Origin of the sequence: Pedobacter planticolens, assembly GCF_014172375.1 — a bacterium.
Taxonomy (GTDB): Bacteria; Bacteroidota; Bacteroidia; order Sphingobacteriales; family Sphingobacteriaceae; genus Pedobacter; species Pedobacter planticolens.
This window is the reverse complement of record NZ_WNXD01000002.1, coordinates 1,844,440-1,945,126: the sequence shown is the minus strand read 5'-3', so window position 1 is coordinate 1,945,126 and position 100,687 is coordinate 1,844,440. Positions and strand designations below refer to the sequence as shown.

At 34.3% G+C, this 100,687-nt stretch carries 80 protein-coding genes (1 of these 80 cut by a window edge); 31 read left to right on the top strand and 49 right to left on the bottom strand.

The genetic code is table 11. The features are described 5' to 3' along the window. The first annotated feature begins 557 nt into the window (after positions 1-557). The 7 genes from GM921_RS17400 to recN all read left to right on the top strand — a co-directional run bounded on the left by GM921_RS17400 (position 558) and on the right by recN (position 8,328). Positions 558-1,490 carry an outer membrane protein assembly factor BamD gene (locus tag GM921_RS17400; RefSeq protein WP_182923894.1) on the top strand — a complete coding sequence of 311 codons (933 nt, stop codon included), beginning with the start codon at positions 558-560 and terminating at the stop codon, positions 1,488-1,490. Between the two features lie 4 nt (positions 1,491-1,494). Then, positions 1,495-1,824 (top strand): DNA-directed RNA polymerase subunit omega, encoded by a 330-nt coding sequence (locus GM921_RS17395; RefSeq protein WP_182923893.1) that lies wholly within the window; start codon positions 1,495-1,497, stop codon positions 1,822-1,824. Between the two features lie 144 nt (positions 1,825-1,968). After that, a complete protein-coding gene (gene coaBC / locus GM921_RS17390) occupies positions 1,969-3,168 on the top strand; it encodes a bifunctional phosphopantothenoylcysteine decarboxylase/phosphopantothenate--cysteine ligase CoaBC (RefSeq protein ID WP_182923892.1) in 1,200 nt (399 codons plus the stop codon). Further along, a complete protein-coding gene (gene porD / locus GM921_RS17385; protein WP_182923891.1) occupies positions 3,165-4,064 on the top strand; it encodes a type IX secretion system protein PorD in 900 nt (299 codons plus the stop codon). The genes coaBC and porD overlap by 4 nt, the downstream gene beginning before the upstream one ends. A 110-nt stretch (positions 4,065-4,174) precedes the next feature. Further along, positions 4,175-4,552: a BlaI/MecI/CopY family transcriptional regulator gene (locus GM921_RS17380; RefSeq protein WP_182923890.1), complete on the top strand. Its 378-nt coding sequence runs from the start codon at positions 4,175-4,177 to the stop codon at positions 4,550-4,552. 2 nt (positions 4,553-4,554) lie between these two features. Beyond that, positions 4,555-6,552 (top strand): M56 family metallopeptidase, encoded by a 1,998-nt coding sequence (locus tag GM921_RS17375; protein ID WP_182923889.1) that lies wholly within the window; start codon positions 4,555-4,557, stop codon positions 6,550-6,552. 123 nt (positions 6,553-6,675) lie between these two features. Next, positions 6,676-8,328, top strand: coding sequence for a DNA repair protein RecN (recN, locus tag GM921_RS17370; RefSeq protein ID WP_182923888.1), 1,653 nt, complete (start codon positions 6,676-6,678; stop codon positions 8,326-8,328). On the opposite strand, the gene GM921_RS17365 is transcribed toward recN, so the two are convergent. The 4 genes from GM921_RS17365 to GM921_RS17350 all read right to left on the bottom strand — a co-directional run bounded on the left by GM921_RS17365 (position 8,329) and on the right by GM921_RS17350 (position 21,483). Next, positions 8,329-10,338: a fibronectin type III domain-containing protein gene (locus GM921_RS17365; RefSeq protein ID WP_182923887.1), complete on the bottom strand. Its 2,010-nt coding sequence runs from the start codon at positions 10,336-10,338 to the stop codon at positions 8,329-8,331. A gap of 28 nt (positions 10,339-10,366) precedes the next feature. Beyond that, the gene (locus tag GM921_RS17360) at positions 10,367-17,971 is read right to left on the bottom strand and encodes a hypothetical protein (RefSeq protein ID WP_182923886.1); all 7,605 of its coding nucleotides are present in this window, start codon (positions 17,969-17,971) and stop codon (positions 10,367-10,369) included. Positions 17,972-17,990: 19 nt separating this feature from the next. Continuing rightward, positions 17,991-19,667 (bottom strand): hypothetical protein, encoded by a 1,677-nt coding sequence (locus GM921_RS17355; RefSeq protein ID WP_182923885.1) that lies wholly within the window; start codon positions 19,665-19,667, stop codon positions 17,991-17,993. A gap of 67 nt (positions 19,668-19,734) precedes the next feature. Continuing rightward, on the bottom strand, positions 19,735-21,483 hold the full coding sequence (locus tag GM921_RS17350; protein ID WP_182923884.1) for a hypothetical protein: 1,749 nt from the start codon (positions 21,481-21,483) through the stop codon (positions 19,735-19,737). Positions 21,484-21,740: 257 nt separating this feature from the next. On the opposite strand from GM921_RS17350, the gene GM921_RS17345 reads away from it, so the two are divergent. Further along, positions 21,741-22,595 carry a helix-turn-helix domain-containing protein gene (locus GM921_RS17345; protein ID WP_182923883.1) on the top strand — a complete coding sequence of 285 codons (855 nt, stop codon included), beginning with the start codon at positions 21,741-21,743 and terminating at the stop codon, positions 22,593-22,595. Here the strand turns inward: GM921_RS17345 and GM921_RS17340 are convergent. Together GM921_RS17340 and GM921_RS17335 are read right to left on the bottom strand one after the other, a co-directional pair. Continuing rightward, entirely contained in the window at positions 22,575-24,695 is a 2,121-nt protein-coding gene (locus tag GM921_RS17340) for a tetratricopeptide repeat-containing sensor histidine kinase (RefSeq protein ID WP_182923882.1), read from the bottom strand. The genes GM921_RS17345 and GM921_RS17340 overlap by 21 nt on opposite strands. Before the next feature lies 1 nt (position 24,696). Next, positions 24,697-25,413: a LytR/AlgR family response regulator transcription factor gene (locus GM921_RS17335; RefSeq protein WP_182923881.1), complete on the bottom strand. Its 717-nt coding sequence runs from the start codon at positions 25,411-25,413 to the stop codon at positions 24,697-24,699. Positions 25,414-25,582: 169 nt separating this feature from the next. Here GM921_RS17335 and GM921_RS17330 point away from each other — a divergent pair, with 169 nt between their 5' ends. The 5 genes from GM921_RS17330 to GM921_RS17310 all read left to right on the top strand — a co-directional run bounded on the left by GM921_RS17330 (position 25,583) and on the right by GM921_RS17310 (position 32,630). Next, positions 25,583-26,767 (top strand): carboxypeptidase-like regulatory domain-containing protein, encoded by a 1,185-nt coding sequence (locus GM921_RS17330; protein ID WP_235969856.1) that lies wholly within the window; start codon positions 25,583-25,585, stop codon positions 26,765-26,767. Between the two features lie 70 nt (positions 26,768-26,837). Beyond that, positions 26,838-28,085 carry a carboxypeptidase-like regulatory domain-containing protein gene (locus GM921_RS17325; protein ID WP_182923879.1) on the top strand — a complete coding sequence of 416 codons (1,248 nt, stop codon included), beginning with the start codon at positions 26,838-26,840 and terminating at the stop codon, positions 28,083-28,085. Between the two features lie 134 nt (positions 28,086-28,219). After that, the gene (locus GM921_RS17320; protein ID WP_182923878.1) at positions 28,220-30,583 is read left to right on the top strand and encodes a TonB-dependent receptor domain-containing protein; all 2,364 of its coding nucleotides are present in this window, start codon (positions 28,220-28,222) and stop codon (positions 30,581-30,583) included. Positions 30,584-30,642: 59 nt separating this feature from the next. Further along, positions 30,643-31,716 carry a PA0069 family radical SAM protein gene (locus GM921_RS17315; protein ID WP_182923877.1) on the top strand — a complete coding sequence of 358 codons (1,074 nt, stop codon included), beginning with the start codon at positions 30,643-30,645 and terminating at the stop codon, positions 31,714-31,716. Between the two features lie 38 nt (positions 31,717-31,754). Further along, positions 31,755-32,630 (top strand): ATP-grasp domain-containing protein, encoded by an 876-nt coding sequence (locus GM921_RS17310; protein WP_182923876.1) that lies wholly within the window; start codon positions 31,755-31,757, stop codon positions 32,628-32,630. A gap of 6 nt (positions 32,631-32,636) precedes the next feature. Here GM921_RS17310 and GM921_RS17305 read toward each other — a convergent pair whose 3' ends face one another. From GM921_RS17305 to GM921_RS17295, 3 genes are all read right to left on the bottom strand, one after another. Then, on the bottom strand, positions 32,637-32,987 hold the full coding sequence (locus GM921_RS17305; protein WP_182923875.1) for a hypothetical protein: 351 nt from the start codon (positions 32,985-32,987) through the stop codon (positions 32,637-32,639). Between the two features lie 181 nt (positions 32,988-33,168). Next, positions 33,169-33,456 (bottom strand): hypothetical protein, encoded by a 288-nt coding sequence (locus GM921_RS17300; protein ID WP_182923874.1) that lies wholly within the window; start codon positions 33,454-33,456, stop codon positions 33,169-33,171. A 210-nt stretch (positions 33,457-33,666) separates the two neighbouring features. Then, positions 33,667-36,204 (bottom strand): ATP-dependent Clp protease ATP-binding subunit, encoded by a 2,538-nt coding sequence (locus GM921_RS17295; protein ID WP_182923873.1) that lies wholly within the window; start codon positions 36,202-36,204, stop codon positions 33,667-33,669. A gap of 576 nt (positions 36,205-36,780) precedes the next feature. Here GM921_RS17295 and GM921_RS17290 point away from each other — a divergent pair. After that, the gene (locus GM921_RS17290) at positions 36,781-37,305 is read left to right on the top strand and encodes a hypothetical protein (protein ID WP_182923872.1); all 525 of its coding nucleotides are present in this window, start codon (positions 36,781-36,783) and stop codon (positions 37,303-37,305) included. Between the two features lie 254 nt (positions 37,306-37,559). Here GM921_RS17290 and GM921_RS17285 read toward each other — a convergent pair whose 3' ends face one another. Then, positions 37,560-38,717 (bottom strand): DUF3095 family protein, encoded by a 1,158-nt coding sequence (locus GM921_RS17285; RefSeq protein ID WP_182923871.1) that lies wholly within the window; start codon positions 38,715-38,717, stop codon positions 37,560-37,562. A 271-nt stretch (positions 38,718-38,988) separates the two neighbouring features. Between GM921_RS17285 and ettA the strand changes: the two genes are divergently transcribed. Continuing rightward, the gene (ettA, locus tag GM921_RS17280) at positions 38,989-40,668 is read left to right on the top strand and encodes an energy-dependent translational throttle protein EttA (RefSeq protein ID WP_182923870.1); all 1,680 of its coding nucleotides are present in this window, start codon (positions 38,989-38,991) and stop codon (positions 40,666-40,668) included. Between the two features lie 79 nt (positions 40,669-40,747). On the opposite strand, the gene GM921_RS17275 is transcribed toward ettA, so the two are convergent. Continuing rightward, complete coding sequence (locus GM921_RS17275) at positions 40,748-42,544, bottom strand: M61 family metallopeptidase (RefSeq protein ID WP_182923869.1); 1,797 nt, start codon at positions 42,542-42,544, stop codon at positions 40,748-40,750. Positions 42,545-42,658: 114 nt separating this feature from the next. Between GM921_RS17275 and GM921_RS17270 the strand changes: the two genes are divergently transcribed. Next, entirely contained in the window at positions 42,659-43,042 is a 384-nt protein-coding gene (locus tag GM921_RS17270) for a response regulator (RefSeq protein WP_182923868.1), read from the top strand. Positions 43,043-43,090: 48 nt separating this feature from the next. Here the strand turns inward: GM921_RS17270 and GM921_RS17265 are convergent, their stop codons facing one another. Together GM921_RS17265 and GM921_RS17260 are read right to left on the bottom strand one after the other, a co-directional pair. Next, the gene (locus GM921_RS17265; RefSeq protein ID WP_225872580.1) at positions 43,091-43,303 is read right to left on the bottom strand and encodes a DUF1456 family protein; all 213 of its coding nucleotides are present in this window, start codon (positions 43,301-43,303) and stop codon (positions 43,091-43,093) included. Between the two features lie 97 nt (positions 43,304-43,400). Next, complete coding sequence (locus GM921_RS17260; RefSeq protein WP_182923867.1) at positions 43,401-44,708, bottom strand: DEAD/DEAH box helicase; 1,308 nt, start codon at positions 44,706-44,708, stop codon at positions 43,401-43,403. A gap of 340 nt (positions 44,709-45,048) precedes the next feature. Between GM921_RS17260 and GM921_RS17255 the strand changes: the two genes are divergently transcribed. Further along, positions 45,049-45,522, top strand: a complete 474-nt coding sequence (locus GM921_RS17255) for a ribonuclease H-like YkuK family protein (RefSeq protein ID WP_182923866.1) — start codon at positions 45,049-45,051, stop codon at positions 45,520-45,522. Between the two features lie 49 nt (positions 45,523-45,571). Further along, positions 45,572-46,099 (top strand): TlpA family protein disulfide reductase, encoded by a 528-nt coding sequence (locus GM921_RS17250; protein WP_182923865.1) that lies wholly within the window; start codon positions 45,572-45,574, stop codon positions 46,097-46,099. Between the two features lie 197 nt (positions 46,100-46,296). Here GM921_RS17250 and GM921_RS17245 read toward each other — a convergent pair whose 3' ends face one another. From GM921_RS17245 to GM921_RS17235, 3 genes are all read right to left on the bottom strand, one after another. Further along, positions 46,297-46,881: a DUF4468 domain-containing protein gene (locus GM921_RS17245; RefSeq protein ID WP_182923864.1), complete on the bottom strand. Its 585-nt coding sequence runs from the start codon at positions 46,879-46,881 to the stop codon at positions 46,297-46,299. Positions 46,882-46,938: 57 nt separating this feature from the next. Then, a complete protein-coding gene (locus GM921_RS17240) occupies positions 46,939-47,982 on the bottom strand; it encodes a porin (RefSeq protein WP_182923863.1) in 1,044 nt (347 codons plus the stop codon). Positions 47,983-48,102: 120 nt separating this feature from the next. Beyond that, positions 48,103-49,461, bottom strand: coding sequence for an ammonium transporter (locus GM921_RS17235; protein ID WP_182923862.1), 1,359 nt, complete (start codon positions 49,459-49,461; stop codon positions 48,103-48,105). Positions 49,462-49,777: 316 nt separating this feature from the next. Between GM921_RS17235 and GM921_RS17230 the strand changes: the two genes are divergently transcribed. Beyond that, the gene (locus tag GM921_RS17230; protein WP_182923861.1) at positions 49,778-50,236 is read left to right on the top strand and encodes an SRPBCC family protein; all 459 of its coding nucleotides are present in this window, start codon (positions 49,778-49,780) and stop codon (positions 50,234-50,236) included. Between the two features lie 265 nt (positions 50,237-50,501). Here the strand turns inward: GM921_RS17230 and GM921_RS17225 are convergent, their stop codons facing one another. From GM921_RS17225 to GM921_RS17195, 7 genes are all read right to left on the bottom strand, one after another. After that, entirely contained in the window at positions 50,502-52,802 is a 2,301-nt protein-coding gene (locus tag GM921_RS17225; RefSeq protein WP_182923860.1) for a family 20 glycosylhydrolase, read from the bottom strand. Between the two features lie 196 nt (positions 52,803-52,998). Continuing rightward, a complete protein-coding gene (locus GM921_RS17220; protein ID WP_182923859.1) occupies positions 52,999-53,949 on the bottom strand; it encodes a TIGR01212 family radical SAM protein in 951 nt (316 codons plus the stop codon). A gap of 690 nt (positions 53,950-54,639) precedes the next feature. Next, on the bottom strand, positions 54,640-55,728 hold the full coding sequence (locus GM921_RS17215; RefSeq protein WP_182923858.1) for a nuclease-related domain-containing protein: 1,089 nt from the start codon (positions 55,726-55,728) through the stop codon (positions 54,640-54,642). A gap of 278 nt (positions 55,729-56,006) precedes the next feature. Then, positions 56,007-56,486, bottom strand: a complete 480-nt coding sequence (locus GM921_RS17210; protein ID WP_182923857.1) for a hypothetical protein — start codon at positions 56,484-56,486, stop codon at positions 56,007-56,009. 14 nt (positions 56,487-56,500) lie between these two features. Next, positions 56,501-56,623, bottom strand: a complete 123-nt coding sequence (locus tag GM921_RS17205; protein ID WP_317170993.1) for a hypothetical protein — start codon at positions 56,621-56,623, stop codon at positions 56,501-56,503. A 44-nt stretch (positions 56,624-56,667) separates the two neighbouring features. Then, positions 56,668-57,204 carry a hypothetical protein gene (locus GM921_RS17200; protein WP_182923856.1) on the bottom strand — a complete coding sequence of 179 codons (537 nt, stop codon included), beginning with the start codon at positions 57,202-57,204 and terminating at the stop codon, positions 56,668-56,670. A 54-nt stretch (positions 57,205-57,258) separates the two neighbouring features. Further along, positions 57,259-57,810, bottom strand: coding sequence for a dihydrofolate reductase family protein (locus GM921_RS17195; protein WP_182923855.1), 552 nt, complete (start codon positions 57,808-57,810; stop codon positions 57,259-57,261). Between the two features lie 280 nt (positions 57,811-58,090). Here GM921_RS17195 and GM921_RS17190 point away from each other — a divergent pair, with 280 nt between their 5' ends. The 3 genes from GM921_RS17190 (at position 58,091) to GM921_RS17180 (ending at position 60,924) form a co-directional block, all read left to right on the top strand. Continuing rightward, the gene (locus tag GM921_RS17190) at positions 58,091-58,300 is read left to right on the top strand and encodes a hypothetical protein (protein WP_182923854.1); all 210 of its coding nucleotides are present in this window, start codon (positions 58,091-58,093) and stop codon (positions 58,298-58,300) included. A 565-nt stretch (positions 58,301-58,865) separates the two neighbouring features. Then, entirely contained in the window at positions 58,866-59,486 is a 621-nt protein-coding gene (locus GM921_RS17185; RefSeq protein ID WP_182923853.1) for a hypothetical protein, read from the top strand. A 1,138-nt stretch (positions 59,487-60,624) separates the two neighbouring features. Further along, positions 60,625-60,924 carry a hypothetical protein gene (locus GM921_RS17180; protein WP_182923852.1) on the top strand — a complete coding sequence of 100 codons (300 nt, stop codon included), beginning with the start codon at positions 60,625-60,627 and terminating at the stop codon, positions 60,922-60,924. Between the two features lie 239 nt (positions 60,925-61,163). On the opposite strand, the gene GM921_RS17175 is transcribed toward GM921_RS17180, so the two are convergent. From GM921_RS17175 to GM921_RS17155, 5 genes are all read right to left on the bottom strand, one after another. Continuing rightward, complete coding sequence (locus GM921_RS17175) at positions 61,164-61,745, bottom strand: hypothetical protein (protein ID WP_182923851.1); 582 nt, start codon at positions 61,743-61,745, stop codon at positions 61,164-61,166. 165 nt (positions 61,746-61,910) lie between these two features. After that, positions 61,911-63,119 (bottom strand): hypothetical protein, encoded by a 1,209-nt coding sequence (locus GM921_RS17170; protein WP_182923850.1) that lies wholly within the window; start codon positions 63,117-63,119, stop codon positions 61,911-61,913. Between the two features lie 235 nt (positions 63,120-63,354). After that, positions 63,355-65,067 (bottom strand): hypothetical protein, encoded by a 1,713-nt coding sequence (locus GM921_RS17165; protein ID WP_182923849.1) that lies wholly within the window; start codon positions 65,065-65,067, stop codon positions 63,355-63,357. A gap of 154 nt (positions 65,068-65,221) precedes the next feature. Then, positions 65,222-65,719, bottom strand: a complete 498-nt coding sequence (locus tag GM921_RS17160; RefSeq protein ID WP_182923848.1) for a hypothetical protein — start codon at positions 65,717-65,719, stop codon at positions 65,222-65,224. 222 nt (positions 65,720-65,941) lie between these two features. Beyond that, the gene (locus GM921_RS17155) at positions 65,942-67,381 is read right to left on the bottom strand and encodes an APC family permease (RefSeq protein WP_182923847.1); all 1,440 of its coding nucleotides are present in this window, start codon (positions 67,379-67,381) and stop codon (positions 65,942-65,944) included. A gap of 267 nt (positions 67,382-67,648) precedes the next feature. Between GM921_RS17155 and GM921_RS17150 the strand changes: the two genes are divergently transcribed. From GM921_RS17150 to GM921_RS17130, 5 genes are all read left to right on the top strand, one after another. Continuing rightward, positions 67,649-69,946 carry a sodium-translocating pyrophosphatase gene (locus GM921_RS17150; RefSeq protein WP_182923846.1) on the top strand — a complete coding sequence of 766 codons (2,298 nt, stop codon included), beginning with the start codon at positions 67,649-67,651 and terminating at the stop codon, positions 69,944-69,946. Between the two features lie 136 nt (positions 69,947-70,082). Beyond that, positions 70,083-71,807, top strand: a complete 1,725-nt coding sequence (locus tag GM921_RS17145; protein ID WP_182923845.1) for an amino acid permease — start codon at positions 70,083-70,085, stop codon at positions 71,805-71,807. A 648-nt stretch (positions 71,808-72,455) separates the two neighbouring features. After that, positions 72,456-73,031 carry a MarC family protein gene (locus GM921_RS17140; protein ID WP_182923844.1) on the top strand — a complete coding sequence of 192 codons (576 nt, stop codon included), beginning with the start codon at positions 72,456-72,458 and terminating at the stop codon, positions 73,029-73,031. 188 nt (positions 73,032-73,219) lie between these two features. Continuing rightward, positions 73,220-74,155, top strand: a complete 936-nt coding sequence (locus GM921_RS17135) for a hypothetical protein (protein ID WP_182923843.1) — start codon at positions 73,220-73,222, stop codon at positions 74,153-74,155. 52 nt (positions 74,156-74,207) lie between these two features. Next, the gene (locus GM921_RS17130) at positions 74,208-74,735 is read left to right on the top strand and encodes a GNAT family N-acetyltransferase (protein ID WP_182923842.1); all 528 of its coding nucleotides are present in this window, start codon (positions 74,208-74,210) and stop codon (positions 74,733-74,735) included. A gap of 388 nt (positions 74,736-75,123) precedes the next feature. Here GM921_RS17130 and GM921_RS17125 read toward each other — a convergent pair whose 3' ends face one another. The 6 genes from GM921_RS17125 to GM921_RS17100 form a co-directional block, all read right to left on the bottom strand. Next, the gene (locus tag GM921_RS17125) at positions 75,124-76,299 is read right to left on the bottom strand and encodes an RsmB/NOP family class I SAM-dependent RNA methyltransferase (protein ID WP_182923841.1); all 1,176 of its coding nucleotides are present in this window, start codon (positions 76,297-76,299) and stop codon (positions 75,124-75,126) included. A 6-nt stretch (positions 76,300-76,305) separates the two neighbouring features. Next, positions 76,306-77,544, bottom strand: coding sequence for an ABC transporter substrate-binding protein (locus GM921_RS17120; RefSeq protein WP_182923840.1), 1,239 nt, complete (start codon positions 77,542-77,544; stop codon positions 76,306-76,308). After that, complete coding sequence (gene guaA / locus GM921_RS17115; RefSeq protein WP_182923839.1) at positions 77,501-79,027, bottom strand: glutamine-hydrolyzing GMP synthase; 1,527 nt, start codon at positions 79,025-79,027, stop codon at positions 77,501-77,503. Before guaA ends, GM921_RS17120 begins: the two co-directional genes overlap by 44 nt. 100 nt (positions 79,028-79,127) lie before the next feature. Beyond that, positions 79,128-79,559, bottom strand: a complete 432-nt coding sequence (locus tag GM921_RS17110) for a deoxycytidylate deaminase (protein WP_182923838.1) — start codon at positions 79,557-79,559, stop codon at positions 79,128-79,130. A 32-nt stretch (positions 79,560-79,591) separates the two neighbouring features. Continuing rightward, the gene (locus GM921_RS17105) at positions 79,592-80,935 is read right to left on the bottom strand and encodes a sugar MFS transporter (protein WP_182923837.1); all 1,344 of its coding nucleotides are present in this window, start codon (positions 80,933-80,935) and stop codon (positions 79,592-79,594) included. Positions 80,936-81,113: 178 nt separating this feature from the next. Then, positions 81,114-82,550: an MFS transporter gene (locus GM921_RS17100; RefSeq protein ID WP_182923836.1), complete on the bottom strand. Its 1,437-nt coding sequence runs from the start codon at positions 82,548-82,550 to the stop codon at positions 81,114-81,116. A 233-nt stretch (positions 82,551-82,783) separates the two neighbouring features. On the opposite strand from GM921_RS17100, the gene GM921_RS17095 reads away from it, so the two are divergent. Further along, positions 82,784-83,404 carry a LysE family translocator gene (locus tag GM921_RS17095; protein WP_182923835.1) on the top strand — a complete coding sequence of 207 codons (621 nt, stop codon included), beginning with the start codon at positions 82,784-82,786 and terminating at the stop codon, positions 83,402-83,404. Positions 83,405-83,408: 4 nt separating this feature from the next. Here the strand turns inward: GM921_RS17095 and GM921_RS17090 are convergent, their stop codons facing one another. From GM921_RS17090 to ubiE, 15 genes are all read right to left on the bottom strand, one after another. Next, a complete protein-coding gene (locus tag GM921_RS17090) occupies positions 83,409-83,960 on the bottom strand; it encodes a hypothetical protein (RefSeq protein WP_182923834.1) in 552 nt (183 codons plus the stop codon). Positions 83,961-84,004: 44 nt separating this feature from the next. Further along, on the bottom strand, positions 84,005-85,906 hold the full coding sequence (locus GM921_RS17085) for an amidophosphoribosyltransferase (protein ID WP_182923833.1): 1,902 nt from the start codon (positions 85,904-85,906) through the stop codon (positions 84,005-84,007). Between the two features lie 102 nt (positions 85,907-86,008). Next, a complete protein-coding gene (gene murI / locus GM921_RS17080; RefSeq protein WP_182923832.1) occupies positions 86,009-86,848 on the bottom strand; it encodes a glutamate racemase in 840 nt (279 codons plus the stop codon). A 63-nt stretch (positions 86,849-86,911) separates the two neighbouring features. After that, the gene (locus GM921_RS17075) at positions 86,912-87,505 is read right to left on the bottom strand and encodes an OmpH family outer membrane protein (RefSeq protein WP_182923831.1); all 594 of its coding nucleotides are present in this window, start codon (positions 87,503-87,505) and stop codon (positions 86,912-86,914) included. 47 nt (positions 87,506-87,552) lie between these two features. Then, positions 87,553-88,083, bottom strand: a complete 531-nt coding sequence (locus GM921_RS17070; protein WP_182923830.1) for an OmpH family outer membrane protein — start codon at positions 88,081-88,083, stop codon at positions 87,553-87,555. A 17-nt stretch (positions 88,084-88,100) separates the two neighbouring features. Next, on the bottom strand, positions 88,101-90,647 hold the full coding sequence (locus tag GM921_RS17065; protein WP_182923829.1) for a BamA/OMP85 family outer membrane protein: 2,547 nt from the start codon (positions 90,645-90,647) through the stop codon (positions 88,101-88,103). A 63-nt stretch (positions 90,648-90,710) separates the two neighbouring features. Further along, positions 90,711-91,451 carry an isoprenyl transferase gene (locus GM921_RS17060; protein WP_182923828.1) on the bottom strand — a complete coding sequence of 247 codons (741 nt, stop codon included), beginning with the start codon at positions 91,449-91,451 and terminating at the stop codon, positions 90,711-90,713. A 19-nt stretch (positions 91,452-91,470) separates the two neighbouring features. Beyond that, the gene (gene porG / locus GM921_RS17055; RefSeq protein WP_182923827.1) at positions 91,471-92,280 is read right to left on the bottom strand and encodes a type IX secretion system protein PorG; all 810 of its coding nucleotides are present in this window, start codon (positions 92,278-92,280) and stop codon (positions 91,471-91,473) included. Between the two features lies 1 nt (position 92,281). Further along, positions 92,282-93,163, bottom strand: coding sequence for an NAD kinase (locus GM921_RS17050; RefSeq protein WP_182923826.1), 882 nt, complete (start codon positions 93,161-93,163; stop codon positions 92,282-92,284). A 7-nt stretch (positions 93,164-93,170) separates the two neighbouring features. Further along, positions 93,171-93,833: a CBS domain-containing protein gene (locus GM921_RS17045; protein WP_182923825.1), complete on the bottom strand. Its 663-nt coding sequence runs from the start codon at positions 93,831-93,833 to the stop codon at positions 93,171-93,173. Then, the gene (locus GM921_RS17040) at positions 93,833-94,597 is read right to left on the bottom strand and encodes an alpha/beta fold hydrolase (RefSeq protein WP_182923824.1); all 765 of its coding nucleotides are present in this window, start codon (positions 94,595-94,597) and stop codon (positions 93,833-93,835) included. Before GM921_RS17040 ends, GM921_RS17045 begins: the two co-directional genes overlap by 1 nt. 113 nt (positions 94,598-94,710) lie before the next feature. Beyond that, on the bottom strand, positions 94,711-95,157 hold the full coding sequence (locus GM921_RS17035) for a GatB/YqeY domain-containing protein (RefSeq protein WP_182923823.1): 447 nt from the start codon (positions 95,155-95,157) through the stop codon (positions 94,711-94,713). A gap of 128 nt (positions 95,158-95,285) precedes the next feature. Further along, entirely contained in the window at positions 95,286-96,044 is a 759-nt protein-coding gene (locus GM921_RS17030) for an SDR family NAD(P)-dependent oxidoreductase (protein WP_182923822.1), read from the bottom strand. Positions 96,045-96,094: 50 nt separating this feature from the next. Next, positions 96,095-96,844 (bottom strand): type IX secretion/gliding motility protein PorT/SprT, encoded by a 750-nt coding sequence (gene porT, locus GM921_RS17025; RefSeq protein ID WP_182923821.1) that lies wholly within the window; start codon positions 96,842-96,844, stop codon positions 96,095-96,097. Continuing rightward, complete coding sequence (gene ubiE / locus GM921_RS17020; protein WP_182923820.1) at positions 96,841-97,569, bottom strand: bifunctional demethylmenaquinone methyltransferase/2-methoxy-6-polyprenyl-1,4-benzoquinol methylase UbiE; 729 nt, start codon at positions 97,567-97,569, stop codon at positions 96,841-96,843. The genes porT and ubiE overlap by 4 nt, the downstream gene beginning before the upstream one ends. Positions 97,570-97,666: 97 nt before the next feature. Here ubiE and yihA point away from each other — a divergent pair, with 97 nt between their 5' ends. The 3 genes from yihA to GM921_RS17005 all read left to right on the top strand — a co-directional run. After that, positions 97,667-98,311, top strand: a complete 645-nt coding sequence (yihA, locus tag GM921_RS17015; RefSeq protein WP_182923819.1) for a ribosome biogenesis GTP-binding protein YihA/YsxC — start codon at positions 97,667-97,669, stop codon at positions 98,309-98,311. A gap of 113 nt (positions 98,312-98,424) precedes the next feature. Further along, positions 98,425-99,294, top strand: a complete 870-nt coding sequence (locus tag GM921_RS17010) for a UbiA-like polyprenyltransferase (RefSeq protein WP_182923818.1) — start codon at positions 98,425-98,427, stop codon at positions 99,292-99,294. Between the two features lie 65 nt (positions 99,295-99,359). After that, a protein-coding gene (locus GM921_RS17005; RefSeq protein WP_182923817.1) for a M3 family oligoendopeptidase crosses the window boundary here: on the top strand, positions 99,360-100,687 show its 5' portion. 388 nt of this gene lie beyond the right edge of the window; only the first 1,328 of its 1,716 coding nucleotides appear in the window; its start codon is at positions 99,360-99,362; its stop codon lies off the right edge, out of view.

The window sequence follows — 100,687 nt, the reverse complement described above, 5'->3', positions numbered from 1 at the left end:
AACTCGCACTCCAGTCGGAGTTAGTTCGGAGTTGGTTCGGATACAACCGTCGTAACCCCGAACTAACTCCGAACTAAGTCCGAACCAACCCCGAACTAACCCCCTCTAAAGGCCGTTTTAATACACCTGCTTTTAGGATGCTTTTAATGGGTTTAGCTAAACTTATTTTAGGAATGAACAAAGCCAAGACCTAGCGGTTTGCCCAGTGACATCCTTTCGCTAAACATCATTATAAATGGAAATGCTTTTTGTAATCGGTATAGCTCTTTAAACCTATACCTGTAGAGATTAAATTGAAATGTTAACGGGAATAGCTATAGTATATAATATTATAGATCGCTTTCCTAATATTGCCCTGTACTTAATAATATATATACGTATGAATTTTAATCTTCTTTTTTTGCCCTATAAGAACACCTTATAATTGTGTATTTGATGCTTATTTATTGGTTTATGTTAAAAATTGTTAAGTGTTTGATAGGTTGAAAGCCTTTAATTAGCTTAGCGGACTATTATTTTTAATTGACGTTATCGTATTATTACCTTATCTTTGCACAATGTTTAAAATTAAACACTTACTTATTTTAAGTTTTACTATCATTTTATTAGGTACTGCGGGCTGTAAAAGCCGTTTTGAAAAATTACGCCTAAGTAATGATGTTGCCAAAAAATACCAAGAAGGTATTAGACTATATAACAAGAAAGACTATTCTAAGGCTTTAATTTTATTTGAAGGCTTAGCACAAAAATATAGAGGAACTGCGGAAGCAGAAGATTTGAATTACTATTACGCTTTTACACTTTATCGTTTAAAAGACTATACAACAGCTCGTTACAAATTTAAAGAGTTTGCAGATACTTATCCTGCTAGTAAAAATGCAGAAGAGTGTCGTTATATGGGTGCTTATTGCTATTATTTAGATTCTCCTAAATCATCTTTAGATCAAGAGAATACATATAAGGCTATTGATGCATTGCAGTTGTTTATTAACTTATATCCAAAAAGTGATCGTGCAACTCAAGCAGCTCAATATATTGCTAATTTACGTGGTAAGTTAGAAAGCAAAGCTTTTGATAACGCTAAATTATATTATGATTTAGGTGGTTATGATATTACTAATTACAAATCGGCTGTAGTAGCTTTAAAAAATGCTCAAATTGAATTTCCAGATATTAAATATGCTGAGGAAATGAATTTGCTAATTGTTAAAGCGCAATATATGTATGCGAAAAACAGTTACGCAATTAGACAAGAAGATCGTTTTAACGAAGCTATTGGCTATTATAATGAGTTTGTTGAGGCTTATCCAACTAGTAAATATGCAAAAGAAGCTAAGCAATTAAAGGATGATAGTGAAGCAGGAATTGCTAATGCAAAAAGGCTGATTGCCGAAGAAGCGGCTTTAGTAGCTAAATATAATGCCTTACAAAAGAAAGGCGAAAAACAAAAAGATAGTTTAACTAACAAAGTAGAGATTAAAAACCCATAGAATAATGAATACACCAAAACCCGCTATACCAAATACTACGGTAACGAGAAATGTACATGATTTAGATCAAACTACTGATAACATTTATGAGTCTTTAGTGATAATTTCAAAAAGGGCTAATCAGATTTCTAATAACATGAAAGAAGAGTTGCACGGTAAATTGGCAGAGTTTGCTTCATCTAACGACAACTTGGAAGAGATTTTTGAAAACAGAGAGCAAATTGAAATTAGCAAGCATTATGAGCGTATGCCTAAGCCTAGCTTAATTGCAATTGATGAGTTTTTGAATGATAAAATTTATTACAGAAATCCAGCTAAAGAGCAACAAAAATAATTAGCCCCAAGGGGATGCCTTTGGCACTGATTATCTAATTTTATAATAGCCGCAGATGTGCAGATTAGATTTAATTTGCACATCTGCGGCTTAAAGCGTTAATACGTTTTGGTAAGCCAACTTAATTTCTAATCTTTGGTTATCATGCTTAGCAAAAAAAATATTATTCTTGGTGTTTGCGGCAGTATAGCCGCTTATAAGTCTGCTCTCTTGGTAAGAACTCTTATAAAAGGAGGCGCAAACGTCAAGGTTATTCTTACCGCCGATGCGAGTAATTTCATTACTCCGCTTACATTGGCTACTCTTTCTAAAAATCCTGTTTACACTCAATATTTCGAAGCTGAAACTGGCGTTTGGAGTAATCATGTAGAGTTAGGTCTATGGGCCGATTATATGCTAATTGCTCCAGCATCTGCCAATACCATTGGTAAAATGGCAAATGGTTTGTGTGACAATCTACTTACTGCAGTTTATCTTTCTGCTAAATGCCCTGTGTTTCTAGCTCCCGCGATGGATTTAGATATGTGGAAGCATGAAAGCACTCAAGAAAATATTGAAAAACTGAAAAGCTTTGGCAATACTATTATCGCACCAAACAAAGGTGAATTGGCTAGTGGTTTATATGGTGAAGGTAGAATGGCTGAACCAGATGAGATTATTGCTTTTTTAATAAAAGAAATAAAGCAGGGTTTGCCATTGCTTGGTAAGAAAGTTCTGATTACGGCTGGTCCAACTTATGAGGCTATAGATCCTGTTCGTTTTATCGGTAATCATTCTTCGGGTAAAATGGGTTTTGCTTTGGCTAATGAAATGGTTGCTTTAGGTGCTGATGTAACTTTAATTACTGGCCCTACTGCCGAAAAAACAACAGCAGAATTACAACGAATTGATGTGATAAGTGCAGCAGATATGTTGACCGCTTGTATGGATAAATTTCCACAAAGTGATATTACTATTATGAGTGCTGCAGTTGCCGATTACACGCCTACTGAGGTTGCAACGCAGAAAATTAAAAAGAAAGACAGCGAATTCAGCATCCATCTTAAAAAGACTACAGATATTTTAGCGAGTTTAGGCAATATTAAAAGGGATAATCAGTTTTTAGTTGGATTTGCGTTGGAGACGGAACAGGAAGAAATGTATGCAAAAGAAAAATTGCAGAAAAAGAATTTAGATCTTATTGTATTAAACTCATTAAACGATAAGGGGGCTGGTTTTAAAACAGATACCAATAAAATTACTCTATTTAATAGCGCATTTGATAAAACTAGTTTCGAAATAAAATCTAAAACTGAAGTAGCGAAAGATATTTGTGCTGAAATACTTAAATTAATACTTAAATGAAGAAAATTATAGGTTTTATCTTTTTGCTACTCGTTTGTGGTTTTGTACATGCACAAGAATTAAATACTCGAGTACAAATTTTAGCGCCAAACATTTCTAATATCAATAAGAAAAACCTAGAGGTACTGCAAAATACGATTAGAGATTTTTTGAATAACAATAAATGGACTACTGAAACTTATTTGCCCCAGGAAAGAATTGAGTGCAATTTTGTGATTACTATAACTTCATGGGATGGCAGTTCTGCCTACACTGCTGAGGCTCAAATACAATCTAGCAGACCAGTTTACGGCAGTTCTTATTATAGTACTTTATTAAATATTAATGATAAAGATTTCGATTTTAATTATAATGATGGTCAATCTTTGGATTTTTCTGAGCAGAATTTCATCACCAATTTAAGTTCACTTTTGGGTTATTATGCCTACACCATTATTGGTTTAGATAAGGATAGTTTTAGCAAATTGGGAGGTACACCTTATTACAACAAAGCTCAAAACGTTTTAAATGTTGCACAAATTTCTGGCAACAAAGGTTGGAAAGCTTTTGATGGTTTACGTAATCGATATTGGCTTAATGAAAATTTCTTGAATACTACATTTAAAGAACTTCGCGTATTTATTTACAATTATCATTCTAACGGGCTGGATAAACTGCAAGATAATGTAACTAACGGAGCCAAAAATATATTAGCCTTATTGCCGGCTTTACAACAAATGGATAAACAAAAATTGGGTTCTATTTTCCCGAATGTTTATTTTGCTACCAAAGCTGATGAAATTACAAATGTGTTATCTACTATTGATTTACAAGAAAAAATTAAAGCTTATAATCTTTTAAGCGATATTGATCCGGCAAATATTAGCAAATACGAAGCCTTAAAAAAAGCCCGCTAGCCCACTCTTTTACCCATTCTAAAAAATAATTGTTAAATTTTCGTTAAAATATTTTGTTTATACGAATACATTCGTACATTTGAATACGAAAAAATTCGTAGTGTAACAAAATGAGCAATTCAAACATCAAACCAACAGAAGGCGAAATGGAAATTTTACAGGTACTTTGGCAAAAAGGAAACTGTACCGTTCGAGAAGTTCATGAAGCTTTAAATAAGAAAGATGCTGGCTATACCACAACTTTGAAATTAATGCAAATTATGCATGAAAAAGGTTTAGTGGATAGAGATACTAGTGCTAAAACTCACATCTATCGTGCATTAATTAATCAAGAGAAAACTCAACAACAATTGGTTAATAAAATGATAGATAACGTTTTTAATGGTTCTGCTGCTCGTTTAGTGATGCAGGCCTTAGGAAATAAAACAGCGAGCCAGGAGGAGATCGATTTGATTAAAGAATATTTGGAAAAACTTGAAAACAAATAATCATGGAAGCAATGATAAATAATCTCATTAAAGCTATTGGATGGAGCATTCTTCATTCGCTATGGCAGGGCGCACTCATTTATGCTATTTTATTCATCGTTTTGATGGCTTGGCCTAAAATGAATGCTAGGTTAAAACATAATCTTGCTTTTGGTTCTTTGTTTTTAATTTTTGCAAGCTTTTGTTTTACTTTTTTCTCGATTTTCGAATTACCTACAACAAACCAGTCTATAGAAAGTATAGCATTTAATGAAGCTGCTTATCAGAATTTATCAGAGCTAAGTAGAAATTTTAATTTTAAAACCGAAGCTTATTTCCCATTGGTGGTTACTATGTATTTGGTTGGAATTGCTTTTCAATTGCTCATCCTTTTATCAAGTTATGTAAAACTTAAAAAATTAAAGCAGGTAAATACTTTATCAGTTCCTGCAGAGTGGAGTACAATTTTCGAATTAACACTTACTCAATTAAAAATTAATAAAACAGTTAAATTTTTCTTATCGTCTAAAGTTAACGTGCCTTTGGTGATTGGATTTTTTAAACCTGTTGTATTATTTCCAATCGCATTAGCTACGCAATTGGATCTGAAACAAGTTGAAGCGATATTAATACACGAATTATCACACATTCGTCGTAACGATTATTTAATCAACCTTGTTAAAACCTGCATAGAAACGTTATTGTTTTTCAATCCATTTGTATGGCTCACCACCAAGTTTATACATATAGAAAGAGAACATGCCTGCGATGACTTGGTGGTTAATTTCACAGGAACACCGTTAACCTATGCACATGCACTATTGAAGTTAGAACTATTAAAAGACAAACAAACACCGTCGCTGTCACTTGCTGCAACGGGAAAAAATCAACACTTGTATCAACGCATTAAAAGAATCACAGATATGAAAACGAATTATATGAATGCTAAACAGCAATTCTTCATCCTCACCTTAACCATTGCCACAGTTGTTTCATTGGCATGGATGAATCCGACTAAAAAGTCAGCAGAAAAAGTTAAAAAAGCTACTATTTTAAGTCAGATTGAAACACCAATTAACGAAACAAGGGGGTTAAAAAATCATTTGATAGTAAAAGCTGATACCGACACGACCAAAAAGAAAAAACAATTTAAAATGGTTGTTAAAGGTAATGATGGCAAAGAAGTAACTTATAGAACAGTTGATGATATGCCAGACAGTTTGAAGAAAAAAATGGCTGAGCTTGAGAAAAAGTTCAATTCTCCGGAGTGGAAAACTAAAATGGATAAGGTTAAGCTAAATGCTGAAGCCATGGAGAAAAAATTCAATTCTCCAGAATGGAAAGAGAAAATGGCCAAAATGCAAGAAAATGCAGAAGCTATTGCCAAAAAATTTGAATCAAAAGAATGGAAAGAGCACATGGCTAAAGTGCAGCAAAATGCTGAAGTAATGTCCAAAAAATTCGAATCAAAAGAGTGGAAAGACCACATGGCTAAAGTACAAGAACAAAGTTTAGCTATTGCCAAAAAATTTGAATCGAAAGAGTGGAAAGATCAAATGGCGAAAGTTAAATTTAATGCTGAGGCAATGGAGAAAAAATTCAATTCTCCAGAATGGAAAAGCAAAATGGCTGATATCCAAAAAAATGCTGAGGAAATGAATAAGAAATTCAACTCTAAAGAATGGAAAGATAAAATGGAAGAAATGAAAAAGCTTCAAGATTCGCCAGAATATAAAGAGTTGAGAAAAAAATATGAAAAGGATTTAGAGGAATTAAAAAAAGCCAAAGGAATTAAAACTGACAAAGCATTGTTATTATTTGATAGCAACTTAGATGTACAAAAAGCATTTTTACCTTTAACTGCTAGACTTGCTACTGCTATCAATTTGAAATTAAGTTCTCCAGATATTATTTTAGAAACTTCGAACTTAAAACTTAACCCTATAAATTTTGATCTTGCTCCATTAAAGCTCGAATTAGATAATGTTATTAAGTTAAAAGTTAATCCTAAAGAAAATTAACAGCACCAAACAAATGAAATGAATACCGAGGGTAAGAAATAATTTTCTTACCCTTTTTTTTTTCATTTAGTGAATATCTATTCTTGAAAGCTAAAGGCTTTTATGCTAATTTAGCATCACGATATGCTACAAAAACTTTCTATACATAACTATGCTTTAATTGATAGTTTGGACATTGAATTTGATCAAGGTTTAAACATTATTACAGGTGAAACAGGTGCTGGTAAATCTATCATTTTAGGTGCTCTTTCTTTGATTTTAGGTCAAAGGGCAGAAAGCAAATACTTTTTTAATCAACATAAAAAATGTGTGATAGAAGGTACATTTTTATTAGCTAACGAACAGTTACAACCTATTTTTGAAGCGAATGATTTAGACTTTTTTAAAGAAAGTATCTTGCGTAGAGAGATTTCTATGGACGGGAAATCGAGGGCATTTATTAATGATACGCCTGTTAATCTTACGATCTTAAAACAAATTGGCGAGCAATTGATTGATATCCATTCGCAACATGCTACGCAAGAACTAAACGATGCAGATTTTCAGTTATTGATTGTAGATTCTCTAGCTAATCATTCATCGCTTTTAGCAAAATATAGAACTGGGTTTAAGCAGTTGAAGCAAGACAATTTGCAGTTAAAAACCTTAATTAGCAAGGCTGATGAAGCCCGCAGCAAACAAGATTACGAACAGTTTTTGTTTAATGAATTAGAGCAAGCGGGATTAAAAGAAGGCGAGCAAGAGGAATTGGAACAAGAATTAGAGAAGCTAACTCATGGGGAAAGTATCAAAAAGAGTTTATTGGCTGCTACTTCCCTACTTACCGAAAATGAAGTGTCGGCAACTAGCATTTTAAAAGAAGCTTCATTACAATTGCAAAGTATTGAAAAATTTGACCCTGAAATTAATGTTCTATACGAGCGTTTACGTTCGAGTATAATTGAACTTAAGGATATTGCTGATGAAACATCGAGTATTGAAGAGAAAACGTTGCATAGTGCTGAACGATTATTATTTATTCAGCAACGCTTGGATATTTTGTATACTTTACAACAAAAACATCGCGTTGCAAATAACACCGAATTATTAGCTATACAGCAACAGCTGGAAGAGAATTTAAGTCAATTACTTTCTTCGGATGAGCAGATTGAACAGTTGAAAAAAGATATCGCTCTGCTTACTGATGAATTGACTAAGCAAGCAAATGAGTTAAGTTTAAATCGTAAAAAGGCTATTAAACTAGTTGAAGAGCAAACTGCTTTAACGTTGAAACAGGTTGGTATGCCAAATGCTAAATTGGTTTTTACTCAAAGTGCACTAGTTGGTTTGAATACGAATGGTTTGGATGAAATTACTTTACTTTTTACCGCAAATGCGGGCCAAGCGCCTGCTCCTGTACATAAGGTTGCATCTGGTGGTGAGCTATCGCGGTTAATGTTGGCTATAAAAGCTTTATTAGCAAAACACACTTCACTCCCTACTTTAATATTTGATGAAATTGATACTGGTATTTCTGGTGAAACGGCGCTAAAAGTTGGAGAAGTTATTGCTGGTTTGGGCGAAAACATGCAGGTTTTATCTATCACTCATTTACCGCAAATTGCCGCTAAGGGCAATTCGCATTACTTTGTTTATAAAAATGAGGGCGATAACAAGACTACAACTGGCATTAAAAAATTGAGTAAAGATGAAAGGGTAAATACCATTGCAGAAATGCTGAGTGGTAAAAACCCAGGTGCATCTGCTTTGCAAAATGCGAAAGAGTTGCTGGGGTAGTTAATACATCTTTACTCCTACTGCTTCCGTTAATTTACTTTTTTTGCCCACCTTGTTTTCCACTTGTAATTGATAATAGTAGGTGTTTCCTATGGTTACTTTAGTATCTGAAAAAGCTTGTTGAGTAGCAGTTAAACTGGCTATTTCTTCAGTTCCTTCTTTCCCATCAGTGGTACGAATAATTTTAATGGTTTTAATTTCATCGCCTATAGGGTTATCCCATTTTATGGCAACCGTTTTACCCGAAGGGAATACACGCACATTCGCAATTTCGTTTACTTTATTGGGTTGAATGGTTATACCTGCTTCTAAACTTGGGCCGCTCATCGTTTTTTGGTCATCAGCCACGGTTTTTACGCTGTAATAGTACACCATTCCTTCTGTTGTGGTATTATCTGTATAATTATTTACCGTTGCACCTATTAAATTTTGAGATAACTGTTTACTAGTCTCCACAATTTTTCCATCTATCGATTTCGCTCTGCGGTACACCACATAACCTTGTATATACGGAGATTCGGCTAACATATTTGGCCAAATGATTTGAACCTGTTTATTATCAATTCTTGCTATCACATTGTGAGGAATTGGCAGTGTATTTACTCCCTGACTATATGCAAAAACAGGCTCAGATAATGGACTAATGGCATACGAAGTATTTTGATCTGCAACGGCATACGCATACATACTAGATGAAGCATTAGCTGATAAAGTATCTATGTAAGAAACGGTAGAACTATCTGTAATGATTAATTTACTAATTTGTTCCATTTTCCCGTTTCTGCCATTGGCACGGTACACGTAATACGCTCTGGTATCGTTTTCTGTTTTATTCCAAGTTAATGTAACTGTATTTTTATCTTGAACTAAACTTAAATTTTGCGGAGGAAAATTATTGGCATTACTCGCTTTTAATATACCTGGAATACGAGGAGAAGTTGGAGATTGCTCATAATTACCACTCAAACGAATGGTATAATAATAGGTTTCAATTGGTCTGGTAAAGCGATCTATAAAAACGGTATCGGTAGCGGGTAAGCTTGCCACTTTTCTATATTCGCCGTTATATGTTGCGCTTTTAAATACATTTATAGCTGTTATATCTTTAGTGTTTTTTAGTTTCCAACTTAGTTTTATTGCTTTTTCTGCTTCCACAGATGTGGTTGTAAAATTATACACCGATGGAATGATGGTATTATCGGCAACGTTAAATGCCTTTAAATCTGGTGATGGCAATCCGTAATTACCAGCCGCATCAACTGGTAAAATAGAATAGGTGTACGGCACTTTTGCCACCGCAGTTTTATCAGTTATTTGAATAATTTTTTTGTTATCCCTTACACTGAAAAAAACATCGCCCTGTATTTCTTCATATCCACTTCTTAAATAATAGCTCCTAAAAACCTTACACGTTTGCATTACACCAGCATCAATTAATTCAAATTCTCCAACCATTATTCCATTAATAGATTTTAAGATTAGGGGTTTAATATTGGTTTCAAAAGGTTTTGCAGGATAGGAAACTTCTTTACTTGTGTTTTCTGCTATTATTTCATCTTTTTTTCCAATCATTTGAACTTTGTAAACGTAATTGGTTACACTGTCTGCAGTTACATCAAACCATGCATTACCACTTGCTTTACGCAACGAATAATCTGTTTTTAGTTCGTTTGGAATTTGAATAGTTACTGCATCGGTTAGTCTTTGCCAAACAGAAGTTAGCTTACTATCTGATAGTGGAACGTTATCTAAATTAGCTTGTAATTGGGAATTTTGCATTTCTGCTTGTACTTCTTCCTTACTTTTTGGGAAAGATAAATCGGCTAATTTTATCCAGCTTTCTGTACCTTTTTGGCGCAAAATTCTGTACGTAAAATCTTTAGGCAATTGATCGCCGCACAAAACCCATATCCCTTTACGACCTGCGTGAGTGCTTACTTTATTGGTTTGTGCGCTTGTTGTTAAAGTGCCAAACGTTAATAGTAACGCAATAACTAATCTAATTTTCATATTTATGGATGTAAATGTCATTTAATTTTTAATTTTCTGGGCAGTCTGGCAATGGGTTATCTTTTTCAATTTGGAACTTTAATGAAGTTGCACCTGGTTGATAATGGAATAAAACCCTTGCATCTATAGAGCCATTATACGTAACTGTTTTAGCAATTAAATACTGGCTTAGTGAATACTTAACCCCAATTCCAGCTCTGCCGTCAATGTTTATAGTAGAGTTGCTGTATTCTGCCGATGCGGTTAAATGTGCGGCAAGTGAACCGTTAATTGAAGTTCCTGTTACGGCGCTCATACCTGCCGATACCATGCCGTGTGCGCCAATTAAGGCTTTATAACTTGGTTTATTAAAACTAGCTCCAATAGATGCCTCTACTCCTAAAACCGCATTCAAATAAACTGATGCTACACCCAAATCAATACCCTTTTTCTCATTCAAAACATCGTATCCACCAGTTAAAAAGAAACCTTGAAAGTCTGTTTTGTATTTATCTAACCAGCATTTATTTTCTACAGATTTACTGTACTGCGTAACCTTGGCAATTGATGTAGGTGATAAGGTTGTGTTTGCAAACAACATCCCAATATTAAATGTGCCGAAACCTTCTACAAATAATGTACCTGTGTTTAATTGTCCTGCACCCAACATTAAAAAGCCTTTTGAGCCGTAGCTTACTTCAATATCTCCCGTAAAGAAATAACTACCAAAGGCGATATTTTCCATCCGTAAACTACCTGTCATTTGGCGGTTTGGAAAATCGTAAATCATTTGTATGCTGCCAAATGGCGTGGCTTTTTCCATCGAAATTCCATTAGCGTTTGCTGTTACATCGCCTAATACTTCAAATTTGTAGAAAGGTTTTTTGGTCACCAACTTGTCCGAATTTGGGTCATTCAGTTCTCCAGAAAATTTAAGCGTAGTCCAATCTTTATTTTCCTCTTTCATTCCATCATCACCAGTACCAGCAATTTTTAAGGTCAAGTTTTTTGTTATATCTGGTGCTCCAACCCCATCCATATTTAAAATGTTATTTTCTTTGGCTAATGCTATAATTCCGGGTTGGGTAGTGCTAAACGTTAAATCGCAAGGTATAGGGTTAATTTTATTAGGTTCTTCTACAATACCATAAATTTTGGTTATTCCGCCATTGTTTTCTACTTTTTTGCTTTGGTCATTTTTAAACTGAACGTAGCCTTTTCCTTCAAAATTTAGGTTGAAATTGCCCAGCTCCATATTGGTTTTATCGAACATTAAATCTACCGTAACAGGCGTAACTCGTGGTAAATCTATTTTCATACTTCCGCCTATGGCGTATTTACCTACATAACTACCAATATTTGCGGGTGTAAATGTTATTTTATCGTTTCCATATAATTTAACACTACCCTGTGTGCTCGAAAGGCTAATTAAGTTTTCGTTAGCAAAGCTGATGAATTGGAAATAATTTACGTTTAAGTTTAAGCCTTTAAATTTACCTGCAACTGCCGGAACTGCAATGGTTGCCACTGGATCTTTTGTTAAAGATGCGCCAGAAAAACGCCAGTGTCCACTATGATCGCTACCTACGGCTTCATCATAAACTAATTTGACATTTTCTTTTTTAATGCCTGCTAGTTTTACCAAATCGCCACCTAAATATAAATTGGTAACATCAAAACCGTCTAAAATTACGTTATCGCTACGGAGGTTAAATAGTTTGGTCGGCACATCTATAATTCCTGTTTTGATGATAGAATTTTCAGAGTAAATCCCTCCTTTTTTAACATCTATTACCCAGTCTTTTACTTCTAAATCCCAAGTTTGTAGTTTTAATAGTAACGATGAGTTTCCTTTTTGAGGTTCTACCGTATTGCCATCTAACACCAAATCTTTAATGTTTACATCAATTTGTTTAGGAGTACTGTTTGGCATTTCTCCTTTAAAATTAATATCTAAGTGAAATTTGCCATCGGGGCCGATGTATGAACTTTTTGCATTGGCCGTAGTGTTAAAATTGATGAATGAAAAGGCTAAATCGCCACCGGCATTATTTGATAAATTATACTTTTCACTCCTTTTTCTTCCCGAATAAATTGCAGGCACATTTACCATATTTAAAGCATCTTGTGTTGCAATTGAAAGATAGAAATCGCCTGCATTATCGAAATTTAAATACGATGACGGATATTTAAACGAATTATCTATAATAGAAACTGTTCCTTTAATTGCACCTCCATCTACAGTTTTTTCTATATTTAATGACTTTACATTAAGCCCGTATTTTTTTACCAACACATTGTATTTATCTAAATAACGCATTTTTATATTTGCAATGGCATCAATTGGAACTGCCCCAGTTGGCTGGTAATTGTCTTTAGCGTTTACAATTACATTGCTTACCCTAATTTTACTATCGGGATTTGCCCATGTAAATGAAGAGCTGTTTGTACTTAGATCTACAATACCTGTTATGCTGTATTGCGTTTCGGTTATTTTTTCTATTTTTTCTACAGCCAAAGGGAAACCATAAATATTATTTACCAATGGGCCTTTAAAAGTAGTTAGCGCAAAATCTGCATGGGCACCTCCGCCTATAATTTGTACGTCTTTTTCTGCACCATTTATAGCCACATCTGCCGACATTGTTACCTGCACTTTAACTGTTTCGTTATCTTTAATAGGCAAACCAACAATTTCGTAATTACCCAATTCATCGGTAAAATCTTCTAAAGAGGCTACATTGTTGGTTTTATCAGCTGTTATTGATGTATTTACTGGTTTTGAGCCGCCTAAAACTGAGCCTGAAAAACTAGATACTTTTGAGGCAACAGCAATATTGCTTGTTACTGCATCTGAAGTAGTATAATGTAAATAAACCCTAGCATTTTTGGCCGGCAAACCATCTAAAGTAACTTTCCCTCTAATAGCAGAGCCTTTTTCTAAGGTAATTGTATATTCCTGTGCAGTTGCCGATTCGTCATTTTTAAAGTTGACCAGTTTAGGCACATAACTGTTTTTATTGTTATTGGTTACTTTAACCTCGTAATTATTTACTGATACATTTTCAAACTCGAAACTTACTTGAGAATCTAAACTCGATTTGCTTAAAGCAGCATCGTTGTTAATGGTTACTTTTACATCGCCATTGGCTATTTTTTGCCCATCTGCAGTTTGGAGTTTAATTATCATTTTATGCATACGACGTTGCAAGATAAAATTCTGTGTAAAGGTTCCTTTAGGAACAGGAACATTGTACGTAGAATCAATAAAACCAGGGTCTAATGGAATAATTTTAAATTTTTGCGTTTTTGAAGTGGCGTTAAAACTATAAAGACCTACAACTTTTTTACCATCTTTATCAACCTTTAACGTTGGAATAATGGTTCCATCTTCAGTTTGTATATAAGCATCGATTGCTGTTGGTAGTTTATTTCCTATTTGCCCAGCTACCACTCCCGAAATAAGTGTACCAGGTTTTTTTAAGATGGAGAAATTATAATTATTTCCATCTTTAAATAATTGAACTGGTTTGACTTTAGTTGTATCTTTATTTGACGGACTGATTAAAGCGTTTATCTCAGTCGCGTTTAATGTTGTTGGCTTATCATCATTTGCATAACCATCAATTATAGCGTATGCTCTAAAATAATAATTGTCTTTCCAACTTACGCCGTTGGCACCGTTTATAATTTCAAAGTAACCGTTTTGGTCTGTAGTAAAAGTGTTTGAAATTGGGGTTTTCATTTGAACATCATACACTTCGGTTCTTACTACCGAATTTGGTATAGGTTTTCCTGTTTGCCCATCAAACACTCGCCCAGATACACGACTGGTAGCTAGCTGTACTTGTACACTCTGACCTGATTTAAATAGTTGCGCTATGTAAGGTTTAAATCTTCCACTTTTACCATCTGCTGGCGGAGTAATTGATATATAATAAATATGATTATTATCATTACTTAACCTTAAATTACCTAGATTAAAACTATTATCTGGTTGTATATCTAAGGGTTGATCTAAAACCCATTCTACATTTACGCCGCCAGCTCTAAGTTTATAATATTCGGATGAAGTACCATAGGTCATGTCGTTTTCTTTATCACCTATATAAGTAGAACTGATTAGAGGTTTCATGGGGTGAGTGATAGAACCTTCTCCCACTATTTTATACAAATCAGGTAGTTTTTCCATTCTAAACACCACCATTTTTGCACCATTTAATGCCTGATTGTTGGATTGGCCAGCAACTGATACATTAACTTTTAAGTTTCCAATTTCAGCAACATTGATAATTGAAACACCTAGATTAACGGTACCAAATGGTGGTACAATAAATCCCTCTAAGGTATTGCCTGCATCGTTATTTACGGTACTTACCACTTTAGGTATGCCTACCATTGCAAAATAGCGTTGTAATTGTTGTGCATAAAACTGTGGTTGGTAGGCAATTGGTTCTTCATCTGTATTAGATGGTCCAGTAATAATTGTGGGTATTCCATCATCTAAAAATTTCTGCAAGCCTTGTGTGCCCAGTTTACCTGCTTTTGCAGCACCAGATACAGCTCCATTTGCCAAATTTGCATTTGCACTCACACCTAATTTTGGGTCTATTTTTCCGCCTCCACCAAATGGATTTCCATCACCACCTTTTCCCCCATGTTCTTCGAGTAATTTACTTCCAGTAGTAATAAGCTTTCCATCAATATCAAAGGTAAATTTTTCACCTCCTGCAGAGCCATTTTCTGTACCCAAATCACCTCCAGCCGCTTGCTCAGCTTGTTCTCTAATTAGCTTTTCTATTTCTTGTTGGCTTTTAGGAATATTTACAACCACTAATGGCGTTGTTTCCTCTTTAAGCTTTTTCTTCTCAGCATCAGCGGCGGCAGCTGCAATTTCATCGCAGTTTGGACCATATGGATCGTTACTTTCTTGTCTAATTTCTAAATCAAAATTTCCAGTTTCTCTAAAAGCTAAAACCTCAATTTCATATTTTCCATTTGCATCGGTTTTACCAGCTGCTACTGTATATTCTGGAGCACCTACATTTTTTAGTTGCACCCAAGTATCATTACCATTTGCATCTTTTATTTTTTGATACACCGCAGCAGGCAAATATTGGCAGTTATCAGTTCTAATGTCAACATTTGGAGGAGTTGGATCTTTAGTATACATTTTAACACTAAAATTTTTATTGGCATAAGGGTGCAACACTCCTGGCTGACTAGGCCATTGCTCCATAATTTGCCCTTTTATTTTGGCTGTTGGCGGTTTGGTAGAGATAATTTGATAGTTTACAGTAGTTGCATAACTAGATGTCATCGGGTTAAAAGTTTGTGGTCTAAAAGCAAGGCGTTGTTCTGGTGCAACTAAATCTGCATCACTATCACCCTGTGTTTTATCGTTTGGATTAGCTTTGGGCAAAATGGCTTTAATGTAATATTCATCGTCGTTGGCCACGCTTAACAGCAATTTGCTAAACACTACAACCGTTTTTCCATCCTTAATAAAAGTTCTAGCTTCTGCAACGCGGATATCACTAGCTTTTAATGGAAATATTGGGTTTGGATTTAAATTATCTCCCTCGTAAGTTGGAACAGTTTCTTTCTTTGCTTTTCTATAAATTCCTACTAACATACCAGCATCTACTTTAGCTTTTGGGTTAATAGACATCGTATCTACATTGGTAATATTATAAGCAGCATAATATTGACTGGCTGCATCATTTTGTTTGTTTTCACTATATAATTGATTGAAATCGTTTTTATTAACGCTAGTATTAAATCCCTTAGATAAGTTAATGGTAAGCGTAAAATTATAGGCGTCGGTTTTTACATCGCCAATGGCTAAGGGTTCTTGACTATACGCCGACAAGCCATTTGGTGTAGTGTTAAGTTTTGGAATTTGAACTGGAACATTATTTTGCGGAATGTTATCGCCAATCATGGTATAATAAGCGCCAGATGTAACTACAGCAATGTATTTTTTGCCTGTATCGGTTGATAATTGTTCTATTTGGGCGGTGAAATTTCCTTGTGCATCTGTAGTGGCATACGCAACGGGTTGCAGTCTTGCCCCGGTTTTTGGAAAAACCAATAGGTTTTTATTAAATTTTGCATCCTTTTTATTTACAATTTGTAAACTAAATGTTGTTTTATTTACGCCAAAATAGTTTTTCTTATCAAGAGTATAGGTAAGCCTGCCTTTTACGGTTAATTTTGGAATGGGATTTTCTATTTCTTGCTGTAACAACCAATTGCAACTTTCTACCGTTGTTATGATTGTATTTTTGTCGCTTACCGCAGCTATTGTTAATTTATAGGTTAAACCAGTTTGTAAACCTATTCTATCTGCCTGTTCTTTAGTGAAACTAACCGATTGCAATGGCGCATTTACCTTTAGAACAATATTTTTTGCAGCATTAGATTTACCGCCTTGACTAGTAAAGTTTAACGCATAATATTTTATGGTTTCGAAAACTTGCGGCGTTTTTAAATCTGAATTAGCCTTTGATTTACTTGACGCATTTACGGCAACAGGCGTTACATTAACTTTGGTATAATGTTTCAGTAAATTACTATCTAAATTACCAAAAAGCTGAGCACTTTCTATTTGATCTTTCCATAACCAGTTTAATGTTAAATTGGTATTTGGACCAACAAAAACTGTTTCATTACTGTTTTTACAAAGCGGATTGGTAATATTTAAAAGATTTGCTGGTTTTACCAAATCTGGATTTGTAATGGCTAATTGTTGGTCATCGCCATAAATAAAAACATTGGCTTGGCTTTTACCATCGTTCATAAAACCAGTTTTATTGGTTGGATCTGTTGCTATAACTCGCCAAGCATACCGTAAACCAACCCTAAGCGGTACATTACCAGGCCCATAAGTGTAAGTAGTACCAATTATTCTTTGATTTAACTGCGGAAAAGTTGTTGAGTTTAAAATCTGATTTGGGTCTCCGCCTGTACCCGGCATGGCTACCAACTGGATAATGTATTGGGTATTGATAGGAACGTTACCTGGGTTTATCCAGTTAAAAATTACGCTTTGCGGCATTGTGGCACTTATCTTACTAAAAGCCGTAGGCGATATTAAAACAGGCGCATTAGGGTAGCTAATGTTAAATTTTGTACAACCAACTGGCGCCACATCAGAAACAGTTTGGTTACTATTCATATCTACAGCTTGTATGCAGAAATCATAATTTCCCTCTGGGATACGCGAAGTTTGAACCAATTTTACTTTATCAATACCGTAAACATTTAAAGAATTTAGGTCAAAAATATCTTTTAACGCTGTTCCGTTTAGTTGTTTGGTTTCGTTTGGGTTTAAAATTATGGGCTGTAACGGTACATAAGTGGATTTGGTAGAAATTTTTACTCCATTATCTCCTGTCAGTTGGCCAGTTAGTTTAATTTTCTTTTGGGTTGAAGTTAAATTTCTTACAATTAACAATACTTTACCGGCATTATAACCAGCATAATCGGAATAATATGGCGAATATGGTGGCAATATATTTACAGTAACACTAACTTGAGCTGGTACCGATTGTGCTACTACATTGAAGCTAAAAAGTGCTAAAATGAAGGTTAAGAATAACGATTGAATTACTCTTTTAAAATCTTTAATCAAGGATAAAATGTTTTGCATAGCGGAGATTAGTTAAGAATTAAAAAGAATGTGATAAGGTAAGATTGCTATAAATTTCATTGAAAGATGGAAGGCTAATATCCTTTGAATTACTTTTTAAATAATTGAGAGATAGATTTGCCGCATCCTTTTTAGTAAACCTAAATGAGCCGTTTAAACTGCCATTTAAAATATTACCGGCATTTATTTTATTGTTTTTTTGTTGTTGATAACTCATTGCGGCATTTAACCCCAATTTGCCTTCCATAAAATCTTTGCTTACGCCAAGCGATGGCCCGAAGAAAACCGTATGGCCTAAATAAATATCGGCTACGGTATAATTTAAACTAGCATTGAGATTAAAGCCTGTTTTTGGGAAACCCAATTGATATGAAAAATTTGCTGTTTTACTATTTGATAAGCTTTGAGCTGAAGTAAACCGATTTAAATCTTGAAGAGATTGTAAGTTTCCAACCAGTATAAAACTGTGCGAAATCAGTGAATCAGCTATGCTATACCTTAGCATTGCATTTAAATTATGATTGGTTTTTGCTACTCTTAGGGTATCCACTATAGGGTTTAAGCCCCTATCTTGTGTAATGCCATAGTTCGAGTAGCGAACATCGATGCCATAATTTGTTTTATTAAAAGCAGCATTTATAGAGCCTATTTTTCGGTTAGATTGGTAGGCTTTATCGTTTAACAAATTATCGTTTTGTAAACCAAATGAGCCATTTAATTGCATTTGTCCTTTTAGCAGTTTTACTCCTCCTTCCAGCGTATAATTTTGCACATCGTTCTCAGAATAATAAGCACCCATCGACTTAAAATCTGGGTCTATTCTCTTATATTTTACCAAAACATTATAATTCTGGCCTTGATAACCTAAACTAGTTTGGCCTGCGGTAAGTAATTGTGTAGATGCGTTTAAGGTGATTAAATCCTTAATAAAATCTACTTTATCAAGTTTTAGGTTTTTAACCGTATCTGCCAATAAATTTCTGGTGTATAAACTTCCTGATGCATCAATATCGAATATGAAATGTTTAAAAAACGTGACCTTACTAGATATGCCTAACACCAAATTCTCTGACGGTGTTAAATTAAATGAACTAGGCTTATTTTGAAGTGAATTAACTTCATCTTTAGCTTTGAGTAGGATGAAATCGAAATGATTTCGTTCTGTACCCAAGCCTATTTTTGTGCTAAAACCAGTTCTTTTATAAGCTGGGGTTTGAGAAAAGGCAGTTATTAGTGCAGGGTCTTCTTCAATCGCCTTGTTAAACCGGCCATAAATAAATCCAAACCTTAATTTTCCAGGATTTAGCTCTACTCCGCCTCCTAAAAAATTATATCCTGCTAAGGTATATGGCGACCATTGAATGCTTTGCCAACCAGCATGAACCGTAATCCATTTATACGTTGGACTAATTCCGTATTGGTTAAAAGGCTGCGTAAAACCTCGTTGTTGGTCGCTCACAACTACACTAAACGGAAATGAAACACCGTAAATTGATACCGTTGGAGCGCCATTAAATAAGTAAGAAAATGCTCTTTGGCGAGCAGGAATCCCACTGGAATTATAGGTTCCAAAACCTAAACCTAAAGTGCCGTTAATGGCAAATGGTTTAGCTTTAATTAGTTGTTCAACATCTTGTGCTTCGGCAATGCCCAACGATAATGAAAAGCAGAACAATAAGATTAAAAGCCTTTTCATAAGCATATTAATTGTGTTTAAAATGATTTTGATGGTGATGCAAAAGAGTACATCACCTAAAGACTACTTAATTTAATTTTTTAAAATCCCTGTCCTTGAGATTGAGTTCTTGCATTGTTTGCAACATTGGGGTATTCTGATTGATATTGCTTAATACACCAGTAGAACTTGGTGGGATAATAACTATCCTAACTTTATCAACATCCATTAACGACGGCGAGGTGGTATTATACTTAGAAAGTATCCTAACCTTAGCGGTAGTAGCATCAAGTCTAAGATTATAATTATAAAAATAGCTAACACCAATACCATAATCTGTAAAGTTCAACTGTTTCCAACTAGAAACACCTACGCCGCTATTTGTGCGTAAATACACTATTACCGTTCCTGTTTTTGCAGCAGCAACATTGGCCGCTGGAATATTATAAACTGAAGTAGAATCATTATAATTTCCATCTCTGTGCATCATTAAATTTCTGACATCTGAACTCTCATAATTCCAAGTAAAAGTTGAAGCATCAGTAGTTTCTAAGGCAATTACATTTGAGTTACCGTCTGCTCCCTTTAAACTTGTACCAGGAAAAGGCCAAGCACCTCCTACTTTAGGACCATACATTACATAACTCGATAGGTCTATGTAAAAATCACCGTCGTTACCTTGTGTATTTTGTGGAAAACTGCCTCCAGTTAAAATTCTATTTCCATTCGTTCCGTTTGTACCATTGGTTCCATTTGTTCCGTTTGTACCTTTAAGAGAAATCCCATTTCCCCAGCTACTTACTGTATTACCTGGACCTTTTGGACCCCAAAGCATTACGGTATTACTTCCTATAAAATAATCGCCAACTTTACCTAATACAGGATCTGGGTAATCAAGACCACCATAAATTACACTTCCGTCTGCACCTGCAGGACCAGTTGGCCCTTGTGCACCATTTGCGCCACGAAGTAAAATTCCAGCTCCCCATCCGTCTACAGTTTTTGGGCCGTATAATAAAGTACCTAATCTGTCTAAGTAATAATCTCCAATTGTACCTGTAGATAAATCTGGCGAACCCAAACCTGTAAGTATTATACTACCATTAGTTCCATTGGCGCCATTCGTTCCGTTGGTTCCATTTGTGCCGTTTGTTCCTCTTAATATTAATGGCGCTCCCCATGCTCCAGCAGCTTTTGGCCCATATAAATCACCTGTGGTTTTATTTAAATAATAATCTCCATTAACACCTATTGTGGCAACTGGAGTGCCAGAACCACTATAAATGAGGCTACCATTTGCACCTGCCGCACCTGTTGGACCTTGCGCACCATCCGCTCCGCGTAATAAAATAGGAATACCCCAGCCAGATACTGTTTTTGGCCCGTATAGTAAATAATTGGTTTTATCTAAAAAGTAATCTCCGTTAATACCAGTGCTAGCTGATGGAGTTCCATTGCCACTTAATGTTGCACTTCCATTGGTGCCGTTTGTACCATTGGTTCCATTTGTACCATTGGTTCCATTCGTTCCGTTTGTACCACTTGCACCCATTAAGGTAGTCGGTGATCCCCAACCTCCCGCTACTTTTGGCCCGTATAAATTTCCAGTATTTTTATCTAGATAGTAATCTCCTAACATACCTACATTTGATGCCGGCGCTCCGTTACCACTATAAATAATGCTGCCATCTTTACCCGCAGCACCAACAGCGCCTGCATTTCCTGTTGCTCCTTGTGGACCTGTTTGACCTTCTGGACCTTCCAATCCCGCTTCTGAACATGAACTTAATAATATACCGATATAGCAGATAGTTAAAAAAAGATAATTGTTTTTCATGATTTAGATATTTATTAAATGAAGATAGTTGGCTATTAATGCCGCTTTAGAATGTTATCGATGAACGGATAGAAATAATCGGTAAAGGGTTTTGATATTTTTAATTCCTCAAATTTAGCTATGAATTGAACCTACGCATAGTACAAACACGACAACATTGAGTAAGCAGGTTTTATTTTAAATACAAGTTTTGGCTTTATCTTAAAATACCTTAACTTAATGGTTATAAACATCTTAAGCTTTATGCATTTTATAGTATGGGATTTACCTATTTCTTACCTGAGCCTAGTCTGCAACACTATATAGAAAACATTATTATTGTGAATCTTAATTTGAATGAAGATTTCGTAAAAGAAATAACTATTGTTCCAGATTATAGATCTTGTTTATGCTTTATACTAGATGATAAGATTAGTGTTATTGAAAAAGGGCAGCGAATAGAAAGGGATAATGCAATTTTTGCGAGCTTCCATTTATTTTCAACCATAATGAATTTAGGGCAGAAACATAGGGCAGTTTGCGTACAGTTTAAACCAATTGGCTGGAACAGTTTAATGGGGAATGTGCCTCAAAATGAGCTGCTTAATAATTGTTATGATGCTAAACTATTTTTAGGCAGTTATACAAACACACTAACTGAACGTTTAGCAGAAACATCTACTGCTGCTATGCAAAATCATATTATTCAATCTTTTCTTAAAGAGCGATTGAGTAAATTGAAAATGCCTTCACCTTTTGATAAAGCAATCAATACTTTTATTCAATCGAGCGGTAAGCTATCTATTGAAGAAACTGCTTCGCTTTCTTGTTTAAGTTTACGTCAGTTTGAAAGACAATGTAATTATAAAATTGGCGTATCGCCTAGAATGTTTGGTCGATTAATTCGGTTTTCTAATGCTTATAAAGCAAAAGAACAGCATCCAAATATGTCGTGGAATAAAATAGCTTTTCACTGCGGCTATTTTGATCATATGCATTTAATTCGCGATTTTAAACAGTTTTCTGGTACTACTCCTAGCATTACCGAAGATGAGGATCATTTCAGATCATTTCCTTATGATAGAGCTAACAATGATTTTCGATTAATCAATTCAACTCTTGTTAAAAATTAATGCAATTTCAGTGCCTTTTTCAAGAGTGCTACTAATATTTAATTCAGCATTAATTTTTAACGCTAATTCTTTAACAATTAGTAAACCATAGCCTGATGTTTTACTTTTCACATTTTGATTATTTAAAAGCTCCTCAATTTTTTCTGGTGAGATTACTTCTCCTTGGTTTACAATAGAGATATAAGATTTCTTTTCAGCATTAAGACCAGCATTTAATAGAATTTGAGTATTTGAATGCGCATGGTTAATGGCATTTTGCATTAAATTTCGCAGTACGATAACAAGCAGGTTTTCATCGCTTTGCAAAGTTTTCAACTCCAAATTCTCTGTAGTAATTTCAACGTTTTTAGCATCTGCCTGATTTTGCATTAACAACTTAGTCTCATCAAATAATTGTTGAATATCTATCGTCTCGATATCCAATTCAAAATGCTCCATTTGGCTCTTAGACCAGAGCAATAAATCTTCCATAGTTGATAAAAGACTGGTAGCCGATTGCATTAGTTTCTTTTGATGCTTATTTTTTTCTTCCTCAGAAATGTAATCTGGGTTTTGTTGTTGTAGTTTTAAAAAAGTAAATAGTTGGCTTACTGGGCTTCGCAAATCGTGAGAAATAATGCTGAACAATTTTGCTTTGGTTTGATTTGCACCATTTAATTGTTCATTTAAAACATCAAGTTCTTGATTTTTCTTATCGAGCAATAAGTTTGCTTTTTGCTTATTTCTAAAGTTTAAATAAATTGACAATAGCGCTATACATAATAAAAAAGCTCCGCCAATTAAAAACCATCTCGTTCTTTTTTCTTCTATCAGCTGTTCATTTTTATCCTCATTCTCTTTATTAAGCACTCCAATTTTCTGTTGCTTAAATGTATTCTGAAATTTGGCTTCCATTTCTGCCAAGTTCAATGATATTTTACGTTGATTAAGCGAATCAGAAACTATTAGATATTTATTAAAATAAGTACTGGCTTCAGGATTACCTGATAAAATTTCAACGTCTGTAAGTGATTTTAAGAGATCTGAATATTGTTCCTTACTATAAATTGAAGATCCATGTTCGGCAAGTTTATAATATTTGCTAGCCTGTGCATAATCTTTTAAAGCTTTATAATAATCTCCATAAGCCAAATTAACTGATGAAGTTAAAATTTCTGCGTTGTCTAATTTTGATTGCTTATCTGCCTTATCAATATAGGATTTGGCTATTTTAAAATCCTTTTCTTTTAGGAATAAAGTAGCTAACTCTAAATTGGAAGAAACTAATTCCGACCATTTATCTTGGGTTTTCCCAGCAACTTCATGCAATAAGTTATAATATTTTAAAGCTTCTTGCTTATTATTCAACAAAACATAACTTCTTATAAATTTTCCATAAGCTACTACATCCACCACTTTCGATAAATTCAAATACGGCTTACCTTCATTTAAGTATTCTAGTGCTTTATTAGGTTGTTCCAGTTGGAGATAGATTTCAGAAACCATCATTAAAGTGTTCCCGTAATCTAACTTTGTTTTCAGAATTTTTGTGGTATCAGCAATTGGTTTCTGAAGTCCTGCACTTTTTAAAAAGTTATCGAGAGCAATACTGTAATAAAATTTTTGTTGCTGATTGTACAGTCCTAAATTATAATAGACAATGCCTTTGTTTTTTAAAGTATCAGTAGATTCGGCAATTTTCTTTAGCTTATTCGCTGCAGAATCAGCTTTGCTTTGCAAGCCTAAGTAATGATATATAGAAATTAAGTTGCCAAGTGGTTTTAGACTTTTTTCTGTTAAATTCGCTTTTTTAGCTTCATCGTAAGCATTTTCAAAGTACAATTTGGCAGATTTAAAATCTTGTTTATAGTAATAACCAGTAGCCACTGCACTATTAAAAATGAATTTAAACTCATTATCTTTTTCTTTAGAGATTTTAAGTCCTTCATTCCCCTGTTTAATCAATTCATCAAAGGTTTCTGCTTTACCAGTAAACGAGGCTAAAATGGCTGCACAAGCATTTTTCTTTTCTACAAGTTGTTTATAATGTGCATCATTTTGTGCAAAACAAGTAATTGAAACAAAAGTTAAAAGTAAAAATGAAAGCGCTTTTAGATGCATCTTAATTAAGTTTAAGTAGTTGTTTAGCTTCTTTTAAATATGTTTTCCCAATGGGGATTGCACTAATTCCCATATCAATATTTTTTGCACCTAAGCTTTTCACTTTATTAACAGCAACTACATAACTGCGATGAATGCGCATAAATTTTTCGGCAGGTAATGATTCTAAAAAATTGGAAAGTGTGGCTAAAGTGAGATGCGATTTCTTTTCGGTGACTATTTTGGTGTAATCGCCATACGCTTCTAAATAAATTACCTCATTTGCATTTAGATTTACTACCGTATGGCCTTCTTTAAAAATGATCTTTTCATTATCAAAAAGCACGTCGTAAGCTTCAGCTTTGCTTTTAAGCTTAACAAAGTCAAAAATTCTATGGATACAGCTCTCAAAGCGATCAGTTTCTAAAGGTTTTAAAATAAAATCGAATACTTTTAATTGAAAACCCTGTAAAGCAAATTCTGGATGAGAAGTTATAAATACATTAATAGTATCTAAATTACTAATAGATTTAACGAAATCTATTCCGTTTATTTCTGGCATATCAATATCCAAAAATAGCACATCAGGTTTGAGTGCATTAATGCTATTTATTGCCTCAATCGGGTTGGTATAACTGCCTAAAATTTTTATTCTTTCGAATGCAGTTAGCTCAGATTCAACGGCAATCCTATCTAAATCATCATCATCAACAATAATGCAAGTTAAGGTATCCTTCATATAAACTAGGCAAATAGGTATATAAACATACATAAAAAATATAATTAAAAAACTACCCTTTAAACGGTATGTCACATTTATTTTATTTTCGAACACCTAATTATTTAGTTAAATTTACTGCATGGTTAAAAAGCTGCTGTTAAATTTTATATTAATCGCTTGTTTTAGCATGTATACTTTTGCTCAAAACACATATTCCATTAGTGGAATTGTTAAGGATAAAAAAGAAACATTACCGGGTGCTGCAGTTTATGTGAGTGGTTATAAAATTGCTACGGTAACCAATAATGAAGGTAAATTTATATTACCAAAACTTGCTCCTGGTAATTACGATATCTTAGTGCAAATGATAGGCTATCTTCCCTATTCAAAAAATATTATCGTATCTGATAAATCTATAAATTTTGAAGTTTTACTCATTGAGAATGCAACTTTACTTAAAGAAGTAGTGATTAAACCAGATCCAAATAGAGCATACTACATCGCTCTGTTTAAAGATTTTTTTATAGGAAAAACTTCAAATGCTAATGAATGTGAAATATTAAACACCAATGTTTTAAATTTCGATGATGATATTCCAAATAGCCTATTAACCATACGAGCCAGTGATTTTCTACTAATTGAAAACAAAGCGCTGGGTTATCGCATCAAATATTTATTAAAAAACTTTGAATTTAATTATAGAACTAAAATCTTTTATTATGCAGGTCTTTCATCTTTTGAAGAGCTTAAAGGTGGAAGTGTTAAACAAAAAAAGTGGTTAAAAAATAGAGAAATCGCCTATAATGGTTCTATTCAACATTTTTTCAAATCATTATATGCTAATAAAGTTACCGAAGAAGGTTTTGTAATTAATAAAATAAGTGCAATTCCTAATCCAGCCAGAAAACCAGATAGCTTAATTAACGCAAGTATTAAAAGATTAACTAGTGGGCCAAATGGTTTAACTCAAGTTCTTACCTTCAATGGAGCGGATTCATTATCTTATTGGTTGAAACAACGAAAAGAACCTAAAGAAGTAAATATTCTAAACCGAAATGATGTTTTGATAGATACTTTAGTAAAATCGTTTAATACAGATTTAAAAACGATGAATTATACGGATGCTTTATATATTATTTACAAAAACGAGCGTGAATCACCTGCATTTAATAGTTCAGGATTTAAACAAACTCGTCCGCCAGATTTAACCAATTATCAAATTTCTGTGATTGATATATTAGAACCGCCAGTTAGTTTCTATGCAAATGGAGGAATATTTGATCCCAGAAGTTTACTTTATAAAGGTTTTTGGGCGTATGAAAAAGTTGCAGATTTAGTCCCGATGGATTATATCCCTACTACTAAGAAATAGCAAATGTTAAAAACGTTAAATTTTCATTCATTATTCACTAATATTTGGTCGATTTACTACATTAGTTGCCATGTTTAGAGTGCTCTCGCTGTTTTGTCTTATTTTATTTTCGAGCATTCAAGGCTTTTCTCAAAATACATTTTCGATAACAGGTATAGTTAAAGACAAAAAAGAAACGTTGCCTGGAGCGGGTGTGTATGTGAGTGGTTATAAAATTGCTACCGCTACAGATGCGGATGGAAAATTTAGACTTCCAAATTTAAAACCTGGTAGCTACGATATTTTAGTTCAAATGATGGGCTATCTTCCCTTCTCCAAAAACATTATCATTTCTGACAAATCGGTTCAAGTAGAATTTGTATTAAAAGAAAATGCAGTGATGCTAAATGAAGTGGTAATTCGGGTTGATCCCAATAGGCAAAAATATATCAATCAGTTTAAACAGTATTTTATTGGAAAAACACCTAATGCGAAGCTGTGTAAAATACTAAATCCGCAAGTGTTAAGAGTTGATTATGATATTACAAGAAGTACATTAACCGTTAAAACTGATGAATTTTTAATTGTAGAAAACAAAGCACTTGGCTACCGAATAAAATACATGCTCGATTATTTTGAATACAACAGTCGTACAAACATTATTTATTATTCCGGCAAACCTTTCTTCGAAGAATTAAAAGCATCCAATGCAAAAAAGAAGAAATATATAGAATTGAGAGAGATTGCCTACTACGGTTCTGCTCAACATTTTTTTAAATCGCTTTACAAAGGCACGAGCCGAGAAGAAGGTTTTATTATCCACAAAATCATAAAAATCCCTAACCAAAACCGAGCTCCTGATAGTATAATTTATAAAAATATGATGGCGCTTAAAAATCCGCCAGGAAAAACTGGAATACGGAAAACCGCTGCAAAAATTGATACTTCATTATTAGCCTATTGGCAAAAACAGCAAGCATTGCCAAAATATATAGATAAATTTAACAATGCCGAAGTACTGCCAGACACCCTAGTGCATTACTACAATAAAGATTTAAAATTCTTAGATTACACCAATGCTTTATGCGTAATGTATACCAAAGAAAGAGAATCTACCGAATATTCTAATTCTGGGTTTTGGGTTTTCAGACCGCTGTACATTCCAGATTACGAACTATCTGTAGCTAAACTTACCGATGGTCCAATTCGTTTTTATGAAGGTGGAGGAATTTTAGATGCCCGTTCATTATTATTTGAAGGTTTTTGGGCGTATGAAAAAGTAGCCGATATGGTGCCAATGGATTATATTCCTTTGGCCAAACGTTCGCCAATACCCTAACTATTACAGCATTATAGTTACAATTCAATATTTTATAATTTAAATTGCATTTTAGTGTAAGATATATTAATTAGTAGATGCACGTTTTTAGAATTATACTTTTCGTTTTTGTCTTTTTGATAACAAATTTCACTTTGCTTGCCCAAACATCTTCTTTCAAAATAAATGGCAAAATTTTAAATGAAGCTCAACAAACAATAGCTAATGCAACTGTTTCTCTCCTAAATTCAGAAAATAAAGAAGTAACAAAAACTGTTTCCAATGCTAATGGATTATTTGAATTAAATTTCGATGTAAAAGGCTCGTATCAACTCATTATAAAACATACTGGTTTTGCGGCTTACAAAGCTACTTTCGAGCTTGATAACAAAGATTTCGGCACAATTTATCTCAGAGCTAGCTCGCAAACATTAAATGAAGTTGTAGTACAGGCTAAGCAAAATTTAATTGAAGTAGATGCGAATAGTATCACCTATAATGTTTCAAAAAGTTTAACTGCACAAGGTGGAAATGCACTAGATGCTTTAAAAAATGCGCCAGGAATTTTCATCGACAATAATAATTCAATTGCATTAAATGGCAAACAAGGTGCAATGATTTTATTAGATGGAAAACAAACTTATTTATCTAGTAAAGAAATAGTTGATTTATTAAGATCAATGCCAGCATCAGGTATCAAGTCTATAGAAATTATCAATAGCCCAACAGCTAAATATGATGCTGCAGGATCTTCAGGAATTATTAACATCAAAACACTAAAATCACAAATTCAAGGTTTTAACGGAACAACAACTGCTGGAATTTCTTATGGAGCATATCTAAGACAAAATCAAGATTTATCTTTCAATTACAGGAACAATAAAATCAATGTTTATGGCAGTTATAATCACTTCTTTGGTTATTACTCTTACTTATATGGTTCTGATAGAATTCAGAATGGCAAAACTTACGATAGCTTTACTGATGATGTAGATAAGCGAAAGAAAATGGGTGCTCGCTTAGGTGTAGATTATACAATTGATTATAAAAATACTTTAGGCATTTTAGTGAATGGAAATTTCATTTTTGGTGGTGGCATTACAGATACTAAGACCGATATTGGTTTGCCCAACTCTTCCAATATAGATCAAACATTAAATGCTATTAATGATTATTACCATCAGAATACAGAGCGTTATAATGTTAATTTAAATTACAAATACGAAGATACTTTAGGAAAAATCATCAATATCGATGCCGACTATGGTTTCTATGAAAAAAGTGCAGGCAATCTTCAATCTAACATTTATTCGACCCATAATTCGGTTACAAAAGAAAACTATTACAGAACTTTAAACGGAGCTAAAATATATTTAAAAGCTATCAAAGCAGATTACACCACAAATCTCTGGAAAGGGAAGTTAGAAACTGGCATAAAATATTCTGCAATTGAAACCAATAATAATTCAAGGTTTTTTCAAGTATTTAATACAAATGAAGTATTTGATGAACGTAGATCTAATACATTTAAGTTTGATGAAAACATTGCTAGTGTTTATGCCAATTATAAAAAGACATTTGGTAAATGGGTTGTACAAGGTGGTTTAAGAGTAGAGAATTCTGCTTCAGAAGGTGAATTGGCTTTTAAAATAAACGGAAAAGATTCTCTAGAAAATATCAAGAGAAATTACACAAACCTATTTCCATCTTTTAGTGTTTCTGTTAAACCATCAGAAAATCATAATTTCTCATTTGGCTATTCAAGAAGAATAGATAGGCCTGCTTATAACGACTTAAATCCATTTGTATATTTATTAGATGAGCTTTCTTTTTGGCAAGGAAATCCATTTTTAAAACCTCAACTAAGCCATCGTTTTACACTTCAATATGTTTTTAAAAGCAATACAATTATAGGTTTAAATTTTTCTCATACCAATCAATATAGTGCAAGTATTACAGATACAGTAGCTAAAACTAGTATTGTAATGATCCCTAGAAATCTCGGTACCCAACAAAACATTTCGCTTTCAATAACTCAATTATATAATCCTACAAAATGGTGGGATATTACCTTTAATGGTACAATTTATCATATTCAAAATAAAATCTCTTTTGATAAATACAGAAATTTAAACTTAAAACAGTTTGCAGGCAGATTAAATATTCAACAACGATTTAAAATGCCCTACAAAATAACTGGTGAAGTGTTAGGGTTTTTAAATTCTAAAAGACTAATTGGCGGCAACGAAATTGTGAAACCTACAAGTCAAATAGATTTAGGTTTACAAAGGAATTTCATGAATAATAGCGCAACACTGAGATTAGCGTTTACAGATATCTACAAGGGAAATAAGTTCTATTCCGCTCAAAATTTTGATGATTTTCGCATGAAGAGCTACGGTTATTATGAAACCCGTCAGATTAAATTAAACTTTACTTACAAGTTTGCAGATAGTAAAGCAAAAGGTCCTAGAGTAAGGAATTCTGCTTTAGAAAACGAAAACGGTCGTATTAAATAATAAACATTTTGTTGATAACATAGATTTAAAAATTACTAAAAATATTAGTAATTTTAATCATGATTAAGCCAGAAGAAAATCAAGATAATTATGTAAACGGACGTGGTGCACAGTTCAACACATCCAATAAATTTCTTAAAAATTCTTTAGCAAAAGAACATCCAGAGGGCATTGATGATTGGGAAGAGCCAAATACTAAAACAACTTTCATTATAGGAAAATCAAAATCTGTAGTAAACAAAGTTGATAGTCCTGATGTTGGAATGGCTTATTCTTTAAATCCTTATCAGGGATGCGAACATGGTTGTATTTATTGCTATGCTCGTAATTCTCATGAATATTGGGGTTTTAGTGCGGGCTTAGATTTTGAACGGAAAATCATTGTTAAAAAAGATGCGCCTGAGCTTTTCAAGAAATTTTTAGAACGGAAAACTTGGGATGCTTGTCCCATATCTTTATCTGGTAATACCGATTGTTACCAGCCCGCAGAGCGAAAATTTAAACTCACTCGTCAGCTGTTAGAAATTGCTTTGGCGTACAAGCAACCCATCGCTATGATTACCAAAAATGCTTTGATTTTAAGAGATTTAGATATTTTGCAAGAAATGGCAAAGCTAAAATTAGCCATGGTATATGTTTCCATTACTAGTTTAGACGAAAAATTAAGGTTAAAACTCGAACCCAGAACAACTACTGCCAAACAACGATTAAAAATTATTGAAGAACTAAGTAAAGTTGGTTTGCCTACTGGCGTAATGGCAGCACCAATGATTCCAGGATTAAATGATTACGAAATGCCAGCTATTTTAAAAGCAAGTGCAGCTAATGGCGCCAAACGTGCTGGTTATACTGTAGTTAGATTAAATGGTGCAATTAATAAAATATTTGAAGACTGGCTACGCAAAAATTTTCCAGATCGCTTTGATAAAGTGTGGCACATGATACAAAATTGTCATAACGGAAATGTAAACGATAGTCGTTTTGGAACTCGAATGAGTGGCGAAGGTAATTTTGCCGAAATGATTAGAAACACGTTCAAATTGCATTGCCGATTGAATGGTTTAAATATTGAAAACATTGAATTAGACAGGTCTCTATTCCGCATACCAAGTGCTCAATTAAATTTATTTTAAGATTTTCATTTCTTACCTTCGAATTTCAAACCAATAACATGAATATTGCCCTCGTAACTTATCAGGATAAAGGTGCTTACTCCTCTCCAACTACAGAAAATGAAGATGATTCACTTTTAAAATTTCTCAAATCAAAAAACTTGAAGATTGAAAAAGTAATTTGGAACGATCCTCAAGTTAATTGGGAAAACTATGATTTAGCTATTTTAAAATCTCCTTGGGATTATTTTGATTTAATAACAGATTTTTATACTTGGCTATCGGATTTAGAAAGCAAAAACATTAAACTTTTAAATCCAATTGATATTGTAAAATGGAATGCCGACAAACATTATTTACATGATATTGAAAAAGCTGGATTAAAAGTAACTCAAAGTATTTTTCTTAATAAAGGTGAAAAAATTAATTTACAAGATTACTTTGAAAAGCTAAACACAGATAAAATTATTGTTAAACCAGCAGTTAGTGGTGGTTCTAAAAACACATTTAAAGTTACCGTAGCAACTGCCGAAGAAATAAACCTAAAACTCAATATATTACTACAAGAAGAAGATTTTATTCTTCAACCATTTTTAACTGAAATAGAAGAAAACGGCGAATGGTCTTTCCTATTTTTTGGAGGAAAATTTAGTCATGCTTTATTGAAAAAAGCAAAAGCAGGAGATTTTAGAGTTCAACATTCTTTTGGTGGAACAATTCACCCTCAAAACCCGCCACAACATTTAATAGCAACTGCACAACACTATATAAATCAATTTGCAAAAGGGTGTTTGTATGCCCGAGTTGATGGCGCACTAGTAAACAACGAGTTTTTATTAATGGAATTGGAGTTAATTGAACCTTTTCTTTTTTTAAATACTGAAGAAAAAGCTTTGGAGAACTATTATAAAGCTTTGCTAAACTATATTGATTAGGTAATATTATTTACCTATTGCAAATGCATTTTGTTTACGAACAATAAAATAGCCTAAACCTCCAACTAAGGCTACCATTATCCAAACATAATCATCTATTGGGCATTGTTGTGGATCAGTTGTGTCTCCTAAAAACCCATTATTTGTGCCAGCTGAACCAATGCTACAAACAGCTCCTGTATAAACATAAAAACACCCCCCTGTTGAAGGTACGCCCGAATTGCTCCGCCAATATCCTTGTCCACTCTGAAAAGAAGTATAGATTGTTGTCCTAGCCGCATCAATGCATCCACTTGCTGCATTAACAGAAGATGAAACTAAAAAGAATAACAAAAAGGCAACTAAAACTTTTAACATAAAACTGGTTATAATAAATCTATTTTCTTTTGGCTGGGGCAATGTGCGTAGTCCAAAAAAGGTTAAATTATAACACTACTAAAATACAATTTCTTTTTAATTAAATTACCATTATAATTATATTGTCTGACTTAAAAAGAAAAGCTTTAGAGAACTATTATGAAGTTTTATAGAAATTAATCTAAATCACGTTTCTCTTACGAACATGAACAAAACCTAATGCTCCGAAAAACAGCAAAATTACCCAAACATAATCATCTATAGGGCAACTCTGAACGGTAGGAAAAGCTAATTTTCCAGATATATTAGGTGATATTTTACAAGTTCCGCTCGTGAAAATCCATGTACATCCTGCGCCTAATAAGGTAAATGGAGTAGTTTTATATTTTGAACCTGATTTGGTTGTATATATCTTACTTTGATCTGTGTTGCTCACACAGCCATCTATAGCCTTTGCTGAAATAGACATTCCACAAACAACTAAAAATATAATGACAAATTTTAACATTACGAATGAGGTTACGGCTATCAATTAAACCCAAATATAAAAAGAATTGTTTTTTGTTATAAGAAATGCTTTGTAACAAAAAGCCCGAAGTAAAATTTACCTCGGGCTTTTTAATAAACTTAGATACCCCTTTAGAGCTTTCTCCGTTTTTACATCGGAGCGATTTAGGGATTAAGCCCCCTCTTCTTTTTTCTTTTTCTTACCATTGCTTTTATGAGCAACTGTAATTTCTTCTTTCTCTTTGTCGTAATCAATTTCTAAAGTATCACCATCATGGATTTCTCCTTTCAAGATTTCTTCAGCAATTGGATCCTCCAAATATTTCTGAATAGCTCTTTTCAACGGGCGAGCACCAAAAGCAATATCAAAACCTTTATCTGCAATAAAATCTTTAGCACCATCAGTCAACTTCACTTCGTAACCTAAGTTATGTACACGACCAAATAAAGATTTCAATTCAATATCAATAATTTTAAAGATTTCGTCTTTACCCAAGCTGTTAAACACAACCACATCATCCACCCTGTTTAAAAACTCAGGAGCAAAAGCACGTTTTAAAGCATTTTCAATTACACCACGGCTATTTGCATCAGTCTGATTAGTTTTTGCAGAAGTAGAGAAACCAACACCTTGACCAAAATCTTTCAATTGGCGAGCACCAATGTTAGATGTCATGATGATAATTGTATTTCTAAAATCTACTTTTCTACCTAAACTATCCGTCAACTGACCTTCATCTAAAACTTGTAACAAGATATTAAATACATCAGGATGCGCTTTTTCAATCTCATCTAATAAAATAACAGCATACGGTTTTCTTCTAACTTTCTCAGTTAACTGACCACCTTCTTCGTAACCAACATAACCCGGAGGCGCTCCAACTAAACGAGATACAGCGAATTTCTCCATATACTCACTCATGTCAATTTGAATTAGCGAATCATCGCTATCAAACATAAAACGAGCTAGTTCTTTTGCCAACTCAGTTTTACCAACACCCGTTGGACCTAAGAAAATAAATGAACCAATTGGTTTTTTAGGATCTTTTAACCCAGCTCTTGTACGTTGTATCGCCTTAGTTAATTTCTTAATCGCTTCATCCTGACCAATAATTTTCTCCGCAACAGTTTCGTACATATTCAATAGTTTCACACTATCAGTTTGTCCAACACGTTGCAACGGAATACCAGTCATCATCGAAACCACTTCAGCTACATTATCTTCAGTAACTTCATAACGTTTCGTTTTAGTTTCAGCTTCCCATTCTGCCTTAGCACGATCCAATTCCTCTAACAGATTTTTCTCCGTGTCACGCAATTTGGCAGCTTCCTCATATTTCTGACTTTTAACTACTTTGTTCTTTTCAATTTTAATATCCTCTATCTTACTTTCAATAGTGATGATATTTTCCGGAACATGAATATTTGTTAAATGCACTCTCGAACCTGCTTCGTCCAAAGCATCAATAGCTTTATCTGGTAAAAAGCGATCAGTAATATATCTAGATGTTAACGCAACACAGGCATTTATTGCCTCATCTGTGTACGTAACGCCATGATGTTCCTCATATTTTTCTTTAATACGATTTAAAATTTCAATGGTTTCATCAGGCGTAGCAGGCTCAATCATTACCTTTTGGAAACGACGATCTAATGCACCATCTTTTTCAATGTACTGACGATATTCATCTAAAGTTGTAGCACCAATACATTGTATTTCGCCTCTGGCCAATGCAGGTTTAAACATATTCGATGCATCTAAAGAACCTGATGCGCCACCAGCACCAACAATCGTATGAATTTCATCAATAAACAAAATCACATCGGTGCTTTTTTCTAACTCGTTCATTACCGCTTTCATACGTTCCTCAAACTGACCGCGGTATTTCGTACCCGCAACCAACGAAGCTAAGTCTAACGTAACTACACGTTTGTTAAATAAAACACGAGAAACTTTGCGTTGTACAATTCTCAAGGCTAAACCTTCAGCAATGGCAGATTTACCAACACCAGGTTCACCAATTAAAATTGGATTGTTTTTCTTTCTACGTGATAAAATTTGCGAAACACGCTCAATCTCTTTCTCACGACCAACAATTGGATCTAAACGACCTTCTTCAGCAGCACGTGTTAAATCACGACCAAAATTATCTAATACCGGAGTTTTAGATTTAATGTCTGAAACTTTTTTAGGTGCGCTAAAACTTTCTTCTTCCTGAAAATCGTCATCGCCGCCGCCAGCAGTACCGCCGCCTTGGGCTTCGTCTCTAAAACCGTTTTTATTAACCTCAACCTCTTGTTTAAAAATTTCGTAGGTAACGCTGTATTGCAATAAAATTTGCGATGCAATATTATCATCATCCCTTAAAATAGACAACAACAAATGCTCCGTACCAATTAAATCGCTTTTAAATATTTTCGCTTCTAAATAGGTAATCTTCAAAACCTTTTCGGCCTGTTTAGTCAATGGGATATTACCCAAATTAACCGTAACGCTAGATGTGCCGCGAACAGCCTCTTCAATAGAGCGGCGAAGTTTAGCAGTATCAACCCCTAATGATCTTAAAATCTTTATGGCCATACCATCGCCTTCGCGAATAAGGCCCAACAACAAATGCTCTGCGCCTATATAATCGTGTCCTAATCTCAGGGCTTCTTCCCTGCTAAAAGAAATCACGTCTTTTACTTGTGGAGAAAATTTAGCTTCCATAATATGTGTGTAATCGGGTTGACTCTAAACTATAAATTAGTTTTATAAATATAGCTTCCCAATTTTTATATTTTATCAACAATTACGCCATTTCGGTGGATAAAGATGTCTAGGATGACGATATTTCCTAAAACTTACCATCTTCTGACTAAATATACAATTTTAGTAGGATAAATAGGTAATAATGGCAGATGGGTAAAGTTGCAGGTTTTAAGCTACAAGTCGGCCGTCATTTCGACCGCAGCGGAGAAATCTTTCTCGCTTCAAGCTATCTACTACTTGCCTGCTCCATACCGGTAGCTTGTCGAACATATCCCAAATTCCAATCAAAACATTTTTTCGAAAAGCAAATACTTAACACCTATTAAAGCAAGCCCCGCTATTCACTACAATCTTTTTTTGGCAAAACCACTACTAGCACTATCGTCATTGCGAGAAGTGAAACGACGAAGCAATCTTTCTCGTCAGTAAAACCAAAAAAGTATTTCCGTTGCTATCGGGTTTAGAGAAGTTGGGAAAGTATAAGAAAACAAACTCCCAAATAGTTATATATTTAACATTCAAATCAACCATTAAATGAATATTACAATCGAAAGAAATTTAGAAAAAAGTATTGACCTTGCTCAACAAGACTGGAAAAACAAGAGCAAAAAAGGATTAATTTTTTTGTTATTAATTGCCTTACTGGGAATCGCAATGTTAATCTCTGAAAGTTTTTCTGGCAATCCAAATGCAGATAACTTCAATCCAACAATAATCATTGGCGCCATTCTAATTACTTATGCTTTAGCAACATTAAGAGTTTCATTTGCTTACAAGGCAAACTACTTTAAAGACAAAAAATATAAAATATTAAAACACATTCCATATCCAACATCAATAAAATTAACTGAAGAGTTAGCTTTAATCAGTAATCCTGAATTTACAACTACTTATAATTGGGATTATTTCAAGTATTATAAAATTGTAGGGAAAAATATATTTATTTCTAGCACTCAGAAATCCATTGGTATTGTAATAGCTATAGATGAAATAAGCGAAAAAGAACAGTACGATTTATTAAGTCTCTTTAATAAAAAGGGCATTAAAAAGACAAACTAGATACAAAGACATAATCCAGTCTTATAACTGTTTTTGTTGGCATCTCCGCAAACGAGCACTTTATCTACATTTTCCACTTCGACTATATACATCACGTCCTCCGATAGCTATCGGACAAATAGGAGATTGCTTCGTTCCTCGCAATGACGCGACCGCCTTACACCACAACCCATTCCCAAGAACGCAATACGGTCTTGTAGCATCCCGAAGGAGAAAGTGGTTTCCTGATTACAAATCACTAAGGATATAAATTTCTATTTGATCAACTTAAGTTTATCTTTCAATATCCCCGCAGCTTTTGTATACCCACCTTCTGCTCCATCTACAAAATGAATATGGTCATCTTTCATATCTCTAACATAACAAGACATAATTGAGGCATTGCTGACATGAAAACCGTAAATAATCTCTCCTTCAGTTTCTAGCTCATCCAAAACTTTAAATAGTTTTACACGCTGTTCATCGCTCCCGCTGATGACGGTATTAATTTTACCGTCCATAACCAAGGTATCAGACATTTCTACTAACCTATTGAGATATCTTTTGCCATGTGCTGTTAAAAAATAGAGTTTACCCAAAGAAGTTGCAAACCAAGTTTGGAGCAATTCTAATATTTTAATCTTTCCAATTCTATTACGCATTTCTGTTTTAATACGGTCAAAGGTTGAATTCAATTTTAGTTTTTCTATGGTTATTGGCTGTCTTTTTTTAACCACTCCATAAATTTCATCAATTGTCTTTAAAACATCGCTAAAAGCTTTTGCTTGTTTATCTACTTTTGGTGCCACCACCAATAAAGTTAAAATTTCGTTCAGTTCGCCTGGAGGACCAATTTTATCCCACCTACATTGCATCCCATCTAAATCCAATTCTTCTAACAAATCTACTTCTTGTCCCAATTGGTAATCTTCATTTTTAATAATTTGCTCTGCATAATTCAACCCATCACCCAACACCACAGGAATTGAAAAGAAATCAGTGAGCCCAAATTTGCTAAGTTTTACTTTATGTCCTTGGTCATATAACATTTGCAAAGACACAGTGCCTACACGTAAATCAAGTCCAAAATTCTTTAACGTATTATCTTTATAGCTTAATAGTTTCTTCACGGCGAGTTCAGCTAAAATAGAAGGTACGATAAAAGTTGCTCCATCACCACCAAAGAAAAAAGGAATAGAAATTTTGGCTTTGAATGCTAAATTAAGCAAGGTTACAATACTTCCTGTTGCTATAAAATTCACAGCTTCGCTTGAACCACCCAATACAGCCGAGGTTGACCCTTTAATATCTGTAATAATCACATACCAATCTGGTGGTACATCTTCAAAAGCACTATCTTTGAGTAATAAATCGCTCAATGATTTACGATTGATAGGCATTTTACCATAAAAATTAGGATTTGCTTTTGACATGATAAATTGCTTGAACTAGAACTGTAAGTGTATTTTAAATTCTAGAATAAAAATACATATTATAGAACTTAGGATTAACACGTTTAAGTGAAAATTGTTCAAAATTGCATAAGACAACTGTTCAATTCGCATAACTATTTACGAGCCTTAGCGGCGGCGAGCTAAAACCGAGATCCTTCGCTGCGCTCTGGATGACAAAATAGAATAACTAAACCCCAATAACTTTCAACTCTCTTTCCTTTTAAGCATCTTTGCACAAATACTAATCATTATGTCAGACGAGAAAATAATCTTTTCAATGGCTGGAGTGAGTAAAATCTATCCACCACAAAAACAGGTTTTAAAAAATATTTACTTATCCTTCTTTTACGGAGCAAAAATCGGCGTTGTTGGTTTAAACGGTTCTGGTAAATCATCTTTATTAAAAATTATAGCGGGGCTTGATAAATCTTTTCAGGGCGAAGTAGTTTTTAATGCAGGTTACAGCGTTGGTTATTTAGCGCAAGAGCCAATTTTAGATGAAAGCAAAACGGTACGTGAGGTAGTTGAGGAAGGTGTTGCAGAAGTAACTGCCATCCTTAAAGAATACGAAGAAGTTAACGAAGCTTTCGGCTTAGAAGAAAACTATTCTGATGCCGATAAAATGGATAAATTGATGGCTCGCCAAGGTGAGTTGCAAGATAAAATTGATGCTGTTAACGCTTGGGAATTAGACACCAAATTAGAAAGAGCGATGGATGCTTTACGTTGTCCGGAGCCTGAAACTTTAATTGGTGTACTTTCTGGAGGTGAGCGCAGACGTGTGGCAATGTGCCGTTTATTGCTGCAAGAACCAGATGTTTTATTATTAGATGAGCCTACCAACCACTTGGATGCGGAAAGTATCGATTGGTTAGAGCAATTTTTACAAAACTATAAAGGAACGGTTATCGCGGTTACTCACGATAGGTATTTCTTAGATAATGTTGCAGGCTGGATTTTAGAATTAGACAGAGGTGAAGGTATTCCATGGAAAGGGAATTATTCGACTTGGTTAGAGCAAAAAGCAAAACGTTTAGCACAAGAAGATAAAACAGAAGGCAAACGTCAGAAAGCATTAGAGCGTGAGTTAGAATGGGTGCGTATGGCACCAAAAGCTCGACATGCAAAATCTAAAGCACGTTTAGCAAACTACGATAAATTGGCTTCGGAAGATGGAAAAGAACGTGAAGATAAATTGGAATTATTTATCCCAGCTGGTCCGCGATTGGGTAATGTAGTTATAGAAGCTACCGATGTTACAAAAGCGTATGGCGATAAAATATTATTCGAAAACTTAAACTTCTCTTTACCTCCTGCAGGTATTGTTGGTATTATTGGTCCGAATGGTGCGGGTAAAACTACTTTGTTCCGTTTAATTACTGGTCAAGAAACGCCAGATAAAGGAACTTTTAGAGTTGGGGATACTGTTGCGTTGGGTTATGTAGATCAAATGCATAATGATTTAGATGCTGATAAAACAGTTTACGAAAACATTACGGATGGTTTAGATAATATCCAGTTAGGTAATAAAGCTGTAAGTGGACGTGCTTATGTTTCTAAGTTCAACTTTAACGGTGGCGATCAACAAAAGAAAGTAGGTATTTTATCTGGTGGAGAAAGAAACCGCGTTCACTTAGCTATTACTTTGAAAAAAGGTGCTAATGTGTTATTACTGGATGAGCCAACGAATGATATTGACGTAAATACATTACGTGCTTTGGAAGAAGCTTTAGAAAACTTTGGTGGTTGTGCAGTTGTAATTAGTCACGATAGATGGTTTTTAGATCGTATTTGTACGCACATTTTAGCTTTTGAAGGAAACTCTGAAGTTTATTATTTCGAAGGAAATTATTCTGATTATGAGGAAAATCGCAAGAAAAGATTGGGCGATGTTACTCCGCATAGAATTAAATACAAGAAAATAGTTTAACGCTATAAACTTTGACAAAGTTCTTTACAACATGCTAGAACTTTGTCAAAGTTAAAATCTAAAACCGTAGAAAGTTATTCTAGTTCTTTGTCAGCCAACTTTCTAATATCTGGCGTTGCAATGCTGTGGGGTTTTCCTTTCTTGTAATGTTAAATGATCTGCTCAATTTATTTTCCAACTTGAGTTTTACATCTTTCTTAACACCATTCTGTAAGATATTAAAGTCTATTACTTCATCAGCTTTCCTTGTTTTCTCTATTTCTAAAATACTTTGAGCATTTACAGCAGTTTGTGCAGTTGTTAAAATAATATCTCTGGCTCTTATTCCTGCTTTCCAAGCTGGCGATTGATAATCAACACTACTCACCACCAAACTATCATTGCGCATACGAGTTTTTAAACCAGTATAGCTATTTGGTAATACTTTGGTAATGGTATCAATATTCAATCCGGCGTAGGTTAAATATTTCTGATAATCTAATTCTTTTGTCGTAGTGGTATACTCGAATAATTCTTTTAAATCTGTTCCTGCAATTTTTTCGGTTTCTGCTCTAAACTCAGCTTCTGTAAAACCTCTTTTTAGCTTTTGATAATACTCTTGGTACATTCTTCTCATCACATCATCCAACGATTTCTGATTGTTAGTTGCATTTCTAATTTTAAAATCAAGCAACATACCTACAGCTGGCCCTTTATCATAATATGAAATCGTTCTGTTTATTTCATCTTCATTGCGTCCAAAAGGTCCATCAGACCATGTATTATAACTAGATTGAACCAGAGATTGATAATGTCTACCTGGTTTACTTTCATAAGCGAGAATATTTGAAGTAAAACCGTGGAAAAGTTCATCTTCTGTACTCAATCCTGCACGTTTAACAACCATGTATTCGTAATACACAGAAAGCCCTTCAGAAACCCATAACATATTGGTTCTACTTCCTTTTTTGTAATCAAAAGGTCCTAATTCAATTGGTCTAATTCTTTTCACGTTGTAATGATGAAAATATTCGTGGGCAATAAAATTATATAGTTTATTTCTTCCCTCTGGTGTAGTTAAGCCTGCTCCATTAAAGCTAATTGTGGTAGAATTTAAATGTTCTATCCCTCCTTGTCCTGGGCCAATGGCGATAAAAGTATAATCTTTATAAGGAATATCACCAATTAGATTTGATGCAGATTCTACAATCTTTTTAATGGCAGCTATAAAACTTTCTTTATCAAAATCTCCCATCTTATAGCCAACAAAATAATGCGGAATACCTTTTACCGTAAATTGAGGTAAAGATTCTAATGGCCCTACCAATAGCGGGCTATCGTATAAAATATCAAAATCTGAAGCGTAATAGGTATTAGCCTGATCTTTTACTTTTGCCAAGCCAGTAGCAATTGTCCAGTTATTTATTGGATTGATTTTAACACTTGATGATTGATTTATCTTTCCATCGGGATATAAAAATAATGCTCCTGGTATAATATACGCTCTATCTGTTCCCAAATAACTGGCAGCCACAAATGCTCTTGTTGCTTTTACAGTGTAGGTTATGGTAATATCTGTTTGATTTGTTGCATCAATTGTCCAAGTGTCTTCATCTTTCTTTGTCCATTTCAACGTTGCTCCTGCCTTGTTTTTTACCTCAAAATTTGAAACACTTTGTGCAAAATTCATTTTTTGATAGTAGCCAGGTGTCCAAACAGGCATAATAAAATCTGTAGATGTATTGATACTCGTTTTCATAGAAACTTGAAACATTTGCTGTTCTGGGTTTTCCATTGAAACTGTATAATTGATCGATGCTTTTTGCTGTGCTTCAACGTTTAGCACATTAAGTAAGGCAAAACAGAGCAATACTCTGAAGAAATTAAATGCTTTCATGATTAAAGGAAATATTGATATTGGAAAGTAGAAAAAAATAATAACATTTATATTTAGAAACCCAATTCAATTTCTATTGTTATATATTTATTACAATCTAATATATTTGCCGACATGAAGAAAATACTCGTAGTTGATGATGATGATGACGTTCTAGAAACCATTCAACTAATTTTAGAAATTGGCGGATATGATGTTGAACCTTTAAATGATGCAGAGCTTATTTTTGAACGTTTAGCAGATTTCGAACCAGATTTAATTTTACTAGATGTTGTATTGGGCAAAATTGATGGTAGAATAATATGTAGCCAAATTAAATCTCATGAAGATACCAAGCATATCCCTATTTTAATGATGTCGGGTTTATACGATTTAAAAGAAGTACAAGATATGGAATGTGCTCCAAATGATTTTATGTCGAAGCCTTTTAAAATGGATGTCCTTTTAGGAAAAATAGAGAAGTTAGTTAATAAAGTATCTAAATACAATATCAATTAATACTGAGCGTCATATTAATCTTTCGACAGCCTCAGGATGACAAACATTCTACTTTTTCTCTTCTCTCGGTCCGCGTTTATAAATAACTAAGCCGTTTAAGAAGTTGCGCAAAATTTGATCGCCACATTTCTTAAAGTTAGGATGTTCGTCGTTCCTAAAAATATCGCCAAGCTCACTTTTAGTTACTGTAAAACCTACTAGATTACAAATTTCTATAATCTGATCGCTATTTAAGGATAAAGCTACCCTTAGTTTTTTCATGATATCGTTGTTGCTCATTTTAGTATTTAGTATATGGTATTTAGATCAGCCGTTTCAGTTATTGTCTTTCGGAATTTCCTGACTTTCGGACTATTCTTTACATGGCTGTTTCTATTTTTACTTTTTTATTCTTTACTCTTTCGTTGGCTAAAGCACGAAGAATTTGTGGCACTAGTTTCCTTTTAACCGCTACATAACTTGCCTGATCTTTTACTTCAATTAAACCAACATCGTCTTTTTGTAGTCCGCCTTTTTTAAGTAGCATACCTACAATATCAATTTTATTTACTTTATCTTTTTTACCTGCACTAATGTACAAGGTTTGCCAAATACTATCCTGAGGTAATTTATACGGTCCTTTTAACTTTTCAGTTTCAATATCAGCTTTTAAGAATGGATATTTTTCATCGTCTGCTAAAATAAGATAGGCCGTACCTTTCGCATTCATCCTTGCTGTGCGACCGTTTCTATGCAAAAATGCATCTTCTGTATACGGTAATTGATAATGGATAATGTATTCTACTTCTGGAATATCTAAACCTCTTGAAGCTAAATCGGTCGTGATTAAAATTTTAATGCTTCCGTTTCTAAATTTTAGCAATGCTCTTTCACGTTCATCCTGTTCCATGCCGCCATGAAAAATATCATGCGCTAAATCTTTATCAATTAATAAATCGCTAATCCGATCAACAGTTTCTCTGTGGTTACAGAAAATCAAGGTGGTTTTACTTCCTATTTTACAAATCAGTTCAAATAAAGTATCTAATTTATCTTCGGCCGTAGTTTGTACTTTCTTTAGTTTTAAATCTGGAGCTATTTGAACATCTTTTAAAAAATCTATTTCTGTATGATTTTTTAAACCTGTAAAAGCAGGTATTTCTTCCATGGCAGTTGCCGATGTTAAAATCCGTTGTTTTAGAGATAGTAACGATCCAATGATGTGCGACATATCCTCAGTAAAACCAAACTCTAGGGCTTTATCAAATTCATCTAATACTAAAGTGGTAATAGTAGATTCATCGAAATTTTGATGACGTAAATGATACGCAATACGACCAGGTGTACCAATTAATACAGCAGGCGCTTGCTCTAAATTATTACGTTCAGTTTTTATGGGATGTCCGCCATAACAGCAATTCACCTTAAAACCTGTACCCATTTGTTTAAAAACCTGTTCTATTTGTAAGGCTAATTCTCTCGAAGGAACTAAAATTAAACACTGAACACCTTTACTATCTTTTACTAGGTTATTTAAAACTGGTAATAAAAAGGCTAAGGTTTTGCCAGAACCAGTTGGCGCTAACACCAATATATCGTTACCTTTTTTTGTTGCCGAAATTGCTGCTTCTTGCATTTGGTTAAGTGCAGTAATTTTTAGGTTATCGAGTATGGGTTGTAGCATCATGCCACAAAGGTAGAGATATAAAATGATTAAGGAACAAAGAGCAATGAATAAGGATTAATTCAGAAGATTTAAATTTAATCATATAGCGTAATGCCGTTAAGTTAACCTTTTTATCTGCCGCAGATGCGCAGATTTTTAGCTTGTAAAAAAATCATCTTATTTAAATCTGCGCATCTGCGGCTATTTTTTCTTAATCTCATCTTACCTAAATTTTACCTATCTTGTTGAAAACCAATAAAATGTTAGCAAATAAACAACATTGAATTAATCATTATATAATACTAACCCCTTAATTTTAGGAAACCTGATTACGGGTTGTTAACCTTAACACCATATACGTATGACCTGGAAGAAATTTAGTGGCGAAGTTATTCATTCGTCAATTTTAGAAGAAGTTGAACAAGCGATTATCCGCGAAACAGAAAACGGCTACAAATTAAAAGTTTGCATTGGTACCGACTCACAAGTTAAAGGTGCGACTACAGATTTTGCAACTGTAATTGTTTTGGTTAGAGAGCATCATGGAGGTTTTATGTACATTAACCAAGATAAAACCACGCAACAAATGGGTATTAAAGAAAGGATGTTGGTAGAAGTGCAAAAATCTATCGAAACCGCTTATTCTATTTGCGATTTATTGGACATATATGATGTCGATTTAGAAGTGCATGCTGATATTAACACCAACCCAATGTTTAAATCTAACAAAGCATTAAACGAGGCAATGGGTTATATTTTAAGTATGGGCTTTATTTTTAAAGCTAAACCAGAAGCTTTTGCAAGCTCTACTTGTGCAGACAAGATGGTTCACTAAGGTTGTAGTTAAAATAGATTAATGTATATTTGATTCATAAAATCATTTTATGAAAAAGATATTCTTATCGTTATTAGTAATCGCGTATTCGGTTACTGTTTTTGCACAAACAGAAGATAAAGACACGTACACCAAGATTGGCGATCCTGTTCCATCCTTTAGTTTCGAGCTAGAAAAAGGAAAAACTGTTAATATATCCGATTATAAAGGGAAATTGATTTTAATTAATTTGTTTGCAACGTGGTGTCCGCCGTGTAATGTGGAGCTACCTGAAGTGCAAACTAGAATTTGGGATAAATACAAAGACAATAAGAATTTTGCGTTTTTCGTTTTCGGACGAGAAGAAGGTTGGGACAAATTAATTCCTTACAAAGCGAAAAAAGGATTTACTTTCCCAATTTTACCAGATGTAGATAGAGGTGTTTTTAGCAAGTTTGCTAAACAATCTATTCCAAGAAATATTTTGATAGATCAAGATGGAAAAATCATTTACCAATCTATGGGATATGAAGAGAAGGAATTTAAAGTGATGCTGAAGTTGATTGAAAAACAATTAAGCACAAAAACTTCTAAATAAGTAGAAACTGTTTCAATTCAAAATTAATTATAACCACATAGGTACATAGATTTTTATGAAAGTTAAAGCCTCATAGCATGCCTAAAGGCATTGCAATAGGCACATAAAGACTATGTTTAGAAGATTTATCTTCCTATCCCACAAGATCAAAACCCTATGTGTCTATGTGGTTTCATTTTTAGACGACTTCTAAATAATTACCAGTTTTTACTGATTACCTTTTTCTCTGGCATTGGTTCAGCTATTGGATTTTTGCTTGCCATAAACTGCTTAAACTTAACGGCCAAGTCTTTGGCATATTTAGCAGTTTGCACTTGATATTCTTTCCACTGACCAGCGTTTAATTTGCCTGGATCTTTTTCTAAAGGCGTACCTATAGTTGTACTTGCCACAAAATTTCCATATCTATCACGTTGGTATGGGATAAAACTAAAGTCGCTTAACCAAAAACGATACTTCGCCTCTTTTACTTCTACTTGAAAGCGATATAGGATTTCTCCAGAGGGATGCGACATCACCAGTAATGTTTTATTGATGATCATTTTGCCATTGGCGATGAATGCGGTATCGCCCTGCGCCGACTTAAACTGTACATCTTTATTCTGTTTTTTAAGGTAATTAACTGCTCTAATTTTAAGCGAATCTTGAGTTGTTCCTTTTAACTCTACTACCTCGTAATAAATGAGCTTTCCATGTTCATCTACTGGTAATAAATTTTCGCTTTGCGCATTTGCGTACACAAAACAAGTAATCAACAAGAAAAAGCTCGATATAAATTTCATTGGTTAAGCATAAAAAACGTCCCGATTAATCGGGACGCTTATAGTTTGTTTTGTTTATTAAAAAGCGTAAACCGCAGCTAAAGAAAATTGAGAAGCTGATTTTGCAGCAGTTATTCCGTTAGTTTTTGTAAATCCTTGCGAGAAATCTTTATCACTATCAAAACGAACCTCTGGAATAAATGTTAATCCGCCCGATTTGATATTAGCAGATAACGTAACCGAAGCTACACTTACATCTGCCGCTGTACCAATCCCTTTATAGTTAAAATACTCGCCTCTTAAACCTAAAGCAACTGCTTTGGTAAACGCATATTGAGGATATAAAGCTACACCCGAATAACCTCCATTATCGTTCGAAACTGAATAATCAGCAGCGTTTAAACCTAATTTAAATTGATCGGTAATTTGATAAGCTGTAGTTAAATCGAATATGGTTCCTGTACCTGGCGCACCTGCCGAACGACCAGAAAGCACATTCAAATAAGCTGTCCAACCGGTAACTGGAGTTACTGTTAATTGCGCACCAACATGAGATACGCCGTTAAAATCTTGGTACACATTCCAATCGTTAAACAAACCTGCCATTAAACTCACTTTATCAGAAAATGCATAACTCGCTTTAATACCTGCATTTTGAAAAGGACCTGATCCAAATAAATAAGAAGTAGAGTAGTTAAAATTAGCCGCTGGCGAAATCACCTCGTAACCAATAAACGTACCCATGTAACCAGCAGTCATGCTAAATTTATCTGTAAAAGCGTAACTCACATATAAATTCTGAATATTGAAACTGTTCGTGTTTTCATCATAAGCACCTGCAGCATTTGGTATAGATTGCGATTGTCCGCGTGGACCGAAAGATAATTCACCAACAAATGATGCTTTACCTGTAGTTTTTTTCAACGCCAAGTCTATCATCCCTAATGAAATGGAATTCTGCTCATTCGCGAAATAGGTGTTAATGTTAGCCGCTTTGGCAAAATCATATTTGTAATAGGTATCTACCGAACCAGAAATTTGCAAAGGAGTGGCAGTTTCTTGTGCATAGGTAGCAGTAGTACATCCGAGGGCAACAATAAAAAGTAGAGATTTAATTTTCATAATTTTAGTTTTAAGGTTTATAAATTATTCCGGTATCTATAAATTAAAAGTCAATATTCGGGCTACCCACACCAAAATGTGGTTCAATTTAAATATGAATAGCCCGAAATTTAAGAGTGCTTAAACGTTTGGAACTTCTTGTCCAGCAACGATTAAAGTACCTTGTGAGTATTTTTCATCATGTTGACTTGCATCCAATCCTTCTTCTTCTTCTTCGGCAGTTACACGAATTGGTTGTACCAAATTGATTAATTTGAAGATGGCAAATGATACTACAAAACTGAATACCACTACTATCGCCGCACCTTTTAATTGAGTAAGGAAGAATGCAGGATTACCATATAACAAACCGTCTGCACCAAGGCTATTTACAGTTTTAGTAGCAAATACACCAGTTAATAACATACCAACTATACCACCTACACCATGACAAGGAAACACATCTAATGTATCATCTAAGCTTGTTTTTTGTTTCCAAGAAACTACCAAATTAGAGATAACAGCCGCAACAGCACCTATAAAAATACTTGATGGAATGCTCACAAAACCTGCACCTGGGGTAATAGCAACTAAGCCTACAACCGCACCAATACAGAAACCTAATACTGAAGGTTTTTTACCTCTAGCTACATCAAAAAACATCCAAGATAAACCCGCAGCACCAGCAGCAGTATTGGTAGTTAAGAAAGCAGAAACAGCTAAACTATTTGCACCTAATGCCGAACCTGCATTAAAACCAAACCAACCGAACCATAATAAACCTGTACCAATTAATACGTAAGGAATATTTGCAGGTGGTACTTCGCGGTGTTCGATATGAGATTTTCTTCGTTTTAATACTAGTGCTCCAGCCAATGCTGCCATACCTGCAGAAATATGTACAACCGTACCACCAGCAAAATCTAACACACCCATTTTTAATAGGAAACCATCAGGAGACCATGTCATATGTGCTAAAGGCGAATACACCAATAATGCAAAAAGCACGATGAATAAAATGTATGAAGTGAAACGGATACGTTCTGCAACTGCACCCACAACCAAACCTGGCGTGATGATAGCGAACATTAATTGGAAAACAGCAAACAATGAAAGTGGAATAGTTCCCCAAGCTGTTCCAGAATTTACACCTTGAAAAAACAAGAATGTTCTAGGATCTCCAATAAAACCTCCTATTGATTTTCCGAAAGCAAGACTGAAACCTACAACTGTCCATAATACAGTAATTACTCCTGCAGCTACCACACTTTTAATCATGGTTGAAAGTACATTTTTACGATGCACCATCCCGCCGTAGAAAAATGCAAGACCTGGTGTCATTAAAAATACAAGTGCAGCCGATATTAATACAAATGCAATATCAGGACCACTGTATTTACCTTCATCAAAATTAGGAAGTAGAGGAATAAAAAGAGCTAACACTGCGATTATCATTAAAATCACAAATGGAGAATACTGTTTAAATAAAATTTTACCCATAGTTTTTAGTTTTTAACGTTTGATTTCTTATTAATTATCTAAAATTAGGTATAAAATTTTAATAATTATCATAATTATTAACTAAATAATATAAAATATATTCATTTTAAACAAAAAACAACCTAAAAAAGTAAAGCAAAAGATGAAATATTGGTTAAAAACAATAAAATGAAACACAAAATTGATAAATTATGATAATTATTTCAATTTTATCACGATAAAACATGAATTTTTACTAAAAACTCAAAAAACAATAGAAGAAAAACTCCGTAATTATGATATTTTTAATATTTAAGACAAATAGTACCTTTATATCATGAAATCTTACCAACTAAAGTTCAAGCAAGTGCTACCAATTTCACTCACCGCAGCCTGGGATTTTTTCTCTTCTCCTGCTAATCTTGCCAAAATAACTCCAGATGATATGGAATTCATAGTAACTTCTGAGGAAAGTGAGGGCAAAATGTATCCAGGTATGCTCATCACCTATAAAGTATCTCCTTTATTTGGAGTTCATTTGAATTGGATGACGGAAATCACTCAAGTTGAACCAGAAAAGTATTTTATTGACGAGCAACGTTTTGGTCCTTTTAAGTTTTGGCACCATCAACATCATTTTAAAGCGATTGAAGGTGGAGTGGAGATGACTGATATATTAACGTATGGTCTTCCATTGGGAATTTTAGGTAGAATGGCTCATGAAATGCTCGTAAAAAATAAAATCAAAGCGATATTTACTTTTAGAGAAAAGAAAGTTATTGAATTGTTTGGGTAACATCTGTCTAGCATGCGTTTCGTCTTTGCGAGGCACGAAGCAATCTCATTGCTGCTAATACATTTGAAGGAGGAGATTGCCACTCCCGATTAAAAATCGGAGACTCGCAAAGACGAGCAGGGCGTAAACAAATAAGGCGCATCGTCATGCTCAGCTTGACTGGGCATCGTAATGCACTAAGAGGTTTTTTCATCGCATTACGATTCCCGTTTTCACGGGAATGACGAGCAAGACTTCGAGCTATACGATGATTATATATTAAGATTTAATGAAACAAAACCGACCCATCAACATCTTGCAGTTTACCATTGGGCGATTTATACTGCAATTTCAACGTATAGCCACCGCCGCCTTCAATAAATAACAATTCAAACGGATGATAACCTTTTGCTAAAGCAATTTGCGCAGATAACTCTTTTGCAGCATGTAATCCATCATTATCTATTAGCACCTTCCCTCCTAGTTTTAATACACTTCCATCATCAGAACGAAGCGCAAAAGAATAAATACCAGTTTCTGCTGCATAAAAATAACCTTGGTGACGCGTTGCAAAACTACCTGCTAATTTCGCGACAGGGATTTCAATTGCATTAGTAACAGCCTCTTTAGCTAAATCTTTTTGATCAATTGCGTTTACTGTTTTATAAAATTGAGGATAATAGAAGAATTGAAGCCCTTTTTGAGGAGAAGTTAAGGCAGCAGGTTTTAAATAACCTTGCTGTTCGTAATTGATGGTAAAGATATCGCCCCTGTTTCCGTTAGGTCTAAAACCAGCGACTTTAACTTGAACAGGCTTAGTGATAGCTAAATCTCCAGAGAAAATCTTAGAACTTAACGTAGGGAAAGTGCCATCAGTTGTATAACGCATGGTCAATCCAGCTTGTGGTTTATCTATATGCAATAACCCTTTATCTACAAATACGCTTTGCGCCGTAAACCCTGTTAAATCTGGCAAACGGTAATTAATGTTCATGGCATCTAATACCGAATATTGTTTTTCCACCCGCTGATCAAACTCCGACCAATTTACACCGCCCTTGTACCAAGCTACTTCGGCCATAGCCAACATACGCGGGAAAACCATGTATTCTAATCTTCTTTCCGATGGAATATATTCCGTCCAGATATTTGCTTGCACACCTAGTATATATTTCTTTTCTTCGGTAGTCAAGTTGTAATTATAAGGATCAAAAGAATATACCTTTTGCAATGAACTACCATCTTGTTGTGCATCGAAATAAGAAAACTCTCCAGGAGTCATAATTACGTCGTTTCCTTTTTCCGCAGCATGTTTTGGTGCAGTAGGCACCCAAGAACGCCAAAACATCATGGTAGCAGTCGGCGAAACTCCACCATCTAAAATTTCATCCCAGCCAATTAGCTTTTTACCTTTACTAGTAAAGAACTTTTCCATTCTACGCACAAAATAGCTTTGCAATTCATCTACACTTTTCAGTCCTTCTTTTTTCATTAAAGCTTCACATTCTGGTACGTTTTTCCAACTGCTTTTCTCTACTTCATCCGCTCCGAGGTGAATGTATTTGCTAGGAAAAAGTTCCGCAATTTCAGTGAATACATTCTCAGCAAATTCAAATGTAGTTTCCTTACACGGACATAAGGGTTCAGAAAAATCTTTTGCTTGTCCGCCTTTGCCATGTGATGTTAGCCAAGGCATTAAATTCGTAGCCGCCATCATGTGCCCAGGCATATCAATTTCGGGAATAATCTCGATACCTTTATTTAATGCATAGCGGATTAATTCTTTCATCTCCTGCTGGGTATAAAAACCACCATACATTCTCTTTCCATCAATTACTTTAAAATGCTTTTCTGGTATCGCAAAATCAGGGTTTGTTTTGGCTTGGGCAATACAACTTGAATCTTGTCCATTCATTTCTCTCCAAGCTCCTTTTGCAGTTAACTCTGGATATTTTTTAATCTCAATGCGCCAACCCTGATCGTCTGTTAAATGCAAATGAAATTTATTGAACTTATAATATGCCATCCGATCAATCATTTTATGTAGATAAGCTAGATCAAAGAAATGACGAGAAACATCTAAATGGATTCCTCTCCATGCAAAACGAGGCTGATCTTCAATTACTACACAAGGCACATTAATTGATTTGGTAACTGTTTTTCGTAATACTTGTGGTCGTTGAAACAGCTTAGTGCCCATTAATTGTTTTAGGGATGAGATTGCCCAAAAAGCACCTTGTACAGATGAAGCGGTAATTACAATAGTAGTTGGCTGAATGGATAAACGATAGCCTTCTTTTGCCGAAATACCTAAATCAAGTTTTAAAACAACTTTATTTGGTGTCGATTTTGATGGACCTAGTTTTTTGGTTATTGCATTTAATTCTTCTACTGCGGGTGCAAAATCCGTTACTTCTCCAACTACTGTTACTTTAGTAGCTGCACTCCATACAAAACTGCCTTTAGCTGGTGTAAGTTTTACGGGCTGAGGGATAATTGAATAAGAGTTACTTTGTGCAAAAACAAATCCACAGCAAAAAGTAAGCACTAGTGTAATTTTTAGTGCTGCAATAAAAGAAGTCTTCATAAGTTTTTTTTATTTGATGATATAATTAATTATAACCACATAGGCACATAGATTTTTATGAAAACCAGTCTACAAAGAATGCCTGAAGGCATTGCAATAGACACACAAAGGCTATGTCTAGAAGATTTATCTTCCTATCCCACAAGGTCAAATACCCTATGTGCCTATGTGGTTTCATTTTAGATAGTTTCTTAATTTATTTAACGATATAGTTTGAACCCTGCACTACTTCCCTGCGTTCAATTTCTTTATCAATATAGGTTTGGATAGCCGATTTGTTTAATCCCCAGTTGGGTGCAATTAACAAATCCCAATCTGAAATACCAAATAAACGTTGTATCACAATATCTGGTCGTAACAACGGAATTAACTCACACAGTAAATCGGTATATTCTTCGAGTGTAAATAACTTAAATGGGTTTTTCTTGTATTTAGCGCCCATAATAGAGCCTTCCACAATGTGTAAATGATGAAACTTTACAAACTTGATTTGTGGAAAACGGTTTATTTCGTGAATATAACCTAACATCATTTCTCTTGTTTCCCATGGGAAGCCAAAAATAGTATGTACACAGAGGTCTAGTTTGGAGTTTTCGAGTAATTCTACTGCTTTTACAAATTCACCATGACTGCAACCTCTATTAATTTGATCTAGCGTTTCATCATATATAGACTCCATGCCCATTTCTAAGTCTACATCAAAACGATCGGTGTAACTTTCTAATAGTGCAACTTTTTCTGCATCTATGCAATCTGGTCGGGTGCCGACTGCAAAGCCAACTACATCTTGTGTATTTACCGATAATGCTTCATCGTACATCATCTTTAAATAATGTACTGGCGCATAGGTATTGGTATTAGGCTGAAAATAAACAATGAATTTATCGGCTTTGTAAGAGGTTTTGGCTCTTCGCATTCCTTCTTCCAACTGTTCTTTAATGTTCGGGTTTTTTCGAGAGGGTTCTGGTGTAAATGAATCTACATTGCAATAGGTGCAACCGCCATAACCTTTACTTCCATCACGATTGGGGCAGGTAAATCCTCCATCTACTATTACTTTAAACACACGTTGTCCGTTGTATTTTTCACGCAAGTGAATGCCGTAATTTTTATATCCTTTAACTCCTGAATCTAATGCTGTTCCCATTGGGGACAAAGATAAGGATATTTAGTGAAACCTCACCCCCAGCCCCTCTCCTGAAAGAGAGGGGAGCACATGATGGAAATTAATAGTGTAAAGTTTTTAGGATTAAAATAGGTTCTCCTTTATGCTCGTCATTCCCAACTCGATTGGGAACCGTAATGCAATAAGAGGCTTTTTTACGCATTACGGTTCCCGTTTTCACGGGAAAGACGAGCAAGATGGTTTAGCATACTGCTTTCTTCATATTTGTCACCCATGTTTTGTCATCCAGAGCGCAGCGAAGGATCTCGTTTTTAACTCCATACCTGTCATTCTGAGCTAGCTTACACTGAGCATAGTCGAAGTGAAGGGCTTTTCTTTTTCCCAGCGCTCGGGCTTGCCTCGGCTCACCGCCGCCGAGTGGCTCTAAACTTTTTCTTGATAAAAAGTTTAACAAAAATCAAGGCTGTGTATCATCTTTCGGATTAAGCTATTAAAACTTTTTTGGCAACAAGCAGCAGGTTCGATGAAGGATCGAACTGGCTCATTGTTTTGGGCTGTGGTTATTGAAAGTGTTTGCAAAAGTTTTAATGCTTTCTCCTTCGGGATGCTACAAGGCCGGATGGCGTACTTAGGGATGGACTGTGGTTTTGGGAAGGTTGTAAAGCGGTCGCGTCATTTCGACCGCAGTGGAGAAATCTTTCTTTTGTCCCGTCAATACTTGTTATTTGTTTCAATTGTCTTTTGGTCATTAATTTCTAACAAGAATTCAGCAATTCGTCGTGTTTCCATACTTGAAAATATCGGTTTAAAATAGTTTATGTAGCTAAGAAGTTCGTTTAATGTTAAAATCTTTACATATTGAAACTCTTCTTTTGGTTTTGTATTAGTTAAAACAATGAGGTTTTTAATTGATATTTTTTTGTCGCCCCAATGATGTTTGTCCAAACGAAGACTAAAATTGCTTATTTCATTGTTAAGCAATTTAAATAATACAAAGTTAGTTCTCTTGATTTGCTGTATTGGTGAACGTAAGCTTAAATTCTCTAATGATTTTTCACTCCAATTCTTTGTTTCGATTAGGAATATACCTGATGGTGCTACAAGTAAATGGTCAATTTGAATTGATTTTATGTAGTCATTCTCTTGTCTATTGTAAATTGCAGGTGAGAAGGAAACATCAAAGTCATTAATCAAAAAATACTCATCTGAGAGAACTTCTAACGTTTTAACAACTTTTTGTTCTCCAAACGCACCATAAATGAAGTTGTTTAAACTGTCAATAACTGATTTCTTTCTTTCAATTTCCGACAAAGCTGCTTGGGAGCTTTCTTCTACAGCCACGTTAAATTGTGAAGTTATGAATTGATAGCGTTCATTCTTGACTTGACGAATGTCGACAAGTTCGTTAATTGATTTTATTACTTCTATATCAAAATTTTGCTCTTTATATCTGAGTTGCCTTTTGCAATTCCATTGCCTAAAGTTCTTTGTTAGTTTTTGAAATAAATTTATTGATCTGTCATTGGTCAAAAAGCTTAATTGCTGTTTCAATTTGTCAATTTCACTTATCAATCTTTGTTCTACTTGTTGTTTTTGTGCTTCTATAGTTATGTTTAACTGTTGCAAATCTGTATTGAGTATATTTTTCTCTTGCTCAATAAGTTTTTCATGAGTAGAAATTAATTGTTGTCGGAAAGTTGGATATGAACTCTGAAAACCAATTACTTCTTTTAAAGATTTGAAGTCATGAATATTGTTCGCTTCTAAATGTGATTTTAAAGTCGCAAGTGAACCAATCATGTTATATGTCTTACACATTATGTCTGCCGATTGTTGATAGTTATATTAATTGTTCAAATGTTTCTCTTGCTAAAGCTGTTCGAAATGTTAGCGCAGCGCATCTCGAACCATTTGATAAAAGCGGATTTCATATCCGCAAAATCTATTACTTCGAGATGCCTTTCCCCAAAGGGATGCCTTTAGCACAGAACATCTCGAAGAGCAACTATTAAGATAAAACTGAACCTGCATAGAAAAAATCACTGCCAAATTTTGCCAAACTGTTGTTAAGCGTAGGTCTATTGTTTCACAAACCAAGGTTTTCTATACTGGTTACTGAGTATTGATTTTAGTTTTTTATTCTGAATTTTATTATTCTTAGTATAAGGAAACAGCTTACTATTACTAATTTTTAATTTCTTTGGGGGTAAACTTCTGCTCTGTCCGCTACTTGGAAGAGAATTTATAGCATTTTCATAGCTGGATATTTCATTTGAAATAGTGTCAGATGATAAAACAAACTTTATTTCATTTCCATTTCTAATGGAATCCCTTATCTCTACAACTTCAAGAATTAGGTATTTTTCATTTTCAACTTTCCAGGTTCCATTATTCCAGCTAGAAGAGAGATCAAATCCCCATGTATACTCAAATGTATGATTGGGTCTTAGCTTTATTTGACCACCAAACTCATCCTTATAGATCCCTGATAAATCTGCTTGAGCAAATAAGGCAAGAGAATTAGTAATGAGCAATAAAGTTAGCAATAGATTTTTCATGTATTAATATGTGTTTACGCTCTTATCGGTTCATAATAAAATACTACTGCACCAGAATTTAGTGGTTTTGTCTTACTAAGTTTTAATAAAATCCTGTCCTTAATTTGGTCAAATAATAGTAGACCTTTTCCTTCTATTACGGGATGAATACAAATTTGAAGTTCGTCAATAAGATTACTTTTTAAAATTTTGCTTTGTCGTTTTCTGCTTCTAAACGGGCTAGTCTTTCATTTGCTACAACCTTATTTATTCTAGGCTGTAAAAACCAAATTCCAATTGGTAAAAAAAGCACAAGAAAAAAGTCGCCTAAATATTGACCCATACTCACTTCTTTTCCCGTCTCAATGCAATTCAGAAGTTTGGCTGGGAAAGCTAGACAATATAAAATAGCAAAAAACACATAAAACATTGGGATGGCATAAATTCCTGAAAAAGTCATTCCTTCTCCATAAGATAAAATGAGTATTGACACAAAAACGAGAAGGCTAATAAAAATATTAAAGAGAAAGAAGTTAAAATTTACTGTAACTCGTTTCGGTAATAGCTGGTATAGTTCATTACCTGTCAATATTGGCCATAAAGAATAGATGATTGCCCCAATAATTCGGATAATCATAGTCGTTAATTGATCGCCTTCGATAGTGAAATTGTACATTAAACTACCTACTACAAGAATTAAAAAAATCTGCCAATGTTTTAGCGTTAGAATTGATTTCATAAGAGCGAATATTTTAACTAAGATAAAAAATTACAAAACATACTTCTAATTTGTTTACTCTCTTCTCGGCTCATAATAAAATACTACTGCACCCGAGTTTAGTAATTTTGTTTTAACGAGCTTTAACAAAATCCTGTCCTTAATTTGGTCAAATAATAGCAACCCTTTTCCTTCTATTACGGGATGAATACAAATTTGAAATTCGTCAATAAGATTACTGTTTAAAAGTTGAATAATCAAACTCCTACTTCCAATAAGAATGTCTTTTCCTGCTTGTTTTTTGAGTTCCAAGACTTCTTCATCAAGAGGTCTGTTTACAAGTTTTGCACTGTTCCAGCCTGTGTCCTTTAGTGTGTTGGAAAAAACAAGTTTTTGAATTTTATCGATTGAAATTGCAAAGTCGTCCATTGCTTTTTCACCAGAAGGATTTTGTACTAGTGTTTGCCAAAACTGCATCAATTGGTAGGTTATCCGTCCATATAAAATAACACCTCCATTATCTATTAGATCAGCATAATGTTGATGTAATCCTTCATCAGCAATTCCTGCCGTATGGTCGCAAACCCCGTCAAGTGTCATATTGAATGCTGCAATTACCTTTTTCATATTTTTCTTTTTTGTCAGTCCGTTTTGCGTGTTGTCCTGCAATGACCACTAACTTCTATATAGCTCTAATAAACCTCATCCTTTTATAAAAGTATTGAAAAAAAATCTACAAATCACATGTCTTTAACGATACACAACAGTATATTTTTTACCACATAGAAACATAGCAGATATCAGTTGATGCAATTGCTATGTTAACTAATGTTAAATTCTTTTTCACCTTAAATAAAAACAGAAAGGCTGCGTTATGGTACTTTAATTTTAATCTAAACGCTTACCAATGAAAATTCAAGAAGACCGAATAATTATTTACCCTGCAGACATTATGCGCTGGTACGGGTATGATGAGAAGTCAAGAAGTTCTTATCTCAAACACCGTGAAATTAAATTAGTAATGAATATAGAAGAGAAAAGGCCACTCACCATTTTTCATTTAAGTAATTACCTTGGCGTTTCGGTAGATGATATCGCTAAGCGGTTATTCCCCTAAGTCAATCATTTTTAGGACTATTTAAAAAGATCCAACCCTTAAATTTTAGGGGTTGGATTTTTTTCGCCTGTATCTTTTGCTTTTTCCCAATGGGAAAAGAGCTTTGCGTGATGGGAAAAGCTCTTTGCGTAATGGGAAATGTCCTTTGCGTGATGGGAAATGTCTTTTGCGTAACGGGAAATGTCTTTTGCGTGATGGGAAATGTCCTTTGCGTAACGGGAAATGTCCTTTGCGTGATGGGAAATGTCTTTTGCGTGATGGGAAATGTCCTTTGCGTAATGGGAGATTGACATTTCCCATCGGGAAAAACCAAATTTCTGTATCGAAACGTACTTAAAACTACAGGGTTTGACCAAATTAAACAGGTTTTGTAGCGAATTGTCTATGGATAAATCAAAAACAACAAATTTCGACTATTTACACCCTATTTATGCTGCTTTTACCCGAATAGGTTAAAATGATACGCATACTATCCCTTTATGTATGAGCCTATTGTGCAATCGTATTCCCTTATTTACTTTGGTGGTGGCTTAGGGGAATTCACCCCTGTCTTAATATGAAAAACATGAAAATCTCTAAATTAATTTTAAGTTATTCGAAACTAACGGATGCACAATTGAACTTGAAAGCACAAACTGTATTAGATGCATTAACAAACAATGCCTATTTTCCAACGACAACGCCATCCTTGGCGCAATTTACTTCCAATGTAACTGCGTTCAATTTATCGCTGAACAAAGCAGCTACAGGCGATCGACAACAGATTGCTTTAAAAAATCAAACGAGATTAACTTTGATCTCCGATATGCGCCAAATGGCATTAGATATTTCTTCTCAAGCCAATGGCGATAAAGCTCAATTAATCAGTAGTGGTTTTGATATTGCTAAAGAAGGTGAAGGTAGCAGTGCCATAGAAAATCCAATAGATTTTTCTTTGAGCGACGGAGCTAACCCAGGAGAATTGATTTTCTCTTGCAAAGCCGTAAAAGGTGCGTTGAGTTATAATTTCCAGCATACAGATGAATTGCCTACAGCAGATAGTCAATGGAAAACCCAACCTTTCAGTTCTTGTCAGTTTACCTTTAAGGGCTTAAAAAGTGGCGTCCGTTTATATGGTCGTATCACAGCTGTTGGCAGAAAAGGACAAATGGCAGATTCTGATATTATTTCAAGGATGGTGCAGTAGTGGTTGAGGCAAGAGAGGGGTTGTAAGACTGTCGCGTCATTGCGAGGTACGAAGCAATCTTTCTTGCTTTTGCAATTTCTATTTACACACTTGTCATTCTGAGCTAGCTTGCACTGAGTATTTCGACTTCGCTCAACACAGGCTTTTAGCCGAAGTGAAGGACCTTTCTTTCTCCCAACGCTTGAGCTTGCCCCCATGTCCGTCTTTGCGAGGCTTGTTTTTCTCAAGTCGTGGCAATCTCCTATTTGCATGCTTACTCCCATGTTTGTCATCCAGAGCGTAGCGAAGGATCTATTTTCTAGCTCACGCTCTGGCTTGCCTCGGTTAGCCACTGATTGGCCTTCTTCTTTTCATGAGTGTTTACCTGTCGCGTCATTTCGACCGTAGCGGAGAAACCTTTCGTTTTATTTTTTAGCGCACGCTCGGGCTTGCCTCGGCTCACCGCCGCCGAGTGGCTCTAAACTTTTTCTTGATAAAAAGTTTAACAAAAATCAAGGCTGCGAATCATTTTTTCGGTATTACATATTGTTTTTTGTCCTCAAGAGCACTTCGTGGTTCTCGGATTACGCTATCCAAACTTTTAAGGCGACAGAAAAAGGTTCGATGAAAATCCGATAAGTATCGGATCGAACTGCTTTCTGTCTTGGGTAGTGGTTGGTTTCCGATTGTGCAAAAGTTTGAATGCGTTCTCCTTCGGAATGATTCAAGGCCGGTCCTCGTTCTTGGGAGTGGTAGTGGTTTTGGGAAGGTTGTAAGGTGGTCGTGTTATTGCCCCCATGTTTACCGCCATGCTTGTCATCCTGAGCGTAGTCGAAGGACCTTTCTTTTGTAGCTCACCTTCATGCTGGTGCACGTCTGTGACGTGTACCTTTTCTTACTATTATATCACATACCACAGGCATGCGCTAGCCTTGGAAGCCCAAACTAGGTACTTCAAAAAAAACTAAAGACAAAAAAGCTTTGGAAGAATTATTACAATAAAAATCGTAAAGTTGTAGATATGTTTAACGAAACAAACTAACCTAATCTGTAAACCTATTTCAGGACAAGACACAATTTAAAAAATAAATAGAACATGGTGGTTAGAAAAAAGCATATAATTATAGTAATAGTAATATTTTTTATACTAATTATTACAATGATAAATACCTTTATCCATTGTAAAAAAGAGTTTATTTCTGGTTATGATTTTGTGATAAAAAATATTAGTATTACCCCAACCAAGAAACTAAAGTTATATGATATAGATGGAAAGAAGGTTTCATTTTGGAATTATTCGATAATGGCTGATGAAGGTGTATCGATAGGAGACTCGGTATATAAGGCACCGTGTGCTAAGTTTCTTTACATTTATAAAAAGAATGGCAAAGGTGAATACAAAGAATATCAAAAACTTGCTCCTTCAGGTTTGTTTCCATATAATTGGTTCTGCAAATGAAATCCCAAATTGCTGGTGCACTTCTGTGACATGTAACGTTTAAAAAAATCTTAATATTATTTCACACGCCACCTTTGCTGGTGCACGTCTGTGACGTGTACCTTTTAAAAAACGTATATTCCTTCTTTATTATGGAATTTATATTTACGGCTTAAGGGGTTTTAATTTTTAAATCTTACTCGTATTTCACACACCACAGGTGTGCGCTAGCTTTGGGGCTGTATATTGTGATATCTAGATTATCTAAATTTTAAGTGATTAGAAGTTTCCACAAGAATATCACCAATATCATTCTTATGTTGAGGAGTATAATAATAACTAATAATCACTCGGATACCTGTAAAGGTATCTTCGGTTAGTATGTCCTTATTTAGATAAACATATTTATGCAAATAATTGTTAGCTATCACTTCACACTTTCTATAAAAAATACCTCCAGCACTAGCGTTATATAATGCTAACTTTTTTGCCTCAAATCTTTCAATGGGGTGTTTGGAAGTATCTGCTAAATATTTAACTGTATTATTGAGCCGAAATCGGGTCGTAGTTGTATTCAATAATGGCACCCTTAGATTAAGGATAGAATAGCCAATAATAACAGAGGTGTCTCTATTGGCTATTCTATAGATTATAAGCGGGCTAATTTTTCCATCGCATACTTCTTTTACTAAGCCTGAGTCAAGTTCCTTAAAGCCATCTGGCATAGTGAATTGTAATTTCGATTCTTCTATATTGATTTTGAACATTCGATCTATTCGTTGTGCTGTAGCATTAAAATAAAAAAAATGGATGGTAGCAATCAGGCAAAATATTTTTTTCATATTTCAGTTGTAGTATAAGGACTCTTTGCTGGTGCACGTCTGTGACGTGTACCTTTTAAAAGCCTATAATCCTTCTTTATTATGGGATTTATATTTAGGGCTTACAGGCTCTTTAATTTTTAAATCTTACTATTATTTCACGCCACAGGCGTACTAGCCTTGGTTTTAGAATAATACTTGAACCTTAAAATACAAATCTTTATAATCCATAAAATCTTCATAGGCCAATCCTAAAGAAATCCGATGTATGAGCAACTTTTGGTTTAGGCTAAAAGATTTGATTATTTCCGCTTTGTAATTTATTTGATTATCAAATATAGAAGAAGTTAATGTAGCACTGACATTTGGCTGAGAAAACCATTTAAAAGCGTATAAATGTCCTCCGATTTTTTCATAACCATTAATTAAGTAATCTAATCCAGTTCCGACACCAAAATTATTTTTCAGGTTTAAACCATATTTGATTTGATGATTTTGGAATTTATTGCTTACTCTATCTATGTCAAGTCTTCTATTTTGATAGTTATAAGCAATAAAATCAGAAAAATTCGATTTTCTGTAGAATATATTCCATTTGGATGTTTGGAAATTCAAATGATGAAACCCGCTGTTGTCAAAATTGTATTGTAAAGCAATGCCAGAATTTACTTGTGTTTTGCCAATATATGAGGCACTATAAGAAGTGTAAAACCCTAATGGTAATCTTGTTGCTCCACTATAACCCAATTCTAAAGAATTTGAGACATAACAAACATTTGTCATTCCTCCTGAATTATAACATCCATTTTTTGGCAAGTCGTTTTTAAATGTTGTATATGTTTCTTTTAGATTTAATGTGTCAGATAGTTTTTTTACAAAATTAAGAATCATTAATGCTTCTGGAATAGAGTCTTGTGCAGATGGTGTCCAATAGTTTTTTAGCCAGTATGTTTTTTTATCAGCATGTTCAATGACATAAGTTATACCGTCAAAACCCTTCTTCCAATTTTTTATCTTATTGTCAGATTGTAAATTTAAAATTTTAGATTTTAGAACAATGTTGTAAATACTTTTAGCTTGTTCGGATGATAAAGTTATTTTATTGGATAATGTTTCAGTTTTATTTCTAGTTGATTTTTTAGTATGATATATGTAATTCGTTATATAACCATCAATACTAGAACTATCTTTTGTAATTTCAATTACTTGTCCAAGATTCTGAAATCTGAAATTGAATTCATCAGAAGATTTTTCAAAATCCTTTAAATTTAAAGTTCTTTGAAATTCTTTGTCTCTTTTAAACCAAGCTGTGTCACCTTCTATTTTTTTTGTTTGAGCAAATGCTGTTTGAAAGGACAATAAGTAAAGGATTAATAGTATTTGAAGTTTCTTCATATTCTTGTGGTTATCTTCTAAAAGATTGGAACGGTCAAGGAAGAATTCCCTTTTAAAACATATAACCCTTCTTTATTATGGAATTCATATTTACGGCTCAAGGTTCTTTAATTTTTAAATCTTACTATTATTTCACACGCCACAGGTGTGCGCTAGCCTTGGGCTCAGTGAAGCTAAATCTTTCTTTTTATTTTTAGCTCTCCTTACTGGTGCACGTCTGTGAGTTCAATGTTTATCATTTTATTACTTTTAGATACTTATAAGTGTCATCCGACTTTAATAAAACATATTTGTTCCAAAATTCAGTATCGTTTAAATTATCAACTGAAAAATTCCATTCTGTTAGGGTACTTATTTGTTCTACAACTTGGCTCCCATATAAGTTGTCGGTTACTATTTTGGGTTCAAAATAAGTCCATTCAAAAACATTATTTTGGTTACCTCGTATTACAAAATAGTGGATTGTCTTTTTTCCAGCTTTGCTTGTTATCAAAGTTGGATTAATCACAATTGATTTATCTGCTGGATAGATTAAAGAATGCTCAGATATTTTATAATAAGTTTCTGGATTTTTAGACTTCAGTTTTAGATAAAACTGCGCAAATAATTCTTCTTTGGTTTTATTAAATTCGGAATTTTCCGTTTCTAACTCCTTTCGCATTTTGTTTGCAACAATTTCATATAAACCAAGATAAGGTCTGTTGTTTATTTCATCCGTCTTCCAAATAGTTTCTCCATATCTTTCCCAGTCGGGGTTTTGTTTTAGATCGAGCACTTTCTTAAATAGTTCAGTTTCCCAAAAGTCTGAGTTAAATCCTGTTGAATTTTCTTTGAAGAAATTCCATTGTTGTAGGTTACTAAAGAATTCTTGTTGACCATCAGTTAATGTCTTTGCATCAAAATATGTCACGTTGGATTTTTCATAATACCATTTGTCTTTGTACTTCAAACCTTTAACTATATATCCGTAAGTTTTTGGAATGTCATCTAAAAATCCTTCATCTTTTATGTCTTTACTTGAAATGATATTTACATTTTTATCTTTTTTATTGTCTTTCAATGTCTTGAAGTCTTGTGCGGAAACTTGCTCTAAAAAGAATGCAACAAATTTACTTTTGTCAGTACTGAATAGTGCTTGATAAACTATGTCAACATTAATATTGCTGTCTATAGGAGAAATAATACTTTTAACTAATTGCTTATCAAAAGGTTGATTGAAATAGCTATTCATTAAAACATCAAATCTTTCCCGCTGTAACTGCTTTTCTCTTTTTAATGTAGGGCTATTTGATGCTATGGTATAAATAACTTCTCCTAACGCTTGAGATAGTGCATTATTTATGGTGCAATTAATTGTTTTGTCTGCACAAGCAAATTCAAAACCAGGATTATTCCAGTCGCCAATGTATGTTTTGTCAAGAATTATAGAATTTGAAACATTGTCATAAAGTTGCACCGTAATTTTTGCGTAGTTAATTTTATTCTCTTTGTATAGTTCAATTGAAGCGAAATTTAAAACATATTGTAGTTTTTCCTTTTCGGAATGTGTTTTCAATTCGCCCAATGTGCCATTACTTTTAATGTCTTTAAGTTTTATTAATAGATTAGGGAATTTTTCAAAGAAGCGATACACCAAAAATTGTTCGGAAATAAAACTTGTTTTTTTGAAAAAATCAAGGTCTTTAGAAAACTCTATTTCACTCTTTGTGATAATTTGTATGTTCTCGGGTTGCTTCTTAAAATCGAGAGAATTAAGTGCTTGGCCCTGTTCTGAATTATTTGTATTTTTCTTTATTTCATTGTTATAGTTTGAAATTTCTTTGTCAAATGCTTTGTCGTATCTTGTCACATTTGGCGCAAGTATGAGAATTTGTGGTTCGTAAACCATCTGTCCGAAAGTTGTATTTATGGTCAGTACAAATAATATGGTCATTAAATGTTTCATCATTGTTGTATCGTTGTTTAGCTGCTTACTGGTGCACGTCTGTGACGTGTACCTTTTAAAAAAGGTATAATCCTTCTTTATTATGGAATTTATATTTCCGGCTCAAGGTTCTTTAATTTTTAAATCTTATTATTATTTCACATGCCACAGGCGTGCGTTAGCGTTGTTTTATTAATCTTGTTTTTGTCGTTTGCATAGTTAATCGTTCGCCTTTATTTGTCTTTTTATATTTCTCTGTTCTGTCAAATTCAATAGTAAAGTCTTGCATATTTAATGTTTCAAGTATGGTCTTTGCCTTTTGTCGAACATCTTGCCATTCTGAACTCGTTTCCAAAAGAAAGTCATCCCAAAAATCAAGCGATTTGTCACCACTTTGCTCTTCAAAATATTTGTCCAATTCTTTGAGTTTCTCAACTTGAGAACTTGTCAAAAGTCCACTATCTAAATACTCCTGATATTCAAGTGTAAAATAGGTATCAAAGTCAATTGCCATTTCATCACAAATTGCTCCAATGCCAATTATTTCTGCCTGTCGCTCTGCCGAACTTGAAAGAGTTACTAAGTTCTTTATGAGCTCACCAAATTTCCAATGAACTAAATTATCGTCATTTGTCAGGTCGGTGTCGCCATAATTGTTTGTTGGATCAAAGTGCATATTTTCTTTTCTAGGGTGTGTATGTAAAATGCCAGCTAACTTGTAAATATGCGCAACTTGAACACATATGCGTTTATAAACGAATATATACGTTTCATATCCGATTATTAAATATTTTCTTTTATAAGTTTTTAGTTAAAGCCTTCATTTACCAAACAAAAAAGGATGACAAGAAACTAACCTTACCATCCTTTAACTAATCTTGTTAATTCTTAAATCATTTTAAACTGCTTTTTTTCTATTAATGAAAAAGTAAACAGGAACTCCTAATAAAACAATGATCAAACCAGGCCAAGTATATTGTTGTTTATACATTAGCAGTAAAATACAAAATGAGGCACCAATTAATAAATAAACTATTGGTGTAACCGGATATAACCATGTTTTGTAAGGCCTTTCTAAATTAGGTTGCTTTATCCTTAAATAAATTACACCAAAAACAGTAATCATGTAAAACAGTACGATAACAAAAGAGATCATATCTAATAGATTACCATATTGTCCGCTTAAACATAAAACTGCAGCCCAAATTCCTTGCATCCAAAGTGATTTTTCTGGAACTCCATTTTTGTTGTTCGTAATCGCTGCTTTAAAAAACATCCCATCCTTGGCCATGGTTTGGAAAACTCTTGAGCCTGCAAGTACCAAACCGTTAATGCAACCAAATGTTGAAATCATTACTAAAACTGCCATTATTATTGTACCTATACCGCTACCGAAAATTTGCTCGGAAGCGACAACAGCAACCCTATCATTAACTGCAAAAGCAATTCCATCTCTGTTTAACGTATTGAGGTAAACAAAATTGACTAATAAATAAAGTATCATCACTGCAGAAGTACCTAAAACCATAGCACGTACTATATTTTTTTTAGGATTTTCTATTTCTCCTGAAACAAAAGTTACGTTTTCCCAAGCTACGCTAGAAAATACAGAACCTACCATTGCAGCTGCAATGCCTCCCATAATGGTCATTCCAGAAATAGATTGCCATCCAGATTTTATAAAGTTTCCAGCTGCATCTGTATTCAGATTATTAAATGCTTTCCAGCCAAGGCCCATATTCCCGCTCCAAAAATTAGTTTTCACCAAAAGGAAACCTAAAACAATTAGGCCAATTAAAGCGACGATTTTAGATCCGGTAAAAATGTTTTGTAATATTTTACCACCTTCTACACCTTTAGTATTGATATACGTTAAAAGCAGAATAACGACAATAGCCAAAATCTGTATCCAGGTAATTTTATAGCCACCACTTTGAAAAATTGGTGCAGCATCATTTAATGTTGGTATGAGATAGGCTGTAAATTTACCAAAGGCAACTCCAACAGCAGCAATAGTACCTGTTTGAATTACAGTAAACATACCCCAACCATATAGAAACCCCATCATCTTTCCAAAGATTTCTTTTAAGTAAGTGTATTGCCCACCAGCCTTCGGAAACATAGCCGAAAGTTCTCCATAAGAAATTGCAGCAGCTATTGTCATTACCCCAGTTATTATCCAAACAACAATTAACCAATATCCTGAACCTAAATTCCTCATGATATCAGCACTTACAATAAAAATACCGCTGCCAATCATTGACCCCATTACCAACATTACAGCATCAAATAGGCCTAATTTTCTCTTTACAGCACCTTCTTCTTTTTGGTTTTCCATCAATTTTTAGTTTTTTGTTTAGTTTAGTTAAGGCTAATATATAGCAAATAAAATATAAAAGGAATAGCGATGAACGAGGATAGGTTCAGATTATTACGTAAAAAGAAAAAATGTTGACAATCATTTACATAAAAATTTGGTTATTAGCTAAACACGCTTATTTTTGCAATCCATGTATTATTTTTATTTCATCTGTTTATCTAATTTTAAAACGGACAGATGGAGCTAAGGTTCACAACTAAACAAAGCAAAATATAAACTTAAACTATGAATTTTCTACAAGACAATTTAATCTATTCCATCCCTCTATTGGGCCTAATCGGTATTCTGGTTATGGCTGTGAAAAGTGCGTGGGTAAACAAACAAGATGCAGGTGATGCAAATATGCAAGAACTTGCTGGCTACATTGCCGATGGTGCAATGGCCTTTTTAAAAGCAGAATGGAAAGTGTTGAGCATTTTCGTTGCCTTTACCGCTGCTATTTTAGCGTATTCGGGTACCATTCATGAAATTAATGGTGTAGCAATGCACTCGAGCTGGATTATTGCCGTAGCCTTTATTATAGGTGCTTTTTTCTCAGCATTTGCTGGATTTATTGGCATGAAAGCCGCTACAAAAGCAAACGTTCGTACTACGCAAGCTGCAAGAACTAGTTTAAAACAAGCGTTAAAAGTAAGTTTTACTGGTGGTACCGTAATGGGACTTGGTGTTGCTGGTTTAGCTGTACTAGGTTTAGGCGGATTATTTATTGTTTTCTTACAAGTATTTCATGTGATTGCGCCAAACAGTACCGAAATGAGAACTGCCATTGAAGTTTTAACTGGTTTCTCTTTAGGTGCTGAATCTATTGCTTTATTTGCTCGTGTTGGTGGTGGTATTTATACTAAAGCTGCCGATGTTGGTGCAGATTTAGTGGGTAAAGTTGAAGCTGGTATTCCGGAAGATGATGTGCGTAACCCTGCAACTATTGCAGATAACGTGGGTGATAACGTAGGTGATGTGGCTGGTATGGGTGCCGATTTATTTGGTTCGTATGTAGCTACCATCTTAGCAACCATGGTTTTGGGACAAGAAATTGTTGTTGAAAAATTGAACGGAATATATTCAGATGGATTAGGTGGTTTCTCTCCGGTTTTATTGCCAATGGTAATTTGCGGCTTGGGAATTCTATTTTCTATTGTTGGTACTTGGTTCGTTCGCATTAAAGGCGAAGATTCTAATGTACAAACTGCGTTAAACTTAGGAAACTGGAGTTCAATTGCATTAACAGCTGTTGCTTCTTACTTTATTGTGAAATTAATGTTGCCAGCTACCTTACATTTAAGAGGTGTTGATTTTACTAGCATGGATGTGTTTTATGCCATTCTTGTTGGTTTAGTGGTGGGTACTTTAATGAGTGTGATTACCGAATACTATACTGCAATGGGCAAAGGTCCGGTTAATTCAATTATTCAACAGTCTGGTACAGGTCACGCGACAAATATTATTGGTGGTTTATCGGTAGGTATGAAATCTACAGTTGCACCAATTTTAGTATTAGCAGCGGGTATCATTTGCTCGTATTCATTTGCAGGTTTATATGGGGTTGCTATTGCAGCAGCGGGTATGATGGCAACTACAGCCATGCAGTTAGCCATCGATGCTTTCGGTCCAATTGCAGATAATGCAGGTGGTATTGCCGAAATGAGCCAATTACCTCCAGAAGTTCGTGAACGTACAGATAATTTAGATGCCGTTGGTAACACTACCGCAGCAACTGGAAAAGGGTTTGCAATTGCTTCAGCAGCATTAACTTCCTTAGCTTTATTTGCTGCCTTTGTTGGTGTGGCAGGTATTTCTGCGATTGATATTTACAAAGCTCCTGTTTTGGCTGGTTTGTTTGTGGGTGCAATGATCCCTTTCATCTTCTCAGCATTGTGTATTGCCGCGGTTGGTAAAGCAGCAATGGATATGGTACAAGAAGTTCGTCGTCAGTTCCGTGAAATTCCTGGAATTATGGAATACAAAGCGAAACCAGAATATGAAAAATGTGTAGCGATCTCTACTAAAGCTTCCATTCGTGAAATGATGTTGCCAGGGGCGATTGCCTTATTGGTTCCAATTATTGTAGGTTTTGGCTTTAAAGGTGTTTTTCCAGCAGTGAGTTCTGCCGAGATTTTAGGTGGTTTATTAGCTGGTGTAACTGTATCTGGTGTATTGATGGGTATTTTCCAATCTAATGCTGGTGGTGCTTGGGACAACGCAAAGAAATCTTTCGAGAAAGGTGTTAAGATTAATGGGGAGATGTTTTACAAAAAATCAGAACCACATAAAGCTTCTGTAACTGGTGATACTGTTGGAGATCCATTTAAAGATACTTCAGGTCCATCAATGAATATCTTGATTAAATTAATGTCTATCGTTTCTTTAGTTATTGCACCTTATATTGCTATTAGTCCTTCAAATGCACAAGGGACAGAACAAGTAAGAAAAGAAATAATTAAAATGATGAAAACTGTTGATTCTTTGGGAACAGTAAAGATAGATACCATAACAAATGAAATTGATACCGTTATCAAACGTTAATATCTTTTAAATGTTACTAAGTAAAGGGGGTTTTGGATAAAAATCCCCTTTATTTTTACATTATTTTTATTTAGGTTTGAACCTATATTTAATAAAACTGAAAACTTATAGAAACACTTTAACTAAACCTTAAACTATGAATTTTAGAAAGTCAATTGACTTACTTACAAAAGAAGCAGAAGAGAGCGGAGAAGGCACACTGAAGCGGACCCTCGGCCCCGTAAATTTAGTTGCTTTGGGTATTGGTGCTATTATTGGCGCCGGACTATTCTCTATCACAGGCTCTGCGGCAGCTAACAATGCTGGTCCTGCAATTACCATTTCATTTATTATTGCAGCTATTGGTTGTGCTTTTGCTGGCTTATGCTATGCAGAATTTGCATCGATGATACCAGTTGCTGGTAGTGCTTATACGTATTCTTATGCTACCATGGGCGAGTTTATCGCTTGGATTATTGGATGGGATTTGGTACTTGAATATGCTGTTGGTGCCGCTACGGTTGCAATTAGCTGGAGCAGGTATCTGGTCAAATTCCTCGATTACTTTAATGTACACTTACCCGCCCAGGTGGTAATGTCGCCATTTGATACTGCGGTATTGGCAGATGGAACATCAGTATCGGGTATGTTTAATTTACCTGCAGTATTTATTGTGGTATTAATGTCGTTAATCTTAATTAAAGGAACTAAAGAATCTGCAGTAATCAACGGTGTAATTGTAGCTGTTAAAGTTGTAATTGTTTTAATCTTCATCTTCTTAGGATGGAAATATATCAATGCAGATAACTATTCTCCTTACTTTATTCCTGCTGATAAACCTGGACACGAAGGGTTTTTCACTAACGGATGGGGTGGTGTAATTAGAGCTGCTGCAATTGTGTTTTTTGCTTATATCGGTTTTGATGCCGTTTCTACTGCTGCGCAGGAAGCAAAAAACCCTAAAAAAGATATGCCTATCGGTATTTTAGTCTCTCTATTTATTTGTACTATTCTATATATCTTGTTTGCTCACGTAATGACAGGTGTTGCTAACTACGATTTATTTAAAGGTCAGGATGGTATTGCTCCAGTTGCTGTTGCAATTGATAACATGGGTGTTAAAAATGCTGCAGGTCTTGTAACTCCAGCTTATCCTTGGTTAAACAAAGCAATTATCTTAGCTATTTTAGGTGGTTATGCTTCTGTAATCATGGTAATGCTAATGGGTCAATCAAGAGTATTCTTCTCTATGAGTAAAGATGGATTAATCCCTAAAGTATTCTCAAGTGTACACTCTAAATTCGGTACTCCATCAAAAAGCAATTTATTGTTTATGGTGTTTGTGAGTTTATTCGCTGCTTTCGTTCCAGCTCGTGTAGTTGGTGAAATGACAAGTATCGGTACTTTATTCGCATTTATCCTAGTATGTATTGGTGTTATGATTTTAAGAAAACGTATGCCAGATTTGCCTAGAGCATTTAAAGTTCCTTTGGTTCCACTTATCCCTATTTTAGGTGTATTGGTGTGTTTAGGTATGATGGTGTTCTTACCACTTGATACTTGGGTTCGTTTATTGGTATGGATGATTATTGGTATCAACGTGTACTTATTCTATGGTATTAAAAACAGTTTATTATCAGATAATAAAGTAACAACGCTGATTAGAAGCAATAAAGTGGTTTCTTATGTTGGTTTAGTTTTAGCTGCTTTACTAATTATCGTAGCTGTGTTACATCACCAATTATCAATACAAGCAATGGAAACTGATGCTACTGTTAAAGCAGATGTAGGTTTATACTACTTCTCTTTGGTTTTTGCTGTGGTACACGTGTTAGTATATGGATATAGAATCGCAACTGCGAAAAATATCCAAGCAAAATAATTTAATTTAATAGTATGAAAGCCTCCTCAGTTAAAACTGAGGAGGCTTTTTTTGTTTATATCTTGTCATCCAGAGCGTAGCGAAGGATCTCTCTTTCTCCCAACGCTCTGGCTTGCCTCGGCTCTTGATAGCCGAAGGATCAAGTTACTTTTTTCTTGATGAAAAAGTAACCAAAAAATCAAGGCTCTGAATCATTTCTCGGATTACGCTATCCAAACTTTTAAGGCGACAGAAAAAGGTCCGATGAAAAATCGAACTGCTTTCTGTCTTGGGTAGTGGTTATTTTAAGGTAGTGCAAAAGTTTGAATGCGTTCTCCTTCGGAATGCTTCAAGGCCAGTCCTAGTTCTTGGGAAGGATTTGTGATTTGGGAAGGGTTGTAAAGCGGTTGCGTCATTTCGACCATAGTGAAGAACTACGGAGTGCTCAGCGAAGCTGAATCTTTGTTTTTAGCTCACCGCCGCTAAGACTATCGTCATTGAGAGAAGCGCAGCGACGAAGCAATCTTTCTAATCATGAAAGATTGCTTCGCCCCGATGAAAAATCGGAGACTCGCAATGACGACAATTATAATAAAACAATTTTTATTAATCGAACTCAGATTAATATCTACACATAACTCTTACATTTGTTATAAAACCATCCCGATTATGGAACATTTACAATTCGATTTCAGTGAAATTTTATCTACCACAATGGTGCTGTTTGCCATTATTGATATTTTAGGATCTATCCCTATTGTAATTGAATTACGTAAAAAGGCCGGACATATCCAGTCTGAAAAGGCTGCTATTGTTGCCACAGCTTTAATGATTGTCTTTTTATTTGCTGGCAAAACATTATTAAGCGTAATTGGTGTCGATGTAGAATCTTTTGCTATTGCAGGTTCTTTTGTAATTTTTGCTTTAGCGATGGAAATGGTTTTAGGTTTAACCATTTTTAAAGAAGATGCACCAGAAACCGTTTCTATTGTCCCTTTAGCTTTTCCATTAATTGCTGGTGCAGGAACAATGACTACCCTGCTTTCCTTAAAAACAGAATATGCTACTCAAAATATTATTGTAGGTATTATCCTGAATATGATTTTTGTTTATTTTGTATTGAAGAATACAGATAGACTTGAAAAGCTTTTCGGTAAAACTGGATTAAACATCTTAAGAAAAGCATTTGGTATTATTCTTTTAGCTATCGCGATAAAATTATTTAGGACTAATACGGGTTTGTAGTTAAGAGCATACTATTTGAAAGATCGTCATGCCCAGCTCGACTGGGTATCGTAATGAATTAGTAGGTAAACACTAAACCTTTTCATCGCATTACGATTCCCGTTTTCACGGGAATGATGATATTATTAACCAAATACAACTTTGTAACAAACTTTAAGTAAATTATCTTTAGTTTCATAAAGTAAAATATGAGACCAACCGTAACCGCTCTAATCCTTCTATTAATTCTTGGTTGTAAAAGACAACAAGACCAAATTGAAAAATTCATATTCGATAATAGCCAGGTAAATACGAAACAGGTTCATAAATACACATTCTTTACTGATGGCAAGATTAAAATAGATAAATCTATAATCTATACTTACATGGCAGAAAAGGCTGTAGACAGTATGGTCTTCACGAAAGAATTCTTTTACAACAAGAAGGGAAAGATAGAGAGAATAATAGAACTTGAAAATGGAGATAAAGAACTTAAAGTTTATAATGCTCAGGATTCTTTAATAGGTAATTTTAAAATTAATAAAGAAAACGATACTACATTTTCCGAAAAGACATTTTATGAAAATGGAAAGAAAACAAGTCTAGATACAAGATGGCTTAGACTAAAACTTCCAGATTTTGAGAATCCAAAAAAAGAGGCGCTAAGAAGTTTCGACACATTACTTACGAGGAAAGAATTTTTATATCAGAACGACTTAATCTCTAAAACTATTGTAACCGAGCAAGGAAAATTGCAAGAAGAAGTTCTTTATTTTTATAAGGATGGGGTTCAATACAAAAAAGAAACCTACTCTTTTTTAAAAGGATTAAAATATCTTAAAGAGACAACGACCTTTAATTTGAAGAATAATAACAAATCTGATTTTGTCGCTATAAATAACGAGGGGGATACTTCAACTGTAAAAGAGACAATCAGGCAAGAAAATACTACTATTATTGCTACAAATTATAAAAGTGCAGGTATTCAAATCATTGAATATTATAATGAGAAAAATCAACTTATAGGAACAATAGATGTCAATCTAAAAGACAAAATTAAGAACATTGCATCGATTTCATATGATAACAAAGGCAATATTATAGAAGAATCAAGCTATCGACAAAGGCTGAATGACTTCCGCTAACAAGGGCTGGAATTCAATCACCACTAATTATATTGCATAGAAATTTAACATCATGATAAACAGAAATTTCACACCTTTCCCTATTTTGACAACCGAAAGGCTAACTCTTAGAGAATTATCTACTGATGACCAGCAAGATATTTTTGCGTTGCGTTCTGACGCAGAAATAAACAAATACCTTGGCAGAGCTCCAAGCAAGACAATTGAAGATGCAATAAACTTTATCAATAGTGTTAATGATAACATTAAAAATAACAACTCAATTTATTGGGCAATTAGCTTGACAAGTACAAAAACATTTGTTGGGACAATTTGCCTTTTTGACTTTTCAAACGAACAAAACAGTTGCGAAATCGGATATGAATTGATAACAAAATTTCAAGGGCAAGGAATTATGAAAGAAGCTATTGAAGCAGTCATCGACTATGCTTTTCAGACCTTGCAGTTTCAAAAAATAGTAGCGTTTACGCACAACGAAAATCAGGGTTCAACTAAACTATTGACAAAATTTAACTTTCTTCCATCAAAAGATGCAGACAAAGAAAATCCCGATCTTACTATTTTCACATTGACGAGGTAATTTCAAAATTAACTTTCTTAATTTATTAAAAGGTCGTCATGCCCAGCTCGACTGGGTATCGTAATGAATTAGCAAGTAAATACTAAACCTGTTCACCGCTTTACGATGCCCGTTTTCACGGGAATGACGAAGGAGAGCATAGAAAAATATTAACCACAGATAAAAAGGGATGCACACAGATATAAATTATCTGTGTTTATCTGTGTACATCTGTAGTTAAATTATTTAGAATTATACCAGTTTGTAACAAATATTCAGTAAATTGGTCTTATAGTTGTAATTGATTTGTAATGAACAGTTTTGAGCAATTTACGGTAATCATTGGTGCATTAGCCATTCTCTTCGAAGCCATTAGGCATTTGAAAGAGAAACTTAAACATTGGCATCACTAGCCAACCTTTTCTTGCTTGATCAATCGAGCTACAAACATACTATCTGCTTTATCGGTGTAACCTTTTATCAATTCCATTTTCTCTAGTTTCAAATCAAAATTATCGACTAGATAGTTAACTACATCTTCGTTTTCTGCTTTAAAGACAGAACAAGTCATGTAAATTAACGGTTTACCGGGTTTTAGATATTTAACTACGTTCGCAGCGATTGCTTTTTGAAGCTTTACATAGTTCTCTATTTTATACTTCTCGAAATAATACAACATTTCAGGTGTACGTCTCCACGTTCCAGAACCCGAACAAGGTGCATCTAATAAAATGCCGTCAAACTCGTAGTGGTGTAAGATCTGATCGTTATTTTGTAAAAGGTCAATTACTTTTAAATGATATTTTTTAATCCCCGATTGTAGAAAACGTTCTTGTAAATTCGATAAACTGTTTTCTCTCACATCGCTCACTAAAAGTTCTATATTAGGCTCTAAGCTATGTAGGAGTAATGATTTTCCGCCAGATGCGGCACAACAATCCCACCAATAATCGTACTTTTTAGGTTCGTAATAAGCACCTGTTTGTTGCGAAGAAAGATCTTGAATTTGATATAGCCTTAGGTCGTTAATTACTTGCTCTAACTTTGTCCCGTTAGGTAAAGCTAAAGTAGTTGAAGAAACTTCTTTATAGGAAACTTCATTCGCTTTTAGCTGATTAATTACCGCTTGAATGTGAGTTTCTTTTACTCTGATAAATAAATCTGGCTGAACAAAGAAAGCTGGATAAAAATCCTCTTTCTCAATCCCATCCGAAAGCTCAACATTAAAAGGAAAGACTTCTTCAAGCTTAAATGTTGGATAATTCTTTTTAACTAATGTTATTTTATCATTAACAGCTTTCGAAATTGATTCTTCTAGTTTCGGAAGGTATTTTGAAATGATTAAACTCGTAGTGTCATGACATAAAAAATCAGCAATTGCTAATCTTTCTAAGTTATCTAGTTTACTTAATGCTTTGCCCAGTCTAAAAAAACTGTAAATATATCGCGTTGCCCATCTCCTATCGGATGAGCCCATTTGTTTGTTTTGTTTAAAATAAGTGAACAAATACCGATGTAAAGGCAACACGCCATCATAACTTTTTAAAAGTTGTTCAAATGCCCGTACGTGATGCTCTACCTTCATATGCTATTATTCAACTGTGTTTAAGCTAAGATTTTTATACTGCACTAGCATTAAGTCTTTGTTAAAGTATCCATATTGCGAATTAAAACCAAACTCGAATGAGTTGTGCAGGCCTTTATATTTTTCCTTTGTTAAATAATCTAAGTAATCTGCCCCATGTTTAGCTAATAGTTTCCCGAAGTAAAATCCTATATCAAATCCTTTATAAGAATATTCACTTGGTTCGAAGTTAAATTGAGCACGATACTTTTTGATGAAATTAATTACCGCCGTACTTTTATAATCAATTTTATAAGATGCGCTTATAATAGTATTTAAACCTTGTAATTGATCTATATTATAGGTTTGTTTCATCCAATTTGGGTGGCCAAAAAGATTAATATCGTAGTCTGCAGTCTTTAAGTTTTTAAGCTTAAATAGTTTATCAATACTTGGTTTTACAAAAGACATCTCTGATGAGCAAATTACCACAGCATATCGTTTTCCTTTAACCATTCTGGTTTCAAAGGCATAGGCCGATGTAAATTCCTGAACAATAAATGATGGGTACTTCGCTTTAAACTGATTTCTAATTGGTGCTGCAAATTGCTCGTCAGCCGTTTTTTTAGGATTAATTAAAACTACAATTGCATTGTTACTCTGATAGTGTTCTGCAATATAATCGGCTATTTTAACTCCATGCTGATCTATATTATTTACAATGGAGATTAATTTTGGGTTGTTAAAATCACTAGGTTTTGTTGCTGCTAAAGGCGAAACGATCGCCAAATCATTTGCAATCGCATAATTCGTGATGTATTTTATCCCATCTGGAAAAACAGGACCAATAATAAGATTACTATTCTTTAGACTTCCCTTTTTAAGGAGAACCGATAACTGACTATTATCATCTCTACTATCAAATACATTCAGTTTAAAATTGAGACCTAAAGACGCAGCCGAATCTATTCCAAGCTTTACTCCTTGATAAAAATCAATAGCCATATCTGACCTATCTAGTTGAGCTTTGGTAGCCGTTTCTAAATTGATCTGGTTTAGCTTAAAAGGAATTAATACGGAAATATCAGCTTCTGTAAATCTCTTTACAGGTTTTTCTGCTTTTACAACTGGCGGTATCTCTTTAACTGGTTTAGTTACACCAGTATTCACCTTTGGTGAACAGGATGCAATTAAAACAGCACTAAAAATTAGCAGCCAAAATTTATTCCCACTCAATAGTAGCTGGCGGTTTCGAACTAATATCATATACAACTCGGTTAATTCCTTTTACTTTATTGATAATTTCATTAGAAATTTTTGCGAGCACGTTATAAGGTAAATGGCACCAATCTGCAGTCATTCCATCAACAGATTCTACTGCACGTAGGCAAATTACATTTTCGTAGGTCCGCTCATCGCCCATTACCCCAACAGATTGAACTGGAAGGAAAATAGCGCCTGCTTGCCATACTTTATCGTATAATCCGGCTTCTTTTAAATTATTAATATAAATAGCATCTGCTTCTTGCAAAATAGCTACTTTTTCTGGAGTTACATCACCTAAAATTCTAATCGCTAAACCTGGGCCAGGAAAAGGGTGACGACCTAAAATAAATCCTTCAATCCCTAATGATTTCCCTACTCTTCTTACTTCATCTTTAAACAAAGTATTTAGTGGTTCAACAATCTTCAGTTTCATAAAATCTGGCAAACCACCAACATTATGATGAGATTTAATAGTTGCCGATGGTCCTTTTACAGAAACTGATTCAATAATATCTGGATAAATTGTTCCTTGAGCTAACCAAACTACATCTTGTACTTCGTGTGCTGCATCATCAAACACTTCTATAAAAACTCTGCCAATCGCTTTGCGTTTCAATTCTGGATCTTTTACACCTGCTAACTGACTTAAAAATCTTTCTTTTGCATCAACACCTTTGATGTTTAAACCCATGTGTTTGTATTGCTCCAACACACTTTCAAACTCATCTTTTCTAAGCAATCCATTGTCTACAAAGATGCAATGCAAGTTTTTGCCAATCGCTTTATGCAATAATATCGCCGCAACACTCGAATCAACTCCGCCAGATAAACCTAAAACTACTTTATCGTTTCCTAATTTGGCTTTAAGCTCTGCAATTGTCGTTTCAACAAATGCATCTGCTGTCCAATCTTGTGAACAACCACAAATATCTACTAAGAAATTCTCTAATAATATCTTTCCATCTGTACTATGCGTAACTTCTGGGTGGAATTGAATAGCATAAGTATTAGTATCTTTTACTTGATAACCTGCTACTTTCACTTCTGATGTACTTGCAATGATTTCGAAATTATCAGGTACATTTTTAATAGTATCTCCATGGCTCATCCATACTTGAGAATCAATGTTGATGCCTTTAAATAACTTATTCGAGTTATTTACAAAGTTCAAATTTGCTCTACCATATTCTCTAGTTGATGATGCTTGAACATCTCCCCCATTTTGCTGAGCTATAAACTGAGCGCCATAACAAACTGCCAATAATGGATACGCTGCAAATAAAGATAAATCTACAAATGGTGCATCTTCTTGACGAACAGAATATGGACTACCTGATAAAATAACTCCTTTTACAGTAGAATCTAACGCAGGAATATGATTAAATGGATGGATTTCGCAGTAAACATTGAGTTCGCGAACGCGACGAGCAATAAGCTGTGTAAACTGAGAACCAAAATCGAGAATGATGATTTTTTCTAGCATGCGCAAAGGTAGGAATTAGATATGAGATGTGAGATATGAGATGTGAGATTTCTTAGAGGCAAAGCATAAGAGGCCTCCAAAAATCTAAACAACCAAAAATCTAAATATCTATTTGATGTTGCATCACCTTAACGCCAAAACGGATTAAAAAATCTACGCCTTCATCGCTTGCTAAACCTTTGTAAGCTGCATACGAATCTTTAAAGTAAACTTTCTTAATTCCTGATGATAAAATTAATCGAGCACAAGCAATACAAGGTGAAAGTGTGGTATATAATGTTGACCCTTCTATTTTAGAACCATTCTTTATGGCATACAGAATAGCATTCTCTTCGGCATGTAAAGCTAAAGAGCAACTTCCTTTACTATCTCTGGCACAACCAGTTTCTGGCCATTCTTCATCGCAGTTATGTGTACCTGCCGGCGGACCATTATAACCGATAGAAATGATACGTGTATCCTTTGTTAAAACTGCACCAACATGTGCCCGCACACAATGTGAACGGGCAGCAAGGTCTGATGCTAAATTCATGAAAATATTTTGGAAAGATGGTTTACTCACTACTACGCTCTTTTTTCAATATGAAGATTTTTTAAACCCACTTTATGTCCTGCCATAGCAAAATATAAAATGAATAAATAGCAAGGCATCATGCTAATGAAAAACGCCAGCTGAAAATCAACATGTAATTTATCTTTTAAAACACCATACACTAAAGGCCAAATTGCGCCTCCAGCAATACCCATAATCATAATTGCCGAACCTGTTTTTGTAAATTTACCCAGGCCTTTTATCCCCAATGGGAAAATAGCTGGCCACATTAACGAATTGGCTAAGCCTAATAATGCTACAAAAATAACCGAAGTATACCCATGAGTAGCAAATGCACCTATTGTAAATAACAAACCAACAATAGCACATATTTTTAATGCAGCCTGTTGGGTAATGTATTTAGGAATAGTGTAAACGCCTATAAAATAACCTACCAACATACTCGCCAAAGTAAGCGTAGTATAATACAATGGTATTGTAATCGTATCGGTTATTTTAACCGTAGTGATGTATAAATTTAAGTTAAACTCCTTAGCGTAAATACCGATAATATCGCCCGCCATTACTTCTGCTGCTACATATACAAAAATACAGAAAGCTCCCAAAAACAAATGTGGGAATTGGAAAATACTAGTTTTTGCGGTATGTGTTGCGTCATCTGCTACCACTTCTTCTTTGTCTACATCAACTTCTGGTAAGTTAGAGAAACGAATAACAATGGCAAATAACGTAAAGACAATTGCCAATGTAATGTAAGGCGTATGTACACGGTTTAATATTTCAGTTAATAACGCTTCTTTTTCGGCAACTGTAGTAGCTACATTATTTATTTTCGCTGTAATGGCTTCAGAGTTTTTCAAGAAAATAGAACCCATGATAATAGGCACAATTATACCTGCAAATTTATTACACAAACCCATGATGCTAATGCGTTTTGCAGCACTTTCTATTGGGCCAATAATACTTATATAAGGATTTGAAGCTGTTTGCAATAATGCCAACGCTGCACCTTGAATAAATATACCTGTTAAAAATAAACCATAGCTTTTAGTATCTGCCGCAGGTATAAAAATTAACGAACCTAATCCCAAAATTAATAATCCTACGATGATTCCATTTCTAAATCCTATTTTCTTCAAAATCCAAGAAGAAGGTAGGGCCAAAAAGAAATAAGCCATATAGGAAGCAAATGTTACGAAAAATGCTTCTAAATCTGTTTTTAGATTAAGTGCTAATTTTAAAAATGGAATTAATGTACTGTTTGCCCAGGTTACAAATCCAAAAATGAAGAATAGTGCTCCAATTGTCGCAATTGCTTTTAAATTGTTTTGATGCTGGTGTGTGGGTTGGCTCATTTGTGTTTAGTTTAGTTTTTGAATGGCTAAATATGCAAAATAAATATTGTTTGAAACAATATGAAGATGCATTTAAACAACTTTTAACGAATAATTGCAAATATTTTAAAGATTTCAATAAAAAACAAAAGCTCCCCTCTTTAAAAGAAGGAAGCTTTTGCAAATATTTCAATTTTAATTAGTGACCACCAGACATCTTTTCGTCAAAGCTAATTCCTTGGGCTCTTAATATTCCGCTTACTTTCCATGCGTAATAGGCTAAATAAGCAAAACACAGAATACCTACTACATAACTATATTGGATGCCAATAAAGTGGATTTGTGAAACGTAACCTTGTAACCAGCTTACAATACCACCACCCATAATCATCATAATTAAATAACTACTACCTTGACTTGTATGTTTTCCTAATCCACTTACCGCAAGTGTGAAAATACATGGCCATAAAGTACTGCAGAATAAACCAACGCTCGTAAATGCATACACACTTACCATTCCTGTTGTAAACATTCCAATTAGCAATGCCAAAATCCCAATACCAGAAAAAATCAATAACATTCTAGCAGGATTTCCTTTACTAATAAAATCTGCAATAATTAACACTAGAATAATTAAAGCATATACATAAAATGGTTGCAAATCATGACCAAATGCAGCATTAACACCTAAAAATATCGCGAAGGCTAAATAAGGAGCTATAAATCTTAAAATCTTTTGAGTACCAACATTATCTGTAAAAGCTTCAACGGCACCAGTCCATCTACCAATCATCATACTTGCCCAATATAACGAGATATAGGGTGCAATATCTTTAATGGCAAAGCCTAAATCTTTTTCCATGTAGGCAGGCAAATTACTCGCTGTTGATACTTCAACACCTACATATACAAAAATACCAATCATACCCAAAACCAATTGCGGGTATTTTAATGCTGATCCTTTTATTGTGTTATCATCTAATTTGGCTTCAATTAAAGCCGGTTTATCTGGAAGTGGAGATAATTTTAAAAAGAGTGCTACTACTAAAAAAGCTGCTCCTAAAATTAGATATGGAATTTTTACACTTTCAATGCTCACATCGTTTGTGGCGCTTGAGATTGATCCGAAAATAGCAAAACTCACAATTAAAGGTCCAATGGTAGTACCTAAATTATTAATCCCTCCTGCTAGGGTTAATCGTTGCGAACCCGTCTTAATTGGCCCTAAAGCAATAGCTAGTGGATTTGCAACAGTTTGTTGTAGTGAAAAACCTAGCGCTACGATGAATAAACCAGAAAGCATTAAAGGGAATGAACCTAAATTTGCAGCTGGATAAAATAATAATGTTCCTACTGCTGAAATGGTCAGTCCTAATGCTAAACTGTTTTTGTATCCGATTGTGTTAATTAAATCTTTTTTCATTAGTGCAGAAATACCCACGTAGATTAATGAACCTACTGTATATGCTACGTAAAATGCGATAGAAACTAATTGGCTCTCACTTTGTGATAAATCAAATGCTTTTCTAAATACAGGAATTAATATGTCATTACTGGCTGCTACGAAGCCCCAAAAAAAGAATACAGTAACTAAGGGAATGAACTGTCCCCATTTGGTTTGTGAATTTTGTTCCATACTAGGATTTAGAGTTTAAAGTAAGTCTAATTTAAATTTAGTTTGTTAAACATAAATAAAATTTATTGCTTACTAAAGTGTAATTTTTACACAGTAGACATTAGGTGCTTTTAACGAGTAATAAGACTGTTATAATTGTGCTATTGAAAAAAATTAAATGAAAAATCAAACCAAAAAATGGATAGATTTTAGCTTTAAAAGTCGCATATTAGCGTAAATAATATGTTAGGCTAATGTTTGAAGCAATTTTATTGGGCATGGGAGCTGGGCTAATTTCCTCATTCTTAACTGGTCCTGTTTTTTTTGCAATGATTAAGACCAGTATAGAAAAAGGATTCAAAGCCGGATTTTCATTAGCAATTGGTGTAATAATCAGCGATGTTCTTTTAATTGGGCTTGTACTTTATGGAAGTCAATTCTTAGTATATCAAGAAAGCTTTGATAAATATGTTGGTATCGTAGGTGGCTTGTTTTTATTTGCAGTTGGTATCTATTACCTATACTCAAAAGTCTCTATCAACTACGAAGATAATACCCTTATAAAGGTAAGCAAACGAGGTTACCTGCTTAAAGGGTTTTTGATGTGCATCCTAACACCATCTACCCTCATGTTTTGGATTATTGTGAGTGGAATTATCTCTGCCAAGTTAAACTCACTAGACGAGAAGCTATTCTGCTTTTTTATTGCCATGGCTACCCAATTAACCATAGACGGATTAAAAAGCTATTATTCTAGTAAATTACGTTATAGAATAAAAGAAGATGCACTAAAGAAATTAAATAAGATTGCTGGGGTTATCATAATTGCTTTCGCTTTCTGGCTGATGTATAAAACTTATCATCAGTTTTATTAGTCATTTATAAATACGTATCGACAGTATATAAATCAATATAATCAACCACTCTTCCTCCCCCACAATTTTCCATATTTTGTAACCTGTAATAGGTACGACCATCCTTTTTCAAGAAAATTTGTTCCCCAGTTTTCTCACATGGCTTACCGCCGTTATTGTGTTTTATATAGGTGATAATAGTGCCAATGAACTTTATATGATTTTTATCGACTCTACTAATTTTACCATCAATTTTTAGGTATTCGTTGCTGTCGTTAGTCTGTTCACCTTTAAAAGTATACCAATTGTTTTCGGTCTTAACCAATTTAGCAGACCCTGTTTTATCAAAACTTATCCACTGTAAACTAATCGGAATTTCTTGATACTTCTCTATTTTAACCTTTGGAATGTTTTTCTCGATATTCTCTTTTACGCCCTTTAAACTATCATTTACCTTATCAAGTTTAGCAACTAAGCTATCACTTGTTTTAGATATCGCGTCATCAACTTTCTTTTGACTGGAATCTGAACAAGAAAAGTTCAATAAAACCAAAATGCATATAACTATCCTTTTCATCATCAATTATTTTAATTGTTAACAGATAGAATACTTTAAAAGTTTTAATAAGCCCTCTGGTTATTTCCTTCTTTCCAGTTTACAAATGCTTTGTTTACTACTTTATTACCGCCTGGTGTAGGGTAATTGCCTGAGAAATACCAATCGCCCGTATGATTTGGGCAGGCAATATGTAAATTATCTAAAGTTTGATAAATCACTTCTACTTCTGCAACTGTTCCTTCTGGTGTGATAATTTTAGCAATCTGATCTGAAATTTCTTGTTGTTCAAATGGTCTGTAAATTTCCTTTACATGGTTTACAATTTCTTCTTTAGGCAGCAATAACGAAGCCTTACATTTCTCGTAAACTTCTTCTATAATATGCTCCATGCCGCGTTGTTTAAGCAATTGAATTGCGGCATCAAAGGCAACAAATTGTCCCATTTTAGACATGTCAATTCCGTAGCAATCTGGATAACGAATTTGCGGAGCAGAAGAAACAATAATGATTTTTTTAGGGTGTAGTCTATCAATAATCTTGATGATACTTTGCTTTAAAGTTGTACCACGAACAATCGAATCATCAACAGCCACTAAGGTATCAGTATGATTTTTTATGACGCCATATGTGGTATCATAAACGTGAGCAACCATTTCTCCTCTATCAGCATCTTGCGTAATAAAAGTGCGGAGTTTCACATCCTTAATCGCCAATTTCTCTACTCGTGGCGACATAGATAATAATTCATCTAGCTCTGCATCGTTCAGTTTTTCTTTGCGATTTAACAGGGTGTCTTTCTGAATTTCTCTTACGTGATTATGCAAACCCTCTACCATACCGTAAAACGAAACTTCGGCAGTATTAGGGATGAACGAGAATACAGTGTTTTTTAAATCTCTATTTACTGCAGATAAAACTTGAGGAATTAATAAATCGCCCAATTTTTTGCGTTCTTTATAGATATCTGCATCACTTCCTCTTGAGAAATAAATACGCTCAAATGAGCAGGCTCTTTTTTCTACAGGTTCGCGATACATTTCTTGCGTTACTGTACCGTCTTTTTTAACGATTAACGCATGTCCAGGTTCAATTTCTTTAACTTGTTTGATCTGAACATTAAATGCTGTTTGAATTGCCGGACGTTCTGATGCAGCCACTACCACTTCATCATCTGCATAATAAAACGCAGGGCGGATACCTGCTGGATCTCTCATTACAAACGCATCACCATTACCAACAATACCAGAAATGGTGTAACCACCATCCCAAGTTTTTGATGAGCGACGAAGAATGTTAGCGATATTTAAATTATCAGAGATTTTATGGGTGATGTCAATATTGTTTAGTCCTTCTTTTTTATAGGTATCGAAAAGCTCTTGATTTTCGTCATCTAAAAAGTGGCCTATTTTTTCGAGTATTGTAACTGATTCTACTTTTTCTTTTGGATGTTGACCTAACTCGTATAATTGTTCGAATAATTCATCAACATTGGTCATGTTAAAATTACCAGCGATCACCAAGTTTCTGGTCATCCAATTATTTTGACGTAAGAAAGGATGGCAATTTTCGATACTGTTTTTACCATGTGTACCGTAGCGTAAGTGGCCTAATAAAACTTCGCCTATAAAGCTTACGTTTTGTTTTAGGAACTCGGTATCTTTCATCAACTCTGGCGTTTCATTCTGAATATCTACAAATTTGTTTTGTACGTATCCAAAAATATCAGCAACTGCATTTTGAGCCATAGAACGGTAGCGACTAATGTAGCGACTACCAGGTTTCATGTCTAATTTAATGGTTGCAATACCTGCTCCGTCCTGACCACGATTGTGCTGCTTTTCCATCAATAAATACAATTTATTGAGGCCGTAAAGTGCAGTACCGTATTTTTCTTGGTAGTATGAGAGAGGTTTTAACAGACGGATAAAGGCTATTCCGCATTCGTGTTTGATCTGATCGCTCATTGATTGTAATTGAGCCGCAAATTTACCGCTTTAAAATTTTAAAACCTAACAAGAAATGTAGTGATTTTTAACATTCTGATCATCTGAATGTTAATTTATAGGTTACGGCAAAAGTGCGCTATTCATTTTCTGCGTTTTAATTTCTTCACCAAGAAATACAGAGGCATGGGCATTGAAGGTGGCAATATCTCCAGATGTGTAAAATGTCTTTTTGGAATGTTTGGCTAATTTGCTTTCTATTTCTGTATGTCTTTGTAGATAATTGGCTAGACTATTTGCAACGATTTCACCCTGTGAAAGTACTTGAATATTTTCTGGGAGTTGTTGTTCAATTTTAGGAATGAGTAGTGGATAATGCGTACAAGCTAATAAAATACAATCTATATCGGCTGATTTTTGCAGTAATTCCTGAACGTATTCTTTCACAAAGAAATCTGCTCCATCGCCTAAATGCTCTCCGTTTTCTATAATTGGCACCCACATTGGACAGCTTTGTTGGTGTACTTTTAATGTTGGAAAGAAGCGACTAATTTCTATTGGATAAGAGTTGGAGTTAATGGTTCCACGAGTTCCCATAACGCCAATGTTTTGGGTTTTAGTGAAATTCCCTATCACTTCTGCAGTTGGTCTGATAACTCCTAAAACTCTATTATTTGGGTATTTTTTAGGTAAATCTAATTGCTGAATACTTCTTAATGCTTTTGCTGAAGCGGTGTTACAGGCTAAAATAACTAATGGACACCCTTGTGCGAAAAGCCATTCTACACATTCTAATGTATATTGGTAAACGGTTTCAAAAGAGTGATCGCCATAAGGAGAACGGGCATTATCGCCAAGATAAATGTAATTGTATTGCGGTAGTTTTTGGGCAATAGATTTGAATACGGTTAATCCGCCAAAACCCGAATCGAAAACCCCAATTGATGAAACCTTATTATTCATTACAAAAAAAAGCGGAACTGAGTATTAATCTCAGTTCCGCTAAAGATATTAAATTATATCTAATTAGTTCTTTTTTGCAGGTGTTGTTGCTGGTTTTGTAGCAGCAGGAGTATTAGAAATACCTAATTTAGTTTTAACCGCAGCAGTAATATCTTCACCACCATCAAAATAAACTAAGCTATTAAATCCTTGAGATACTGATGTATCAAAAACATACGCTAAACCTTTTTCTTTAGCAACTGCGCTCATCGCGGTAGCTAATTTTTGGTTTATTGGCGGGAATAATTCGCCTTGTTTAGTTTGTACATCTGTAGTTGCTTTTGTACGAGCATCTTCAATTCTTTTACCTAGGTCTTGAATTTCTTGACCAGCAATTTGTAATTCTTTACCTACAACTTCTTTGTTAGCTTCGCTTAAAGTTTTTTCTTTGTCTTGTGCCGCTTTGTATTTAACCTGATATTCGGCTATCATTTTATCAATTTCTGCTTGTTTAGTTTTTGCTAATGTTTCTAAAGTAGCTTGTGCGGCTTTAGCTTCAGGCATGTTAGCATAAATTTCATCTGAACTTAGGTGACCCAATTTTTGTTGAGCATTCGCAACGTTTGCAGTAAGCAATAATCCAGCTGCAACAAAAAATACGTTAATTAACTTTCTCATTTTTCTATTTTACTTAATAATTGTTTTATAATTTATGTGTTCTATTTTTATTTTACAAGTGTACCAGGTTTATAACCTAATCTAGTAATAACGTCATTACTAATATCATAATTGCTACTTGCATAAATCATCATTGTAGATTCACTGCTTTTATCAAATACAAAGTCAATAATTTTGTTCTTCGCCGTTTCGCCAATTACGGTTGATACTTTATCTTGAATCGGTTTTAGCAATTTAGTACGCGTTTGAAAAAGCTCTCCTTCTGGTCCAAATTTTTGGCGTTGCAGTTCTTTAGCTTTCTTTTCTTTTTCAATAATATCATTCTCTCTGCGCTTACGCATATCATCCGTTAGTAATACCTGATCTGCTTGGTACGCTTTGTACATTTTATCAATTTCTGAAAAACTATCGTCAACTTGTTTTTGGTATTGTTGAGATAATCCGTCTAATTGATTTAAGGCAGATTTGTATTCTGGCAAATGCTTAAGGATATATTCTGTATCCACATAAGCAAACTTTTGTGCTGATGCTCCTAATCCAATTAGAAGTAAAAAGCTAGCTAATATATATTTTTTCATAGTTGATAGATACAAACTTAATTAAATCCTCCAAGTTGTTGGGCAATACTAAAGTGGAATTGACCTTTATTTGCGTCTGGAATACCAGGAATTTTATCAAATCCATATCCATAATCAATACCTAATAAACCAAATATAGGTAAGAATATTTTCGCACCAACACCAACTGAGCGTCTCACGTTAAACGGATTAAAATCGCTAAACTTATTCCATGTATTACCACCTTCTGCAAATACCGTCATAAACGCTGTTGCTTGTTGAGATGCTATCACTGGATATCTTAATTCCATTACATATTTGTTAAAAATCGGACTACCAGAGCTTTGTGCAATAGTTGGATTAGAACCTACCGGGATAACCGAGTTATTTGAATAACCACGCATTGCGATTAACTCAGAACCTTGTAAGAAATCAAATCCTTGCATACCATCTCCACCTAATTTAAAACGTTCAAATGCCGATTCACCAACTGCGCTATTGTACGTACCTAAGAAACCAAATTGTGCTTGTCCTTTAAATACTAATTTACCAATAACTGTTTCAAACCATTGTGCTTCAAACTTCCATTTGTGATATTCGGTAAACTTGTAACGTAATTTATCTGAAGCTATTTTGTAGTTCACATTATTTAATAATGAATAAGGTGGTGTAGCTTGTATTGTAAATTTAATATAAGAACCTCCTGTAGGGAAAATCTGACTTCCATTTCTTGAATCTCTTGCAATTTCTTGTGTTAAATTCAAGTTGTATGAAGTACCTGTGCTAAATAAGTAACCTGGGTAGTTATTTAAAATGTATTGATTTAAGTTCACACTGTGAACTAAAGAGAACCAGTTATCTGGCCATTTTAATTTTCTACCTAAGCTAATAGATACACCATTTAAACGAATTTTTTGGTAGGTAGCATCTCCCGCCGCTAAACCATTAGACTGTAATGATGTAAATGCACTCAATCCGAAACTGATTGGTTTTTTACCTCCAAACCAAGGTTCAGAAAATGAGAAGCTATATGATTGGTAGTATTTACCATTTGTTTGTCCACGTAAGCTTAATTTCTGACCATCACCTTTTGGTAGCGGTTTGTAGGCTTCACCATTAAATAGATTTCTTAAAGAGAAGTTGTTAAATGTTAAACCTAATGTACCAATTACACGGCCACCACCAAAACCACCTGATAATTCAATTTGATCTGAAGGTTTTTCTTCTACATGGTAAACAATATCTACTGTACCATCTGAAGGATTAGGTTTTGGAACTGGATTAGTTTTAGCTTCATCAAAGTTACCTAATGCACCAATTTCACGTACAGTTCTTACCAATTGTTCTTTAGAGAATTTTTCTCCTGGCTTGGTACGAATTTCACGTAACACAACTCTATCATTAGTGATGGTATTTCCTTCAATAGTAATTTTGTTGTTGGTATACTGCGGACCTTCATAAATACGCATTTCAACATCTACAGTATCGTTGTGTATTTTAGTTTGTACCGGATCAATGTTAAAAGTTAAGTAACCATCGTTCAAATAAACACTAGAAACGTCATCGCCATTGGCACTACCACGCAATTTCTTCTCTAATTTTTCTTCACTAAATAATTCTCCTTTTTCTATTCCTAAAACTTTTTCTAGATAAGGAGTAACATATTTTGCATTACCAACCCAAGTGATATTACCGAAATAATATTTCGGCCCTTCGTACATATCTAGCTTAATACCAATAGATTTATCATTGTATTTATAAATGCTATCTTTTAAAATGGCTGCATCTCTGTAACCCTTTTCTTGCATTTTAGCAACCAATTTTATTTTATCTTCTTCGTATTTTTCTTTATTAAATTTACCACTACCAAACACTTTATAAAAAGCTTGTTGTTTAGTCTTTTTAAGGAATTTTCTAAGCTTGGCCGATTTAAAATCTTTATTACCAGTAAACTTAATTTCGTGAACCTTTACCCTTTTACCCTTATTAATTAACACTTGTAAAACAACGCTATTCTCTTGGTTCGGATCTGGTTTAGATTTAAAATCTATCGTAGTATAAAAATATCCTTTATCTAAAAGGTATTTATTGATGATTGATTTTGTGGTGTTGTATAAGTTATCGTTAATGATGGTTTTACCAGCTTTGTCAGCTAATTTCTCACCAATATCTGTTTTTTGAGATTTGCTAATTCCAATAAACTCAAATGAACTTAAACGAGGACGTTCTACTACTTCGATATCAAAATAAACAGTATCTACATTTATTTTAGTTACAAATAGTTGCACATCATCAAACAAGCCTTGTGCCCATAAGTTTTTAATCGCATTTGAAGTTGCTTCTCCTGGCAAAACAACTCGTTCACCTTTGGTTAATTTAGAAAGTGTAATGATTACTTCTTTATCTAGGTATTGAGTTCCAGTTAAGGTTGTGCCACCAATTACATATTCTTTCGGACTAAAATAATCAATATTTAAGCCTTGAACTTTTAAGGAAGGTGCTGCAGGTGCAGTTTGTGTACGGATCTGAGCTAGTGTTGGCAAGCCAATCAATAACAAAAATATGAGTTGGTATATTCTTTTCATTTACAATCTAAAAAACGTTGCTAAGTTAATTTAAACACATGTTAAAAAGTGTTAAAAGTAAAATTAGTTCAATTGTTCACTAATTTTCCCGAAGCGACGTTCGCGTTTTTGGTAATCTACAATGGCTTCAAAAAGATCTTCTCTTCTAAAGTCTGGCCATAAAGTTTCGGTAAAATATAATTCGGTGTAAGCAATTTGCCATAATAAAAAATTACTTACTCTATGCTCTCCGCTGGTGCGAATCATTAACTCTGGGTCGGGTATTTGAGCAGTAGTTAACTGAGCGGCAAAGGTTTGTTCATTTATATCGTCTAAAGCTATTTTTTGCTCTAGCACTTGTTGTGTCAATTTTTTAGCAGCCTCAATTATTTCCCATTTTGCGCTATAACTTAGGGCTAATGTTAACGTACATTTGGTGTTTTTACTAGTTATTTCCATTACGTTAGCTAAATCATCAATACATTTTTGCGGTAATGATTTTAAATCGCCAATGGCATTTAACCTTACATTATTTTTGTTTAAAGTTTCTGCTTGTTCATTAATGGTTGAGATTAACAATTCCATTAACGCATTTACTTCATCTATCGGACGGTTCCAGTTTTCTGTAGAAAAAGCATATACTGTTAAGTATTTCACACCAATATCTACGCAACCCTCAACGATATCTTTTACAGATAATACGCCACTTTCATGACCAAAAACGCGAAATTTCCCTTGATTTTTTGCCCATCTTCCATTACCATCCATAATGATGGCAATATGCTCTGGCAAGCGTTTAATATCTATTTGTTCTTTAAATCCCATCAATGTTTTAATCGGTGCCCTAAAAAGTAAAGCATTTTTGGCTCACAAAGGTATAAGATATCCCAATACTTACAAACATGTACGTATCTCTTTTTCTTAAATCTCCTCTTTGAGTACCTGGAACACCAACACCTGCAGCTGTTGAAGCATTGTATGGCGGAAAATATCTTGAAGCGCTAGGCGAACTAGGCATAGTATTTAAATAATAATAATCTCCAACATCATCAATAAAGTCGGTAAATGTAGTTCTATAGCCTATTTCAGAAAATAAAGTTAAATAATCTGTCAATTTATATTTAACTCCCACACCATAGGGAATTGAAATAGCATATTGTTTGTAGGTTACGGGTGTACCATCCTTCTTTGCATTAGTGGCATAATCTGATAGTGTATACTTTGTATTATCATAAGTTGCCGTTGGATTAAAATAAAAGCCACCAACACCAGCAAAAACATAAGGTGTAAATTTACGTTTAGAAATAGGCGAGTAAATATCAAAAAAGTTAAGGTTTGCCAATAGGCTCACTTCGTGAATTGAGGTATTAAAATTTAAAGCACGTTCTTTAAACTGATCGTTTGAAGATTTTAAATCATCTCCTTTTATTTCGCCATAGGTATAATGTAAACCTAGTCCTAAATATGGATTGAAATTTATTCTGGCAAAAGCTCCTGCAGAAATACCACTGATTTTTAAGGGGTTATTCTGATTAAGATCTCCTAAATATCCTGCACCACCAGCATTTATGCCAATTTCTGCTCGCTGAGCAAAAACTGAACTGCTAAAAGCTAATGAGATCACGAAAATTAAGATTGCCTTTATATACCGCATTTTAGTAATTACGGGTATCTATACCCCAAAGTAATTTATTCCTTAACGTAGTAAGGTAACTTTCATTGTTAAGGCGAATAAGATTGATGTTAAACTTGGCTTTATTGATGGTAATTTTAACGGATCTATCTACAGTTTCTGTCCTCGAATCGCATGAAAGTAGAAATTTAGTACTTCTAGCCTCGATTTCGAAGGTTAGTTCAACATCATCAGGAATAATTAACGGTCTAACATTTAAATTATGTGGTGCAACTGGTGTAATTACAAAATTTTGTGCATTTGGTAATATAATTGGTCCGCCGCAGCTTAAAGAATATGCCGTAGAACCAGTTGGTGTAGCTATAATTAAACCATCTGCCCAATAAGAGTTGATAAATTCGCCATTCATAAAAGCATGAATAATCATCATTGCAGAATTATCTCTTCTATGGATGGTCATGTCATTTAATGCGAAATTTTCATCTCCAAATAAATCATTTTGAGATTGTAAATTTAAAATACTCCGTTTATCTAAAGAATATTCTCCTTTTACAAGCGCACTAATTGCATTTTTTATTTCATTTTTATTGATACTCGCTAAAAAGCCTAAACGCCCAAAGTTTATCCCAATTACTGGGATTTGAGAATCGCGAACTAAAGCCAAAGTATCTAGTAATGTACCATCACCACCTAAACTTAATAGTACATCTGCTTCATTTAGTAATTCTTTGTGGCTAGAAAAAGTATGGATGTTTGAGGGAAGATTTACCTTATTTTTTATAAAATTGTTAAATTTCAAGTAAACTAAGACTTCAACTTCATAACTCGCTAAAGCATCAAATACTTCTTGCACAAAAGGTAAAACACTATCATTAAAGTCTCTACCGTAAATCGCTATCTTCATGTAAGTTTTATACGTTTAAATAGTTCATGAAAGAATTAAATCTATCTGCCGAACCATCGTCGTTTTGCGTATTATTAAAAACAGCTTTAACTTCATAGTTATATCTTTCAAAAGATGAAATAATACCCGAAAGTTCTGTTTTATTTATTTTTAAGGTAATTTCTAATCGCGTAGAATCAGGGAAAGAGCTTACATATGATGATAAAATTTGTGCATTATCTGCCTCAACAATTTGAGCCATGTGAGCCAATGAATTATTTCTATTACTAATAGATAAAACAATAATCCCCCCTGGTTCTTTTACAGAATAGGTATCGGCCGTATATTCTAACAAATTATTGATAGAAACCACACCCAAATAGTTTTTAAGATGATCTAACACCGGCACTAATGAAAGTTGTAACTGATTAAACAATCGTATTACATCATAAATATGAGAATCGTCAAAAACAAATGGATTTATAATTGTTAAAGGTAAACTGCCAATTGGTGTATCCTGATCTCTAATTTCTATGAGCTCATCTTCAGAAACAAGCCCTAAAAATTGAGCTTCATTAACGATTGGTAAATGGTACAATTTAAACTCACTCATCCGCTCCAAAGCTTTCCGAACACTATCGGAAGTTTTTAGCGGCGGTATTACATTTGATATGAGTTCTGCTGCAAACATTATTTTAGTAAAATCCTATTTAAAAATGTATCTAAATATTCATTAAATTCTGTTGGTCTTTCCATCATTGGTGCATGCCCACATTTATCAATCCAGTTTAATTCTGAATTAGGTAAAAGTTCATGAAACTCTACTGCCACATCTGGTGGAGTTATTTTATCTTGTTTACCCCAAATTAGAGATACAGGAATGGTTATTCTCGATAATTCCTTACTCATATTGTGGCGTATGGCCGATTTAGCCAATGCTAAAATACGAATTACTCTAGAGCGGTCATTTACAGATTTAAAAACTTCATCAACTAATTCATCTGTAGCAGTTGCAGGATCATAAAACGTATATTCTACTTTTTCTTTTACATAATCACGACTTCCCCTACGTGGAAATGAACCCCCAAAAGCATTTTCATATAAGCCAGAACTTCCCGTTAATACCAATGCTTTTACAAATTCTTGATGAGCAGCTGTAAAAACCAAGCCAACATGACCACCTAAAGAATTCCCGATTAATACAACCTGACTTAATTTTTTAAATTTAAGAAAGCGGTGTACATATTTAGATAAACTTTTTACGCCAAGGGTAAGTAAAGGCAAATCATAAATTGGTAAAATTGGCACTATTACACGATAGCTTTTTTTAAAGTGATCTATCGCAGGCTCCCAATTACTCAACTCGCCCATTAGCCCATGAAGTAATACCAACGTTTCTCCTTCGCCTGCCTCAATGTACTTAAACCCGTCTTCTTCAATTACTTCGTATTTCATATATAGTCTTCTGATGTTTGGTATGTGCTACTAAGTTAATAGAGTAAAATTAAATTATGGCAATTAATCTAAATATTTTTAAGAAAAGAATTTAAAAACAGATCAGAAACTGATTATCCCAATTGTGTTTTTACAATTTCTCCAATTAATTTTCCATCGGCTTTGCCAGCTAATTCTTTATTGGCTAGGCCCATTACTTTACCCATTTCTTTAATAGATGATGCGCCTGATTCTGAGATAATTCTTGCAATTATTTTCTCAATATCAGCTTGTGCTAATTGTTGTGGCAAAAATTGACTAATCACATCAATTTCTTCTTGTTCAACAATGTATAAATCTTCGCGGCCTTGTTCTTTGTAAATAGTTGCAGATTCCTTACGTTGTTTCACTAGTTTTTGTAAAATCTTCATTTCTGCATCTTCAGAAATTTCTTCTGCATGTCCCTTTTCTGTTTTTGCTAATAACAAAGCTGCTTTAATTGCTCTTAAACCTCTAAGCTTCGCTTGATCTTTAGCCAACATGGCTTGTTTTATTTCTTGATCTATTGTTGTTGATATCATAATCGTGTTGTATGTTATGGGTTGCGAGCTACAGGTCTTGATGCCTAACTTACATCCTTATTAATTTATTTTTTAACTATTATTCTGAATCCAAACATGTTACTCGTAACATGCAACCCACAACCTAGTTAATCTCTCTTTACAGTTGTTGCGGTTGCTTGTGCAGTTGGCATAATTAACATATCGTTAATGTTTACATGTGCTGGTCTACTTACGGCAAACCAAATGGCTTCTGCAATATCTTGTGCTAGTAAGGGTTCAAAACCATCGTATACTTTTTTGGCTCTACTTTCATCACCTTTAAAACGCACTATCGAAAACTCAGTTTCTACCATACCTGGATGAATTGCCGTTACTTTTATCCCGTGAGGTAAAAGATCAATGCGCATCCCTTGATTTAAAGCTTCTACTGCATGTTTTGTGGCACAATACACATTACCATTGGCATACACTTCTTTACCAGCAATAGATCCAATATTAATAATGTGTCCTTTCTTTTGTGCTACCATCCAACTACTTACCACTTTAGAAACATATAATAAACCCTTTATGTTTGTGTCTATCATCGTATCCCAATCGTCAGTATTGCCTTTATCAATTGGATCTAAACCTTGACTTAAACCTGCGTTATTTATCAGTACATCAACATTTTTCCAGTTCGCTGGTAATGTTTCTAACACATAGTTGATATTTTCCTTATCTCTCACATCAGCTTGAATTTTTTTCACTTCTATAGCGTATTTATCCGCCAAATGATGTGCTATTTTTTCCAGCAAATGTTCTCTTCTTCCTAGTAGGATAAGGTGATAACCTTGTTGAGCGAAAAGGTGTGCGCAAGCCTCGCCAATACCTGAGCTTGCACCAGTAATTAATGCAATTTTAGCCATGTGTTATTTATTCAATGATGAACAAAGGTATAATTTTTTTGTACGGACAGCTACTCGAAAAATAAGCTGAAAGTAAAATGTCTGAGTTTGGCTTTATCTATTGGATTAGCGTATGGGGTATTATCGTGTTTTAAAATATCTTTAAACGAATACGACATTTTTACTTCGGGCGACATTTTAAACCATTCAAAATAAATATCGAAACCTAAGCCTGCTTCATAAGACAAAAAGTTTTTGCTGTTCTTTATTAATTTATCTATTGGCGCAGATGAAGCATCATTATTTTTTTTGCCCGATGCCAAATCCATTGAATATTTTAATCCGCCTAACATATAGGCTCTAAAATTCATCATCCGATCTGATTTAACTTTTAAACCTAGGGGAAGATCAATCATTGTTGCCTGTAACTTTTTTTGAATTAATGGATTTCCAGGATTATATATACCTGGCTCAACGTAGTAATAATTAACTAATCGGTCGTTAAAAACCAAAGTCGGTGTAAAACGAACATCTAAATTATTGGTAAGCCTAGTATTCACGATAAACCCAATCCCAAATCCAACAGATGTTGGAGAAGAAACAGCAGATAATGAATCGGTAACATTAGCACCTAGCTCTGTATCAAAATAAGGTTTCCTCCAATCTACCTTTTTAAGAATTTTGTACTCTGATGAGATATATTGAAAACTAAATCCCCAATTAAAATTCTCATCATCAATACCTCCACCCCAATTTTGAGCCTTAGCAAAGTTGCTTATTACTAGAAAGACTAAAATTAAGAGCGTTGATTTTTTCCTCATTTAATACCGGTATAAATAGCACTTATACCAAACGTTAAAGGGCGATGTTTGGTATTTTTATAACCAACTTTCTCCATTAAGGTTGTAAATGATTGTCCATCTGGAAAAGCAGCAACCGATTCTGGCAAATAAGTATATGCTCTGTCATCCTTAGAAAACAACTTTCCGAAAAATGGGGTAACGTATTTAAAATAGAAATTATAACCTTGTTTTACAGGAAAAGCTTTCGGCTTAGAAAATTCTAGAATTACAATTTTCCCCTCTGGTTTTAAAACACGAAGCATATCTGATAAGCCTTTTTCCAAATTTTCGTAATTTCTCACGCCAAATGCTACCGTTATCGCATCAAACGTATTATCTTCAAAATGTAAGCCTTCCGAATCTCCTAATTGCACCGAGAAAATATGACCAAGATTACGTTCTTTGATTTTCCTTTTAGCTACTTCTAACATTCCTTCCGAAATATCTACACCAATTATCTTATCAGGATGTAAAATACTAATCGATTCGAAAGCAAAATCTCCAGTTCCCGTTGCTACATCTAAAATCATTCGGGGTTGTATGGCAGATAATTCTCTTATCGCCTTGCGACGCCAAATAATATCTATACCTAATGATAAAAAGTGATTTAGGAAATCGTAAGTGCCAGAAATGTTATTGAACATTGTAGCTACTTGTTCTTTTTTAGTCGCTGTGCCTGAGTATGGAGTTACTTCTTGATTCATAATTATGTGTCAAAGATATAAATTGTAATTGAAGATGTGCGATTTGAACTGTCAACTGAAAACTATCAACTGCAAACTTTATTATTACCTTTGTGCTATGATTATAAAATCTGCCACGTTTGTTGTGAGTAATACTAAAGTTTCGGCTTTACCACTACCAGAAATGCCCGAATATGCTTTTATTGGCCGTTCTAATGTGGGCAAATCATCGCTTATTAATATGTTGGTTAATGTGCAAGGTTTAGCAAAAACATCACAAAGACCTGGAAAAACGCAATTAATTAATCATTTTCTCATAAACGAAAAATGGTACATTGTAGATTTACCTGGTTATGGTTATGCTAAAGTGAGTAAAAGTAGTAGAGAAAAATGGGAGAAATTTATCCGTAACTATTTAACTAAAAGAGAAAATCTACAATGCGTTTTCGTATTGATAGACAGCCGTTTAGATCCTCAAAAAATTGATTTAGAATTTTGTTCTTGGTTAGGCGAATGCCAAATTCCATTTGCATTAGTTTATACAAAAGCAGATAAGCAATCGGCACCAAAAACTGACCAAAATGTTGCGAAATTTAATAAAGCTTTATTGGGTTGGTTTGAAGAAGTCCCTCCATTTTTTGTAACCTCTGCAGAAAAAGCACAAGGCAGAGATAAAGTTTTAGGCTTTATTGGCGAAGTAAATGAAGATTTTGTAAAACCAATTATCGATCCGCAGTTTTATACGGCTAACAATAAAGAATAATTTATCAAAGTTTAACTAGCTTCGTCATTGCGAGAAGCGAAGCGACAAAGCAATCTTTTTTGCAGGATAGATTGCTTCGTCATTCTTCCTCGCAATGACAACATTATACTAAAATGAAAAAATACTTTTCACTCGTATTATTTGCACACTCCATATTCGCAATGCCTTTTGCCTTAATTGGTTTCTTTTTGGGCGTAACTACCACCGAAAACCCATTTAATTGGTATTTATTAGCATTGGTAATTTTATGTATGGTATTTGCCCGTAATGCGGCAATGGCATTTAATCGCTATTTAGATCGTAATATTGATGCGAAAAACCCACGTACGGTAATGCGAGATATTCCTGCTGGCAAAGTTTCTGCAAGCGAAGCACTCACTTTTGTAATTGTAAACTGCATTTTGTTTGTCATTGCAACGGCATTCATCAATCCTTTATGCCTTTATTTATCGCCAGTAGCCTTATTTGTGGTGCTTTTTTACAGTTACACTAAACGTTTTACCGCATTATGCCATTTAGTTTTAGGTTTAGGACTTTCTTTAGCTCCAATTGGAGCCTACATTGCGGTAACTGGAGCATTTAATATCGTTCCATTATTTTATTCTTTTGCCGTTTTATTTTGGGTAAGCGGGTTCGATATTATTTATGCGTTGCAAGATGAAAGTTTTGATCGCAAAGAAAATCTACATTCCATACCTGCAACACTTGGCATAAAAAATGCTTTACGTTTATCCGTTGTACTACATATTTTTTCCGCATTATGCGTGATATTACCTTTATTTTTTACAGAATTTAGTTGGGTTTATTATATCGGTATTTTATTTTTCTGTGCCATGCTAACCTATCAGCATTTGCTAGTTAAACCAACGGATATTAGCAAAGTTGATAGAGCTTTTGCAACCACAAATGGATTTGCATCTGTCATTTTTGCACTTTGCTTTTTAATTGATGCCTTTTTAAGGTCAGGATTTAAAGGATTTTAGGATAATAGCCCTAAACTTTACAACTCCCGATAGCTATCGGGATCAACATTACAAATTACAACACTATGAATAACTTAATCATACCTAAGAAAACCAGAACCTACATTCCTCAAGATTTAAAAATGGAATGGGAAAGTCTATCTCCAATTTTAGATGAATTGCTAAAAAGAGAAATCAACAGTGTGGAAGAACTGGAAAAATGGTTAAAAGATAAAAGCGAATTAGAAGCTGCGCTTGAGGAAGATTTTGCTTGGCGCTATATTAAAATGACTTGCGATACTGCTAATGAAAATTTAGTGAAAGATTTTCAGTATTTCGCAACAGAAATTGAACCTAAAATTTCGCCAGTAGCAAATGAGTTAAATAAGAAGTTTAGCGAAAGTCTATTTATAGACAAACTAGACCAAGAGAAATATTTTGTTTATATCCGAGCTGTCAAAAAAGCATTAGAATTATACCGCGAAGAAAACATTGAGCTTTTTACACAATTACAAGTAACTCAGCAAAAATATCAAGGCATTACAGGTGCCATGAGCGTCAATATAAACGATCAAGAATTTACTTTAGAACAAGCTGCCAACTTTTTAAAAGATACCGATAGAAGTGTTAGACAAAATGCTTGGGAAACCATTCAACAACGCCGTTTAGCAGATAAAGATGAGTTAAACATTTTGTTTGATGAATTAGTTGCAATGCGTCACAAAGTTGCTTTAAACGCAGGTTTTGAGAATTATCGCGATTATATGTTTCAAGCTTTAGGTCGTTTTGATTATACGCCAAAAGACTGTTACGATTTTGCAGAAGCGATTGAAAAAGAAATTGTTCCAGTTTTAAAGGAACAAGCCGAAAAGAGACAAACAGCTTTAGGTTTAGATGCATTGAAACCTTGGGATATGGAAGTAAGTACGACTGGAAAACCAATGTTAAAACCGTTTAATAATGGACAAGAACTAATTGATAAAAGCATTGCGTGTTTTGCAGCAATAAATCCATCATTAGGAGAAAAATTGACCATTATGAAAGCGAATGGGCTTTTTGATGTAGAAAGTAGAATGGGCAAAGCACCTGGCGGTTACAATTATCCTTTAGCTGAAACTGGCGCTCCATTCATTTTTATGAATTCGGCAAATTCTTTACGTGATTTAACTACAATGGTTCACGAAGGTGGGCATGCGATACATACTTTTTTAACAGCTGATTTAGAATTAAATGATTTTAAACATTGCCCATCAGAAGTTGCGGAATTAGCATCTATGAGCATGGAATTAATTTCTATGGATAATTGGGATGTTTATTTTGATAACGAAGAAGAACTTAATCGTGCTAAAAAAGAACAGTTAGCAGATGTTTTAAAAACGTTGCCATGGGTTGCAGTAATAGATCAATTTCAACA

What these genes read in the sequence shown, in the direction of transcription:
- porG (WP_182923827.1), bottom strand. Translation starts at nt 92,280, where the DNA reads ATGCGGTATATAAAGGCAATCTTAATTTTCGTGATCTCATTAGCTTTT.
- GM921_RS17090 (WP_182923834.1), bottom strand. Translation starts at nt 83,960, where the DNA reads ATGAAAAGGATAGTTATATGCATTTTGGTTTTATTGAACTTTTCTTGT.
- GM921_RS17290 (WP_182923872.1), top strand. Translation starts at nt 36,781, where the DNA reads ATGAATATTACAATCGAAAGAAATTTAGAAAAAAGTATTGACCTTGCT.
- GM921_RS17140 (WP_182923844.1), top strand. Translation starts at nt 72,456, where the DNA reads ATGGAACATTTACAATTCGATTTCAGTGAAATTTTATCTACCACAATG.
- GM921_RS17040 (WP_182923824.1), bottom strand. Translation starts at nt 94,597, where the DNA reads ATGAAATACGAAGTAATTGAAGAAGACGGGTTTAAGTACATTGAGGCA.
- GM921_RS17270 (WP_182923868.1), top strand. Translation starts at nt 42,659, where the DNA reads ATGAAGAAAATACTCGTAGTTGATGATGATGATGACGTTCTAGAAACC.
- GM921_RS17340 (WP_182923882.1), bottom strand. Translation starts at nt 24,695, where the DNA reads ATGCATCTAAAAGCGCTTTCATTTTTACTTTTAACTTTTGTTTCAATT.
- GM921_RS17095 (WP_182923835.1), top strand. Translation starts at nt 82,784, where the DNA reads ATGTTTGAAGCAATTTTATTGGGCATGGGAGCTGGGCTAATTTCCTCA.
- GM921_RS17350 (WP_182923884.1), bottom strand. Translation starts at nt 21,483, where the DNA reads ATGAAAAACAATTATCTTTTTTTAACTATCTGCTATATCGGTATATTA.
- GM921_RS17030 (WP_182923822.1), bottom strand. Translation starts at nt 96,044, where the DNA reads ATGGCTAAAATTGCATTAATTACTGGTGCAAGCTCAGGTATTGGCGAG.
- GM921_RS17050 (WP_182923826.1), bottom strand. Translation starts at nt 93,163, where the DNA reads ATGAAGATAGCGATTTACGGTAGAGACTTTAATGATAGTGTTTTACCT.
- GM921_RS17120 (WP_182923840.1), bottom strand. Translation starts at nt 77,544, where the DNA reads ATGATATTAGTTCGAAACCGCCAGCTACTATTGAGTGGGAATAAATTT.
- GM921_RS17125 (WP_182923841.1), bottom strand. Translation starts at nt 76,299, where the DNA reads ATGAAGGTAGAGCATCACGTACGGGCATTTGAACAACTTTTAAAAAGT.
- coaBC (WP_182923892.1), top strand. Translation starts at nt 1,969, where the DNA reads ATGCTTAGCAAAAAAAATATTATTCTTGGTGTTTGCGGCAGTATAGCC.
- ettA (WP_182923870.1), top strand. Translation starts at nt 38,989, where the DNA reads ATGTCAGACGAGAAAATAATCTTTTCAATGGCTGGAGTGAGTAAAATC.
- GM921_RS17145 (WP_182923845.1), top strand. Translation starts at nt 70,083, where the DNA reads ATGAATTTTAGAAAGTCAATTGACTTACTTACAAAAGAAGCAGAAGAG.
- murI (WP_182923832.1), bottom strand. Translation starts at nt 86,848, where the DNA reads ATGAATAATAAGGTTTCATCAATTGGGGTTTTCGATTCGGGTTTTGGC.
- GM921_RS17300 (WP_182923874.1), bottom strand. Translation starts at nt 33,456, where the DNA reads ATGTCTATTTCAGCAAAGGCTATAGATGGCTGTGTGAGCAACACAGAT.
- GM921_RS17310 (WP_182923876.1), top strand. Translation starts at nt 31,755, where the DNA reads ATGAATATTGCCCTCGTAACTTATCAGGATAAAGGTGCTTACTCCTCT.
- GM921_RS17245 (WP_182923864.1), bottom strand. Translation starts at nt 46,881, where the DNA reads ATGAAATTTATATCGAGCTTTTTCTTGTTGATTACTTGTTTTGTGTAC.
- porD (WP_182923891.1), top strand. Translation starts at nt 3,165, where the DNA reads ATGAAGAAAATTATAGGTTTTATCTTTTTGCTACTCGTTTGTGGTTTT.
- yihA (WP_182923819.1), top strand. Translation starts at nt 97,667, where the DNA reads ATGATTATAAAATCTGCCACGTTTGTTGTGAGTAATACTAAAGTTTCG.
- GM921_RS17100 (WP_182923836.1), bottom strand. Translation starts at nt 82,550, where the DNA reads ATGGAACAAAATTCACAAACCAAATGGGGACAGTTCATTCCCTTAGTT.
- GM921_RS17365 (WP_182923887.1), bottom strand. Translation starts at nt 10,338, where the DNA reads ATGAAAATTAGATTAGTTATTGCGTTACTATTAACGTTTGGCACTTTA.
- GM921_RS17195 (WP_182923855.1), bottom strand. Translation starts at nt 57,810, where the DNA reads ATGAAAAAGGTAATTGCAGCATTCAATATGACACTTGACGGGGTTTGC.
- GM921_RS17085 (WP_182923833.1), bottom strand. Translation starts at nt 85,906, where the DNA reads ATGAGCGATCAGATCAAACACGAATGCGGAATAGCCTTTATCCGTCTG.
- GM921_RS17400 (WP_182923894.1), top strand. Translation starts at nt 558, where the DNA reads ATGTTTAAAATTAAACACTTACTTATTTTAAGTTTTACTATCATTTTA.
- recN (WP_182923888.1), top strand. Translation starts at nt 6,676, where the DNA reads ATGCTACAAAAACTTTCTATACATAACTATGCTTTAATTGATAGTTTG.
- GM921_RS17105 (WP_182923837.1), bottom strand. Translation starts at nt 80,935, where the DNA reads ATGAGCCAACCCACACACCAGCATCAAAACAATTTAAAAGCAATTGCG.
- GM921_RS17345 (WP_182923883.1), top strand. Translation starts at nt 21,741, where the DNA reads ATGGGATTTACCTATTTCTTACCTGAGCCTAGTCTGCAACACTATATA.
- GM921_RS17110 (WP_182923838.1), bottom strand. Translation starts at nt 79,559, where the DNA reads ATGAATTTAGCATCAGACCTTGCTGCCCGTTCACATTGTGTGCGGGCA.
- GM921_RS17355 (WP_182923885.1), bottom strand. Translation starts at nt 19,667, where the DNA reads ATGAAAAGGCTTTTAATCTTATTGTTCTGCTTTTCATTATCGTTGGGC.
- ubiE (WP_182923820.1), bottom strand. Translation starts at nt 97,569, where the DNA reads ATGAATCAAGAAGTAACTCCATACTCAGGCACAGCGACTAAAAAAGAA.
- GM921_RS17175 (WP_182923851.1), bottom strand. Translation starts at nt 61,745, where the DNA reads ATGAAAAAAATATTTTGCCTGATTGCTACCATCCATTTTTTTTATTTT.
- GM921_RS17215 (WP_182923858.1), bottom strand. Translation starts at nt 55,728, where the DNA reads ATGATTGGTTCACTTGCGACTTTAAAATCACATTTAGAAGCGAACAAT.
- GM921_RS17190 (WP_182923854.1), top strand. Translation starts at nt 58,091, where the DNA reads ATGAAAATTCAAGAAGACCGAATAATTATTTACCCTGCAGACATTATG.
- GM921_RS17335 (WP_182923881.1), bottom strand. Translation starts at nt 25,413, where the DNA reads ATGAAGGATACCTTAACTTGCATTATTGTTGATGATGATGATTTAGAT.
- GM921_RS17070 (WP_182923830.1), bottom strand. Translation starts at nt 88,083, where the DNA reads ATGAAAAAATATATATTAGCTAGCTTTTTACTTCTAATTGGATTAGGA.
- GM921_RS17375 (WP_182923889.1), top strand. Translation starts at nt 4,555, where the DNA reads ATGGAAGCAATGATAAATAATCTCATTAAAGCTATTGGATGGAGCATT.
- GM921_RS17395 (WP_182923893.1), top strand. Translation starts at nt 1,495, where the DNA reads ATGAATACACCAAAACCCGCTATACCAAATACTACGGTAACGAGAAAT.
- GM921_RS17330 (WP_235969856.1), top strand. Translation starts at nt 25,583, where the DNA reads ATGTATACTTTTGCTCAAAACACATATTCCATTAGTGGAATTGTTAAG.
- guaA (WP_182923839.1), bottom strand. Translation starts at nt 79,027, where the DNA reads ATGCTAGAAAAAATCATCATTCTCGATTTTGGTTCTCAGTTTACACAG.
- GM921_RS17135 (WP_182923843.1), top strand. Translation starts at nt 73,220, where the DNA reads ATGAGACCAACCGTAACCGCTCTAATCCTTCTATTAATTCTTGGTTGT.
- GM921_RS17060 (WP_182923828.1), bottom strand. Translation starts at nt 91,451, where the DNA reads ATGGGATTTAAAGAACAAATAGATATTAAACGCTTGCCAGAGCATATT.
- GM921_RS17170 (WP_182923850.1), bottom strand. Translation starts at nt 63,119, where the DNA reads ATGAAGAAACTTCAAATACTATTAATCCTTTACTTATTGTCCTTTCAA.
- GM921_RS17295 (WP_182923873.1), bottom strand. Translation starts at nt 36,204, where the DNA reads ATGGAAGCTAAATTTTCTCCACAAGTAAAAGACGTGATTTCTTTTAGC.
- GM921_RS17150 (WP_182923846.1), top strand. Translation starts at nt 67,649, where the DNA reads ATGAATTTTCTACAAGACAATTTAATCTATTCCATCCCTCTATTGGGC.
- GM921_RS17380 (WP_182923890.1), top strand. Translation starts at nt 4,175, where the DNA reads ATGAGCAATTCAAACATCAAACCAACAGAAGGCGAAATGGAAATTTTA.
- GM921_RS17010 (WP_182923818.1), top strand. Translation starts at nt 98,425, where the DNA reads ATGAAAAAATACTTTTCACTCGTATTATTTGCACACTCCATATTCGCA.
- GM921_RS17275 (WP_182923869.1), bottom strand. Translation starts at nt 42,544, where the DNA reads ATGAAAGCATTTAATTTCTTCAGAGTATTGCTCTGTTTTGCCTTACTT.
- GM921_RS17255 (WP_182923866.1), top strand. Translation starts at nt 45,049, where the DNA reads ATGACCTGGAAGAAATTTAGTGGCGAAGTTATTCATTCGTCAATTTTA.
- GM921_RS17160 (WP_182923848.1), bottom strand. Translation starts at nt 65,719, where the DNA reads ATGCACTTTGATCCAACAAACAATTATGGCGACACCGACCTGACAAAT.
- GM921_RS17230 (WP_182923861.1), top strand. Translation starts at nt 49,778, where the DNA reads ATGAAATCTTACCAACTAAAGTTCAAGCAAGTGCTACCAATTTCACTC.
- GM921_RS17185 (WP_182923853.1), top strand. Translation starts at nt 58,866, where the DNA reads ATGAAAATCTCTAAATTAATTTTAAGTTATTCGAAACTAACGGATGCA.
- GM921_RS17260 (WP_182923867.1), bottom strand. Translation starts at nt 44,708, where the DNA reads ATGATGCTACAACCCATACTCGATAACCTAAAAATTACTGCACTTAAC.
- GM921_RS17210 (WP_182923857.1), bottom strand. Translation starts at nt 56,486, where the DNA reads ATGAAAAATCTATTGCTAACTTTATTGCTCATTACTAATTCTCTTGCC.
- GM921_RS17180 (WP_182923852.1), top strand. Translation starts at nt 60,625, where the DNA reads ATGATAAATACCTTTATCCATTGTAAAAAAGAGTTTATTTCTGGTTAT.
- GM921_RS17165 (WP_182923849.1), bottom strand. Translation starts at nt 65,067, where the DNA reads ATGATGAAACATTTAATGACCATATTATTTGTACTGACCATAAATACA.
- GM921_RS17315 (WP_182923877.1), top strand. Translation starts at nt 30,643, where the DNA reads ATGATTAAGCCAGAAGAAAATCAAGATAATTATGTAAACGGACGTGGT.
- GM921_RS17200 (WP_182923856.1), bottom strand. Translation starts at nt 57,204, where the DNA reads ATGAAATCAATTCTAACGCTAAAACATTGGCAGATTTTTTTAATTCTT.
- GM921_RS17035 (WP_182923823.1), bottom strand. Translation starts at nt 95,157, where the DNA reads ATGATATCAACAACAATAGATCAAGAAATAAAACAAGCCATGTTGGCT.
- GM921_RS17250 (WP_182923865.1), top strand. Translation starts at nt 45,572, where the DNA reads ATGAAAAAGATATTCTTATCGTTATTAGTAATCGCGTATTCGGTTACT.
- GM921_RS17265 (WP_225872580.1), bottom strand. Translation starts at nt 43,303, where the DNA reads ATGAAAAAACTAAGGGTAGCTTTATCCTTAAATAGCGATCAGATTATA.
- GM921_RS17285 (WP_182923871.1), bottom strand. Translation starts at nt 38,717, where the DNA reads ATGTCAAAAGCAAATCCTAATTTTTATGGTAAAATGCCTATCAATCGT.
- GM921_RS17045 (WP_182923825.1), bottom strand. Translation starts at nt 93,833, where the DNA reads ATGTTTGCAGCAGAACTCATATCAAATGTAATACCGCCGCTAAAAACT.
- GM921_RS17225 (WP_182923860.1), bottom strand. Translation starts at nt 52,802, where the DNA reads ATGAAGACTTCTTTTATTGCAGCACTAAAAATTACACTAGTGCTTACT.
- GM921_RS17325 (WP_182923879.1), top strand. Translation starts at nt 26,838, where the DNA reads ATGTTTAGAGTGCTCTCGCTGTTTTGTCTTATTTTATTTTCGAGCATT.
- GM921_RS17220 (WP_182923859.1), bottom strand. Translation starts at nt 53,949, where the DNA reads ATGGGAACAGCATTAGATTCAGGAGTTAAAGGATATAAAAATTACGGC.
- GM921_RS17360 (WP_182923886.1), bottom strand. Translation starts at nt 17,971, where the DNA reads ATGCAAAACATTTTATCCTTGATTAAAGATTTTAAAAGAGTAATTCAA.
- GM921_RS17305 (WP_182923875.1), bottom strand. Translation starts at nt 32,987, where the DNA reads ATGTTAAAAGTTTTAGTTGCCTTTTTGTTATTCTTTTTAGTTTCATCT.
- porT (WP_182923821.1), bottom strand. Translation starts at nt 96,844, where the DNA reads ATGAGGAAAAAATCAACGCTCTTAATTTTAGTCTTTCTAGTAATAAGC.
- GM921_RS17065 (WP_182923829.1), bottom strand. Translation starts at nt 90,647, where the DNA reads ATGAAAAGAATATACCAACTCATATTTTTGTTATTGATTGGCTTGCCA.
- GM921_RS17075 (WP_182923831.1), bottom strand. Translation starts at nt 87,505, where the DNA reads ATGAGAAAGTTAATTAACGTATTTTTTGTTGCAGCTGGATTATTGCTT.
- GM921_RS17155 (WP_182923847.1), bottom strand. Translation starts at nt 67,381, where the DNA reads ATGGAAAACCAAAAAGAAGAAGGTGCTGTAAAGAGAAAATTAGGCCTA.
- GM921_RS17235 (WP_182923862.1), bottom strand. Translation starts at nt 49,461, where the DNA reads ATGGGTAAAATTTTATTTAAACAGTATTCTCCATTTGTGATTTTAATG.
- GM921_RS17130 (WP_182923842.1), top strand. Translation starts at nt 74,208, where the DNA reads ATGATAAACAGAAATTTCACACCTTTCCCTATTTTGACAACCGAAAGG.
- GM921_RS17240 (WP_182923863.1), bottom strand. Translation starts at nt 47,982, where the DNA reads ATGAAAATTAAATCTCTACTTTTTATTGTTGCCCTCGGATGTACTACT.